The organism is Micromonospora sp. PRAS1, assembly GCF_059553435.1.
This window is the reverse complement of the sequence record NZ_JCANNB010000002.1, coordinates 230,687-327,242: the sequence shown is the minus strand read 5'-3', so window position 1 is coordinate 327,242 and position 96,556 is coordinate 230,687. Positions and strand designations below refer to the sequence as shown.

Here is a 96,556-nt window from a genome sequence, read left to right as displayed (position 1 = left end):
CGCCCGCCACCCCCGCCCGCCACTCCCGCCCCCCGCTCCCCGCTCCCCGCTCCCCGCTCCCCGCTCCCCGCCCCCCGCGATCTTGCACTTTTGGTCGCCGTACTTCGGGCATAAACCGCGTAAGGGCGACCGAAACTGCAAGATCGCGCGGCGCGGCGCGGCGTGGCGGTGCGGTGCGGCGTGGCGGTGCGGCGGCGTGGCGGTGCGGTGCGGTGTGCGCAACTTCGGCGGAACTGCTGGGTCCCGCGCCCCGGAGGCAGCAACATCGCCGAAGTTGCGCTCCGATTCGGCGGTGCGGGCCGGAAATCGTGGGCGTCGGCGCGTCGTTAGGATGGATGCGCGACGGACGAGTCGACCGGGCGGTCGCGTCGGCGGGCCGCAGGCCCGTCGCCGAGGAACGTCCGGACTCCATAGGGCAGGGTGGTTGCTAACGGCAACCCGGGGCGACCCGCGGGACAGTGCCACAGAAAACAGACCGCCGCCCCCAAACTGGGACGGTAAGGGTGAAACGGTGGGGTAAGAGCCCACCAGCACCCCGGGTGACCGGGGTGGCTCGGTAAACCCCACCCGGAGCAAGGCCAAGTAGGGCCGTCATCGCAAGCTGACGACCCGCGCAGACGCTTGAGGGCGGCCCGCCCGATGTCTGCGGGTAGGCCGCAGGAGCCTGTCGGCAACGGCAGGCCGAGATGGATGACCGCCGCCGGCGCAAAACCCTCACAGGTACGCGCCGAGCACAGAATCCGGCGTACAGGTCGACTCGTCCGTCACCTCCCAGCTCAGAGCCCCGATCAAGACTCTGAGCTGGTTCTAAGTTCGGGTGTCGACATGGTCAACATTGGCCGGCGTTCGACGGCACCCGGCGATGGCCCCAGACGGTCCAGAGACGGCCCAGGAACACCTGACTCGGCGATCAGTGGATCTACGTCTGTGGACGACGGTTGGTGGGCTCGGTGGCGGGTTGAGGTGCCGGCTTCCGTACCGCTCGCTGGCAAGCTGGCTATGCGAATCTGCCGGTGCCGCCCAACCGAATGTCCAGGTCTCGCAGGAGGGCGGCCGAGCCGTCTGCTGGTTCCGGTGTCCATGTAGGGAGTACTTTGCAGCTGGTTCGCGCAGCACGGATGGTTCCCCGTTTCGGAGCAAGGTGGAGAACCCTCTCAGGTCGTTGACCGGTGATGCCGAAGTTCCGTTGTGCCGCGAACATCCGTATTGGGCCGACATTCTGCCGCGAGCGAACCCGCTTGTCTTGTTGCGGGGCGCTGTAGAGGATCGGCGTATGGATCTCCATACTGCGGAACGGCAGCTCCAGGCCGCTCAGCGCGGCGGCGATGTTGAGTCCCTCGACGCGCTTCTGCACCCTCGGGTCGTGGGTGCTGGGCCGGATGGCACGATTTTTTCGAAGGAAGATGACCTGGAGAGCTACCGCTCGGGGGCCCTGCGAATCACTAACCTGGTGGAGGAGTCGCTCGACGTCCAGGAAGACGGTGAGACCGGGGTGACTCGCACGGTCGCTGCGGTGGATGCGGTTCAGGGCGGTGTCGTTATGTCCGCGCGGTTGCGCTACACCCGGCTGTGGGTGCGTGAGGACGGCAACTGGCGGGTGTTGGCCGCCACCGTCGTCCCGGTCTAGTGAGCGTTTCAACTGTCGTGGTTAGGTCGACTGCTGCAGCGGTCCAGCGGTACATCCTCGACCGGCTCCGGTCTGGGACGAGCCGGCTTCGGCATGGGTCGACCCGGACACCCGTGCGCCGCTGACTACCTGGTCGGAAGCTCTCGATGCGATCGGCGACGTCCTGGGCGCGGGACCTGTGCACGTCGTGCGCTTCGGCTCCCAGGTCGACGCTCGCGGCGTCATGCCCGGCACCGAGGACGCCGGGCGGACCATCCGCTACGTCACGAAGTACATCACCAAGCACACCGGAGACGTTCACAAGATCACCACCGACCGGCAACGGGCGCACCTCGATCGTCGCCCAAGCTACCGGCCTTGGGCGGTAAGGGCCTGCACCTCGTCCAGGTATGACAGGGCTGCTGGTTCCTTCGGGTAGCGCTCGCGTAGCAGCGTTGCCAGTTCCCGGGAGCACATCAGCAGCGAGGGCAGCGACTTGCGCTCACCGCGCAGTGCCCGCCGTCCATGGGCGACCGCAGCTTCGAGGTCACCCGATCGGGCCGCTACTACGCCGAGGGTGAGCTGTGCTTCGGCGATCCGCATGGGCTTGCGTTCGGTGCCGTCGGGATCGGTCGATGAGCGGATCACCTGTCCGGCGTACATGTCGGCGAGGCGATCTTCGCCCGCGAGCCGGTAGCAGTCCATAGCGTAGAAGTCGAACTTCGCCGGATCCACCACGAAGTGGTGGTCGGTGTTCTCCGGGTACGGCAAGGTTTCCAGAAGGGTTCGGCCCCGGTCCAGCGCCGTCTCCACCTGCCGCCGGTCACCGAGCCGGGCCCACGCTTTGGCCTTTTGACCGGCGAGCTGCACCGTCGCACTGCCGCCGCCCGCGATCGCCTCACCGGCCTCGGCCGCCGCGACGACGCCCAGGTAGTCGCCCTGAGTGAGTGCGTACCAGGCGCGTAACTCATAGGCCCAGCCTGCAATGGAGGCATTGCCCGCCTCCTCGCCAAGAGTCAACGCGGCCCTGCGGGTGCCCTCGGCGATGCGGCGCAGCCCCAGGTCGTACTCGACGCAGCCGACGAGCAGCGCGACCCAGCCCGCGAGGCTCAGCACCTCTCGATGTTGGGCGAGCGTGAGCCTGCGGTCCAACAAAGTGGTGATCCGACGCAGCCAGCCGCGGCCCTCGACGCGGAGCTGTTCAGAGGACATGTACGGGTACTCGCAGCAGAGGCGGTCGGCCGTGATGCGGAGTGCTTGCAGGGTGGCGTCGGAAACGTCGGAGCTTCTCAGCCGAACGAGGATCTCCACCGTCTCCATGCCCGTGGCGGCGATGACCTCGGCCTCGGCGTCACGCGGTGCCGGCGGAAAGAAGGCGGCGGTGACGGTGCCGAACGTCTTGGCGATCAGCGCCTTGTGGAAGCCGTCCGGCTCGGAACTGCCGGCCTCCCACCGCTTCCAGTTCCGCAGGAGTGTGCTGTCGGCAGGCAGCCGTTCGGCGGCGTGCGCCCGCATTGCCTGGACCGCCTTGCTCTGCGACCAGCCTCGTGCACTGCGCTCGGCCCGTAATCTCCGTACCCAGACGGGGAGATCGGGCTCGGTGGCGTCCTCAGCCATGCCATCAAGTATCGACCTGGGACTGGGGACATGGCGAGGGGACATCGGCCTGTCACCGGGGTGACATCTGGTGCTGGCAAGCGGATCGAGGGGACCGTTGCGGATGCCGGCCAGGCCGGCAGGCGCGCCGAGCCGTCCCGGAGGTACGCATGAGTCAACGTCACGCACCCCTGCGCCCGATCTGGATCTGCACCGGGTGCGCGCACCCGTGGCCCTGCGGGACGGCTCGGATGGAACTGATCGCCGACTATGCCGGTCAGCGGCGTCAACTCGCCGTGGATCTGGCTGACCTGCTCCGGGAGGCGACGGCCGACCTGACCCGGATCTGCCCGGAGCCGCCCGACCCGGTGGCGGCGTACGGCAGGTTTCTGGGGTGGCTGCGCCGCGTGCCGCGCGTCTAGCCAGGTCCCGGCGCCGCCTAGCAAGTCTGTGTGTCGCGTCCAGCCAGGCCGGGTGTCGCACGCGTAACCCGGGGTTCAGCGGCGTTGGGTAGCTTGGGCGGGTGACCGACGAGCAGACCAAGAGCAGCAAGCGTTCGTTCTGGCGGGAGCTGCCGATCCTGCTGGCCGTGGCCATCGTCATGACGATCCTGGTGCGGCAGTTCGTGGTGCAGAGCTTCTTCATCCCCTCAGGCTCGATGGAGCAGACCTTGCAGCTCGACGATCGGGTCATGGTCAACAAGTTCGTCTACGACTTCCGGGCACCCAAGCGGGGCGAAATCATCGTCTTCAAGAATCCCGAGAGTTGGCCGAGCCTGCCGGACGGAGACGACCTCATCAAGCGGGTGATCGGGGTGCCCGGCGACCGCGTGGTCTGCTGCGATCCGCAGGGTCGGATCGAGGTCAACGACCATCCACTGGACGAACCGTACGTGTATCCGGGCAACAAGATGGCTCCGGAAGACTTCGACATCACGGTCCCGCAGGGCCGGCTGTGGGTGATGGGCGACCACCGGGAGGCCTCCGGCGACTCGCTGGCCAACTACAACAGCCATGGCCAGGACATCGCGGCGGCCACGATCCCGCTGGACTCGGTGGTCGGACGGGCCTTCGTGCTGTTCTGGCCGGCCGGCAACGCTACCTGGCTGACCGTGCCCGATACCTTCGGCGAGGTCCCGTGACAGGCGAGGTGCCGTGACAGGCGAGGTGCCGTGACAGGCGAGGTGCCGTAACACCGGTGCTGGACCGGTGCCTTGGCTACTGCCGCCCGGCCGGACCGTCAGTGCTGGGTGAGGAGTTCGGCGAGGCGGTCCGCGACCGGTGGGGCGTACATGTGCAGCCGGGCCACGTTGATGGTGTCCTGGCCGACCACCGAGAGCAGGGCCTGCGGGCCTACCGCGTACACCGCGAAGTAGCCGCCCTGGTTGCGGACGGTGGACTGGCAGAACTCGCCCTGGCCGAGGCGGAGGCTGACCTGCCGGCCCAGGCCGAAGGTCGCCGCCGCCATCGCGGCCAGGTCGTCGGGGTCCAGCGTGTCCGGCACGTTGTGGGTGATCCGCAGGCCGTCCACGCCGCCGAGGACACTTCCCTGCACGCCGGGAATCTGGAGGCGCAGTTCAGCCAGCTCGGTGCCGATCGCCGCGTACGGCAACGACGGGTTGCCGGCCAACGATGGTGGGAGCCGGGGCGGCGGCGGTACGTCCGGTCGCTGCGCGGTACGGCGGGGCAGGTAGGTGTCTCGGTCGCTCACAGTTCCAGCTGCTCCTCGATGCTGCGCAGCTGGTGCCGGGCGAGCGCCAGGTTGGACCGGGTCTTGCTGAGCATCAGGTAGAGGAAGAGACCCTTGCCGTTGGAGCCGGTGAGCGGCCGGATGATGTGATACTGGCCGCCGAGGGTGATCAGCATGTCTTCGATCTGATCGTTCAGCTTGAGCATCTCGATGGTGCGCATCTTGGCGCGTACCACGTCGGTGTTGCCGGCCGCGGCGACGGTGAGGTCGATCTCCGGCGTACCGCCGGCCACGCCGAGCGTCATGCCGCTGGTGTAGTCGACGAGCGCGACGCCGATCGCGCCGTCGATCGTCATGGCGTCCTTGAGTGCGGAGTCGAGGTTGGCCACATTGCCTCCAGGGTCGGCTGACGTCTGCCCGCGCGGTACGGGGAGGGTAGCCCCGGTGCGGAAGTTCTGACGAGACTTGCACAGAGATCCTGCCATTTGCATCTTGCAAGGGCAGGAACAGGCGGGAAGGGGCTGAGCGGGCCACCCCGGTTGACCAGGGAGGCGATCGAGATCGCCGCAGCGGCGGATTTCTCGGTACCGATTGCTCCTGATATCGCTTCCGTCACCGGACGGGACCGGAGCGCGAGGGCACGGACCGACCCGACCGCCGGGCAGGACCGGGCTCGGCCCGAGCCGCACCGGGCAGGACCGGGCCCGGCCCGACCGCCGGGCAGGACCCGTCTCGGGCCCGAGCCGCACCGGGCAGGACCGGGCTCGGCCCGACCGTAGCGGGCACGGCATGTCGGGTCAGCGGCGCCGGCGGAGCCATAGCGTGGGCGGCGCAGGGATGGAGAGCGGATGCTGGAGCGCCTCAACCAGGCGATGGAACACCTCGAACGGCACCTCGACCGGCCGGTCGACGCCACCGAGCTGGCCCGGATCGCGGCCACTTCGGAGTATCACTTCCGGCGGTTGTTCGCCGCGCTGGCCGGCGTCCCCCTCTCCGAGTACGTGCGTCGCCGGCGGCTCACCGTCGCCGGAGCGGAGGTGCTCGCGGGGGAGCGGACGCTGCTCGACATCGCGGTCCGCTGGGGGTACGGCTCGGCCGAGGCGTTCGCCCGGGCGTTCAAGGCCGTACACGGCGTCGGCCCCGGCGAGGCCCGGCGCACGGGCGCCGCGTTGCGCGCCCAGCCCCGACTCTCCTTCAGACTCACCGTCGAGGGGAGCAGCAGCATGCGATACCGCATCGTACGCAGGGACGCGTTCCGGCTCGCCGGCCGCAAGGTCCGGGTGCCGCTGGTGCACGAGGGCCTGAACCCGGCCATCGTGGCCTTCGTGAAGAGCATCGAGCCGGCGACCCGGGAACGGATCGAGGCGCTTGCCGACCAGGAACCGGCGGGGGTCGTCAACGCCAGCGACGGCCTGGCCGGCGACCGGGCGGAGGGTGCCGAGCTGGACTACTGGTACGGCGCGGTGACCGGTGCCGAGGTGCCCGCGGACATGGACGTCCTGTCGGTGCCGGCGGGAATGTGGGCGGTTTTCGAGAGCTCCGGACCGTTCCCCGAGGCCGTGCAGAACCTCTGGCAGGACGTCTTCACCCAGTGGTTCCCGGCCAACCCGTACCGCTCCCGCCCCGGGCCGGAGATCTCCCGCACCCAGGTCTCCGCCGACGGCAGCCACGCCGACGCCGAACTCTGGATCCCGGTGGGACCCGCCCTCTGACCGGCGTCCGGCGCGGTGGCCGTCGGCGTCAAGCGCTGCGATCTTCCGAGTACGGCGCTGCGGCATCCCGCGTCTGGCGCGCCGGCACTTGTTGTCTGGCCGGCGGCACTTGCTGTCTGGCGCGCCGGCACTTGTTGTCTGGCGCGCCGGCAATCGTTGTCAGGCCGGCGAAGGGCTGGTGAGGTCGGCGAGGACCCGGCGCTGGAAGACGCGGGCCTGCGGGCCGGTCGGCGGGGTGCCGCCGGTGCGGGCCGCGATCGACCGCTCCACCAGATCGACGGTGGCGGCATCGACAAGCGGTCCGCCGTCGGCCAGCAGTCGCCGGCCGGCGGCCACCTTGGGCAGCCACACCCCATGGTGCAGGCGTACCCAGGAGCGGCAGGCGCCGAGCACGGCGTCCTCCGCGCCGGGCGCGGGTACGTCGCCGGGCGGAACCGGCCGGTCGAGCCACCAGCGCAGGGCGGTGACGATGAGCCGGCGCAGGTCGTCGAGGGCCAGCTCGGCGAAGACGTCAGCGGCGGGCGGACCCAGCAGGGCCTGCCCGCTCTGGTGCAGGATGCTGCGGTCCAGCGCGTACCAGAACAGGCCGTCGGCGGTTGGCCGCTCCGCCGGACCGTACGAGACCCGGAAGTCCATCTTCGCGCCGGTGTTCAGCTCGACCTCGAACCCCGGTTCCGGGGAGCCGGCGCTGGCCACCTCCCGCCGGTAGACGACCAGTTCCAGGCCGCGCGCCGGGCAGGGCAGCGCCTCGTGTCGCAGTCGCGCCACCAACTCCTGCGCGACCGCCCGATCCAGTACGTCCGCACAGACCAGCGCCACGTCCACGTCGCTGCGGCCGGGCTGGTACGCCGCCAGCCCCACCGAGCCGGCCGCGTACGCACCGCACAACTCCGTACCGAGCACGTCGCCAGCCACCGTTACCAGCTCGGCCAGGTACCGCCGCAGCGGCTCGACCATTTCCCGCACTCCCCGTTCGGCACCGCCCATCGCCCATCGCCCACCGGCACTCGCCCACCGGTCAGGTGTACGCCGGCCGGGAGCACACCGGTCAGGTGCCCAGCGGCCGGGGGCACACCGAGCGACCTTAGCGGCCACCGGGCGACCTTAGCGGCCACCGGGCGACCTTAGCGGCCACCGGGCGACCTTAGCGGTACCGGCCACCACCGCTTCGACAGCGGCCCTTCGGGTGACCGGAGGTCATCGACGGCGGGGATTTCGCCGTTTCGGCCCGCCGGCCGACCGGCACGTCTACTGTGGAAAAGCCTGGTGACTTGCGGTGTTCCGGTGGCGGGCGGTCGGTTGCCGGTGCACAGTGAATTCATGAGCGACAGCGGACGTGAACGCTACTACTGGTGTACGCGCCACCACCGGGTCGAGAGCGATGCCGATGTGTGCCCTGCCCGGCACGTTCTCGGACCGTACGACTCGATCTCCGACGCGGAGAACGCCCTGCAACAGGTGCGGGAGCGCAACGAAGCGTGGGAGGCCGAGGACGCCCGTTGGGCCGGGGAGGAGAAGTAGACGACGCGGGAGGCCTCTCGCGTCGAGAGCACCGCGTGCGCCGCGAGGGCGGTGACACGTCCCCAAGGAGGGAACCGAGATGGCCGAAGCACAACAGGCCACCCGCCCAGCCGCGAAGCGTACGCCCGCGAGAAAGACCGCCGCGACGGAGCGCAGTGCGGGCGTGACCCGTACTCCGTCCACTCGCCGGGCCACCGGCACCGCACCGGCGGCCCGGAGCACGCCCGGCGGCGCCGGTCGCGGCCCAGCCTCGAAGCGCACCGCCAGCACCGCACCCGGGAGGAAAGCCACCGCGAAGCAGACCCCCGCGAAGACCTCCACGCCCGCCAAGAAGACGACGGCGGCGAAGAAGACGACAGCGGCAGCGAAGAAGACGACGGCGGCAGCGGCAGCGAGGAAGACGACGGCGGCGAAGAAGACGACAGCGGCAGCGGCAGCGAGGAAGACGACGGCGACGGCGCCCGCGAGTAAGAAGGCGCCCGCGAGTAAGACGGCGGCGAAGAAGACCACGGCGGCGAAGAAGACCACGGCGGGAAAGAAGACCGCGGCAGCGAAGAGCGCACCCGCCAAGAAGACGGCGGCGCAGAAGGCCGCTGCGGGCAAGAAGGCGATGCCCGCGAAGAAGACGACGGCGGCGACGGCACCTGCCCGTACGACGGTCACGGCACGCAAGACCGCTCCCGCCAAGAAGGCCACGACGGCGAAGGCTGCCCCCACCAAGAAGGCTGGACCCGCGAAGAAGGCTGCCCCTACCAAGAAGGCCATGCCAGCGAAGGCTGGGCCCTCCCGGAAGGCCACGAGTGCGACGAAACAGACGTCCGCCCGGAAGACCACCGGAACGGCGCGCAAGAGCACGGTGGCGGCGCGCACGAGCACGGTGACGGCCCGGAAAACCACGGGGACGGCCCGGAGGGCCACCGCGACCAAGGCCCCCGCGAAGCGGGTCGCCGCCGCGAAGAAAGCGACCTCGACACGACCTGCCGCTGGCGCGCGGAAGACGGCCTCGACCCGGCCCGCAGCCGGCGCGCGGCCGGGGACGTCGGCGGCGACGCCGGCTCGCAAGGCCACGACCCGGGCGGGTACCACGGCGAAGCCACCGGCGGCCAAGAAGTCAGCGGCCAAGAAGACGGTGGCGGCGAAGAAGGCCCCCACCAGGGCGACGGCCCGAAAGAGCACCGCGACCGCCCGAAAGAGCGCGCCGGCCCGAAAGAGCGCGCCGGCCCGAAAGAGCGCGCCGGCCCGAAAGAGCGCGCCGGCCCGGAAGAGCGCGCCGGCCCGGAAGAGCGCGCCGGCCCGAAAGAGCGCGCCGGCCCGAAAGAGCGCGGCGGCGACAGCACCGGCGCGGAAGACGACCTCGGCGGCGAGCCGGACGTCAGCCCGCAGGACCACCGCGACCAAGGCTCCCGCGACCAAGGCCACCGCGACCAAGGCCACCGCGACCAAGGCCACCGCGAGGAAGGCCACCGCGAGGAAGGCCACCGCGAGGAAGGCCACCGCGACCAAGGCCACCGCGAGGAAGGCCACCGCGAAGAAGGCCACCGCGAGGAAGACTCCCGCGAAGAGGGCGCCGGCGTGAAGCCACCGGTGCGAAGACGCTGATCCGTCCCACGCCACCGAACCGGCAGCGGGGATTGTCACAGCGCCGGTCGCTGCTGCCCGGGGGAGAGATTTGCGAGGATGGCGTCCATGGCATACGACCCGAGCGACCTGCCCGACGTCTCCGGGCTCATCGTCGGCATCATCGGCGGCACCGGCGATCAGGGCCGGGGGCTCGCCTACCGGTTCGCCCGGGCCGGCCAGCAGGTGCTGATCGGTTCCCGTGCCGCCGACCGGGCCGCCGGGTCGGCCGAGGAGATCGCCGCGTTGCCGGGCGTGCCGGCCGGTGGCGTCAGCGGAGCGGACAACGACGAGGTGGCCCGGCGTAGCGACGTGGTGATCGTCGCGGTGCCCTGGGACGGGCACGCCGCCACCGTCAGCGCGCTCGCCGAGCCGCTCGCCGGGAAGATCGTCATCGACTGCGTGAACCCGCTCGGCTTCGACAAGCAGGGTCCGTACGCGCTGCCGGTGCCCGAGGGCAGTGCCGCCCAGCAGGCCGCCGCCCTGCTGCCCGACTCCCGCGTCTGCGCGGCGTTCAACCACGTCAGCGCGCCACTGCTGGCCGATCCGGAGATCGACCGGATCGATCTCGACGTGCTGATCTGCACCGAGGAGCGGGAACTGGCCGGCATCGTCGCCGCGCTCGCCGCCCGCATCCCCGGCATGCGGGGCATCTACGCCGGACGGCTGCGCAACGCCCACCAGATCGAGGCGTTCACCGCCAACCTGATCGCCATCAACCGTCGCTACAAGGCCCACGCCGGCATCCGCGTCACCGACGTCTGACCGCACTGGATCTGCGGTCCGCACCCGCCGTCCGGGGCCGCTGTTCTCGCGTCGTGGCAAGAACTTTGTCGTACGTGTGTTCTAGCTTGACCGTGTGTTGGAGGAGCTGGCGCGGGCCGAGGCAGCGACGCGATCGTGCGTCGACGCTGCCGCCTGGGCCATGCCGGAGGGGCAGCTCGTCGAGGCCCTCGACGCGGTGCACCGGCTGGAGCAGCGGCTCGCTGCGGTGAAGCTGGCTCTCGTGCGTGAGCTGGACGGCCGAGGGGTGCCGGCGGCCCAGGGTGCCTCGTCCACCGCAGTCTGGCTCCGCGACCGGCTGCGGCTCGGCGTGCCGGCCGCGCGACGGCTGGTCGACCTGGCGGCTGCGCTTGACGCCGGGCCCGACCAGGTCCGGCTCGCCCTCGGCGGCGGCCAACTCGACGAAGACCAGGCCAGGGTCATCGTCGACATCGCGGCGGGAGTGTCGCGGGAGGCGGGCGCCGAGGCGGCCGAGCGGGCCACCACGCTCCTGGTGGAGTGGGCCGGGCAGTTCGACCCGGTCGCGCTGCGCCGCCTCGGTGCGCGCATCCTCGACCACGTGGCCCCGGAGATCGCCGAGGCAACCGCCGCCAGAGCCCTGGAGGCCGAGGCCGCTCGCGCGGCACGGGAGCGGCACCTCAGCCTCTCCGAGCCGCGTGCCGGCCGGGCACGACTGGCCGGCAGCCTCGATGCCGAGACCGCCGCCCTGCTCCGGGCCGCCATCGAGCCGCTGACCGCGCCCAGCGGGCCGGACGACTCGCGTACGCCCGGGCAACGTCGCCACGACGCGCTCGGTGACCTCTGTCGACTTGCCCTGCGCACCGGTGAGCTGCCCGAGCACGGCGCCGACGCCGCCCAGGTCGTCGTCACCACCGCGTACGACCTGCTCGCCGGGCGGCTCGGGCCCGGCACCCTGGACAGCGGTCAGACCTTGACACCCGCGACGGTACGCCGGCTGGCCTGCGACGCGGCGGTGCTGCCGGCCGTGCTCGGCGGCGCGGGTCAGGTGCTCGACGTGGGCCGGCAGCGCCGGCTCTTCTCGGGGCCGCTGCGCCGGGCACTGGTCCTGCGCGACGGCGGCTGTGCGTTCCCCGGCTGCGACCGTCCGCCTCGCTGGTGTGAGGGTCACCATCTGCGGCACTGGTCCGACGGAGGTCCCACCAGTCTCGCCAACGCGGTACTGCTCTGCCGGCACCACCACCGCCAAGTGCATCACCACGGCTGGCGGGTCCAGCTCGCCGCCGACGGGCATCCCGAGTTCGTCCCGCCCGGTTGGCTCGATCCGGAGCGGCGTCCCCGCCGCAACCATCTTCGCCGCGGCCCGTCGCCGCACTCCCGTCGGCATGGAGCGGGCGCGCACCTCCTTCGGGAACCGAACGCACATTTCCTTCAGGTACCGAACGCACGCCAGGGGCCGAACGGATACCAGGGGCCGAACGCATACCAGGAACCGAACGGATACCAGGGGCCAAACGCATACCAGGAACCGAACGGATACCAGGGGCCAAACGCATACCAGGAACCGAACGGATACCAGGGGCCGAGCGTGCCGCAGTCCACTCAGGGACCGAGCGGGCGCCCTCGACGCACCGCCAGGACGGCTCACGCGCGACCACCGATGGTGGGCCGACAAGTCGCCCGCGCCCGCAGTGGAGTCCCCGTCGCCGACGGAAGGCCAGCGAACCGCCCTCGCCCGCCGTGAGAAAGAGCTGGTGGGACGCCGCGTGGCAGGCGGTGTGTCCGTCGAGGGTGTTGCCGGCCGTCGAGGGGCGGCAGCTCGTGTGATGCGGGTTGGCTGACGCCGGGCAGCAGTTCGCCGCCGGTCTGTTGATGCGGGTTGGCTGACGCCGGGCAGCAGTTCGCCGCCGGTCTGTGCAGGGTCCGATCACTCGCGGGTGGCTGCGGCGGACAGGTGGGACCCGTGGGCGGGGGAGCGGGGTTAGGCTCGGGGCATGCCGCCCAAGTTGACCGTCACGGCGATCACGGTCGATTGTCCGGACCCGACGGCGCTGGTTGAGTTCTACCGGCAGGCCACCGGGCTCGAAGTCGCGCCCAACTCCACCGACGACTTCGCCGGGCTCAGTGGACCGAACGGTCTCTACATCGGCTTCCAGCGCGTCGATGGTTACCAGCCGCCCAGCTGGCCCGACCAACGAAGCCCGCAGCAGCTGCACCTCGATTTCGCCGTCGACGATGTCGACGAGGCCGAGGCCATGGTGCTGGCCCTGGGCGCCACCAAGGCCGGCTTCCAGCCGGGCGGCGACCGCTGGCGGGTCTACCTCGACCCCGCCGGTCACCCGTTCTGCCTGGTCACCGGCTGACGCCTGGAAGCACACCCAGGAGAAGCGGGCCCGGGCGACGACCCAGCACCGGCCTGCGTCGGGTCGGACTGCGTCGGGTCGGACTGGGCTGGGCTCGGCTGGGCTGGGTCGGCTGGGCTCGGCTGGGTCGGCTGGGCTCGGCTGGGTCGGCTGGGCTCGGCTGGGTCGGCTGGGCTCGGCTGGGCTGGGCTCGGCTGGGCTCGGTTGGGCTCGGTTGGGCTCGGCTGGGTCGGTTGGGCTCGGCTGAGTCGGCTGGGGTGGGTCGGGTCGGCGGCGGTCCGTGACGTGACGTGACGTGACTTCACGTGACGTGCGTGGCGTGGCGTGGTGGCCCCGCCCGGGCGTGCCAGACCGCCGCCGACGCGGGCTCAGAAGGTGTGTTCGGCGGCGGGGAAGTTGCCGTCGCGGACCTCGTCGGCGAAGCGGCGGGTCGCCTCGCCCAGGGTGCCGGCCAGGTCGGCGTAGCGTTTCACGAAGCGTGGCGTCCTACCGGCGCGTAGCCCGGCCATGTCCTGCCAGACCAGCACCTGGGCGTCGGTTTCCGGGCCGGCGCCGATGCCCACCGTGGGGATCGCCAGCTCGGCCGTGATCCGCTTGGCAACCTCGCCGGGGACCATCTCCAGTACCACCGCGAACGCGCCCGCCTCGGCCACGGCCCGGGCGTCGGCGAGCACCTCCTCGGCGGTGTCGCCGCGGCCCTGCACCCGGTAGCCACCGAGCGTGTGCTCACTCTGCGGGGTGAACCCGATGTGGGCCATCACCGGGATGCCGGCGCCGACGATGGCGGCGATCTGGTCGGCGCAGCGCCGGCCGCCCTCCAGCTTCACCGCGTGGCAGCCGCCCTCCTTCATGAACCGGACGGCGGTGCGCAGCGCCTGCGGCGGCCCCTCCTCGTACGAGCCGAACGGCAGGTCGCCGACGACGAGCGTGTGCCGGGTGGCCCGGACCACCGCCCGGACCAGGGGCAGCAGCTCCTCGGCGGTCACCGGCAGGGTGGTCTCGTAGCCGAAGACGTTGTTCGCCGCCGAGTCGCCGACCAGCAGCACCGGGATGCCGGCGGCGTCGAAGATCGAGGCCGTGTACTGGTCGTACGAGGTGAGCATCGCCCACTTCTCGCCGCGCTCCTTGGCGGCGATCAGATCGCGGGTACGGACCCGTCGGGTGGCCGGGCCGCCGTAGAGGGCGGTCACCTCGGCCGGGGTGGATTCCACCATGACTGTCTCCTTCCTCGAGGCCGCGTACGCGGTCCCCGGGCTCCGCCGCGATCGTCCCACCGTGCGGGCGGGCGGCGGCAGGGCGGAGTGGAGGAATTCACTCCCCGGCGCTCAGCCGTCCTCCCGCCAGCGGTTGGTGATCGGCAGGCGCCGGTCCCGGCCGAATGCCTTCATGGAGATCTTCGTGCCGGGGGCGGACTGTCGGCGCTTGTACTCCGCGGTATCCACCATCCGCAGCACCTTGTCCACCACGGCCGGGTCGTGGCCGGAGGCCACCAGGCCGTCGCGGCCGAGGTCGCCGTCGACGTAGCCGATCAGGATCGGATCGAGTACGTCGTAGTCGGGCAGCGAGTCGCTGTCGAGCTGGCCGGGGCTCAGCTCGGCGCTGGGCGGCTTGCCGATCGAGTTCTCCGGGATCGGCTGGGTCGCGCCCGCCCGGGCCGCCTCGGCGTTGCGCCACTTGGCCAGCCGCCAGACAAGCGTCTTCCAGACGTCCTTGATCGGGTTGAAGCCACCGACCGAGTCGCCGTAGAGGGTGGAGTAGCCGACCGCCAGCTCGCTCTTGTTGCCGGTGGTGAGCACCAGCGGCCCCTCCTGGTTCGAAAGCGCCATCAGGATCACGCCGCGGACCCGGGCCTGGAGGTTCTCCACCGCCACCCCGGAGAGCGACATGTTCGCCAGGAAGGTGTCCACCATCGGCTGGATCGGCTCGACCCGGTAGTCCAGCCCGGTGCGCTTGGCCAGCTCGGCCGCGTCCTCGCGGCTGTGCTCGGAGGAGTGCTGACTGGGCATGGAGACCGCCACCACCCGGTCGGGGCCGAGCGCGTCCACCGCGATGGCCGCCACCACCGCCGAGTCGATGCCGCCGGAGAGTCCGAGCACCACCGACGGGAAGCGGTTCTTGTCGACGTAGTCGCGCAACCCGAGCACCAGCGCCTGCCACACCTCCGCCTCGTCGGCGACCGGCTCGATGATTCCGCCCACGGCCGCCGGGCCGGCCGGTGCCGGCGGGATGCTCTCGACCGTGCGGCGTACCACCCGCAGCCCGTCGGCGACCTCCGCGCCGTCCGCGACCGTCGCGCTGCCGCCGTCGCCCGCCGCCGGTAGCTCCACGTCGTGTACGAGCAGGTGCTCGACGAACTGTGGGGCCCGGGTCAGCAGGGTCCCGTCCGGGGCGACGATCATCGAGTCGCCCTCGAAGACCAACTCGTCCTGGCCGCCGATCATGTTGACGTACGCGATGGTGGCCCCGGCCTCGGCGGCCCGGCGACGGACCACCGGCAGCCGTACGTCGTCCTTGTTCAGCTCGTACGGCGAGCCGTTGATGTTGACCACCAGCCCGACCCCCGCCTGCCGCGCGGCGGCGAACGGACCGCCGGCCTGCCACAGGTCCTCGCAGATGGTCAGCGCCACGTCCACGCCGCCGAGGCGGACCACGGTGAGGTGCTCCCCGGGCACGAAGTAGCGGTCCTCGTCGAAGACGCCGTAGTTGGGCAGGTGGTGCTTGAAGTAGGTGGCCACGACCTCGCCCCGGTGCAGCAGCGCCGCCGCGTTGCGGGCCCCCCGACCGGGCTCGGCGTCCCCGCTGACCTGCGGCGGGCCGTCGGCGTCGAGATAGCCGACCACGACCGGCAGCTCGCCCAGCCCGTCCGCGGCGAGGTCGGCGGCGAGCCGGTCGAGCGCCGCCTTCGAGGCGGCGACGAAGGAGCGCCGGAAGACCAGGTCCTCCACCGGGTAGCCGGTCAGCACCATCTCCGGGAAGAGCACCAGCTGGGCACCGGCGTCGGCGGCCCGGCGGGTCCAGGCCCGGACGAGGCCGGCGTTGCCGGTGAGATCACCGACGGCGGGGTTGACCTGGCACAGAGCAAGACGCAGGGTGGGCATGCCCTCATCTTGCCCCAGCGGGATGAGGACGACACGTGGGCGCGGGCACACCTCGCCGCGGGTCCGCCGGTCGGGACTGCACGGGGCGCGATGCCGGCGATTCGCGTAACGTCTGCGTAATCGGGCCGGTGAAGACTGGTCGGTCAGGTCGGGCAAAGCCCGGTCGAAGGCGGACATTGAGTCGCGGAAGGTTGGGACAGTGGACCGTCAGCAGGAGTTCGTCCTCCGTACGCTGGAAGAGCGGGACATCCGCTTCGTCCGGCTCTGGTTCACCGACGTGCTCGGCACGCTCAAGAGCGTGTCCGTCGCCCCCGCTGAGCTGGAGTCCGCCTTCGACGAGGGCATCGGGTTCGACGGCTCGGCGATCGAGGGCTTCGCCCGGGTCTTCGAGTCGGACATGGTGGCCATGCCCGACCCGACCACCTTCCAGGTTTTCCCGTTCGAGGGTGGGGTGAGCGGCGAGAGCGCCCGGATGTTCTGCGACATCCTGCTCCCCGACGGCAGCCCGGCCTGGGCCGACCCGCGGCACGTGCTGCGCCGGGCGTTGTCCCGGGCGGCCGAGAAGGGCTTCACCTTCTACACCCACCCGGAGATCGAGTTCTTCCTGCTGGAGAACGGGCCGGCGGACGGCAGCGTGCCCGTGCCGGTGGACACCGGCGGCTACTTCGAGCACACCACCCACGCGGTGGCGCGGGACTTCCGCCGCCAGGCGGTGCTCGCGCTGGAGCGGATCGGCATCTCGGTCGAGTACAGCCACCACGAGGTCGCCCCCGGCCAGCAGGAGATCGACCTGCGCTACGCGGATGCGCTGACCACCGCCGACAACATCATGACGTTCCGGCACGTGGTCAAGGAGGTGGCGCTCTCCACCGGGGTGCAGGCCACCTTCATGCCGAAGCCCTTCACCGACCAGCCGGGCAGCGGGATGCACACCCACCTGTCGCTCTTCGAGGGGGAGCGCAACGCGTTCCACGACCCGAGCGACCCGATGAAGCTCTCGAAGGTGGCCCGGGCCTTCATCGCCGGCCTGCTGACCCACGCCCGGGAGTACACCGCGGTCACCAACCAGTGGGTCAACTCATACAAGCGGCTCTTCCCGCAGGCGCTGCCGGACCGGGTCACCGAGAGCCCGGCGTACGTCTGCTGGGGGCATCTGAACCGTTCCGCGCTGGTCCGCGTCCCGGCGTACGGCAAGCCGAACTCGGCCCGGGTGGAGATCCGCTCGCCCGACTCGGCCGCCAACCCGTACCTCGCCTTCGCGGTGCTGCTCGGTGCCGGGATGAAGGGCATCGAGGAGGGCTACGAGCTGCCGCCGGGCGCCGAGGACGACGTCTGGTCGCTGACCAGCGCCGAGCGGCGGGCGATGGGGTACGAGCCGCTGCCGGAGAACCTCGCCGAGGCGATCGACGTGATGGCCGACTCGGAGCTGGTCGCCGAGGTGCTCGGCGAGCACGTCTTCGACTTCGTTCTGCGCAACAAGCGCTCCGAGTGGGAGCAGTACCGCCGCGAGGTGACCCCGTACGAGCGGCAGCGTTACCTGTCGCTCTAGCCCGCGTCGCGCGGTAGCCCGGGGACAGCCGCGCCGGTCGATCCGGCGTTGCGCCTTCCCGCTATCGTCTCGATCACCGTGCCGGCGTCCGCCGGCACGCAGAAGGTCGGCGACGGTCGGGGAGGCAGTCGGTGCTGGAGGATCTGCTCAGCGGGGCCTGGCAGAGCGTGGTGTTCGGAATCGTCGGGGTCGGCCTGATGGCCGCCGGTTTCGTGCTGGTCGACCTGCTCACGCCCGGCAAGCTGCGGGACCTGATCTGGGTACGCCGCAACGCCAACGCGGGTCTGCTGCTCGCCGCCAACCAGCTCGGCGTCGCCGGGATCGTCTTCACCGCGATCCTGACCAGCTACCACGACTTCGCCAAGGGGCTGGCCTCGACGGTGCTCTTCGGGCTGATCGGCCTGGGCATCATGGCGCTTGCCTTTTTCGTGCTGGACCTGCTCACCCCGGGCAAGCTCGGCGAGGTCGTCTGCTCCGACGAGCCACACCCGGTGGCCCGGGTCAGCGCCGCCAGCCACTTCGGCGCGGCGCTGATCGTCTGCGCCTGCATCGCCTGAACTGATCCGCCTTTCCGCGACCCCGGCCGGCTTCGTGCCCGGCCGGGGTCGTCGGCGTGACCACCTCAACCGGCGTGACCACCAACCGACGTAGATCACCAACCGAGGTGGCCAACGACCGACGTAGATCACCAACATCAGCTGTCGCTGCAAATCTTGCAGTCCCTTTCAGGGGTCTGATCGGCGGAAATTCCCTAAAGCTGGAGCGCGCCCCTGGTGTGGAGGGATACATGCTGGTAACTTTCCTGCAACCTTTGCTGCAAGGGCTTGCAACACCTTTCGCATTGTTGCGCCGGGCCGAAGCCCGGCGCGGGGTGTCAGGAGAGCCATGGAACATCGTTCGTCGACCCGTGCGGGGCGAATCGGCCGAGGGTGGAGGCGATGGGCCGTGGCCGGCTCCGCCGCCGTCCTCGTCGCCAGCCTGCTGCCGGTGGCCGCGGCATCGGCCGCCAACACCGTCACCGTCTACTACCAGCCACCGGCCGCCTGGGGCACGTCGGTGAACATCCACTACGGCATCGACGGATCCGGTTGGACCCCGGTGCCGGGCGTGGCCATGGACGCCGCCTGCCCCGGCTGGCGTCTCAAGACCATCGACCTGGCTACCGCCAACGGCCTACAGGTGGTCTTCACCAACGGCGCGGGGGTCTGGGACAACAACAACGGTGCGAACTACCGGCTGGGCACCGGACCGGTGCGCGTGGCCGCGGGTCGGGTCTCCGCCGGCAACCCGTGCGCCGGAACCGACCCTTCGCCGACGCCGACGCCGACGCCCACCGGCACGCCTGCCCCCGGCGCCAGCGCCGAGGTCTACTACCGGCTCACCACCCGCAACTGGACCGCTGCGAACATCCACTACCGGCCCACGGGCGGCACCTGGACGGCGGTGCCCGGCACGGCCATGGAGGTGGCCTGCGCGGGGTGGGCACGCAAGGTGGTCGACCTGGGCACGGCCAGCGGCCTCACCGCCGCGTTCAACAACGGCGCCGGGCAGTGGGACAACAACAACGGTGCGGACTACACCATCGGCACCGGCCGCAGCACCGTCTCCGGCGGCGTGGTCACCCCGGCCGCGGCAGACCCGTGCGGGGCTCCACCTCCACCGGACACCAGCGCACCGTCGGTGCCGGCCGGGCTCAGGGCCACGGTGGACGGGGTCCGGGTCACCGTCGACTGGACGGCGTCGACCGATGACCGGGCGGTGACCGGGTACGAGGTCATCCGCACCGGCGGCGACTCGGGGACGGTGCGCACGACCACCACGGGCACCCGGCACGTGGCAGCCGGCCTGCTGCCACGTACCGCGTACCGCTGGACGGTGCGGGCGCGCGACGAGGCAGGCAACTGGTCGGCGGCGAGCGACCCGGTCAGCGCGACCACCGGCGACGCGCCGCCCGCGCCGGCCGGCGGCGCACCGCTCGGCGGTGACCCCCGCGAGGACACCATCTACTTCGTGATGACCGCCCGGTTCGCCGATGGCGACCCGAGCAACAACCGGGGCGGCAGCCAACACGTCCGCTCCGGCAACGCCGCCAACGACGACCCGATGTTCCGGGGAGACTTCCAGGGACTCGTCGACAAGCTCGACTACATCAAGGCGCTCGGCTTCTCCGCCATCTGGATCACCCCGGTGGTGTTGAACCGCTCCGACTACGACTTCCACGGCTACCACGGCTGGGACTTCTACCGGGTAGACCCGCGCCTGGAGAGCCCCGGCGCGAGCTACCAGGATCTGATCAACGCCGCACACGGCAAGGGCATCAAGATTTTCCAGGACGTGGTCTACAACCACAGCTCACGGTGGGGGGCGAAGGGCCTCTTCACCCCTACCGTGTACGGCGTACGGGACGAGCAGTGGAAGTGGTACTACGACCAGCCGCAGGCCGGGCGGGAGTACGACCCGATGGTCGAACACGACGGCGCCGACCCGACGCTTACCGCGGCCCAGAACGCCCTCGCCAAGGGGAGGCCGTACAACGGCGACCTCTGGTCGTCGCAGGCTTCGACAGGTAACCGGTGCCTGCGCTGGGGCACCCCGAACGGCGCCTACAGCCGGGAGGGCTACACCATCTACCACTGTCAGTGGCCCGTTCCGACCAGCGGTCTGTTCCCGGCCGACCTCTACCACCAGTGCTGGATCGGCAACTGGGAGGGCGAGGACTCCCGCAGTTGCTGGCTGCACGAGGACCTGGCCGACTTCAACACCGAGAACGCGCAGGTGCAGCAGTACCTGATCGACGTCTACAACAAGTACATCGACATGGGCGTGGACGGCTTCCGGATCGACACCGCCGTGCACATTCCCAGGGTCACCTGGAACCGTCGTTTCCTGCCGGCGATCCAGCAGCACGCGGTGGCCCGGCACGGCGAGAAGGGCAAGGACTTCTACGTCTTCGGTGAGGTGGCCGCGTTCGTCAACGACAAGTGGAACCGTGGCTCGGTCAACCACTCCGCGCAGTTCTTCACCTGGAAGGAACGCCGGGAGTACAGCCCGGACGACGTCCGCGCCGCGATCGAGCAGTACGACTACGAGCAACTGCTCGGCACCGGCAACCAGCCGACAAGCGACAACGCATTCCTGCGCGGCAACGACTACCACACTCCCGACCATTCGCGTTTCTCCGGCATGAACGTCATCGACATGCGGATGCACATGAACTTCAGCGACGCGAACAACGCCTTCGGCAACGGGCGGGACTCCGATGACAGCTACAACGACGCGACCTACAACGTCGTCTACGTCGACAGTCACGACTACGGGCCGAACAAGTCCTCCGTGCGCTACACCGGCGGCACCGACGCGTGGGCGGAGAACATGAGCCTGATGTGGACGTTCCGGGGCATCCCGACGCTCTACTACGGCTCTGAGATCGAGTTCCAGAAGGGCGCGCCGATCGACTGCGGTCCCAGCTGCCCGCTGGCCACCACCGGCCGGGCCTACTACGGCGGTCACCTGGCCGGCAGCGTCACCGCCGCCGACTTCGGCGTGGTCGCAAGCGCCACCGGCGCCGTCGCCCAGACCCTGGACAAGCCGCTGGTCAAGCACGTGCAGCGGCTCAACCAGATTCGCCGGGCCATTCCCGCGCTACAGAAGGGGCAGTACTCGACCGAGGGGATCAGCGGCAACCAGATGGCGTACAAGCGCCGGTTCACCGGGGGTGGGGTGGACAGCTTCGCGCTGGTCACCGTCTCCGGCAGCGCCACGTTCACCGGCGTACCCAACGGCACCTACACCGACGCGGTGACCGGGGACGTCAAGGTCGTCACGAACGGCACGCTTACCGCGGCGGTAAGCGGAAAGGAGAACCTGCGGGTGTACGTGCTCAGCCTGCCCGGCAACCCGGCCCCCGGAAAGATCGGTGAGACCGGCCCGTACCTGAGGTGATCCGGGTGGGCGGTGCGGGGTGAAACCCGGCGGGGGCGGCATCCGGTGATGGGATGCCGCCCCCGCCCTTACCAGGGTCACTTGCCGGCGGAGTCGTCCTTGCCGGCGGAGTCGTCCTTGTCGCCGTGCGTGCCGGGGCCACCGAAGACACCGGCCTCGACGGCCGCCGTGATCGCGTCGGCCTGCTCCTGGGTGAGCTTGCCCTCCTCGACCGCCTTGGCGAGCCGCTCGGCCAGCGCCTCCGTGCGGTCCTCGGGGGAACCCTGCGGCCCCCGGTGGCCGCCACGCTCGCGGTCGCCACCACGCTCGCGGTCGCCACCACGCTCGCGGTCGCCGGCCTTACCGTCCGGACCGCCCTGCGACTTGTGCTCCTCGCGGAGCTTCTCCAGCGCCTCGGTCACCTGCTCGGCGGGCACACCCAGCTCCTCGGCGAGCGCCTCGGCGAACGCCTGGCGGTGCTCCCCGCGCTCCGGCCGCTGGCCGTCCTTGCGCTGGTCCTCGGCGCTGGCGCTGGCGCTCGGCGTGGCCTTGTCGTCGGCGAGGGCCACGGTGGGAGCGGCGATCCCCACGGCGAGCACACCGGCGGCGGCCAGTCCGCCCAGCAGGTGCTTCTTCGAGATCGTGCGGGACATCGATCCTCCAACTCGTCGGTGATTGCTTTTCGTCACCGACAGTGACCGCATTGACTGAGGGGCACCCGTGCCGATGCTGTCAGCGAGCTGACAAATTTCAGCGATAAATCGGACAAATCTTCAATTCCGGCGCACCCGGGTGGTCCGGCGACGGGCTGCCAAGGTGACGGGCTGCCAGGGTGGCGGGCTGCCAGGGTGGTGGCCTGTCGGGCGACTGGGCTGGCCGGGGTGGTCGGGTCAGCGGACGGCGGCGGTGACGGTAAGTGTGCCGGCGTCGGCGTCGAGGGTGGCCCGGGTGCCGACCGGGACGCTGAGCTGGCCGGGCCCGTGGCCGATCGGCAGGCCACCCAGCACCGGCACGCCCAGGTCGCCGAGCCGTTCGGTGAGCACGTCGGCGACGCTCACCTGCCAGCCGTCCGCACAGTCGCTGAACTGGCCCACCGCCACCCCGGCCAGCCCGTCCAGCACACCGGCGCGACGCAGCTGGGTCAGCATCCGGTCGACCTTGTACGGCGGCTCCTGCACGTCCTCCAGCAGCAGCACCGCCCCGGTCAGGTCCGGCATGTCCGGGGTGCCGAGCGAGGCCACCACCAGGCAGAGGTTGCCGCCCAGCAACCGGCCGTCGGCGCGCCCCGGCACGCGTACGCCGAAGGTCTCCTCGGTCGGCACGGCGCATACGGTGACCGGCTCGGTGGTGGTCAGCGCCGCGTGCAGCGACTCCGCCGAGGCCAGCGGGGTCCGCTCGTCCCGCCAGGCCGCGCCGGGCCCGTGCACCCCGGCCAGCCGGGCCCCGCGCCAGAGCGCCAACTGGAGCGCGGTGATGTCGGAGAAGCCGGCCACCACCTTCGGGTCGCGGCGGACCGCGGCCATGTCGATGGCGTCCACCACCCGCTGCGCGCCGTAACCGCCGCGGGTGCAGATCACCCCGCGGATCTCGGGATCGGCGAAGGCGGTGTTCAGGTCGGCGGCCCGCAGCGCGTCGGTACCGGCCAGGTAGCCGTGCCGGGCGTACACGTTCGGCGCGAGCACCGGCCGCAGCCCCCAACCGGTGAGCAGTTCGACGCCCCGGGCCACCCGTTCCGGACGGGTCGGTCCCGAGGGCGAGACCAGCATCACCGGGTCGCCCGGACGCAGCGCCGGCGGGCGTACCACGTGGTCGGCAGCGGTGTGGTCGGGCACAGCGGAAGAGCCTAGTCCCGCGGACTGCCCCGGTCGGCGGGACCCGATAGCCTCGACGGCGTGGCAACCGCGTTGGTGATCGAGAACGACCCGACCGACGATGTGCGGCGGCTGGGCGAGTGGCTGACCGAGGCCGGCCTCGACCTGTCGGTGACCCGCCCGTACGCGGGCGACGAAGTTCCCCCCGACCTGGCCGGACACGCCGCGCTTGTGGTGCTCGGCGGCGACCAGCAGGCGTACCCGCGAAGCGACGGATCGCCCGGGGCGCCGTGGCTCCCGGCGGTGGAGGGGCTGTTGCGCAAGGCGGTCCGGCACCGGACGCCGACGTTGGGCGTCTGCCTCGGCGCGCAGCTGCTCGCCACCGCGCACGCCGGCACGGTCGAGCGCAGCCCCTCCGGGCCCGAGGTCGGTCCGGCCGTGGTGGGCCGGCGCGACGCCGCCGAGACGGATCTGCTCTTCCGGTATGTGCCGCTGATCCCGGACGTGCTCCAGTGGCACGCCGACGAGATCACCGAACTGCCCGTCGGCGCCACCCTGCTGGCCGCCTCCACCCGCTACCCGAACCAGGCGTTCCGGCTCGGTGACCGCGCCTGGGGTCTCCAGTTCCACATCGAGTGCGACACCGCGATGATCACCGAGTGGGCCAACGACTCGGCGCTCCTGGCCGAGCTGGGTTACGACCCGCAGCTGGTGATCGCCGCCTGCGACGCGGTGCTCGTCGACATCGAGGAGGTTTGGCAGCCCTTCGCCGCGCGGTTCGCCGCGCTGGCCCTCGGCGAGTTGGACGACAGCGGACCGCGCCGCAGCCTGCCGCTGCTCGGGCACTGATGGGGCGGCCGACCAGCGCCACGGGCCGGCTCGCCCGCTACGGCTTCGGCAGCGCCGACGACGACGGCGGCGCCCGCGCCGCCGACCTGCTCGGCCCGAACGGGCTCGGCCTGTGGCGGCCGGAGCCGCAGGAACCCACCGACGAACAGGCCCAGGAGTTGCTCACCGCGCTGTCCCGGGCCGCCGACCCGGATCTGGCGCTGCGCCAGTTGCACCGGCTGGTCGAGGCCGAGCAGCGCGCCGAGGCCGGCCCGAACGGCACGGTGGCCGACCCTGCCGCCGGCATCGGCGCCAGCTCCACGCTGCTCGCCGCCCTGGCCGACGATCCGGGGCTGCGCCGCCGGCTGATCGCCGTGCTGGGCGCCTCCTCCGCGCTGGGGGACCACCTGGTCGCCAACCCCGACCAGTGGCCGGTGCTGCGCACCGAGCCGGACGGGCTGGCGCCGACCGCCGACGGGCGGCTCGACGGGGAGTGGCTGCCGGCGGCACCACCCCAGGGCGCTCCGGCGCCGGGTGCCGCTGCCGCCACGCCGGGTCGTGCCGGTGCCGCCGCGCGGGGCCGCGCCGGTGTAGGCAACCCGATCGCGGCGCTGCGGCGCGCGTACCGGCTGGCGCTGCTGCGCATCGCGGCGGCCGACCTGACCGGCGGACGCGGCCTGGAACAGACCATGGCCGCCCTCTCCACGCTTGCCGACGCCACCCTCTCGGCCGCGTACGCGATCGCGGTGGACGAGTTGCCCGAGGGCACCCGGCAGCCTCGGCTGGCGGTGGTGGCGATGGGCAAGTGCGGCGGTGGGGAACTGAACTACGTCTCCGACGTCGACGTGATCTTCGTGGCCGCCGAGGACGACGACCTGGCCACCGCCACCACCGTGGCCACCCGGCTGATCCACATCTGCGGCCTGGTGGCCTGGCCGGTCGACGCCGCGCTGCGCCCCGAGGGCAACCGGGGGCCGCTGGTGCGTACCCTCGCCAGCCACCTGGCCTACTACCGACGGTGGGCGCGTACCTGGGAGTTCCAGGCCCTGCTCAAGGCCCGCCCGGCCGCCGGTGACCTGGCGCTGGGCCGGGAGTGGATCGACGCCCTGGCCCCGCTGCTCTGGCAGGCGGCCGAACGACCGGAGGCGGTCGAGGACGTCCGCGCGATGCGCCGGAAGATCATCGACAACATCCCGCCGAAGGAGCTGGAACGCGAGATCAAACGCGGCCCGGGCGGGCTGCGGGACATCGAGTTCGCGGTGCAGCTGCTCCAGTTGGTGCACGGGCGCGGCGACGAGTCGCTGCGCGCCCCCGGCACCATCCCGGCGTTGCGGGCGCTGGTCACCGGCGGCTACGTCGGCCGGGCCGACGGGGAGGCGCTGCTGCGCGGCTACCGCTTCCTGCGCGGCGTCGAGCACCGCCTGCAACTACAGGGCCTGCGGCGGACCCACACCGTGCCGACCGAGCCGGGGGCGCTGCGCTGGCTCGCCACCGCGCTCGGCTACACCGCCACGCCCGGCCGCAGCGCGGTGGAGGAGTTCCGCGCCGAGTGGGTCACCCACGCCACCGAGGTACGCCGGCTGCACGCCAAACTGCTCTACCGGCCGCTGCTGGAGTCGGTGGCCCGGGTACCGGCCGACGGGCTGCGGCTGACCCCGCAGGCGGCCCGCAACCGGCTGGAGATCCTCGGCTTCGCCGACCCGGCCGGGGCGCTGCGTCACCTCCAGGCCCTCACCGGCGGGGTGAGCCGCACCGCCGCCATCCAACGCACCCTGCTGCCGGTGCTGCTCAGCGAGTTCGCCGACGCCCCCGAACCGGATCGCGGCCTGCTCAACTACCGGCAGGTCTCCGACTCGCTCGGCAGCACCCCCTGGTATTTGCGGCTGCTGCGCGACTCCGGGCCGGTGGCCCGGCGGCTGGCCCGGGTGCTCTCCTCCTCCCGGTACGTCGCCGACCTGCTGGCCCGCGAGCCGGAGGCGCTGCGCCTGCTGGCCGAGGAGAGCGAACTGCGGCCCCGGCCCCGCGAGGTGCTCTACGACGGCTTCGCCGCCGCCGCGGCCCGGCACGCCGGTGACCCGGTCGAGGCCATCCGGGCGGTACGCGCGCTGCGCCGGCGGGAACTGCTCCGCCTCGCCTGCGCCGACGTGCTCAGCCGCGCCGGGTCGCTCGCACCGTCGCGTCCCGACGGTGACCGGTCGACGCCCGGCCTGGCCGACATCACGGCGGTCGGCTCCGCGCTCTCCGCCGTCACCGACGCCACCCTCGCCGCCGCGCTGCGCACCGCCCGGACCGCCCAGCCGACCCTGCCGGAACTGAAGTTCGCGGTGATCGGGATGGGCCGGCTCGGCGGCTACGAGTCGAACTACCTCTCCGACGCCGACGTGCTCTTCGTCTACGAGCCGCCGGAGGGCGTCACCGAGAGCGCGGCCAGCGCCGCCGCCCAGGCAATCGCCGAGGAACTGCGTCGGCTGCTCGGCATGCCCGCGCCCGATCCGGCGCTCGGCGTCGACGCCGACCTGCGTCCGGAGGGCCGGCAGGGGCCACTGGTCCGCAGCCTCGCCGCCTACCAGCAGTACTACGCCCGCTGGTCCCGGGTGTGGGAGGCGCAGGCGCTGCTGCGGGCCCGGTGCGTGGCCGGCGACACCGACCTGGGCACCCGGTTCGAGCAACTGGTCGATCCGGTCCGCTACCCGGCCGACGGGCTGACCCGGGAGCAGATCATCGAGATCCGCCGGATCAAGGCGCGGGTGGAGACCGAACGGCTGCCCCGGGGCGCCGACCCGGCCACCCACACCAAGCTGGGTCGGGGCGGCCTGGCCGACGTCGAGTGGGCGGTGCAGCTGCTCCAGTTGCGGCACGCCGGTGCGTACCCGCAGCTGCGCGGTACGCGTACCCTCGACGCGCTGCACGCCGCCCGGGACGCCGGCCTGGTGGACCCGGTGGACGCCGAGGCGATGGTGGCCGGCTGGACCCTCGCCGCGCAGGTCCGCAACGCGCTGATGCTGGTCCGGGGCCGGGCCGGCGACCAACTGCCCCGGCACGGCGTGGAGTTGGCCGGCGTGGTCCGGTTGCTCGGTGCGGACGACCCGGGCGAGTTCCTCGACGAGTACCTGCGTACCGGCCGCCGCTCCCGCGCCGCCACCGAGCGCGTGCTGGAGATGTGATTCAGCTGCCGAGGGTGTACGTCCCGGCCTGGGGGACCGTCACCGTCGTCCAGTCCCCGTCGGCGGAGACCGTCGCGCCACCGGAGGCGGTCAGCCAGCGGCTGTATCGGATGCGGACCGGCACCGGGCCGGGGTGGGCGGCGCGGAAGGTGATCGAGGCGCCATCGGCGTCGAGCAGTTCGCCGGGCGGCCCGACCAGTGGTGTCGGGTCGGTCACCGCGTACAGCCGCCACCGCCGCTCCGACCAGACCTCGGTCAGGTACGGCAGGCCCGCCACGACCAGTTCGGCCTCGGCCCGACCGACCCAGGAGAGCGGCGCGTCGGGCACCGCGACGTACTGCACCGCGTTCTCGTCCAGCCAGGCCCGGTAGCTGTCCGGGTCCAGCGGCACACCGGTGCCGGCGGCACCCGGCACGGTGGTGAAGAAGAGCGGGTTGCGGTCGATGTCGGCCTGCCGCAGCCAGCCCCGGGCCAGCGGCAGGTCGCCGAGCCGGGCCGCCTCCCAGTAGTTCCGGGTCGGCGGCACCTCCAGCCGGCCGGTGAGCCCCCGCCGGTCCAACTCGGCGCGCAACGGCGCGAAGTAGCCGGGATCGCTTGTCGGGTCGCCGATGCTGCGCAGGTCGGCGGGGACCACCGGCGGTTGCCACCAGCAGACTGCCACCAGCAGCGCGGCCAGCGCCACCGCCGCCACCGGGCGTCGCGCCCGCCACCGCGCCGCCGGTCCGGACCGCCCAGCCGACTGGGTGGGCCGACCGGTCGGCCAGGCGGGCAGGCGGGCGGCGGCGGCCAGGACCGGCAGCGCGAACATGGTCGCCAGCCGGGTGGCGTTCAGACCGACCGGAGTGTGCACCAGCGCCGCCGCGACCACTCCGCCCGCCGCCAGCAGCGCGCCCAGCCGTACCGGGCGATAGCCGACCAGCACGGCGACGAGCAGCGCGGTCACCGTGGCCCGGACCGTGTCGGTGCGGCTGATGTTCATCCAGCCACCGTCGCCGAACAGCAGCGCCGTCACGCCCAGCGGCAGCGCGGCGGCGACCGCGACGGCCAGCCCGTCGGCGTAGCGGCGGGAGAGCAGCAGCGCCACCCCGGCCAACCCGACGAAGAGGCCGGCCACCGGACTGGTCGCCGAGGCCAGCAGCGCGCCGGCCGCAGCCAGCGCCAGCCGCAGCCAGCCGCCTGCCAGCCAGCCGCCGGGAGGTGAGTCGGCCGGTCGGGAGCCGGGGAGAGGTGAGTCGGCCGGTCGGGAGCCGGCCGGGGACCAGGTGAGGGCGAGCAGGGCGGCGAGGCCGAAGGCTACCCCGAGGCCGTACGTCACCCGACCGGAGACCAGGTTGCCGGCGATGGTGACCACCCCTACCAGGCTGCCGAGCAGCGGCCGGGGCACCCCGGTACGCACCAGCAGCGCCGCGAACGCGGTCGCCGCCCCGATCAGGGCCAGCGCACCGGTGAGGCGTACCCCGAGCAGGGCCATCAGCGGCTGGGCGAGCAGGCTGTAGCCGAACTGCTGGACCCCGGCGTACCAGCGCAGGTCGACCGGGGACGGGCCGTGCGCGGCGAAGAAATCGGCCCGCGCGACCTGCGCGGCCAGGTCCGAACCCATCGCCGGCAGGATGAGGTACGCCACACCCAACGCCCCGGCGGACGCGGCGGCCAGCGCCACCACCCGACTGCCCCGCATGCCCACCTCCGTACCGCGATCACGGTACTGGCAGCATGTCCGGCGTGCCCCATCACCTCGTGCGCTGGATCGGACTTGCCGGCTCGACCATGCTCGCCGTGGCGGCGTTCCTCGGTGGCGCCCTGCCCGACGGAGACCTGCGACCCACCCCGCTGAAGATCTGGCAGGGCCCAAACGGTCCGCTGATCATCGGGTTGTGGCTGGTCGGCACGGTCGCCATGGCGGTCGCCTGGTGGGTGCTGCGGGACCGGGTGCCGTCGGCGCGGTGGGCCCTGGTCACCGCCGGGCTGTGGATGCTGCCGTTCCTGGTCACACCGCCGCTGGGTAGCCGCGACGCGTACGCGTACGCCTGCCAGGGGGCGAGCTACGCCAACGGCATCAGCCCGTACGAGTACGGCGTCTCCACCCTGCCCTGCCCGTGGCTGGACACCATGTCGTACATCTGGCGGGACACCCCGGCCCCGTACGGACCGCTCTTCGTGGTGCTCTCGGGTGCGGTGGTCGCGGCGACCGGGTCGCTGCTCGGCAGCATCGCGCTGTTCCGGGTGCTCGCGGTGGCCGGCGTGGCGCTGACCGCGGCCTGCCTGCCGGTGCTGGCCCGCCGCTGTGGTGTACCGGTCGAGCGGGCGCTCTGGCTCGCACTGGCCAGCCCGCTGGTGGGGGTGCACCTGATCTCCGGGGTGCACAACGACGCGTTGATGGTCGGGCTGCTGGTGGCCGGACTGGCCATCGTGGTCAGCCGGCCGGGCCGCACCTGGCCGCTGCTGGCCGGCGGGATGGTGCTCGGCCTGGCCGCCGGGATCAAGGTGACCGCGCTGGTGGTGGTGCCGTTCGCGGCGCTCGCCGCGATCGCCGACGGGTTCTCGCTGCGCGGGCTGCTGCGCGACGGTACGCCGGTGGTCGGCGGGGCGGTCGGGACGGTGTTCGGGGTGACCCTCGCCGCCGGGCTGGACCTGGGCTGGATCACCGGGCTCTCGCACGGCAACGAGGTGATCGCCTGGACCTCGCCGCCGACCGCGATCGGGCAGACCATCGGTTACCTGGCGCTGCCGTTCGGCCTGCACGTCGACGCGCTGCCGGTGACCCGGGGCATCGCCGTGGTGGTGCTGGCGGTGCTGCTGGTGTGGCTCTGGTTCCGGGCCCGATACCGCGAACCGCTCTGGCACGCCGCGCTGGCGTTGACCGCGACGGTGGCGCTGGCCCCGCTGTTCCACCCCTGGTACTGGTTCTGGCCGTTGGCGTTGCTCGCGGCCACCGCCCACCGCACCTGGTGGTTCAGCGCGGTGACGGTGTACTCCTCGTTCCACGTGCTGGCCGACGGCACCGGGCTGCCCCGGTACACCAAGACGGTCGGTGCGCCGCTGATGACGCTGTTCGTGATCGTGGTGGCCGTCCGCTTGGTACGGTCGGCTCGGGCGGCCCGCCAACCGGTCCCCGCCGACTGAGGGCCCGCCCGGTTCCCGCCGGCTAGAGGCGGTTCGCGCGGGCCTGCGCCGTCGATCGGGCCGGGTCGCGGATGAGTTCAGCCGGCTGCTGCCGACTGAGGAGAGGTACGGCGGTGACCGACCCCGGCATCTCCCGATCCGCCCCGGCCGTCGCCACCGACTCGGCTACCGGCCGCGACGCCCGGCCGCCCACCGGACGAGACCGGAACGTCCGCTGGATCGGGTTGGCCGGGGCGGTGTCGCTCGCGGTCGCCGGGTATCTCGGCGGCGCACTGCCCGACGCCATCACCACGCGAAACTCCGGAAACGCTCCGCTGGCCGTGGCGCTGTGGCTGCTCGGCACCACCGCCATGGTCGGCGCCTGGTGGGCGCTGCGCGGCGGTGCCCCGTCGACCCGGTGGGCGTACGTAACCGCCGGGCTGTGGGCGTTGCCGCTACTGGTCACCGCCCCGCTCGGCAGCCGCGACGTCTACTCGTACGCCTGCCAGGGCTGGGTGTACGCCGACGGCGGTGACCCGTACGTCACCGGGGTGGGCGCGGCCGGCTGCCCCTGGCTGGACGCGGTGGCGCCGGTCTGGCGGGACACCCCGGCCCCGTACGGTCCCTTCTTCGTGCTGCTTGCCGCGCTGGCCGTGCTGCTCGGTGGTGGCCTGATCGGCACGGTGCTGTTGTTGCGGCTGCTCGCGGTGGCCGGGCTGCTGGCGGCGGCGGCCTGCCTGCCGGGCCTGGCCCGGGCGGTGGGCGTGCCGCCCCGGCGGGCGGTCTGGCTGCTGCTGGCCTGCCCACTGGTCGGCGTGCACCTGGTGGCCGGCGCGCACAACGACGCGGTGATGCTCGGCCTGCTCCTGCCCGCCCTGCTGCTGGTGACCCGCCGCCCGGCCCGGCCGGCGCCGCCGTCAACACCGTCGGGACCGTCGGCGTCGCTGTCAAGACCGTCGGAGTCGCTGTCGGGACCGTCGGCGTCGCTGTCGGGACGGTCGGCGCCGCTGTCAAGACCGTCGGCGTCGCTGTCGGCACCGTCGGAGTCGCTGTCGGGAACGCTGCCGGGCTGGATGGAGGCGCTGCGGGGTCTGGGTTGGCTGCTGCTCGCCGGGGTGCTGCTCGGGCTTGCGGTGTCGGTGAAGGTCACTGCCGTGGTGGTGGTGCCGTTCGCGGCACTGGCCGCCGTGCGGGGCCGACCCCGCGTGGCGACGTTGCTGCGCGATGGCGGGCCGCTGCTCGTCGGGGTGCTCGGCGGGCTGGTGGCCCCCTCGCTGCTCGCTGGTCTCGGGCCTGGTGGTTGGCTCGCTGGGCTGGGCCGCAGCGGCGACACCGTGCAGTGGACCTCGCCGTCGACCGCCGTCGGCATGGTCGTCGACTACGCCGGGGACCTGTTCGGCCGCCACCTCGACGCGGTGCCGGTCACCCGCGCCGCCGGCCTGCTCCTGCTCGCCGCGTTCCTGCTCGCACTCTGGCACCACACCTGGTCCACCGCCCGCCGCACCAGTTCGTCGATCATGAAGTTATTGCCACGGAAAGCGCTTACCGAGGGCAATAACTTCATGATCAACGCGGCGGGGGTGGGGTTGGCGGCGACCGTGGTGCTCTCGCCGGTTTTTCATCCGTGGTACGCGACCTGGCCGCTGGCGGTGCTCGCGGTGGCGGCCACCCGGACCACCTGGTTCGTGCTCCCCGCTGCGGTGGTGTCCTTCCTCGCCCTGCCGGACGGCACCAACGTGGCCCGACTGGTGAAGGCACCCGGTGCGGTGGCGATGACCGTGCTGGTGCTGGCTGCCGCGATCTGGGCACTGGGTCGCTCATCCCGCCTGCGCCGCTGACCCGCCTGCGCCGCTGACCCGCCTGCGTCGCTGACCCGCCTGCGTCGCTGATGAGGAACTGCGATCGCTGACGGTGTGGCGACTTCTGCCTCGGCGTGTCGAGTCGCTGCACCGTCAGCGATCCGGGTGATCCTCAGCGACGCGCGCCGCAGGTGGGGCAGGGTTCGGCGGGTGGGGTGCCGAGGCGGCGGCGCAGGGCGACGGCGGCCGGCAGCAGGGTCGGCCCGATCAGGGCGACGGCGAGCGCGGCGGCGACCAGGGTGGGGTAGCTGGGGCGCGGTGCAGCGCTGGCGAGGCCGTCCGCCGCACCGGCCAGGATGTGCACGTTGAGCAGCCCGACCGGGGTGAGCAGGGCCAGCACGGCCCAGCCGCCGCGTGCATCGCGGCGCATGCCCAGCCCGATCGCGAGCAGCAGGGTGACGCCCAGCAGCACCGTGCCGACCGCAGGCAGGAACTCTTCACTGCCGCCGCGGTACGCACCCCAGTAGGAACCGAAGCCCATCACGTAGGAGAAGCCGCCGCCGACGACCGCCGCCGCAACCGGCAGGGCCCGGGCCGGCGGCGGCAGGTGGTCGCCGACCGCGAGCGCCAGCACGCCGAGCGCGACCTGCGGCACCAGCACCAGCAGCGGCGGCCGGGGCGCGCCGGCGACCGCGCTGATCACCGGCAGCAGCGCGGTCGCCAGCAACGCCAGGGCGATCGCCGCTCGGGTGGGGCGGCCCGGTGCGACGGCCGCGACCAGCACGGCGAGCAGCCAGCCGCACCACGCGACGATCCCGACCGAGACGAACGGGCCGAACACCGGCACCTCCGCCTCGGCCGGCGGCAGGCGTTGCTCGGCGAGCAGCCAGAAGCCGGTGAGGAAGGCGGCGGTGGTCAGCGCGAGCAGCCCGGCGAGGCGTACCCCGGGGATCAGGTCGATGGCGCCGGCGGCCCGCAGTCGCTGACGGAGGCCGCCGCGCCCGAGGTCCGCGACGTCCGCGAGGGAGGGCCAGCGTCGCCCCGGGCCGGCCAGGTCGAGGTACGTCCCGACGATCTCGTCGCCGCGGTCGTGGCGGTAGTCCGCCGGGTACGCCCACAGCAGGCGCCGGTAGCGGCGCTCCAGCGCGGTCATGCCAGCCCTCCGGCGGTACGCGGGGTCAACGGCTGGGTTGCCCGGCGGGCGCGCAGCCGAGCGCTGGCCGCTTCGACGTTGTGGCTGAGCCGCTCGGTCTCGGCGGCCAGGGTGGCGTCCCCGGCGGGGGAGAGGCGGTAGTAGCGGCGCAGCCGGCCGTCGACGGTCTCCTCGCGGTCGAGTTCGACCAGGCCGGCGTCGGTGAGCCGGTCCAGCGCACCGTAGAGGGTGCCGGGGCGCAGCGAGAGCCGCCCGGCGGAAAGGGTGTCGACCTCGCCGATGATCGCGTAGCCGTGCATCGGCTCGCGGGCCAGCGCGGTGAGGATGAGGAATGTGGGTTCGCGCAACGGTGTGTCCACGCGGCTCAATATATCGGACGCGAAGGTATTCGGTTGCCCCTCGGCGACCGAATGCGATGCGTCAGACCGGAATGTGGTCGGCGATAACCTGGGCCCAGCGCCGGTAGCCGGCCGCCGAAAGGTGGAACCGGTCCGTGGCGAAGAAGTGCTGCGGCGGGATTTCGGTCATCGTGACCCAGGTGGTGCCCGGGCGCGTCCGGCAGATGTCGCGCGAGACCTCGTCGAGTGCCTCGGCACGCGCGGTCAGCACCCGGCCAAGGGCCGGGGGGATCGATGGGAACAGCGCGAACGGCGGAATGCCGGCCACGATCACGTGTCCGGAACGCTCGATGAGATCGTCGACGATGGCCGCCAGGTCAGCGGCCCAGTCGTCGGGGTGCCGGCCGCCCATCACGTCGTTGCCGCCAGCCAGGAGCACAGCCGCATCGAGCTTCTCGCCGATCCGGGGCAGGAGCCGATAGCGAATCCGGCGCGCGGTGGCGCCGAACTGGCCGACCACCTGCCACTGCACAGGCCGCTGCGTCCGCAAAGTCAGCTCACTGGCGAGCCATCCGGTGAAACTCTCGTCATGGTTGTCGACCCCACACCCGGCCGCCGTGGAGTCGCCGAGGACGGCGACGCGCAGGGGCTGGCGTGCCATGGATGTGCCGAACGTGCCGGTGGTCGGCCCGGCCGCCGGCGGGGCCATCTTGATGGTGGCCTTGAGCCACAAGCCCTGCATCGTGGCGATCGGCCGATCCAATGCCTTCATCATCGGCTCGACACCCCGCTGTGGGCCTTGCCCGCCGCGATCCGGGACGCCGCGATTCGGGACGCCGCGATTCGGGACGCCGCGATCCGGGACGCCGCTTTGCGCAGAACGCCGGGCACGAGCCGACGATGCAGGGCCGACAGCGGAGGCCAGACCAGGTGTGCCAGCCAGCGGTCGTAGCGTAGGAATGTTCCCAGAGCCACGCTGTCGCCGCTTGCTTGGACGACCAGGTTGGCGGCCAGGAACCAAGAGTCAGCCTCGAGTCGGATCCAATCGTCTCCCTGCTCGCCGATCTGCCAGCCGGCTACGGTGTCCGCTGACGCGGTCCGGCTGAGCCGCAGGCCCATCAGGCCTCGCCACAGAAACAGCTCGATGGCGTCGGGCGTGTCACCGAACATCACCCGGGCCCACCGTTCGACAGTCGCGGCGGCGGCGTCGGTCGGTAGCGCGAAGTGGTCGGCGTAGTCGATCCGAGACAGCGAGGTGAGGGTACGCACCGACGCGGGCAGGCGTTCGGCTCCGACGGTGCTGACGGCGGCTCCTACGGTCATGGGGACAGCTCCATTCGTAATATACGGTGCCGTATATAGCTACTGTAGCGGGTGTATACGGTGGTGTACACAACAGGACGAGGTGAGACTCAGTGGCTGTCACCCGCACGCCCCGCGACAGGTGGATCGAGGAGGGTCTGCTGGTCTTGGCCGAGGGCGGCCCGGACGCCGTCCGGGTCGAGGTGCTCGCGAAGCGGATCGGCGTCACCAAGGGCGGTTTCTACGGCTTCTTTGACGACCGTGATGCGCTGCTGCGCGCGATGCTCGACGTGTGGGAGCGTGAGAGCATCGACGAGGTGATCGCGCGCGTCCAGCGTGAGGGTGGCGACCCGCGCGGCCAGATCCAGCGGGCCGGCCTGCTCACGTTCTCGAGTAGCCGGTTGCTGCCGATCGACCTCGCGATCCGCGCCTGGGCGCGGCGCGATGAGGTGGTCGCCGAGCGGCTGCGCGCGGTGGACAACCGGCGGATGGCGCTGCTGCGCCAGATGATCGGCGCCTTCTATTCGGACCCGGAGGAGATCGAGGCCCGCGCCCTGCTCGCCTTCTGCATGGCGATTGGCGTGCATTTCCTGGCCGCCGATCACGAGCAGCGCACGCGGAGTGAGGTTGCGCAGCGTGCGGTCGACCTGTTGTTCGATCGCGCGCCCCGATCCGCGGCGGCCGAAACGGCGGCACGCAAGCCCTGACGGCGCGCTCGGGTCAACACGAAACGGCGGTCATGCCCGGCTGGAAGCCGGGCATGACCGCCGTTTCGTGAAGTTGTACCCAACCCGTACCCAGGATCAGTGGTGATCCTGTTGGTTCAGGTCGGCACCTTGATCGGTCTCAGCAGTCGAAGTACATGGCGAACTCGTGCGGGGTCGGGCGCAGCCGCACCGGGTCGACCTCGTTGGCCCGCTTCCAGTCCACCCAGGTGGAGATCAGGTCCGGGGTGAAGACGCCACCGTCGAGCAGGTAGTCGTGGTCGGCCTCCAGCGCGTTCAGCACCTCGGGCAGCGAGCCCGGCACCTGCTTGACGTCGCCCCACTCCTCCGGCGGGAGGTCGTAGAGGTCCTTGTCGATCGGAGCCGGCGGCTCGATCTTGCTCTTGATGCCGTCCAGGCCGGCCATCATCATCGCCGAGAAGGCGAGGTAGACGTTTGCCGACGGGTCCGGCACCCGGAACTCGACCCGCTTGGCCTTCGGGTTGCTGCCGGTGACCGGGATGCGGGTGCAGGCGGAGCGGTTGCGCTGCGAGTAGACCAGGTTGACCGGCGCCTCGAAGCCCGGCACCAGGCGACGGTACGAGTTGACCGTCGGGTTGGTGAAGGCGAGCAGCGACGGCGCGTGGTGCAGCAGGCCACCGATGTACCAGCGGGCGGTGTCCGACAGGCCGGCGTAGCCGGTCTCGTCGTAGAACAGCGGCTCGCCGCCCAGCCAGAGGCTCTGGTGGGTGTGCATGCCGGAGCCGTTGTCGCCGAAGAGCGGCTTCGGCATGAAGGTCGCGGTCTTGCCGTTGGCCCAGGCCTCGTTCTTCACGATGTACTTGAAGAGCTGGAGCTGGTCGGCGGCGTGCAGCAGGGTGGAGAACTTGTAGTTGATCTCCGCCTGGCCGGCGGTGCCGACCTCGTGGTGCGACCGCTCCACAGTGAAGCCGGTGTCGATCAGCCGGCGCACGATGCTGTCCCGCAGGTCGGCGTAGTGGTCGACCGGCGGCACCGGGAAGTAGCCGCCCTTGTACGCGGTCTTGTAGCCGCGGTTGCCGCCCTCTTCCTCGCGGCCGGTGTTCCAGGCGCCCTCGATCGAGTCGATGTAGTAGAACGACTGGTGCGCCGAGGTCTCGTGGCGGATCGAGTCGAAGATGTAGAACTCCGCCTCGGCGCCGAAGTACGCGGTGTCGGCGATGCCGCTGGCCGCGAGGTACGCCTCGGCCTTCTTCGCCACGTTACGCGGGTCGCGGCTGTACGCCTCGCGGGTGAACGGGTCGTGGATGAAAAAGTTCAGCGCGAGGGTCTTCTGCGCGCGGAACGGGTCGATGAAGGCGGTCGCGACGTCCGGGAGCAGGAGCATGTCCGACTCGTGGATCGCCTGGAAGCCCCGGATCGACGACCCGTCGAAGGCGAGACCGTTTGTGAAGAAGTCATCGTCGACGGACTCCACCGGCAGGTTGAAGTGCTGCATGACGCCGGGCAGGTCACAGAAACGTACGTCGACGAACTTCACGTCCTCATTCTTGAGGTAACGCAGGAGTTCCTCGGGATTGGCGAACACTCGTCCTCCTGGCACGTCCACGGGGTAGCTAGGCTCCTGGCGACGCTATGACCGTGCGGTTGCCCGGCCATGTCTCCAGTGTTTCTGCCGTGTTACGTCCCTCGCGCTGTGTCACTCCCGCTGGCCAACCGGGCCCTGGCGGGCCGAGGGACGAGCCGACCCGGCCAGTGTAATGACACTTGGCGCCATTGGTCCCTTTCGGCACCGCGCGGCGGCCTGGCTAGGCTTGTCCGCTGTGACCAGCCAGCCGCACCGCCCGACGCCCCCTGCCGCGGACCCTGACCTCATCCCGGCCGACCTGGGCCGGCGATTCGGGGCGCTGGTCATCGACTGGGTGCTCTGCCTGCTCGCGGCGGGCCTGTTCGCCAGCCCGACCCGGGACGCCTGGGCGCCGGTGGTCGTGCTGATCGTGGAGTACGCCATCTTCCTCGGCCTGTTCGCGCAGACCCCCGGCATGTATCTGACCCGGATCCGCTGCGTCGACTGGACCGACGGCGGCCGGATCGGGGTGCTCCGGGGCCTGCTGCGCGGCGTACTCCTGGCGCTCGTCGTGCCCGCCCTGCTGATGGACCAGCACCGTCGTGGCCTGCACGACCGGCTCGCCGGCTCGATCGTCACGCCGGCCACCCGCTGACCCGTCTTCCCGCAGGAGTGGGTCAGCGGCCGCGCATCTGGCGGAAGGCGCCCCGCGGCGGGCGCAGGTTCTTCGGGACGGCGCCCTTGGGCATCTGCGGGCGGGCCGTCAGCGCCTTGAGCCGCTTGTCGAGGGCGTTGACGTCCTTGCCGCTGAGGTTGCGCGGCAGCCGCATCAGCGTCATCCGCAGCTTGCGGATCGGCAGCTCGTCCTCCTCCTGACCGATCACGTAGTCGTAGAGCGGGGCGTTGCCGATCACCTTGGCCAGCCGGCGCTTCTCCTGGCCGAGCAGACCACGGATCCGCTGCGGATTCCCCTCCGCCAGCAGGATCACGCCCGGACGGCCGATGACCAGATGCACCATGTCCATCTGAGTGGTCGAGCTGACCGCGGGCCGGACCCGCCAGTCGCCGCGCATGCTCTCGATGATCTGCGCGGCGGCACCCGGCTGGCCCTCGGCGGCGTTCATCATCGCCCGGTTGGACCGGAGGTTGAGCACGATAAGCAGGCAGAGCAGGGCGAACAGGATGCCCAGCGGCAACCACAGCCAGCCCCAGCGCAGCACCGCGACCACGGTCAGCGCGAGCGGGATCAGCACCGCGCCGGTGGCCAGTGGCGCGAACCACTTGTCCTGGCGGGCGGTGAACCGGAAGACCAATCCGATCTGCTTCAGCCGCTGACCGAACGACACCTTCTCCTGGGGCTTTGCCATGGCATCGAGTCTAGTGGTCGAGCTCCGCACAGTTGATCCGCGCCCGGTGCCCGGCCCGACTGAGTACCTTACGTCCCCGGCCGCGCGACCACCGTCCGAAAGTAAGGAGGCCGGCGGGCACAGATCAGGCGGCGCACCAATGCTCCGGTGCCACCTTCCCGAGGATCGTCAGAGTCGGGCAGTTGACCACTACCGAAGGAGCCCGACATGTTCACCACCGACTCGGAGTTCTTCCTCGCCGTCCACCGTACGCACGCCGCCGACCTGCGCGCCGAGGCGGCCCGGGAGCGGCTGGCCCGCACCCTGCCGAGGCGCTCGGCGCGCGGCTGGCTGACCCGCCGTCGATGAGCCGCGGCAACGTCGAAGGTGGCCGTGCCGCCGGCTCACCCGCCGCCGACGAGCAGGGCGGCAATCCGGGGCGGGCGGTGCGAAAGGGGGGCGTGGCATGCTCGGTGCCGTGACCACCCGTACCACCAGCACCGTCCTTGTCGGCCGCCAGCGCGAGATGGCGCAGTTGAGCGAGGCGCTCGAGCGTGCCCGCGCTGGCGAGCCGGCCACCCTTCTGGTCGGCGGGGAGGCCGGGGTGGGTAAGACCCGGCTGCTGGAGGAGTTCGGCCGGTCGGTCGGCGACCAGGCCCGCCTGCTGGTCGGTCAGTGCCTCGAACTCGGCGAGGCCGGCCTGCCCTTCGCCCCGTTCGCCGCCGCGCTGCGCACGGTGCTGCGCACCGACGGCGCCGCCGTCTTCGCCGGGTACGAGGCCGAGTTCGCCCGCCTGCTGCCGGAGCTGGCCCGGATCCCGAGCGGCGCCCCCGTGCCGGCGGCCGTACCGCCCACGGACGCCCCCCGTGGCTACCTCTTCGACCTGGTCGCCGAGCTGTTCGACCGGCTCGCCGCCGAGCAGCCGCTGGTGCTGGTGGTCGAGGACCTGCACTGGGCCGACCGGTCGACCCGCGACCTGATCGGTTTCCTGGTGCGGGCCGCCCGCACCGGACGGCTCCTGCTGGTCTGCACCTACCGCACCGACGAGCTGCACCGGGGCCACCCGCTCCGCCCGTTCCTGGCCGAGCTGGACCGGGACCGGGACGTCGACCGGATCGAGCTGGGTCGGCTGGACCGGGACGGCACCGGGGGAGTGCTCGCCGGGCTGCTGGGTGCCGAACCGACCGCCCGCGCCGTCGACGACATCCACGACCGTACCCAGGGCAATCCGCTCTTCATCGAGGAACTCGCCGCCGCCGGCGGTCCGATCGGCTGTGCCGTGCTCCCGGACACCCTGCGCGACCTGCTGTTGGCCCGGGTCGACCGGCTGCCCGAGTCGGCCCAGCGGGTGCTGCGGATCGCCGCGGCCGGCGGTATCCGCCTGGCCCACCAGCTGCTCGCCGAGGTGGCCGGACTGCCCGAGCCGGAACTCGACGACGCGCTGCGGGCCGCCGTCGCCGCCCAGCTGCTTGTGGTCGCCCCGGACGGCGACTACGAGTTCCGGCACGCGCTGGTCCGCGAGGCGGTGCACGACGAACTGCTGCCCGGCGAGCATGCCCGGCTGCACGCCCGGTTCGCCGCCGCCATCGAGGCCCAGCCGCACCTCGTCGCCGCCGGCCGCGCCCCGGCCGAGATCGCCCATCACTGGTACGCCGCGCACGACCATCCGCGCGCCCTGGTGGCGGCCCGCGCGGCCGCCTGCGCCACGGCCGACCGTTACGCGTACGCCGAGCAGAGCCGGCTGCTGGAACGGGTGCTGGAGCTGTGGGAGCTGGTCCCCGACGCGGCCGACCGGCTCGGCATGGACCACCTGGCGCTGCTGGAGAAGACGCTCGCCGCGGCCACCACCGCCGGTGACTACCACCGGGCGCTGACCCTGACCCGGGCCGCCCTGGCCGAAGTGGACACCGAGACGCAGCCGCTGCGCGCGGCGCGGCTGCTGGACCGGCTCGGCCGGATGCTGGCGATGCTCGGCAAGAGCGACGGCGCCACCGAACTGCGCGAGGCGTACCGGCTGGTGTCCGGGGTGCCGGACGGCCCGGAGCGGCTGCGCCTGCTCGCCGAGATCGCCGATCACCTGGCCCGGATCGACCACGCCGACGGGGCCCGGATCGCGGCCGAGGTGGTGGCGGCGGCCCAGGCCGCCGGGGTCGACGGCGCGCTGGTGCCGGTACGGCTGGCGGTGCTGCGTCGACGCGAGGGCGCCCCCGATCTCGGGCTGGCCGAGTTGCGCCGGTGCGAGGCGTTGGCCCGTGCCGCCGGTGAGGTGCCGGCGCTGGTCAGCGCGCTTGTGCACATCTCCGACATGCTCTTCGAGCTGGGCCGGTACGAGGAGTCGGCGCGGGCCGCCGCCGACGGGATGACTGAGGCGCGACGGGTCGGGATCAGCCGCTCCACCGGCGCGTACCTGCTCTCCAACCGGGCCGAGGCGTTGCTGGCGCTGGGCCGCTGGACGGAGGCCGACCAGGTGTGCGCCGAGGCGGCCCGGCTCGACCCACCCGGCGTCAGCGGGCTGCACTGGCTGCTCCTGCGGGCCGGGCTGCGGCTGGCCCAGGGCCACCCCGGCGCCGACGAGACGGTGGGCCGGGCGCTCGCCTTCCTCAACAAGCCGTACCTGCACCCGCACAACCGGCTGCCGCTTGTGGAACTGCGGCTCACGGCGGCGCTCGCCGCCGACGACCGGGACGAGGCGCGGCGCGCCGTGACGGCGAGCCTGACCGATCCGGCGATCACCACCTACCCCCGCTACGGTTGGCCGGTCCTCGCCGCCCAGGCCCAGGTCGCCCGGCACCTCGCCGACGACCAGCTCGCCGCAGCGCTGGCCGAGCTGGCCGGCACCGTACCGGTCCGGTTCCCCGCCGAACGGGCGTACGCCGCCGAGGTGGCCGCCACGGTGGCGGCCGGCGACGATCCGCTCGCCGCCTGGCGGGGCGCGGTCGCGGCGTGGCGTACCGCCGGCCAGCCTGCGGCGCTCGCCCGGACGCTGCTGGTCCTCGCCGAGGTGGCGGCCGGTGCCGGAGAGCGCGACGACGTGGCGGCGGCGGTACGCGAGGCGGCCGCGCTCGCCGACGGGCTCGGTGCGACGCTGCTCGCGGAGCGGGCCGCCACGCTGGCCCGGCGGATCGGTCTGCGCGGCGCGGGCCGGGCCGGATCGGGTACCGACCTGCTGACCGAGCGCGAGCGGGAGGTGCTGCGGCTGGTCGCCGAGGGGCACAGCAACAGTCGGATCGCCGAGCAGCTCTTCATCTCACCGAAGACGGCAAGCGTGCACGTCTCCCGGATCATCGCCAAGCTCGACGTGACCAACCGGGTCGAGGCGGCCGCCGTGGCCCACCGCCTCAACCTGCTGACCGATCCCTCCTGACCGGTCCTCTCCCGACGAAGGTCAGACGAAGGTCAGGAGAGGGCGGGCTCGCGGGCGGCCAGGGCCTGCTGGTAAAGGCGGCCGGCGCGGTAGGAGGAGCGCACCAGCGGGCCGCTCATCACCCCGGCGAAACCGATCTCCTCGGCCTCGGCGGTCAGCTCGACGAACTCCTCCGGCTTGACCCAGCGCTCGACCGGGTGGTGCCGGGGGGAAGGGCGCAGGTACTGCGTGATGGTGATCAGCTCGCAGCCGGCCGAGTGCAGGTCCCGAAGGGCCTGGGAGATCTCGGCACGCTCCTCGCCGAGGCCCAGGATCAGGTTGCTCTTGGTGACCAGGCCGGCGGCGCGGGCCTGCCGGATGACGTCCAGGGACCGCTCGTAGCGGAACGCCGGCCGGATCCGCTTGAAGATCCGCGGCACCGTCTCGACGTTGTGCGCCAGCACCTCGGGCCGGGCGCCGAACACCTCGGCCAGCTGCTCGGGAACGGCGTTGAAGTCGGGGATCAGCAGCTCGACGCCGCAACCGGGTTGCAGGGCGTGGATCTGCCGGACCGTTTCGGCGTACAGCCAGGCACCGCCGTCGGGCAGGTCGTCCCGGGCGACGCCGGTGATGGTGGCGTACCGCAGACCCATCGACACCACCGACTCGGCCACCCGACGTGGCTCGTCGGCGTCGAACTCGGCCGGCTTGCCGGTGTCGATCTGGCAGAAGTCGCAGCGTCGCGTGCACTGGTCGCCGCCGATGAGGAAGGTGGCCTCGCGGTCCTCCCAGCACTCGTAGATGTTCGGGCAGCCGGCCTCCTGGCACACGGTGTGCAACCCCTCGCGGGCGACCAGCCCGCGCAGTTGGGTGTACTCCGGGCCCATCTTGGCCTTGACCTTGATCCACGGCGGCTTGCGCTCGATCGGCGTCTCGGCGTTGCGCGCCTCGATCCGCAGCAGCCGCCGCCCCTCAGGGGCGGGCGTCGCGGTACGCGCGGCCGGGCCGGTCGTCGGCGCGGAGTGCTCGATCGTCACAAAAACGAGCCTACGCCGCACGGCACCGGTCGATGAACCGCGGGCGACCGCCGTCACCCCGAAAACCCTGTGACACCGGACACCGAGGAGCGAGAAAAAGAGGTAACACGCCGACCCGCCCGGATCCTCGACGCGGACTTCTTGATCAACAGGGCCGGAACGCGGCCGGGGATCAGGGGGTGAGCAGGAGGGTGGGGAGGTGGCGTTCGACGACGGGGAGTACGTCGGCGACGGTGATCGGGCGGCCCAGTTCGGCGGTGAGCGAGGTGACCCCGGCGTCCCGGATGCCGCAGGGCACGATCCGGTCGAAGTAGGTCAGGTCGCAGTCACAGTTGATGGAGAAGCCGTGCAGGGTGACGCCCCGGGCGACCCGGATGCCGATGGCGGCCACCTTGCGGGCCGGCCCCCGCTCGTCGGCCGGGACCCAGACGCCGCTGCGGCCCTCGATCCGGCCGGCGGCCAGGCCGAACTCGGTGCAGACGTCGATCAGCAGCTGCTCGACCCGGCGGACGTACGCGACCACGTCGACCGGGTCGGGCAGGCGCAGGATCGGGTACCCGACCAGTTGCCCCGGGCCGTGCCAGGTGATCTTGCCGCCGCGGTCGACGTCCACCACCGGCGTGCCATCCATCGGCCGGTCCCACGGCTCGGTGCGCTTGCCGGCGGTGTAGACGCTCGGATGCTCCAACAGCAGCACGGTGTCGCCCTGCTCGCCGGAGATCACCGCCTCGTGCCGGCGACGCTGCTCGTCCCAGGCGGCGGTGTAGTCGAGGACGCCGGCGTGCACGGCCGTCAGGCCGGAGGTCGTCGCGGTCACGCGTACCAGCCTAGACCCGTACCCGCCGGTCACCCTCGGTGAGCCGGCTCACGGCTGACGGACCCGCCAGAGCCAGACGTCCTCGACCCGCTCCGGTTCGCCGAGCAGCGTGGTAAGCGTCCGCCGGACGGCCTCCTCGTCGACCGGCCACTTGGCGCCGTGCACCTCGTCGGGGAGCACCACCGTCTCGATCCGCCAGTGCGCCAGGTCGGCCTGGACCTCCTCGCGGGTGCCCTCGGTGACGATCGGCGGCAGGCCGCTGCGGGCGGCCTGGTCCAGCAGCGCGCCGAACGGGCGCGGCACCGGCCCGATCCGGCCCCGGCCGTCGGGCCCGCCGGGGCCGAGGAAGAAGCCGGACGGGATGGCGAACTCGCCCTGCCGGTTCGCCAGCGCGTACGCCTGCCAGCGCTGGCCGTCCGGGTAGACGTCCAGGGCGAGCGGTGCCGGGGTAAGCACCCCGCCGGGGGAGACGTAGTCGCGCCAGGCGCCGGAGGTGATGAAGCGCGGGATCGGCTCGCGCTTGATGGTCAGCAGCGGCGTCGGGAAGAGCGGGACCAGTGCCACCGCGAAGCCGACCGTCCAGGCCACCGCCGCCGCGCGGCGCGGCGGGTGGCGACGGAGCTGGTCCACGGCGTACGCCAGCAGCAGGCCGATCACCGGCGTCACCACCAGCGCCAGCCGGGCGGGCAGCGCGGCGTTCACCACCGGCAGGTGCCCCAGCAGGTCGAACGGCATCGGCAGCTCGGTCCGGTGACCGTCGACCTTGGCCACCGGACCGAAGGAGAGCGTGCTGAAGACGACCGCGAGCACGCCCAGCGCCCAGAGGGTGGCCCGCCGCCTGGGATCGGCACCGCGCCACAGCAGCACGAAACAGCCGACGGCGAGCACCAGCAGGGGCAGCCCGAAGAAGGAGTTCTCCTCGGTGGGGTTCGGGGCCAGCGAGGTGCCGAAGCCCGCCTCGCCGGCCAGCGAGCGGCGCGGGTACGCGGCGTACGCCGCGATGTCCTCGGAGTGGATCACCGCGTCGAAGCCGGTGCCGTGGAAGCGCTGCGGCCCGGCGAAGTGCAGCCAGAGCGGGTACGCCAGGAGCACTCCGGCGACCAGCGCGGTCACCGCCAGCCCGCGCAGGAACGACGGCAGTACGGCCCGGGCCTCGGCGCGGTTGGCGGGGTGCAGCGCCCAGACCGCGACGAAGACGCCGAGCGCCAGCGCGGTGAAGAACAGTCCTTCGGCGGCGATCGAGAACGCGACCGCGACGAGCAGCCCGAGCAGCACGCCGTCACGTAGCCAGTGCCCGGGGCGGCGCAGCGCGAAGACCCGCCACACCAGCAGCGGCACCAGCCAGCCGGCGGTCCAGTTCAGGTGGGCGTTGGCGTGCGAGACCATGCCGGGGGAGAAGCCGATGAACAGCCCGCCCACGGCGGCGGCCAACCGGCTGCGGAGCAGGTGCCGGGAGAGCAGCCAGTACCAGGCGACCGCGGTGGCGGCCAGGTTCAGGGTGAGGATCACCAGGAAGGTGGCCGGCGGCCCGATCAGGTACGTCAGCGGGGCGAAGACCACCGCGTACACGGTGATCGAGGTGTTGACCGCAAGGTTGACCCCGTCCGGGACGTTGATCAGATGCGTGAAGAGCGGGTTCTGCCCGTGGCTCACCGTGTGCCCACCGAAGGCCAGCAGCCACTCGAACAGCGCCTGGTCGCTGGAGTTGACCGTGATCGCCCGGCCGTTCGGGTCCCGCCACAACCCGCTTGTCACCCAGACGGCAAGTGCCAGCGCGACAAGCGTCACGATCAGATCGGTACGGCGATCGCGGGCGACCCTCGGCGGCGATGCGGGCGCGGACGCCACGGACGGGGAGGTGGGCACCTAGCGGACGTTACCAACCGCACCGGGACAGCCCGGTCAGACCCGGTGTAAGGAAGGGCACCTTATTAACGCCTGGTGTAGGTAAAGGGTCCCTTCCTAACACGATGACCCCGGCGGTGGGACGGCGAGCAGGAGCCACACCTGCGCATCGACGAATGTGTGCACGGCCGCCATGTCACAGCTGTGACACATCGACGTAACGTCACGGCAATTATCGGTGACCCAGCTCACACCCACCGGAGGTCTCCGTGCGCCGCCGTCCCCGTACCCTGACCGGCCGCCTCGCCGGCATGCTGGCCGGCCTGGTCGTGGCCGCCGCCACCGTGCTGGTGGCGGTCGCCGCCCCCGCCCAGGCCGCGTCCCTGACCCAGGTGGCCAGCTTCGGCTCCAACCCCGGCAACCTCGGCATGTACGCCTACCGGCCGGACAACCTCCCGTCGGGTGCCCCCGCGGTCGTGCTGCTGCACGGCTGCGCCCAGAACGCGGCCGGCTACTTCGCCAACTCCGGCTGGCAGAAGTACGCCGACCAGTGGAAGTTCGCGCTGATCCTGCCCGAGCAGCGCGCCGCCAACAACTCCAGCTCCTGCTTCAACTGGTTCGAGACCGGCGACACCAGCCGGGGCCAGGGCGAGGCCCTCTCCATCAAGCAGATGGTCGACCACGCCAGGTCCAGCTACGGTACGGCCGCGAATCGGGTGTACGTCAGCGGACTGTCGGCCGGCGGGGCGATGAGCGCGACGATGCTCGCCACCTACCCGGACGTCTTCGCCGCCGGCTCGATCATCGCCGGCATCCCGCACCGGTGCGCGACCGGGATGGTGAACGCGTTCTCCTGCATGAGCCCGGGCGTGGACAAGACCCCGGCGCAATGGGGTGACCTGGTCCGCAGTGCCCACCCGGGCTACTCCGGAACGCGGCCGAAGGTGGCCATCTGGCACGGCACCGCCGACTACACGGTGGCCACGGCGAACGCCACCGAGTCCCGCGACCAGTGGACAAACGTGCTCGGCGTGGCGCAGACGCCGACCAGCACCAGCCAGCTGCCGGCGAACACCACCCTGGAGGTGTACGGCAGTGACGTGGTCCGGGTGTACCGGGTCTCCGGCATGGGCCACGGCACCCCGGTCGATCCGGGTTCCGGCGCCGACCAGTGCGGCACCGCGGCCGCGTACTTCCTGGACACCATCTGCTCGGCGTACCGGGACGCGCTCTTCTTCGGCCTGAACGGCGGCGGCGGTCCGACGCCGACCCCGACCGCCAGCCCGACCCCGACCGCCAGCCCGACCCCGACCGCGTCGCCGACCGGGGGGCCGACGCCGAGCCCCAGCTGCGTCACCGCAAGCAACTACGCGCACGTGGCCGCCGGCCGGGCCTACCACTCGGGCGGCTACGCCTACGCCAACGGCTCGAACCAGCGGATGGGCCTGTACAACACCTTCTACACCACGGCGCTGCGCCAGACCGGCCCCAACCACTGGGTCATCGGCTGCTGAGCCGGCCCGGCGGAGATCAGTCGTGCAGGGCGGCGTGCAGGGCGCTGGGAAGGTCGGGGTGACGGAAGGTGAAGGCAGCGCGGTTGAGCACCCCAGGCAGGACCCGCGTGCTGGTCAGGGCCTCCTGGGCGAAGCCACCCAGGGCCACCTTCAGGGCCAGCGCCGGGATCGGGATGACCGCCGGCCGGCGCAGCTGACGGGCCAGCTCCCGGGTGAACTCGGCGTTTGTGACCGGTGCCGGCCCCACCACGTTCACCGGCCCGGCGAGGTCGGCGCGGGCCAGCAGGAACGTGACGGCGTGCAGCCAGTCGGCCATCGAGATCCACGGGATCCACTGCCGCCCGCTGCCGAGCCGGCCGGCGATGCCCAGCTTGAACGGCAACAGCTGCGGCTTGAGCAACCCGCCGTCGCGGTGCAACGGCAGCCCGGTGCGCAGCCGGACCACCCGCACCCCGGCGTCCTCGGCCGGCCGGGTCGCCGCCTCCCAGACCCGGGCCACGTCGGCGAGGAAACCCTCACCGGCCGGCGCGTCCTCCTCCACCACCCGGTCGCCGGTGTTGCCGTACCAGCCGATCGCCGAGGCGTTCAGCAGCACCTCGGGCCGGTCGGCGGCCGGCAACCCGGCGATGGTGATGGCCAGGGTGCTCGTGGTGTCCACCCGGCTGGACCGGATCAGCTGCCGGTACTGGTCGTTCCAGCGCCGGTCGCCGACGCCGGCCCCGGCCAGGTTGACCACCGCGTCCGCCTCGGCGACAAGCGTCGGGTCGAGCTGCGCCGTCGAGGGCTGCCACTGCCGCTCGTCCGGGGTGCGCGGTGGTCGGCGTACCAGCCGGGTCACCTGGTGCCCGTCGGCGACGAGCTGGTCGACCAGTCGGGTGCCGAGGAAGCCGGACGCGCCGGCCATGAGGATCCGCATCCTCATATCTTCGGGTACGCGGGGCGGCCCGGACGCCTCGGCCCGGTTATGCCCGCACTCCGGCGGCGGGTTGGCGCAGCTCCGCCAGGAGGCGTTCCACCTCGGCGTACGCGTCGTCGGGCAGCGGGCCGAGGGCGAGGGTACGCAGGTTCTCCTCGACCTGGGCCACCGTGCGGAACCCGGGGATCGGCACCGTACGCGGGCTGCGCGCCAGCAGCCAGCCGAGCGCGCCCTGGGCGAGGGTACGGCCGTCGGCGGTGAGTGCCGCGCGGACCCGGGCGACCCGCTCGGCCCACTGCGGATCCGGCTGACCGTCGGTGAACCAGGGCAGCCACTCCGGTGCCCGGCCCCGCACGTCGTCGCCGCCGAGCGAGCGGGTCGCGGCGGTGAGCAGCCCCATCGCCAGCGGCCCCCGGTTGATGCTGGCCAGGTCGTGCGCCGCGCAGACCGCCAGCATCTGGGCGTTGTCCCGCAGCACGGACTGGTCGTGCTGGATCGTCGCGCAGTGCGGGGCGGCCGCCGCGAAGGCCGCCGCCGAGGCGGGATCGTCGGTGCTCCAGCCGTACGCCCGGATCGTGCCCTTGGTGACCTCGCCCTCAAGCGTGTCGACCAGGTCGAGCGCGGCGGTGGTCGGCAGGTCGTTGAGGTGCAGCTGGAACAGGTCCACGTGGTCGGTGCCGAGCCGGCGCAGCGACGCCTGGAGGCTGGCCACCGCGTAGCCCGGGCTGTGGTCGGTGCCGATGGCCCGGCGGGTCGCCTCGTCCGAGGTGTAGCCGAACTTGGTGGCGATCACCACCTGGTCACGGCGCCCCACCAGGGCCCGGCCGAGCACCCGCTCGCTGTGCCCGGCACCGTAGTTGCTTGCCGTGTCGAAGAAGCTCGCGCCGTGGTCGAGCGCGGCGTGAATGGCCCGCACCGACTCCTCGTCGTCGACCTCGCCCCAGCCGAGCGGCTGCCCGTCGTCGCCCCACAGCGGCCCACCGATCGCCCAGCACCCCAGGCCGATCGCGCTGACCTCGATTCCGCTGCGTCCCAGTACCCGTGTGATCGTCATGCCGACAAGCGTTCCGTTTAGAGGGCACTCGAAGTCAAGCCCGGAAGACGAGCCGATCAGCGGCCGGCTGCCCGCCACCGCTTGACCACGTCGTCCACATCCGAGACGAGCTGGCGCCACGAGTCGAGTTGGGCGACCGGTCCGGCCGGATCGAGGCGTTCCAGCAGTTGGCGACGGTGCTGGTTGAAGCGTTTGCTGGCTTCTGCCCGGCGACGACCGGTGACGTCAGCCGCGGTAAGCAGACAATCCTGAAGGATGCGCTTGGGGTCGGGCTTCGACTCCACCTCGTGTTGCTTCGGGAGACTCAGGCGCGCCCGGCCCCGAGGGTTGCCGGCGACCTGCCGGATTGCCATCTCGTCAAGTAACAGCCAGGCCTCGGTCATCCGTACCGGGATGATGGGTACCAGTTCGGTGTCGGCAGCGTGCACGCGCGTCGCCGTACTGATTTCGCGGAGTCGGCTCAACCGCCCGGCGTTGTCCGCATCCCTATGCACCACCACCAGATCGACCGGCCCGCCGGCGAGGCGCAGGGCGGCTCCGAGGCGAGATGCGACGTCCTTGTTGACCTTCGGTAGCCGAGCGAAGTCCGGCGACGAGAGGTTTACCGAGACACCGCGCGCGAGGAAGAGCCACTCGACATGTCTCGACAGCGGTTCGTCGGATGTGCCTTCGGCGATGAACACCCCGCTGAAAAAGTGCCCGCTCATGCGGTGAGGTCCGGTGGTAGACGGAGGCGTGCCTGTGACGGTTCGGCCAAGTAAGGCACGAGATCCGCGTGGGAGAATGTCGGAGATTCCGTTCGAGCTCGCCGGGAGTCGCGAAAGGGCAACAGCGCCAGGGTGCGTCCCATCCCGCCAGAGGGCACCGGGCGTAGCTTCGTGTCAGCCAGCAGCAGGTCCTCCGGGTCGCAGAGCTGCACCACCCCGGGGGAGTGCGTGTTGATGATCACCTGACGAAACGGGTTGTCGGCTTCGGGCGGATAGTTGGGATCGACGGCCAAGTCTCGGACGAGTTGCACCATCGCGGGAAGGTTTGCGGGGTGGATGCCGTTCTCCGGCTCCTCCATGCAGATCAGCCCGGTGGACTCGGTGTCTTCCAACAGGACACAGAGGGCAAGAAAGCGCAGGGTTCCCTCGGACAGTGCTCTGGCCGGCAGGCGCAGTTTTCCGCGTTCCTGGAGGAAGAGCGTGAACAACTCCCGTGCCTCGTCGTACTCGACCTCGAGGTCTTCCACGGCCACGCCAGACAGGTCGGCCAACCGGCCGGCTACCCTCGCGTAGACCCGCTCGGGCTCGGCGGACCAGTCCGGCGCGCGTGCGATCCGGTAGAGAGTGCTGGGAAGGTAACGGCCGTCCGGTGCCAGCGCCTCACGACTGACGTGACCGTCCGGCGCGCGCAGCGCCGAGGGTTCCAGGGCCAACCGGCGCCAACGGGTCATCTCGCTGCGCGCGGCCAGGGCGGTCGGGTTGTCAGCGAGTATGTGCACGCTCAACATCGTGCGTCCTGCCCGGTTGGCAGGCCGTGCCCTCCCGCCCTTGGCTACACGGTCCCGACGAAGGCTGGTCAGGTAGTTGCGGTCATAGGTGTCATCCGGCAAGAAAATTGCGTCCTGGGCAGGGTCGATCAGAACCGCGTCGAGAAACCTCTGGCTGGCGGGAAATGCGAGGCGCGATCGTGCCTTCGGTAAGGCCTGCAAACTCTCGCCGAGCAGGAGCAGTCGTCCGCCGCCATGCTCGCCGCGTGACGGGTCATATCCGAGGGCGACTTCGTACCGCAGGAATGTTGCATCGGGTCGTGCCCGATTTCCGAGTTCGTCCTCGACTTCGGTTGGCACGATCATTTCAGCGGCGATCTCGATCCGGTGCTCGTGCTGACCGTAACCGTCCCAGAACAGGTCGCGGGGATCCCCACCGACGGCTCCGGCCGTCGTACGTACGCGCTGCGCGGCCTGACTCAGGGAATCGGTTGCCAGGTACGAGAGGAACTCGATGGCGTCGAAGATGTTCGACTTGCCTGTCCCGTTTGCACCCGCGATGCACGTGAACGGGCCGAAGTCGATGGCCACGTCGAGCAGGTTCTTGAAACCCTGCACTTCGAGCCGAGTAAGCATGGCCAGAGCCTAGCCGGATTCGAGCGAACCGCTAGGCGACCTCCTGGCCGGCGTGGCGGTGGGGCGTACGGACTTGCGGGTCTCGGCGATCCGGTCCCCCGAACGAGAGGTCACCACCCAGCCGAGGAAGCGGTCGAAGAGCAGCTTCGGGTCCGGTTCGTCGTGCGGATTGAGGGTGTGTAGTTGGCCGGCTGCCTCGTACAGCAGGCCACCGAGGTAGATGAGCAGGGCGACGCGATCGTGTGCGTACTCCCGGAGCAGCGTGAGTCGGGCCGGGCCACAGGGCCAGGGCGCGGCGCAGGCCCGGCAGAGCCAGAGCGGGGGCAGCGGCGTGTGCGGAGTCATCACCATCGGCCGCCGTTGGCCGGCGACCTTCGGGCGGGGCTGAACCGGCCGAAGTCGGCGCGGATCGGCTGGTTGGGCCAACGGGAGTTGCGCGGTGGGTTCGGCACCGGGGCGTAGCGGTCCGGGCTGACCGCGAAATCCCGCTGCGGGGTCAGGGGCGACGTACGGTCCGAACGATCACTAGGTCGCCGAGGCAGCGGCGAGTGGTGCGGCCCGTCGCCAGGACGGCGCTGGTGAGCATGCCGAAAGCTCGTGCCGCCTCGGCGTGCTTTCGGCGGCCGCCGAACCAATGCTTACCGGCGGCGGATACGCCGCCGTCGTCCGGCGAGCACACCGAACCCGACAACGAGCACGGTGCCGAGCGCGAGTGCGGCCGGCAGCGACAGCGACGACGACCCGGCGGGCGCACCGGCCCCGCCGCCGGCGGCGAGCGCCAGCGGATTTTCCTTCTTCTCCTCGGGCGTCACCAGGTGACCGACGGACTTGTCCGTTGGAAGGCTGAATCCCCAGTTCAACAGCGCTGTCGCCTCACCGAGGCTGCCCAACGGCGCGGTCTCCGCGCCGAGCAGGGTCACCACGAGTTGACGGCCGTCGCGTTCGGCCACGCCGACGTACGTCTGCCGGGCCAGATCGGTGAAGCCGGTCTTGCCGCCGAGCATGCCGGGATAGCCGTCCATCATCGTGTTGTCGTTGGTGACCGCGAACGCCGAGCGTCCCGGCTGCGCCGGGATCTGCGCGACCCGGGTCGCCAGGTACCGGCGGAAGTCCTCGCGGGCGAAGGCGGCCCGGGTGATCAGCGCGAGGTCGTACGCGCTCGTGTACTGGTCGGGTCCGTCCAGCCCGGAGGGTGTCGCCGCGTGGGTCTGGTTGGCGCGCAACCGCCGTGCCTCGTCGTTCATCGCCTGCACGCCGCCCGCCCGCCCGGCCGCGCCGCCACCGAGGCGGGCCAGCACGTTGGCGGCGTCGTTGCCCGATTCGAGGAGCAGCCCGAACCACAGATCCTCGACCGTGTACCGGCCACCGGGGATCACCCCCATGAGCGAGCTTTCCGGATCGAGATCCCGGAGGTCCTCCCGCTTCACCTCGACGACCTGGTTCGGGTCGAGACGAGGCAGCAGGGCCGCGGCGAGCAGCAGCTTCTGCACACTGGCCGGGGTCCGGTGCTCGTGCGGTCCACAGCCGCCGAGCACCAGCCCACTGCCCAGGTCGGCCACGAGCCAGGAGGTGGCGGTGACAGCCGGCACCTGCGGCGCGCCGGCCGGCGCGACCAGGCCGGACGTGGCCAGCGCCGGGCCGCCGACGGACTGGTCGGCGGGGTCGACCGGTGGTGGTGACGGGGTGATGGCCGGCGGTGCCGACGCCTCCACAGTGGGACACGGCTGATGCTGCGTGCCTGCGGCCCGCGCGGGAGTCGCGACCGGCCCGGTGGAGAAGACGAGCACGACGCTCGCCGAAACGGCAAGTACCCGAGAAGAGGTCACGTCACGCACGGTAGTTGTCGTTTGGCGGGCGCGTGGCGGTTGGAGAAGGCGCGGCGTATCGACGCCGGCGAGCGGCGTGAGTGCCTTGACACCCGCCTGTTCGTCCCTGGTCACCCGCGTCGGCAACCGCCACCAATCCGACCATTGTCGCTGGCCGGTGGCTGTTGCGCCGGTTCGGACGGCAGATCGGGACGTGTCCCGGAAGGGCCGGGCTGGTTGCTTCCGAAGGGCTTTCAGGGTGCCGAATCGGGTGGGTTCTGACGCCAACGGGCGCGGTAGGCGGCCTCCTGGGCCTCGTGGGCGGTGCGTTCCTCGAAGACCGCGGCGCGCAGCGCGTGTCGGGCCTCGGACATCAGCACCACCTCGGCCACGGCCAGGCCGACGCAGATCGCGGTCAGCAGGCCGAGGGCGGCCAGCCCCGGCAGGTGCATGGCCGGCGGGATGGAGACCGCGAGCACGACCAGGGTGCCGAGCCGCAGCCAGGAGAGCGTGTGCAGGGTGCGTAGCTGGAAGAGCATGTTCCCGGCCAGGTAGCAGATCACCCCGCCGTACAGCAGCGGCACGTCCGGCCCGCGCGCCGGCATGCCGAGCGGTACGCCCGGCTCGGCGATGTCGTGCACGACGCCCTCGGCGCCGAGGGCGAACAGCATGATCCCGGCGATCATGGGTAGGTAGAGGTACGCGTACGCATCCCGGGCCATCCGCACCCGGGGCCGGCCCTGGCTGGCATGCAGGGCGATCCGGGCGGCCGGGCCGATCACGTCGTAGTGTGCCCACCAGAGTGCGGCGGTGAAGACGATGCCGAAGACCGCCGCGGTCATCCCCGGCCAGGTCGGCGACTGACCGATGAGGTTGCTGCCCAGGCCCACCGAGATCACCGATTCGCCCAGCGCGATGATCAGGATCAGGTCGTACCGTTCGGTCCAGTGCTCCGCCGAGGTCACCTCCCAGCCCCAGGTGTTGGCGAGCAGCCCGGTGCCGTACTGGAGGAGCACCACGGTCATCCAGAGCGCGTCCCGGATCAGGTCGTCCGTGCGGGAGCCGGGCAGGTAGGTGGGGAGCAGTGCGGCGGCCAGCAGCAGGACGGTGCTCAGCGTCAGCTCGGGTGCGTACCGGAGCAGTTGCCGGCGCTCCACCGGGTCGTCGCGGACCACGCGGAGGAACAGCGCCAGATGTACGGCGCGGATGATCACATAGCTGACCGCCACCACGACCGGCCCGGCGGTGCCGCCGCCAGCCGGACCGCCGAACGCGCGCGGCAGGGCGAGCGCGAAGCAGAAGAGCGCGGCCATCCCGACGACCATCAGTACCGGTACGTAGCCTTCGCCGATCCGGATCCGGGTGGCGACCACGGTATGCACCACCCAGCACCACCAGAGCACGGCGAGCACGAGCAGAGCGTGCAGCAGCCCCCGGCCGCTGAGGTCGGTCGCGGTGGACCGGGCGATGTTGAAGAACGAGAAGACGAAAACCAGGTCGAAGAAGATCTCGAACTTGTCGACCCGGGCACCCGGCGCCACCCCGACGGCCGGCCCCAGCCGCCCCCGCCACCCCCTGTCGCCCACCGCCTGAGTCTGGCAACCGTTCGCCGTCACCGGACCCGATTCCCCACCCCACCCCGCCCCCTGACCAGCAAAAACCCACCCCTCCCACCCCCAGCGCCCCCTCCCACCCCCAGCGCCCGCGATCTTGCACTTCCTGTCCCCGCATAAGCGGCAGAAAGGACAAACCGGCGACCGAAAGTGCAAGATCGCCGGGGCGGGGCGGGGCGGGGCGGGGCGGGGCGGGGTGGGGTGGGCGGGGGGATGGGTGGATGGGTGGGGGGATGGGGAAGGTCGCCTCGGGGACCGAGGCGCCCTTCGTGGTGCGTGGTGTGGGTGTTACAGGCCAAGCTCGGCTTCGAAGTTGCCGGCCTCCAGGCGCTCCTTGACCGTGGTCAGGAAGCGGGCCGCGTCGGCGCCGTCGATCAGCCGGTGGTCGTACGACATGGCCAGGTAGACCATCTGGCGTACGGCAATCACCTCGCCGAGTTCCGGGTCGTTGACCACGACCGGGCGCTTGACCACGGCACCCGTGCCGAGCATCGCCGACTGCGGCGACGGCACGATCGGGGTGTCGAAGAGGGCGCCCCGGCTGCCGGTGTTGGTAAGCGTGAAGGTCGCCCCGGCGATCTCGTCCGGGCTGATCTTGTTGGTCCGGGTCCGCTCCGCCAGGTCGGCGACCCGCTTGGCGATGCCGCCGAGGTTGAGGTCACCGGCGTTGTGGATGACCGGCACCAGCAGGCCACGCTCGGTGTCCACCGCGATGCCGAGGTTCTCGGCGTCCGGGTAGGTGATCGTGCCGGCCTCGAGGTCCATGCTGGCGTTGACGATCGGGTACGTCTGCAGCGCCTCGATGGCCGCGAGGGCGAAGAACGGCAGGAACGACAGCTTGACGCCGTGCCGCGCAAGGAACGACTCCTTGGCCTGCGTCCGCAGCTTGGCGACCTTTGTGACGTCCACCTCGACCACGGTGGTGAGCTGCGCCGTCTCCTGGAGCGACTGGTGCATCCGCTTGGCGATGGCGGCGCGGATGCGGGGCAGCTTCTCCGTGGTGCCGCGCTTGGCGCTCGGCTGCGGCTTGGCGGCCGGCTTCGCCGGTGCGGCCGGGGCCGGCTGGGCCGGTGCGGGGGCGGCCTTGGCGGCGCGCGCCTGCTCCGCCGCGTCAAGCACGTCCTGCTTGCGGATCCGGCCACCGACGCCGGTGCCGTTGACCGCGGCGAGGTCCACGCCGTGCTCGCTGGCGAGCTTGCGGACCAGCGGGGTCACGTACCCGGCGGCCTCGCCGTTGGCGCTCGGCGCGGCGGCCCGCTGCGGCGCCTGGGCCGGTGCCGGCGGCGTGGCGGCCTGCTCGGCCTTGGCCGGCTCCGGCGCGGTCTCGGCCTCCGCGGCCGGCTCGTTGTACGACGTGCCCGGCGTCGGCTCGGAGACCTGCGGCTTCGGCTCCGGCTCCGGCTTCGGCTCGGGCTTCGCCGCCGCCTGCGGCTCGGCCGCCGGCTTCGCCTCGGCCGGGGCGGCACCGGCGGTACCGATCACGGCTAGGGTGGCGCCGACGTCGGCGGTCTCGTCCTCGGCGACCTTGATCTCCAGGAGGGTGCCGGCGACCGGCGACGGGATCTCGGTGTCGACCTTGTCGGTGGAGACCTCCAGCAGCGGCTCGTCCACCTCGACGGTGTCACCGACCTGCTTGAGCCACCGGGTGACCGTACCCTCGGTGACGCTCTCGCCGAGGGCCGGAAGCTGCACCGGGGTGCCCTCGCCCGACGGTGCCGACGCGGCCTGGGCCGGCTCCTCGGCCGGCTCCTCGGCCGGCTCCTGGACTGCCGGCTGCTCCGCCTCGGCCTGCGGCTCGGCGGCTGCCTCGGCGGCCTGCTCGGCGGGGGCCTGCTGCTCGGCGGGGGCCTCCTGCTGCTGGCCGCCGGCCGACTCGCCCTCGCCGGAGATGACCGCCAGCTCGCTGCCGACCTCGGCCGTCTCGTCCTCGCCCACCACGATCCGGGTCAGCACGCCGGCCGCGGGGGACGGGATCTCGGTGTCGACCTTGTCCGTGGATACCTCGAGCAGCGGCTCGTCGACCTCGACGGTGTCGCCCTCCTGCTTGAGCCAGCGCGTGACGGTGCCCTCGGTGACGCTCTCGCCGAGCCGGGGCATGGTGACCGATACCGGCATGTTCTCCAGACTCCTTCGTTTCCCTGGTGGGGGGATCATCGCCCGTCGCCGGACGCCGCGGTTACGTCGTGGTCAGGCGTGCGCGTGCAGCGGCTTGCCGGCGAGGGCCAGGTGCGCCTCGCCCAGGGCTTCGTTCTGCGTCGGGTGGGCGTGCACGAGCTGCGCCACCTCGCCCGGGTACGCCTCCCAGTTGTAGATCAGCTGCGCCTCGCCGACCAGCTCGCCGACCCGGGCGCCGACCATGTGCACGCCGACCACCGGGCCGTCCTCTACCCGGACCAGCTTGACGAAGCCGGCCGTCTTGAGGATCTGGCTCTTGCCGTTGCCGCCGAGGTTGTAGTTGTAAGTCTTGATCTTGTCAGCACCGTACTGCTCCTTGGCCTTGGCCTCGGTGAGACCGACCGAGGCCAGCTCCGGCTCGGAGTAGGTGACCCGGGGGATGCCCGCCTCGTCGATCACCGCCGGGTTCTGGCCGGCGATCTCCTCGGCGACGAAGATGCCCTGCTGGAAGCCGCGGTGAGCGAGCTGGAGGCCGGGCACGATGTCACCGACCGCGTAGACGTTCGGCACGCTGGTGCGCAGCCGCTCGTCGGTCAGCACGTAGCCGCGGTCGGTCTTGACGCCCTGCTCCTCGTACCCGAGGTCGGCGGTGTTCGGACCCCGGCCGACCGCGACAAGCAGCAGCTCGGCCTCGACGGTGTCGCCGCCGGCGATGGTCACCTTGACGCCCGCGTCGGTCTTCTCGACCTTCTCGAACGGCTTGCCGACCTTGAAGTTGATCTTCCGCTTGCGGAAGGCCCGCTCCAGCGCCTTCGAGGACTCCTCGTCCTCGGCGGCGACCAGCCGGGGCAGCGCCTCGATGATGGTTACGTCCACCCCGAAGGACTTCCACACGCTGGCGAACTCGACGCCGATCACGCCGCCGCCGAGCACGATCGCCGAGGCCGGTACGCGGTCCAGGGTCAGCGCGTGGTCGCTCGTGATCACCCGCTCGCCGTCGATCTCCAGGCCGGGCAGGCTCTTGGCGTACGAGCCGGAGGCCAGCACGACGTTGCGACCGGTGTACCGCTTGCCGTCCACCTCGACCGCGTTCGGCGCGACCAGCTTGCCGGCGCCCGCCACGAAGGTGATGGCCTTGTTGCCGTTGACCAGACCCTGCAGGCCCTTGTAGAGCCGGGAGATCACACCGTCCTTGTACGAGTTGACCCCCGCCATGTCGATGCCGACCAGCTCGGCCTTGATGCCGAACTGCTCCGACTCGCGGGTCTGGTCGGCGATCTCGGCGGCGTGCAGCAGCGCCTTGGTGGGGATGCAGCCGTTGTGCAGGCAGGTGCCGCCGAGCTTCCCCTTCTCCACCAGCGCGACGGTCAGCCCCAGCTGGGCGGCGCGCAGCGCGGTCGCGTAGCCGCCGCTACCACCTCCGAGGATGACGATGTCGAAGGTTGCGTCGTTCGGCTCGCTCACGTCCAACTCCCAGGTCGCTTCGCTGCATCGGGGGTCACAGCGGGGTAACAGGGACACCCCACCTCGGCCATCTTGTCACCACCGCGCCGCAGCCGCGTACCGAGGTGCCCAACGACACGTTGCCGCCACGTACCCTTGGCACTGCCTTCGATGACGCGACAGGTGGGGGAGACAGCTCAGTGGGACTGTTCCGGCGACGCAAGCGGGCACGCTCGGCCGAACCTGACCGTACGGCCAATCGCGCCGATCTGGAGCACCTTGAGAACTTTGTCCGCACCCGCAAGGGCGTCGAGGCGTACATCGAGCCGCGTACCACGGTCACCGAGACCACGGTGATCCTGATCGCCGACGACGGCGAGTGGACCCGGCGCCGCATCGACGGGCCGGACGGCGCGCGGCGCTTCGCGTACCGGCTGAGCATCCCGGTCTACGACGTGGCGCTGATGGGCTATCCGCAGCGCATGCGGGACTACAACGAGCGCCGCAAGCGCCGCCCCGAGCTCTACTGAAGCGAAGTGTTAAAAGGGGCCCCCTGCTATACACCAGGCGTTAACAAGGGGCCCCTCCTTACACGTCAGCCGTTGGCGGCGATGTCGTCGATCAGGTGCAGCAGGGTGCGGACCGGTACGCCGGTGCCGCCCTTGGTCCAGTAGCCGGTCGCCTCGCCCGAGTGGTACGACGGGCCGGCGATGTCGATGTGCGCCCAGGCGACCTCGTCGGTGACGAACTCGCGCAGGAAGACCCCGCCCTGGAGCATGTGGCCGGCGCGGTCCATCCCGGCGTTGACCTGGGAGATGTCGGCGACTTCGGAGTCCATGCCCTTGCGCACGTCGTCCGGCAGCGGCATCGGCCAGGCCGGCTCGCCGACCGCGTCGCCGGCGGTGTGGACCCGCTCGCACAGCTCGGTGCTGCCCATCACGCCGGAGATCCGCTTGCCGAGGGCGACCACCTGACCGCCGGTGAGGGTGGAGGTCTCGAAGAGGTAGTCGCAGCCGTCCTCGCAGGCCCGGGCGATCGCGTCGGCGAGGATCATCCGGCCCTCGGCATCGGTGTTGAGCACCTCGACCTTCTTGCCGTTGTACATGGTGATCACGTCGCCCGGCCGGTACGCCGCCCCCGACGGCATGTTCTCCGCCATCGGCACGTACGCGGTCACCGCCACCGGCGGCTTCAGCTCGGCCACGGCCAGCATGGTGGCGGCCACCGCCGCCGCCCCGGCCATGTCGGACTTCATCTCCCACATGCCCTGCGCCGGCTTGATCGAGACGCCGCCGGTGTCGAAGGTGATGCCCTTGCCGACCAGCGCCACCCGCTTGCCGGTGCCGCCGCCGTCGGGCGTCCAGGTCAGCTTCACCAGGCGCGGCGGCGCCTCCGAGCCCTGCCCGACCGCGATGATCCCGCCGTAGCCGCCCTCGCGGAGCGCGACCTCGTCGAGCACCTCGACGCCGAGCCCGGCGGCCCGGGCCGCCTCGGCGACCGAGTCGGCGAAGGCCGGCGGGCGCAGGTCGTTGGGGGCGATGTTGACCCAGTCCCGGGTGCGCCGCACCGCAGCCGCCACCGTGCCCGCCCGGGAGACCTCGGCCTGCACCCCCGCGTCCGAGGCGTCCGGCACGGCCACCAGCACCTCGGCCACCGGCTCGCGCCGGCTCGGCTGCGGCCGGGTCTTGTACCCGGCGAAGCGGTAACCACCAAGCAACGCCCCCTCGGCGACCGCCCGCACGGCGGCGGTGACGTCCGCGTCGTCGGGCAGCGGCAGCGCGAGCGCCACCCGGGGCGCACCGGCCAGCGCCCGCACGGCGGCCCCCGCGGCCCGCCGTAGGGTCTCCGGCTCCGGTGCCGCGCCGCTGGGTTCCCCGCCCAGGCCGACTGCGGCGATGACCGGCGCGGTGACCGTGCCCAGGGTCGCCAACTTGATCACCTCGCCTGGTCCGCCGGTCGCGCCGAGCAGCGCCAGCGTCTCAGTCAACTTTCCGTCGAAGGCGGCGGCGATGCTCTCGGCGCCGGTGGCGAGCAGCAGGGTGCCGGCGAGGCCGCTGGTGGCGTCCTGCTCGCCGGTGGTGCTGTGCACGCCGATTACGATCGCGTCGACGGCGAGCTCGGCGGGGTCGGTGTCGACCAGGCTCAGGGTGGTGCTGGACGATGTCACGGAAGCTGCTCCCGGGCGGGCCGGGCCGGTCGCGATTGGCGTACCGGCGGTGGATTCTCCGGCGGGCCGTACCCGCCGGAGAGCATGGTCTCCCGCCGGCGGCGCCAGCGGGGTCCCGCCGATGCTAACCAGCCCTGCGGGTCCCGGTAAGTTGCCACCCATGACGGACGTGACCACCGACGCTGCCGCGACCCGGCTGCGCCGTTCTCCGCTGAGCGAGCGGCACACCGCGCTCGGCGCCAAACTCGCCCCGTTCGGCGGCTGGGAGATGCCGCTTGAGTACGCCGGCGGTGGGGTGCTGCGGGAACACACCGCGGTGCGCACCGACGTCGGCGTGTTCGACGTGTCGCACCTGGGCAAGGTGCGGGTGACCGGCCCGGGGGCGGTGCCGTTCGTAAACGCCTGCCTCAGCAACGACCTGGACCGGATCGGGCCGGGCCAGGCGCAGTACACCCTCTGCTGCGACGACGCCATCGGCGGGGTGGTGGACGACCTGATCGCCTACCGCTACGCCGACGACCACGTCTTCCTCATCCCGAACGCGGCGAACACCGCCGAGGTGGTGCGCCGGCTGCGCGCCGCCGCGCCGTCCGGGGTCACGGTCACCGACGAGCACGAGGCGTACGCCGTACTCGCGGTGCAGGGACCGCGCTCGGCGGAGCTGCTGGGCGCGCTGGGCCTGCCCACCGAACACGGCTACATGAGCTTCTCGCCGGCCCGCCTGGACGACGTCGAGCTGACCGTCTGCCGCACCGGCTACACCGGGGAACTCGGCTACGAACTTGTGGTTCCCACCGGCGACGCGGTCCGGGTCTGGGACGCGCTCTTCGCCGCCGAGCCGGCGCCCCGGGCCTGCGGGCTGGCCGCCCGGGACACGCTGCGCACCGAGATGGGCTATCCGCTGCACGGGCAGGACCTGTCGCTTGAGATCACCCCGGTGCAGGCCCGCGCGGGCTGGGCGGTGGGCTGGGACAAGCAGGCGTTCTGGGGCCGGGACGCGCTGCTCGCTGAGAAGGCCGCCGGTCCGGCGCGTACGCTGCGCGGCCTCGAGGTCGTAGACCGGGGCATCCCGCGCCCGGGCATGGCGGTGTACCACGGCGATACCCCGATCGGCCGGGTCACCAGCGGCACCTTCAGCCCGACGAGGAAGCAGGGCATCGCCCTCGCGTTGATCGACACCGCTGCGGCCCTGCCCGACGGCACCGAGCTGCACATCGACATCCGAGACCGTCGCACCCCGGCCCGGCTGACCCGGCCGCCCTTCGTCCACCCCTTCGTCAGGTAGCGCGGCTGGGCGTCAGGAGGCGGGCGGGTTGCCGGCGTCCAGGACGGCCTGGGTCCAGCCGCCCTCGGTGACGCCGGTGGCGTCGAGGACGGCCCAGTCGACCACGTCGCTGGCCTCCACCACGACGGGGGAGCCGATCCGCACGGTCGGGTCGGTGTTGGCGTCACTGGCGCTGACCGCGACGATCCGCTCCGGGGCGTCCCAGGAGGTCACCCCGGCCCAGACGTACTCGGGGCCGTCGTCGCCGGGCAACCCGTACTTGACCACCAGTTGGGTCTCCGGCGGCAGCTGGCCGGTGCGGAACCGGGCGCGGATGTCGCCGAGCCCGGCGCGGGCGGTGGCGATGGCCCGGCTCATCGCGTCACCGGGCCGGGCGTAGCGCACGTCGGGCTGGATTCCGGCGAAGAGGGTGGCGCAGGCGGCGGCGAAGTAGCGCCCGGCCGGGCCGGGATGCCCGGCCGGCGGGCGCAGGCTGAGGAACGAGTCCGCCTCCGGGTCGGTGGCCGGGTCCAGCTCCAGCCGCAGCAGCACCGGCGGGGTCGCGCCGTGCTGCTCCGGATTGCCGTACGCCACCGCGATGTCGTGCCCGGTCACCGTGGCCAGCACCGGCAACTGCACGAAGGCCGGTACCTCCTCGCCGGCCAGCCCGTCGGTCCAGTCCCGCAGCAGCCGCCGGGCCGCGCCGGTCATCACCGCGCCCCAGGCCCGGGTGAGATGGTCCGGCACGCCCTGGGTCTGCAACTCCAGCAGGCCGAAGCGGCGCAGTCCCTTCGTGGTGAACCAGAGGCCGTCGGCGTCCGAGGAGTACGGCACCAGGATCCAGTCGACGAGCCGGACCCGGCCCTGCTCGTCGGGGAGCGAGCGCAGCGCCGCGCCCGGGTCCAGGAACTGCAATCCGAAGACGTCGACCACGTCGCCGTGCACCGCCTCGGCGACCGCGGCGGCCACCGCCCGGGCCGCCCACTCGTGCGCCGGGGGCCAGCCCGGCCGGTACTCGGCCTGCACCACCACCAGGTGGCTGGCGGCGGCCAACCGGTCCAGCTGCGCCTCGCTGGCACCGAACGCGGTGAGCAGGTCGGGCGGCAGCTCGGGGAACTCGCCGATCGGGCGGACGTCGACGCTCATCAGCGGGCTGTCCAGCATCTGCCGGGCCAACCCGTGCACCGGCTCGGCGAGCCGGCCGGTCAGTCCGCGTACCGCCGTCCGGGCACTGACCGCCGGCAGTCCCGCCGTCGGCACCAGGTAGGTCGCGCTGAGCGACTCCGGGACCGGGACTGGCAGGAAGTCGTCGGTGATGAGCATGTCGTCCCCTGGGTGCCGCGGGCGGAGCTGTCGTGGGAGAACGCTACCCGCCACCCGCCGCCCCGCTCAGCCGGACAGCACCAGTCCCAGGTAGACGAGCGTGGTGACCACCTCGACGGTGGCGCCGAGCAGGTCACCGGTGATCCCGCCGAACCGGCGTACCGCATGGCGCAGCAGGCCGGCCGCGACGGCGAGCGCGATGAGCACGGCCAGCGGTCCCTGCCAGGGACGGTCCGGCACCGCCGCGACCGCCAGCAGCAGCACGGCGATCGTCCCGGCGGCCAGCGCGACCGGACCGACGGTGCCGGCGACCAGTGCGCCGAGCCCCTCCGGTCGGGCCGGCGGTACGCCCCGCCGGCAGGCCAGCGTGACGCCGAGCCGGCCGGCCGCGGTGGCGGCCATGACCGCGGCGAGCGCCGCCGGACCGGACCGGCCGGCCAGCTCGGCCAGCGCCGCGGCCTGCACCAGCAGGACGAGCACCAGCGCGACCACGCCGAACGCCCCGACGTCCGGCCGCTTCATGATCTCCAACGCGGCCGGACCCCGCCGGTACGAGCCGAGCGCGTCCACGGTGTCGGCCAGCCCGTCGAGGTGCAGCCCCCGGGTGAGCAGGGCGCCCAGCGCGACGGTCACCCCGGCGGCCACCAGCGGCGTGCCGAGCGTGTCGAAGAGCAGCAGCACACCGGCGAGCGGCAGCCCGAGCAGCGCGCCCACCAGCGGGGCGAGCGCCATCGCCGTACCGGCCGTGGCGCGGTCGACCCGACCGGCCCGTACCGGTGCCACCGTGAGGGTGGTCAGGGCGAGCCGCGCGCCGGCCAGGCGGGACTCAGCCGGCACGCGAGCCGGTCGGGTCCGCCGACCGGGTCGGTTGGGTGCTGGTCGGTCCCGGCCCCTCGGGCTCCGGCTCGCGGAAGTCCGGCTCGGTCTCCTCGCCGGACTCGTCCGGCCCGGCGGTGTCCTCGTCGGGGCTGACACCGTTCTCGTCCGGGCCGGTGGCCTCGGCGGTCTCGGTGGGCTTCGTGGCCTCGGTGGTGCGGTCCGGGCGGGCCGGCAGCGCGGCGGCCAACGCCAGCACCGACCGCAGCAGCGGCAACACGGTAAGCGCGTTCGCCCCCTCGCCGAGGTCGAGCCGCAGCTCGGTAAGCGGAGTCAGGCCGAGCACGTCGGCGGCCAACTGCACGGCGGGGTGACCACCGTGGTCGGCCAGCAGGCACCAGTGCCGGCTCTGACCGGCCAGATCCCGGCTGACCAGCCCGGCCGCCACGCCGACCGGCCCGTCCAGCAGGACCGGGGTCCGGCGTGCGGTCGCGCCGAGCAGGATGCCGGTGGCGACCGCGATGTCCCCGCCGCCGAGCTGGGCCAGCACCTCCTTGGCGTCGCGGGAGGAGCGGCGGGCGCGGTGCAGCGCGTCCCGGACCGCCGCGCAGCGGGCCATCCAGGCCACGTCGTCGATCTCGCCGTCCTCGGTGACCACCCGGGCGAGCACCGCGGGTGCCTCGGCCCCGGCGGTCGCCGCGAGCACGGCCGCCGCCGCAGCCTCGGTGCCGGCCCCGCACGCCGCCAGAACCAGCAGCTGTACGCCGGCGTCCGCGGCCTCCTCGGCCAGCCGCCAGCCGTAGCGCAGGGCCGAGTCGACCTGCTCGGCGGTGAGCGCGGGACCGTCCTCGATGGCAGCGGCGGTCGGTGCGTCGACCACCTGGAGGCTGGCGCCGCTCTCGGCGGCCAACCGGGCGAGCACGCCCTGTCCCGCCTCGGCCTGACGGGCCCGGCGGGCCGACTCGCCGGGCCGGCTGCCGGCGGCGACGCCACCGGCGTGGTCGCCGTGCAGCAGCAGTACGCGTACCGACCGCCAGGCGGCCGGGGTCGGGTTGCCCTGGGTGGCGGCGGCGAACGAGACCACCTGCTCCAGCACGCCGAGCCCGGTGCCCGGCACGTCCAGGGTGGCCAGCCGCTCCACGGCCTGCGGCCCGGCGTACTCGTCCGGCATGGGCAGCTCCATGCCGGGCTCGATGACCGGACCGGTGGCGGCCACCGGGCTGGTCGTGGCGGGTGCCGTCGAAGCGGTGGCCGCGCCGTCGGCGGCCGGCCCGGTCGCGGCGGGTAGCTCCGGCGTGGACACCGGTGGCGAGGCGGGCAGGAGGCCCGCGGAGTCGGTCGGGCCGGCCTGCCGGTCGGCGGGGCCGCCCTGGGCGGGCACCGTGGCGCCGGGCTGGCCGGCGGCGACCGGAACCGGCGGCGTGGCGGCGAGCGGGTTGCTCGGCAGCGGGTTGGCGGGCGCGGGCGGCTTCAGCCGGCACGGCTGGCCGGCCACCACCAGGATCACCGCGTCGCAGGCATCCGCCACGGCCCGGTTGACCGCGCCGAGCGCGTCGGTGAACGCCCGGCCCAGCGGCGTGGTCGGCACCAGGGAGAGCCCGACCTCGGGGCTGACCAGCACCAGCCGGGCCGCGCAGGCCCGGACGGCGGCGGCCAGCTCGTCGATCGTGGCGGTGTCGTCGGCCGGCTGGTGCGCCGGGTCGAGCAGCACGGTCACCCAGCCGCCGAGGTCGTCGACGAGCAGCGTCTCCTCCGGCCGGGCGGAGGCGATCACGTCGGCGAGCCGGCGCGGCTCGTCCGCGGTCTCCTCGGTACTCCAGGAGGCCGGCCGGCGGGCGCGGTGTGCGGCGATCCGGGCCAGCCATTCCGCGTCGTCGTCGCCCGCGCCAGCCGCAGTGGCCACGTACCGCACCGAGGCCGCGTCGGCGACCAGGGACTCAGCGAACTCCGACTTGCCGGAGCGGATGCCGCCCAGCACCAGGACCCGGTTCCACCCGTCAAGGGACATGCCCGTACCTTACGGCCAGCCGGCCGCCGGGGGCAGCGCAGGTACGCCGCAACGCCCCCGCCGTACCGGCACCGCTCAACGGTCGCCGGGGGGCTGGTAAAAGTATTCGTTGGGGTTGACGTCCGCAGGCTTCGGGTCCTCCTGCCAGAAGCCCTCGCCGGGGCGGGCCTGGAGCGCGTCGATAAGCGCCTCCCGGTCCATGTCCCGGGCACCCTCTATGCCTCCGCGTACCGCGATGTCGCGCAGCTCCGCCGTGTCCATCTTCGGGATCGGTGTCGTCATCCTCGCCTCCTGGGCCACATCGGGTTCCTACCGACACATACCCCGCCCCGCGACGGTCAGTCGCAGTGTTCGAAGGGACTGCTGAAGCTGGCCCCACCGGCGGAGCCGCCCCACTTCACGCAGGTCGCGGCGGCGCTGGCCCGGACCGGACCGGCGTAGTACTTGAAGGAACCGCTGTCGGTGGCGCGGGCCCGACCCTGCACCTCGAGGAAGGCGGTCACCGGCGTCGCCCGGCCGACGGCGGTCTCCTTGAGCGTCACCACGCAGTTCGACCCGCTTCCGCCGTGGTAGAGCAGGTACACCCGGCCCTGCCGGCGACCACCGGCGGTCAGCGTCGCCGTGTTGATCACTCGGTATCCGCTGCCGCACGCCTGCGCGGCCGTGTACGGGTTCGGCTGCTCGGCACCGCCGGTGGTCGGCGTGGCGCTCGGTTCCGGTGCGGCCGACGAGGGTGGGGGCGACGCCGGAGGGGCCGCCGCGGCGCTGCTGCGCCCCGACGACGGCGTGGCCGAGGTCGGCCGCGCCGAGCTGGAGGCGGGCGCCGGGCTCTCCTGGCGGCCGCCGTCGCCATCCGCGCCGGGGCTCCGCGAGGCGACGATCGCCGACGGGTCGCCGGCCAGCACCGGCGCGGTGGCCGGCGCCGTGGCGTCGTCGGGCGGCGGCGGCTGCGACATCACGGCCACCGCCACGCCCGCCGCGACGACCGTCACCACGCCCGCCGCGATCGTCACAATTGTCGAGCGCCGCAGCCGTCGGGACCGCTTCCGGCCGTCCGGGACGGTCGGCCCGTCGGAGGCCAGGGTCTCGGCGCCGGCCCGGACGCCCGGGGCACCGCCCGCTTCGAGCTGGCCGCCGGTCGCCGCTCCGGCGGTGAGTTCCGCTCCGGCTGCCGCTGCGCAGGTGCCGGCGGCCGCGGTGGCGGCCTCGGCCAGCTCCGCGGCGCTGCGCTGCCGGGCCCCCGGCTGCTTCGCCATGGCCCGGGAGACCACTGCGGCGACCGGTGCCGGTACGTCCGGCGGCAGCGGCGGCGGCTGGTCGTGCTGGTGTCGCAGCGCCACGTCGAACGGGTTGTCTCCGACGAACGGGGGACGCCCGGCGAGGCAGAGGTACGCCACGGCGCCGAGCGCGTAGATGTCGCTCGCCCCGGAGATCGGCTGGCCGGCGGCCTGCTCGGGGGACATGAACGAGGCGGTGCCGAGCACCGTGTGGGCGGCGGTGATCCCCGCCGTCGCGCCGGAGCGGGCGATGCCGAAGTCGACGAGCACCACCCGGCCGTCCGGCTTGACCAGCAGGTTGCCCGGCTTCACGTCCCGGTGCACGATGCCGGCGAGGTGGGCCGCGTGCAGGGCCTCGGCGGTCTGCGCCACCACGGACATGGTGGTGACCGGGTCGAGCCGGCCCACCCGGCGCAGCCGGGCGCTCAGCGGCTCGCCGGCCACGTACTCCATCACCAGGTAGTCGACCTGGCCACCGTCGGCGAGCGTGGCCCGGCCGACGTCGTGCACCGCGACCACCCCGGGATGCCGCACCGCCGCCAGCATCCGCGCCTCGGCCCCGAACCGCGCGGTGAACTCCGGGTCGGCGGTCAGCGCCGGCAACAGCACCTTGACCGCGACCTCCCGGCCCAGCAGGAGATCCGTACTCCGCCAGACCGCGCCCATCCCACCGGTCGCCACCCGTTCGCCCAGCCGGTACCGCTCGCTGAGCACGACCCCTTGAGTCAGCACCGGGTCACGGTACCGGCCGTCGGTCGGCGCCCGGCCGTCGACCGCGCGGCCGACTACGCTGGCGGGGTCGGTCCGATGGACAGCAACGGCGAGGGGAGACGCGCAGATGGCGTGGAGCTGGCGGTACGAGGGCGCGAACGGCGAGCCGGCCGAGGGGCCGACCGAGTCGTTCGGCAGCCAGGCGGACGCCGAGTCCTGGATCGGCCAGACCTGGCGGGAACTCGCGGCGTCCGGCGTCACCTCGGTAGCGCTCGTCGAGGACGACCGGGTGGAGTACCGGATGAGCCTGCTGCCCGCGGCGGAGTGATGACGCCCCGGGACGCCGAGCCGCTGGTGCTCGGGGTGCCCCGGGCGGCGTTCCGGCCCAGTCCGGTCTTTCTCGGCCTGGTCGCGTTGCTGGTCACCAGCGCCGTGCTGACCTGGCACGGGATCGGCAACGTCCGGCTCGCGGTCTTCGGGTTCGTGGTCTCCGGCTGGCTGGTCTCGCTCTGCCTGCACGAGTACGCCCACGCCGTGGTGGCGTACCGGGCCGGCGACCGGAGCGTGGCCCATCGCGGCTATCTGACGCTCAACCCGCTGAAGTACAGCCACCCGCTGCTCTCCATCGCGCTACCGGTGGCGGTGGTGCTGCTCGGCGGCATCGGCCTGCCCGGCGGGGCGGTCTGGGTGGACCGGCACGCGATTCCCGGGCGGCTGCGGCACACCCTGGTCAGCCTGGCCGGCCCGGCCACAAACGTGTTGTTCGCGCTGGTGCTGGTGGTGGTGCTGCGGATCGGTGCGCCGGGCGGCGGGCCGGTGGAGTTCTGGGCCGCCGTGGCTCTGCTCGCCTTCCTCCAGCTCACCGCCAGCGTGCTCAACCTGCTGCCGGTGCCGGGACTGGACGGCGGCAACATGATCCAGCCGTGGTTGAACCCGCAGTGGCGGCGGATGTACGACCTCTTCGCGCCGTACGGCTTCATCCTGCTCTTCGCGTTGCTGTGGAACCCACGGATCGGCGGCTGGTTCTTCGACGCGGTCTTCGCGGTCGGCGGCGCCCTCGGCCTGCCGCCGTGGCTCTACGCCACCGGCCTGGAGTTGATCCGGTTCTGGCAGGGCTGAGCCGGAGCCGGGCACCGGGTGGCCCGGCCGGCGTCCCGCTCGACGCCGGCCGGACCGGCCGGGTCAGGGCCGCTCGGCGGGCGACTCGGTACGCGCCGGGTTGCGCTCGGTCACCGGGTCGACGATCTCGTCGATCGCCTTGAGCAGACCGGCGTCGAGCTTGACCCCGGCCGCCTTGACGTTGTCCTGCACCTGCTCGGGGCGGGTCGCCCCGATGATGGCCGAGGAGACGTTCGGGTTCTGCAACACCCAGGCGATGGCGAGCTGCGCCATGCTCAGCCCGGCCTCGTCGGCGAGCGGCTTGAGCTGCTGGACCCGGGTCAGCACGTCGTCGGTCAGCCACTTGGCGATGAAACCCGCGCCGGACTTCTCGTCGGTGGCCCGGGAACCGGCCGGCGGCGGCTGGCCGGGAAGGTACTTGCCGGTGAGTACGCCCTGCGCCATCGGCGACCAGACGATCTGCCCGACGCCCAGCTCCTCGCTTGTGGGTACGACCTCGCTCTCGATGACCCGCCACAGCATCGAGTACTGCGGCTGGTTGGAGACCAGCGGGATGCGCAGCTCCCGGGCGAGGGCGTGGGCCTCGCGGATCTGCGACGCCTTCCACTCGGAGACGCCGATGTAGAGCGCCTTGCCGGAGCGTACGACGTCGGCGAACGCCTCAATCGTCTCTTCCAGCGGCGTGTGGTAGTCGTACCGGTGGGCCTGGTAGAGATCCACATAGTCGGTGCGGAGCCGGCGCAGCGAGCCGTCGATCGACTCCATGATGTGCTTGCGGGACAGACCCCGGTCGTTGCGTCCCGGTCCGGTGGGCCAGTACACCTTGGTGAAGATCTCCAGGCCCGCGCGCCGTTCCTGCTCCAGCGCCCGGCCGAGCACCTCCTCGGCCCGGGTACCGGCGTAGACGTCCGCGGTGTCGAAGGTGGTGATGCCGGCGTCCAGGGCGGCCCGGACGCAGCTGACCGCCGCCTCCTCCTCGACCTGTGAGCCGTGAGTGATCCAGTTGCCGTACGAGATCTCGCTGACCATCAGGCCGGAACGGCCAAGGTGTCGGAATTCCATCCCCCGACCCTAGTCCGCCTCCGGCGCGACCTGCCGATCGAGCCGTCCGCTGGGGCCGGCACCGGTGCGGTGCCCGCTCGGCTCAGAGCACCGGGCTGGCGTCGGTGAGCAGCGCCTCGATCTCCGCCACCACCGCATCCGGGCGATGGAACATCGGGTCGATAAGCGGCCGCCCGCGCCGGTCGAGCGCGCCCCAGCGACCGGCGCCGTTGGTGGCGAGGAAGGCCACCGGGTGGATGAGCAGGGCCGGATGTGCCGGTGCGACGATCACCTGACCGGTGCGGTCCAGCACGCCCTTACGGCCGGCCAGATCCACCACGGCCAGCCCTTCGTCGGTGAAGCCGTCGACGTACCGGCCGTCGGCGAGGGCGGTGTGGAAACCGTGGTACCGGGTGGGCACCACGAGCTGGCCGGTGCGGTCCACGGCACCCCAGCCCTCGCGTCGGACGACCGCCACGCCCCGACGGAACGGCCGTACGTCGGCGAAGCCGGGCGGCACGACCACCTCACCGGTGGTGTCCACGGCCAGCCAGCCGCTCTCGTCGCGTACCACCCAGGCCAGGCCGTCGGAGAATGGTCGGGCCGCGAGATAGGTCGGCTCGATCACCGTCTCACCGCTCAGACCGATCAACGACCACCGGTCCGTCTGCGGGCCGCGTACCCAGGCCAGGCCGTCGGCGAACGGCTGCGCCTCGGCGTACCGGGCCGGCACGACCATGTCGCCCTCGCTGTCCGCGTAGCCCCACAACCCCTGGCCGCCGTCGCGGGCCGGTACCGGGGCACGGTCCCGCTCCAACACCTCGTCCCAACTGCGCGGGTACGGCCCGAAGCCGCTCTCGGCGGCCCGGTCGGCGACCGCGTCCAGCCCGACCCGGACCCGGGCCAACAGTTCCGGGTCGCCCTCGCCCCGCAGGTCGAGAGCCCGCTCGAAGTGGTGGCACGCCTCGATCAACCGGCCCTGGTCGTAACAGCTGCGGGCGGCGTGCTCGTGCAGGGCGGCCCTCAGCCGATCGGGTAGCTCGGGCGAGTTGGCCTCCGCGAACAGCCGGTCGGCCTCGGCGAAATCCCCGCGCCAGCGCAGCACCTGCGCCAACCGTGCCTGGGCCAGGGCGGCCCGGCGCAGTTCACCGGTCGCCTCGGCGTAGGTCAACGCCATCCGGCCGTCGTCCAACGCGTCGTCGAGGTCACCGAGGATTCGCGAGACCACCGCCCGCAGGCTCAACAGCCGGGCGCGGGACCGGTTGTCGAGTGCCGAGGCGAGCTTCTCGGTCAGCCGTTCCCGGACCGTCCGCAGCTCTTCCGGGTCGTCCACGACCTCGCGCAGCGTCGTCGGGTCGAGCTGCCAGCGGTAGCCGGCCAACACCTGCTCCGGGTCCGGGGGCGGCTCGGGTGCCGGGGCCACCTCCTCCGCCACCTCGGCTGGCTCCTCCTCCGCGGTGGCTGGCGGCGCGGAGACGGGCGGCGCGGCGGCCGGTGGTGCCGATACCGGCGTCGTGGCGGCCGGCGGCCCGGAGACGGGCGCTCCGGAGAGGGGCGGCGCGGAGACGGGCGCTCCGGTGGCGGGCGGCGCGGAGACGGGCGCTGCTGCGGTGGCGGGCGGCGCAGAAATGGGCGGCGCGGTGACCGGAGGTGCGGAGACGGGTGCTGCCGAGACGGGTGGCGCGGATACGGGCGGTGCCGGAGTCGGTGAGGCGGATGGTGTGGCGGCCGGCGGTGTGGGGAGTGGTGGTGCAGAGACCTGCGGCGCGAGGTCGGTCGGCGGTGCCGACACGGGGGTGTCCGCGACCGGTGCCGGCGGTGCCGGGACCGACGCTGCCGAGGTCGGTGCAGCGTCGTCCGGAGGTACGGGCGGCGGTGCGGAGACCGGTGGCGCGGAGGTCGGCGCGGCGGAGGCGGCCGGTGCGGAGACCGGTGGCGCGGAGGTCGGCGCGGCGGACCGTGGCGACGACGGTGGTGCGGAGACCGGTGCCGCCGGTGGCGGCGGCTGGTCCGGCTCGGGAGCGGGCGACCCGAACCAGGCCTGTGGGCCTGCGGAGGGCGGCCGGACCGGTGCGGGCTCGACCGGCTCGGGCGGCGGCGGAACGTACCGGGTCGGCTTCCTCTCGATCGGAGCGGCCGGTGGGCTTGGTGCCGCCGGTGCAGGCGCCGCCGGGCGGGGCGTGGCCGGACCTTGGGACGGGGGCGCGGAGACCGGCGGTTGGCTCGGTGGCCCCGGTGGGCGTGCGGGCGGTGCGGATACCGGTGGGCGTGCCGGCGGTGCGGAGACGGGCGGTTGGCTGGGTGGCCCCGATACCGGTGGGCGTGCCGGCGGTGCGGATACCGGTGGGCGTGCCGGCGGTGCGGAGACGGGTGGGTGGCTGGGTGGCCCCGATACCGGTGGATGCGCGGGTGGCGCGGAGACGGGTGGGTAGCCGGGTGGCGCGGAGACGGGTCGTGTCGGGGTGGGCCCGGCGGCGGGTGGTGCGGCGGCGACCGAGGGTGCCGCTGGCGGCGGGGGGGCCACGACCGGTTGGTCGTGCAGGGGTGCGGGACGGACCTGGTGCTCGTGCAGCGGAGCCGGGCGTACCTCGTGCTGGTGCAGCGGTGCTGGCCGTACCGTGTCTCCGGCCGGTGCGGGCTGTCCGGCGGAGGCGGCCGGCCGGACCGGACTGACCGGGCCGACCGGACTGACCGGGCCGACCGGACTGACCGGGTCGCGCCGATCCTGGTCGCTCTGCGGAGCGGGGCGTTGGGCCCGGTCCGGTCCGGGACCGTGGATCCCGCTGCGTGCGGCGGGAGACTCGGGTCGATCCTGGCGGGGCACCTCCGGCCGGTCATGCTGCGGTGCCGGGGACACCGGCCGGCTCCGCCCGGCAGCGGGGGAGACGGGTCGGTCGTAGTTCGACGCGGGGGAAACTGGCCGGTCGTAGTTCGACGCGGGGGAAACTGGCCGGTCGTAGGCCGATGCGGGAGAAACGGGTCGGTCGTACTCGGGCGAGGCGGCGACCGGAAGGTCGGGCACCACCGAGAGGTGCGGTCGGCCGGGGCGGGGTGGCTCGCGGTCGGGCGCGGGGGAGACGGGGCGGTCCAGATCGGGCCGTTGCGCGGCGGGTTGATCGAGGTCGGGTCGCTGTGCCGCAGGCCGGTCGGGCGCGAACCGCGCCGGATCGGGCGTAGCGGGCCGGAGGTCGTCGCGTCGGGAGCGGTCGGGCGGAGGTCCGGCGGGCCGTTGGTATTCGCGGTGGTCCCGGCCGGTGCTCGGACGCAGCGGACCCGGCTCGGGCCAGGGCAGCCCGCCCGGCGACCCGGCGAACGCCTGTGGCTCCCGGGCCGCCGGCTCGGGGCCAGCACGCCCCGGCGACCAGTCGGGGCGACCCCACTCGTCGCGCGACCCGCCTACCGGATCCTCGTCGACGTAACCGTCCGGGTACGGCGCACTGTCCGGGTCCCCGACGCCGAACTCCTCCCGGTACCCGTCAACCCGGAGGCCGTCGTCGTACGCGGGCTCGCCGGGGTGGCTGCTCCACTGGTAGCGGGGACGCTGCTGCGTACCGTCGCTGGTGGACCGACGGTTCGTGGTCTCGGCCGGTCGTTGCGGCGTGGCGGGCCGACGCCGCTGCTCGTCCGGCTCGGGCATCCAGCCGGACTCCGGCCGTCCGGAGGGGACCGGGCCGCCACGGCGCCGGACCTGATCCCGGTCGGTCGGTTCGGCGCGGCGCGGCCACTGGTCGTAGCGGTCGGCCTCGCGTTGGTCCCGTCGGTCGGGGTCGTGTCGGTCGGGGTCGCGTCGTGGGTAAGCGTCGGACTCACGCTGGCCGCGCCGTGGCGGATAGCGGTCGTCGTCGCGCGGGTAGCGGTCGGAATCGCGTCGGTCCGGGTCGCGTCGGTCCGGGTCGCGTCGGTCCGGGTCGCGTCGGTCCGGGTCGCGTCGGTCCGGGTCGCGTCGGTCCGGTTCGCGCTGCGGGTAGCGCTCTGCCTGGCGCGGGTCGCGACGGGGCGGTGCGCCGGTCGCCGCAGCCGGTGAGCCCACGTCGGACCAGGTGACCCCGTCGCGGCCACGGGACGGGTCGGTCTGCGGAGAACGTCGGCCGTCGGTACGCTCCGGCCGCGCAGCGGGGTAGGACCGGTCGTGGGGGCGGTTACCGTTCGACCCCTCGTACCGCCGCGGCTCGGGTACCTCGTGCCGGCCCGGCCAGCCGTCCGGCTCGTCAGACCAGGATCGGCCCACGTACGTGCCGTCGGGTCTGGTCGGCGCGAGCGGGGGCACCTCGGCCCTTCCGACGGCGCTCGCCCGGCCCCGTGCCGGCGGCTGCTGATGGTGGTCGACGCCGATGTCGCCCGGGTAACGCTGGCCCGGGAACTGCGGCTGCCACTCGGTCGTCGGCTCGGCCATCCAGGACGGCTCGGCGGGATCATGCCACCGGTCGGCGTAGCCGCGACTCATCCGGCCGACCTGTCGTTCACGGCCGCGCCCCGGTGGTCGGCTCGCGTCCGCTCGCTCACGGCGATGTCACCTCGTCGGAAATGGTCGCGCTGGGCGCCCCGGGAACCGGTAAAGTCGCTCGTCCCGGCACCGAATGGCTGCGGAAGGAGGGTAGCGGCGCGGGCTCGGTCACCGCCACTGCGGCACGGGTGCCGCAGCCAAACGTTATCCTACTGATCCGGACATTTAGGTCCGTGATGGAATCGGACTTCCGACGATACTCCACCCATCGTCGGCCTCCGGTTGCCGGCTCTGCCTCGGCCCCTGACAATGCCGCAGCGCGTCGACAGCGCCGTCTCGGCGTGCCGCCAGGGCGGCGGTCACGGGTGCTCCATGACCAGTACGGCGAAGGTGCCTGGTTCGAGGGCCTGGTAACGATGCGGTGCGTCGCCGGGGAAGGTCGCGTAGTCGCCCGGGCCGAGTTCCACCTGCTCGTGATCTGGTCCGCACCGTAGTCGGCCCGAGCCCACCACGATGTGCTCGACGCTGCGCGGCGTGTGTGGTTCGGCGGTGCGGACTCCGTCCGGCTCCAGTTGGATCAGGTAGACGTCCCGGCGGGCGTGCGCGGTACCGGCGGTCAGGAGGGTGCCGCTGAAGTCCGCGTGCTCGGATCGGATCCGTGGCCCGTTGCCGGCCCGGATCACGCGCACGCTGGCTGTCGGCGGCTCGACCAGCCGGCTGAACGGTACGTCGAGTGCCACGCCCAGCGCCCACAGCGTCTCCACACTCGGGTTGCCGACGCCGGATTCGAGTTGGGACAGGGTCGACTTGGCGATCCCGGCGCGGCGGGCGAGTTCGGTAAGCGACAGGCCGACCCGTTGCCGCTCGTAGCGCAGGGCGGCGGCGATGGTGGCCAGGGGTGGAGAAGGCTCGGGAGGCATTGTTCGCTCCGTTGTTCTGTTTGTTCGATTTGACGAACGACCGGTGGCGTGTTCATTATGCTGAACCATGCGTACGCCAGAACGAACGTCGGGGGTGGGCGTGCTCCGCGACGTGGCCGCCATCGGTGCGGCGATCGTGGCGGTCGGTGCCTCCTTCGGCGCTCTGGCGGTCGCCGCCGGGTTGCCCGGCTGGGCGGCCGTCGCCATGTCCGTGCTGGTCTACGCCGGTGGCGCGCAGTTCATGGCGGTCGGGCTGGTGGCCGCCGGCAACCCGGTGGCCGCCGTACTCGCCGGACTGCTGATCAACGCCCGGCACCTGCCGTTCGGCCTGACCCTCGGCGACACGATCGGGCACCGGCTGCGCCACCGGTTGCTCAGCAGCCACCTGATGACCGACGAGACGACCGCCTTCACACTGGCCCGGCCGCCCGGTGCCGCCCGGCGGCGGGCCTTCTGGCTGGCCGGCACCCTGCTCTTCCTGGCCTGGCAAGCCGGCACCCTGCTCGGGGTGCTGGCCGGTGGGGCGGCCGGTGATCCGGCCGCCTTCGGGCTGGACGCGGCATTCCCGGCCGGGCTGCTCGCCCTGCTGCTGCCCTCGCTGCGGGACCGGGACACCCGACGGGCGGCGCTGGGCGGTGCGCTGCTGGCGGTGCTGACCACTCCGCTGCTGCCGGCCGGCCTGCCGGTGCTGCTGGCGCTGGCCGGTCCCGGACTGCTGGCCGTACGCCGGCTCAGCGCGCGCCCGACCGCGCCGTCCGGGACGGCGGCAATCGCCGAGCCGCCGGAGCGGAGCATGGCCGAGCCGCCGGAGCGGAGCGTGGCCGAGCCGCCGGAGCGGAGCGTGGCCGAGCCGCCGGAGCGGAGCGTGGCCGAGCCGCCGGAGCGGAGCGTGGCCGAGCCGGCCGAACCGGTGCCGGCTGGACAGCGACCGACGCCGGTGGGACGGGAATCCGGGCGGGACGGACGGGAGGAGGAACGATGCTGATCGCGGTGATCGTGGCGCTGGCCGTCGGGACGTACGCCTTCCGGATCGCCGGGGTGTTACTGCGGGACCGGCTCGACCTGCCGGACTGGGCCCGCCAGTTGCTGCCGGTCGGTGCGGCGGCCCTGCTGGCGGCGCTGGCCGCCACCGCGGCGCTTACCGAGGTCGGTCGGTTCGCCGGCTGGGCCCGGCCGGCCGGCGTCCTGGTCGGTGTGCTGCTGGCGTGGCGGCGGGTGCCGTTCGTGCTCGTGGTGGTCGCCGCCGCCGGCACCGCGGCGCTGCTGCGCCTGCTCGGGGTGCCCTGAGCCGGCCCGCCCAGCACGGCCGACGATGCCGGCCCGCCCAGCACGGCCGACGATGCCGGTCAGGCCTGGTCGCCGATGGCGCTGGTCAGACCTTGTCGCCGATGGCGCTGGTCAGACCTTGTCGCCGATGGCGCTGGTCAGACCTTGTCGCCGATGGCGACGCGGGGCTCGGGGGTGCGCAGCTTGCGGAAGGTGATCGCGCGCATGATCGCGTAGAGGTAGAGGGAGCCCATCCGCTGGGTGGAGTTCGGGAAGCGGCTCCGGACCAGCTTCTTGATCTTCCGCGAGATGAGCACCGAGTCGATCACCACACCGATGGCCAGCGCGCCCCAGAGCAGGTTGGAGGCGAGCCGGATCACCGGGGGCATCGCCTGGTTCGAGCCGATCAGCACGACCAGCGCGCCGCCGAAGAACCAGGTGCCGACCGTACGCCGGGAGTCGACCACGTTGCGGGCGAGCAGACGCTCCGGCCCCCGGTCACGCGGGCCACCCTCGCGCCGGAACTCCGCCGCCGCCTCGGCGCGGCGTTGCCGCCGCAGCGCCTTCGCCTCCTCCTTGCTCAGCGCCTTCGTCGCGCCGGCCGGCCGCCGGCCGGTGGCGGGACGCTTCGGCGTCTCCCGACCCTTGGCCGGGGTGTAGCCACGAGAACGGGCGACCTCATCCTCCGCCGCCGGGGTCTCCGGCTCGGTGGCAGGGTCGGCGAGGTCAGCGGACTTACGGCGAAACAGCGACGGCACGCGGCAAGGGTAGCCAACGCCGCGCGTCCGGTGCACATCGCGGGTGCACCCGGACGCGAACGGAGGCTCGGGCTACGGGCGCTCGACGTGCGCGCCGAGGTCGGCGAGCTTCGCCTCGAAGTCCTCGTAGCCCCGGTTGATCAGGTCGACGCCGTACACCCGGGAGGTGCCCTCGGCGGCCAGCGCGGCGATCAGGTGGCTGAAGCCGGCCCGCAGGTCGGGGATGACCAGGTCGGCGGCGTGCAGCTTGCTCGGCCCGGCGATCACCGCCGAGTGCTTGAAGTTGCGCCGGCCGAATCGGCACGGGGTGCCGCCCAGGCAGTCCCGGTAGACCTGGATGTTCGCGCCCATCGAGTTGAGCGCCTCGGTGTAGCCCAGCCGCTGCTCGTAGACGGTCTCGTGGACGATCGACAGGCCACGGGCCTGGGTCAGCGCGACGACAAGCGGCTGCTGCCAGTCGGTCATGAAGCCCGGGTGCACGTCGGTTTCCAGGGCGGTGGCCTGAAGCTCGCCGCCCGGGTGCCAGAACCGGATACCACCCTCCTGGCCCGGCTGTCCCGGCCGAGGGGGACGGGTGTCGGTCACCTCGTACTCGCCGCCGACCGAGCGGAAGACGTTGAGGAAGGTCATCATGTCGGCCTGCTCGGCACCGAGCACCTCGACGTGACCCCGGGTGGCCAGCGCCGCAGCCGCCCAGCTCGCCGCCTCGATCCGGTCCGGGACCGGCCGGTGCGTGTAGCCGTGCAGCCTCGGCACACCCTGGACCTCGATCACCCGGTCGGTGTGCACCTTGATGATCGCGCCCATCTTCTGCAGGACGCAGATCAGGTCGATGATCTCCGGCTCCACCGCGGCGTTGCGCAGCTCGGTGACGCCCTCGGCCATGACCGCGGTGAGCAGCACCTGCTCGGTCGCGCCGACGCTGGGGTAGGGCAGCGCAAACTTGGTGCCGTGCAGGCCGTTCGGCGCGGAGAGGTGCAGCCCCTCGGGGGTCTTGTCGACCGTGGCGCCGAACTCCCGCAGGGCCTGGAGGTGGAAGTCGATCGGTCGCGGACCGATGTGGCAGCCGCCGAGGTCGGGGATGAAGGCGTGGCCGAGGCGGTGCAGCAGCGGCCCGCAGAACAGGATCGGAATCCGGCTCGAACCCGCGTGCACGTTGATCTGGTCGGTGCTGGCGCTCTCCACGTTCGCCGGGTCGAAGACCAGCTCGCCGTCCTCGTCGCCGTCGGTGACCTTGACGCCGTGCAGCCCGAGCAGGCCCCGGACCACCTCCACATCCCGGATCTTCGGTACGTCGAACAGCCGGCTCGGACTGTCGCCGAGCAGCGCGGCGACCATCGCCTTGGAAACCAGGTTCTTCGCGCCGCGCACGCGGATCCGCCCTTGCAGCGGGGTGCCTCCGTGTACGACTAGGACGTCGTCGGTCAACGCAACCTCCAGCGCGTGCGTGCTGCCGTTTGGATGGTGGGACACCACGGGTCGCTACCCGCGAACCGGTCGTGGGCAAACTCCGGCCCCGTGTGTTGTCGCCCGGGCAGCATAGCCCTCCGTGATGAGAATGGATCCGGTCACACCGCTTCAGGGGGCATCAATCGGTGATCCGGCACTTTTTCGTACCTTCTGGATTACCCAGAGTGAGCGTCTGGCTGCTCAGGAACCGGGCAGCGCGAGCATCTGGTCCAGCGCGACCCGGGCGTGGTGCGCGGTGTCGGCGTCGACGGTGATCTGGTTGACCACCCGGCCGGCGACCAGCTCCTCCAGCGCCCACACCAGGTGCGGCAGGTCGATGCGGTTCATCGTCGAGCAGTAGCAGACCGCCCGGTCGAGGAACATGATCTGCTTGTCCGGGTGGGCCAGCGCGAGCCGGCGGACCAGGTTCAGCTCGGTGCCGACCGCCCACGCGGAGCCGGCCGGGGCCGCCTCGATGGTGCGGATGATGTACTCGGTCGAGCCCACCAGGTCGGCGGCCTTGACCACCTCGTGCCGGCACTCGGGGTGCACCAGCACGTTGACCCCCGGCACCCGCTCGCGGATGTCGTTCACGCTCTCCAGCGTGAACCGCCCGTGCACCGAGCAGTGCCCGCGCCAGAGGATCATGCGCGCGTCGCGCAGCTGCTCCGGGGTGAGCCCGCCGCCGGGCTTGTGCGGGTCGTAGAGCACGCAGTCGTCAAGCGAGAAGCCCATCTCCAACACCGCCGTGTTGCGGCCCAGGTGCTGGTCGGGCAGGAAGAGCACCTTCTCACCCTGCTGGTACGCCCACTCCAGGGCCCGCTTGGCGTTCGACGAGGTGCAGACCACGCCGCCGTTGCGACCGACAAAGCCCTTGATGTCCGCCGAGGAGTTCATGTAGGTGACCGGGACCGTCCGTTCGGCGACACCGAGGTCGGTGAGCACGTCCCAGGCGTTCTCCACCTGCGGCAGCGCGGCCATGTCCGCCATCGAGCAGCCGGCCGCCAGGTCGGGCAGGACGACCCGCTGCGCGTCCGAGGTGAGGATGTCCGCGCTCTCGGCCATGAAGTGCACGCCGCAGAAGACGATGTACTCCGCGTCCGGCCGGGCGGCTGCCTCGCGGGCCAGCTTGAACGAGTCGCCGGTCACGTCGGCGAACTGGATCACCTCGTCGCGCTGGTAGTGGTGGCCCAGCACGAAGACCTTGTCGCCGAGCGCGGCCTTGGCCGCCGTCGCCCGGGCCACCAGGTCGGGGTCGCTCGGCGCCGGCAGATCGCCGGGACACTCCACGCCACGCTCGGTGGCAGGATCGCTGCCCCGGCCGAGAAGCAGCAGCGCAGTGGCGGTGTTCGAGGGCTCAACCCAGGTCGACGTCACGCCCTCCATGGTCCCACAGGCCGACCGGCCTGCCGGCCCCGCCGGTGTGGGCTGCCACACTGCCAGGCATGCGCGTACTGCTCTGCCCGGACAAGTTCGCCGGCACGCTGCCGGCCCCCCAGGTCGCCGCAGCCGTGGCCGACGGCTGGCGGGAGATCGCCCCCGGCGATGACCTGCTGGTCAGGCCGCTGGCGGACGGCGGACCCGGTTTCCTCGACGTGCTCGCCGAGGCGCTGCCCGGTCGGCTGATGCCGGTGACCACCGTCGATCCGCTGGGCCGACCGGCGGCCGGTGAGATCCTGCTCACCGACGACGGCGCGACCGCCTGGCTGGAAAGCGCGCAGGCGTGCGGGTTGCACCTGCTCGACGCCGCCGAGCGGGACCCGAAGACCACCACCTCGTACGGGCTGGGGCTGCTGATCGCCGCGGCGGTCGAGGCCGGCGCTCGTACCGTGGTGGTCGGTTTGGGCGGTTCGGCGACCAACGACGGTGGCGCGGGGATGCTCACCGCGCTCGGCGCCGTGCCGTTGGACGACGCCGGCCAGGCCCTGCCGTACGGCGGCGCCGCGCTGGCCGCCGTGGCCGCGCTGGACGGCACGCCCCGGCTGCGCGAGGCCCGGTTGATCGCCGCCACCGACGTGGACAACCCGCTGCTCGGGCTGCACGGGGCGAGCAACGTCTTCGGACCGCAGAAGGGCGCCGACCGCGCCGACGTGCTGCTGCTCGACGCCGCGCTGGCCCGCTGGGCCGAGGTGCTGGAGCGGGACCTGCCAGGCTGCCCCAGCGGACTGGGTGCGCTGCCCGGTGGAGGTGCCGCCGGCGGCCTCGGCGCGGCGCTACTGGCCCTCGGTGGCCGCTGCGAGTCCGGGATCGGGCTGGTCAGCCGGGCCGTCGGGCTGGAGAGCGCGCTCGACGGCGTCGACCTGGTGATCACCGGGGAGGGCAAGTTCGACCACCAGTCGCTGCGCGGCAAGGTGGTCGCCGGGGTGGCCGGTGCCGCCCGGGACCGGGGCGTACCCTGCGTCGTGCTCGCCGGCCAGGTCAGCACGGGCCGGCGCGAGGCGGCGGCGGTCGGAGTCACCGACGCGTACAGCCTGGTGGAGCACTTCGGCGGCGAGGAACGCGGCGGGCTGGCCGCGGCCCTGGAACGCCCGGGGGAGGGGCTGCGGGAGCTCGGCGCCCGGCTGGCCCGGCAGTGGAGCCGCTGACGCTTTCTTGCCGCTGGTCACACCGCCCGGTGGGTGGGCCGTATGCGGCCTACAATCGAAAACTGGACCACTGTGGGAATCGCTGACCGGCGGCAGACGTTGGCCAGGGGAGACCACACCCGAACGCGCGCAGGGAGAATTCCACGTGACCACGCCAGCGCAGACCGAGTCGACCGAGGCCAAGGCCCCCACGTCCGTCGTCCTCACCGACGTCGCGGCGCAGAAGGTCAAGGCCCTGATCGAGCAGGAGGGCCGTGACGACCTGCGGCTCCGGGTCGCGGTGCAGCCGGGCGGCTGCTCCGGCCTGCGATACCAGCTCTTCTTCGACGAGCGTTCGCTCGACGGTGACGTCGTCACCGACTTCGACGGTGTCGAGGTCGTCGTCGACCGGATGAGCGCCCCGTACCTGGCCGGCGCCACCATCGACTTCGCCGACCGGATCGACGCCCAGGGCTTCACCATCGACAACCCCAACGCGGGCAACTCCTGCGCCTGCGGTGACTCCTTCAGCTGAGTCGCACACGCACCACGACGGCGGGGCGCCCCACGGGGCCGCCCCGCCGTCGCGCGTCCCCCACCCCCAGGTTACCCCCGAGTTGATCATGAAGTTGTTGTCCCGACACGCCGGGTGTGGGTGGTAACAACTTCATGATCGACAGGGTGGGATCTGTGGGCGGGGCGGTCGCTCGGAGGGCGCTGGGCCGGTAGGCTGATCGGGCTCTGCTTCCGACCCCGAGGGTTGCCATGAAGATCGCCGTGACCGGCTCGATCGCCACCGACCACTTGATGAGCTTCCCGGGTCGCTTCGCCGACCAGCTCATCGCCGACCAGCTGCACAAGGTGTCGCTCTCCTTCCTGGTGGACGACCTGGTGCTGCGCCGGGGCGGGGTGGCCGCGAACATCGCGTTCGGCATGGGGCAGCTCGGACTGCGGCCGGTGCTGCTCGGTGCCGTCGGCGCCGACTTCGCCGACTACCGCTCCTGGCTCGAACGGCACGGAGTGGACTGCGACTCGGTGCACGTCAGCGAGGTCGCGCACACCGCGCGCTTCGTCTGCACCACCGACACCGAGATGTGCCAGATCGCCTCCTTCTACGCGGGGGCGATGAGCGAGGCCCGCAACATCGAGCTTCAGCCGGTCGCCCAGCGGCTCGGCGGGCTGGACCTGGTACTGGTCGGCGCCAACGACCCGGAGGCGATGCTGCGGCACTCCGCCGAGTGCCGCGAGCGTGGCTACGCCTTCGCCGCCGACCCGTCCCAGCAGCTCGCCCGGATGCCGGGCGAGGAGGTGGTGGCGCTGATCGAGGGCGCGGACTACCTGATGACCAACGACTACGAGAAGTCGTTGCTCCAGCAGAAGGCCGGGCTCAGCGACGACCAGCTGCTGGAGATGGTCCGGATCCGGGTCACCACGCTTGGCAAGCACGGCGTGGAGATCGCCGGCCGGGAGATCGACCGGATTCACGTACCGATCGCCCGCCAGACCCAGGCGGTCGACCCGACCGGCGTCGGCGACGGCTTCCGCGCCGGCTTCTTCACCGCGCTCTCCTGGGGCGTCGGGTTGGAGCGTGCCGCCCAGGTCGGCTCCCTGCTCGCCACGCTGGTGCTGGAGACCGTCGGCACCCAGGAGTACGAGGTCCGCCGCGACCTCTTCGTCAAGCGCCTCGCCGAGTCGTACGGCGACGAGGCCGCCGACGAGATCCGCCCCCACCTCCTCCCCTAACGAACCCCCCTCTCGCCGTTCCTCTCGCCGATCTTGCACTTTTGGTCGCGTTTATGCGGTAAATGTCGCGTTTGGAGCGACGGAAAGTGCAAGATCGCGGGGGAGTTTTGTGGGGTGGGTCAGCGGGGGGTTGGGGTGAACGTGGCGATGAAGGTCGACCACTGGGGACGCGAGAAGGTGAGGACGGGGCCGGTACGGTCCTTGCTGTCGCGTACCGCCACCAGGTCGGGCAGGATCGCGCACTCCACGCAGTCGCCGTTGTTGGTGCTGCGGCTGCTGGTGAACCAGTGGGCGGCGGAGAGGTCGGGGGTGGACACGCTGGCCTCCGGGGCTAGGCCGCGCCGGCCAGCTCCCTGATCAACGCGCGCGACTTGGTGGGCGAGAGGGCGACCTGGCGCAGGTTGTCGGCGACCATTCTATAGGTCCGCACGCCGTCCGGATCCTGCACGTACATCGCCCCGTCGAGGACCTCGGTGTAGGCGATCGGCCGAACGTGGGCGAAGTCCAGCAGGACGAACTTGCCGATCGCGCCGGCCGCGTGCGGGCCGTCCTCGGGGCGGAGCACCTGCACGGTCACGTTCGGCAGCTCCGACATCGCCGCCAGGTGGGCGAGCTGGGCACGTCGGGTCTCGTCGCCGTTGACCCGTAGCCGCAGGGCCGCCTCGCCGATGACCGCGTCTTCGCCTGGGGGCTGGCCTTCACCGACGGCGCTCTGGTCTGCGCCGACGGCCATGCCTTCAGCGGACGCTTCCCGACTCCGGACAGCGCCGTACGCCTCTTCGTCCGCTCCGGTCGTCGGCTGCGACTGCTCTGGGTGGATGCGGAGTCGCGTTGCTGAGGCGTCGCGTGGTTAATAGGGGGCCCCGCCTATACACGAGGCGTTAATAGGGGGCCCTTCCTTTCACTTCGTGCGGAGGACGTCGTAGCCGGGGCCGGGCGCGCTGCCCAGGAACTTCTGCTGGCGCATCCGGCACCAGGCGGGGATGTCGACGGCGGCGGCCGGGTCGTCGGCGAGTACCCGCAGCACCGTGCCGACCGGCAGTTCGGGCAGCCGGCGGGCCAGTGCGATCACCGGGAGCGGGCAGCGTTGGCCGAGGCAGTCGAGGACCTCGTCAGGCTCGGGGCGGTCCGGGGCGGTCACAGGCCCACCACCCCGGCCTGGGCGCGCAGGTCGGCGACGATGCCGGGTAGCTCGGCGAGGAAGCGGTCCACGTCGGCGTCGGTGGTGTTGCGGTGCAGCGAGACGCGTACGTTGCCGTGCGAGAGCACCCCCATCGCCTCCAGCACGTGCGACGGGCGCAGCGTGGACGAGGTGCAGGAGGAGCCGGACGAGACGGCGAAGCCGCGCCGGTCCAGCGCGTGCAGCAGCGCCTCGCCGTCGACGTAGAGGCAGGAGAAGGTGACCACGTGCGGCAGCCGCCGCTCGGGATCGCCGACCACCTCCACGTCCGGCACCTCGGCCGCCACCCGGGTCCGGATCCGGTCCACCAGCGGCGCGAGCCGGGCGGCCTCCGCCACCGCGGCGGCCGCCACCGCCCGCAGGCTGGCCGCCGCCGCCACCACGGCCGGCAGGTTCACCGTTCCCGGGACCCGCCCCGACTCGTGCTCGTCGGCCGGCCAGGGCGACTCCCACCGGGTGCCCTTGCGGACGGCAAGCAGGCCGACGCCGGGCGGGCCGCCCCATTTGCGGGCGCTCGCGGTCAGCACCGACCAGCCCGCCGGCACCGGCGTACGCCCCACCACCTGGGCGGCGTCGACGTAGAGCGGCACCCCGGCGGAAGCGCAGGCCGCCGCCGCGGACTCGACCGGCTGGACGGTACCCACCTCGTGGCTGGCCGCGATCAACGCGGCCAGCGCCACCCCGGGCCGGGCCACCGCCGTCGACCAGGCGTCGAGATCCAACCGGCCGAGCCGGTCGACCGGCACCGGTACGGCCGCGCCGCCGCGCGCCACGTGCTGCTCGGCGGCGTGCAGCACGGCGGAGTGCTCGATCGCCGAGTGCACCAGCACCGACCCGACCCGCCGCCGGCCGGCCAGGCCGCCGAGGACGGCGGTGTGCGCCGCCGTGGTGCCGCTTGCGGTGAAGGAGAGCTCGTCGGGGCGTACGCCGAGGGTCTCCGCCGTGGCCTCGCGGGCCGCGTCGAGCAACTGGCGGGCGCGCCGGGCCTGGGCGTAGAGCCGGTCGGGGTCGGCCCAGCCGTCGTCGAGCGCGGCCTGCATCGCCTGTCGGGCGACCGGGTGCAGCGGCGCGGCGGTGGCGGCGTCCAGGTAGACGGGGGAAGGGATCACGTCTTCCCACGCTATCGTCTCGGCGGATGCCGGATCCCCCGTCGGGTGCGGACAACGACCCCAACCGGGTCGAGCCCGTCATGGTCGAGTAATCTGCGACCGTCGGTGACGCCTTTGCCGCTGGTGCGGCGGCTCCGCTCGGCGGAGCCGGCCAGAACGAGGAAGACACCGCGGCGCGCTAGGGAGGCAGGACCAGGTGGTCGCAAGGAGTTCGGAGGTACGGCCGACGGCCGTACGGCGTAGCGCATCCCCAGGAGCCGGTGGGCGGGGGCGTCGCGCCGGTCGTCTCGCCGGGCTCGGATTCGGTGGAGCGTCGTTGCTGGTCCTGCTCACGGGCTGTGACGTCCACTCGGCGTTCGGCTTCGGCTGGCCGCAGGGCATCACCCCGGAGGCCCGGCGGATGTACGACCTGTGGATCGCCTCGTGCATCGCGGCGCTCGCGGTCGGCGCCTTCGTCTGGGGCCTGATCTTCTGGTGCGTCGTGCGTTACCGCAAGCGCGGCAACGAGCTGCCGGTGCAGACCCGCTACAACCTCCCGATGGAGTTCCTCTACACCATCGCGCCGGTGTTGATCGTCTCCGTGCTCTTCTACTACACCGCGGTCGTGCAGACCGACGTGGTGAAGACCACCAACAACCCCGACGTGACCGTCGAGGTGGTCGCGTTCAAGTGGAACTGGCAGTTCAACTACCGCGACGGCGAGGGCGTCGACGCCAACACCACCGCTTCGGTGCTGGGCACCAGCGAGGTCATTCCGATCCTGGTGCTGCCGACCAACCGGTCCATCCGGTTCGAGGAGACCAGCAAGGACGTCATCCACTCGTTCTGGGTGCCGGAGATGCTGTTCAAGCGGGACGTCTTCCCGGGCAACATCCGCAACGTATTCGAGGTCTCCTCGCTGGAGTCCGAGGGCGCGTACGTGGGCCGCTGCGCCGAGCTGTGCGGCAGCTACCACGCCTTCATGAACTTCGAGCTGCGGGTGGTCTCGCCGGAGAACTTCGACCGCTTCCTCGCGGCCAAGCAGGGCGGGGCCTCGACCCAGGACGCCTTGACCTCCATCGGTGAGGAGCCGTACGCGGTGACCACGAGGCCGTTCGAGACGCGGCGTACCGAGCACAACTTCAACCAGGGCAGCGCTGCCGGCGCGGGAAGCTGAGGCGACGGGCATGAAGACCGAGTGGCGCATCTTCTTGATCATTGCCGCGTTCCTGCTCTTCGCGACCGTCCTCTACGGCGGCTGGACCTGGGCCGACTCGGGTGGTCGCGTGGAGTGGATCGGCACGGTGGCTCTGCTGCTGTCGTTCCTGCTCTGCTCGATGTGCGGGGGCTTCTTCTGGTTCGTCTCCCGCCGGATCGACCTGCGGCCCGAGGACCGGCCGGACGCCGAGATCGCCGACGGCGCCGGTGAGATCGGTTTCTTCAGCCCGGGCAGCTACTGGCCGTTCGGCCTGGCGCTGGCCGCCGCCACCGCCGGTCTGGGCCTGGTGTTCTGGCAGTTCTGGCTGCTCGGCGTCGGCGCGGTGGCGGTGATCTTCGCCGCCTGCGGGCTGCTCTTCGAGTACTACTCCGGCACCCGCCGCACCGCCGAACACTGACCACAAAAACGCTGGAAGCCCGCCTCCACGGAGGCGGGCTTCCAGCGTTTCGGGTTGCGCCCGGGAGGTCCGCGTCAGAGGGCGCGGGCGGTGTCCAGCCAGCGGGTGAGGGTCTGTGCGGCGGCCCCGGAGTCGATGGACTCGGCGGCGCGGTCCAGGTTGGCGCGCAGGGCGGCGGTGAGGTCACCGTCCAGCGGGCCCTGGGTGGCCAGCGCGGCGGCGGCGTTGACCAGGACGGCGTCCCGGACCGGGCCACGCTCGCCGGCGAGCAGCCGCCGGGCCACCTCGGCGTTGCGCGCGGCGTCGCCGCCGCGCAGGTCGCCGAGGGTGGCTCGGGGTATTCCGAGGTCGGTCGCGTCCACCACGGTCTCTCGGACGGTGCCGTTCGCGGCGATCCAGAACCGGGTCGGCGCGGCGGTGGTGAACTCGTCCAGCCCGTCCTCGCCCCGCATCACCAGCACCGAGTCGCCCCGCTCGGCGAAGACGGCCGCCATCACCGGCGCCATCCTGGGGTCGAAGCAGCCGACCGCGCCGGCCCGGGGACGGGCCGGGTTGGTGAGCGGGCCGAGGAAGTTGAATACCGTGGGCACACCCAGTTCCCGGCGGACCGGGCCGGTGTGCCGCATGCCGGGGTGGAACCGGGCGGCGAAGCAGAAGCCGATGCCGGCCTCGGTGACACACCGGGCCACCTGGTCGGGGTCCAGGTCCAGCGGTACGCCGAGGAACTCCAGCAGGTCGGCGGTGCCGCAGGAGGAGGAGGCCGCGCGGTTGCCGTGCTTGACCACGCGTACCCCGGCACCGGCGACGACCAGGGCGGTCATCGTGGAGATGTTCACCGTGTGGGCGAGGTCTCCGCCGGTGCCGACCACGTCCAGGGCGGTGGCGCGTACCTCCTCGGGCAGCTCGACCGGGACGGCCCGGCCGAGCATCGCCTCGACCAGCCCGCTCAACTCGGCAGGTGTCTCGCCCTTGGCGCGCAGCGTCATGGCGAAGCCGGCGATGTGGGCCGGGGTCGCCGCGCCGGCCATGATCTCGCCCATCGCCCAGGCGGTGTCGGCGGTGGAGAGTTCCTCCCCGCGCAGCAGCGCGGTGAGCAGGTGCGGCCAGGTCCGTTCGCCCATGGCGGGCCTCCCGAGCAGACGAGTGCGGGTGGTACGGGACCGGCGCCGGCTCGCCCGGCGCCGTGGCGGTGCCGGAGTGGGACGTCAGGCGGGTGCGTGCGCCCGCAGCAGCTCGGTAACGGTGGCGGCGGCGGTCACCGGGTCGAGCGGGTAGACCAGGGTGGCGTCGACCTCGGCGTAGGCGGCGAGCCAGCGGTCGGCGGCGCGGGCGATCACCACACAGGTCGGGGGAGCCTCGTCGAAGTCGTCCTTGATCTGCCGGGCGATGCCGATCCCGCCGCCGGGGGAGGCCTCACCGTCGAGCAGCAGCAGGTCGATCTCGTAGTCGTCGACCAGCCGGATGCACTCGGCGTAGCTGGCCGCCTCGACGAACTCCACCCGCAGGTCGGTCGCGGGCCGGGTGCCGACGGCGAGTCGCATCCGGTCCCGCACCTTGGCGTCGTCGCTGTAGAGCAGGACGGTGCACAGACGATCGCTCATGCCGACAACTCCGCTTCGCTTCCCTGCCGTCGGGCCGGCCGGCGCGGCGGGTGATCCGCCGTGGCCGGCTCCGAGACGGCTATCACCTCGTAGCTGCGTCGCCGATCGTACCGGTCGGTGTGGTCCGGGTGACACGCCGCCCCACGCCCGTTCACGCCCGGCGTCGGCGCGGCTCAGGCAGCGGACTCCGCGGCCCGCTGGCGGGCCTCCTGGCGGTCCAGCTCGCGGTCCACCCGGCGGGCCTCCCGTTCGGCGTGGCGCATCCACTGCACCACAAGCACGGCGAGCATCGTCACACTGACGAACTCGCCGCCGGCCCAGAGGATGCCGCCGGCGAGCACCTGGTCCTCCCAGGGGTCGGCCCAGCTCAGCCCGAGCGACGGGTACCAGTCGCCGCCGAAGAGGGTGGTGCTCTGCATGATGGTGAGCCCGAGCACGGTGTGGAACGGCACCGAGAGCAGCATCAGCAGGGCCCGGCCGGGATAGGGCCAGCGGCCCGGCAGCGGGTCCAGGCCCAGCAGCGGCCAGAAGAACACGCAGCCGGTGAGGATGAAGTGGGCGTGCACCACCTCGTGCGCCCAGGCGTGCTCCAGCGTGTAGCGGTACAGGTCGGTGAAGTAGAGCGCGAACGGGTTCACCACGAAGATGGTGAACGCCACGAGCGGGAAGGTGTAGATCCGCGCGATCCGGCTGTGCACCACCGCGAGCAGTCGCTTGCGCGGGCCGGTCGGGAGCGTACGCAGGGCCAGCGTCACCGGCGCGCCAAGCGCCAGGAAGATCGGCGACACCATGGAGAGCACCATGTGCTGCACCATGTGCACCGAGAGCAGCGCGGTGTCGTACGCGTGCAGCCCGCTGACCGTGACCGAGGCGATGCCGCCCAGGCCGGGGCCGAGGAAGAAGACCGTCCGGGCCACCGGCCAGCGGTCGCCGCGTACCCGCAGCCGGTGCACTCCGTAGAGGTAGAGGGCGGCGGCGAGCACCAGGCCGACGGCGAGCCAGCTGTCCAACCGGGCCTCGGTGACCACGGCGGTGACCGAGAACGGCGGCGGGGTGGCCTCGGCCGCGAGCGGTGTCCCGCCGGCCGGTGCCTCGGCGCTGGTCAGGCCCGCCATGAGCTGCGATGTGGCCGGGCCGGCCAGGAAGATCGGATCGACGTGCAGCACGCCAATCAGCCTAGGTCAGGCGAACCGGACGGTACCGATCGGGCCATCCGTACCCCCGGTTTGGCCCCCCGCTGATCGCCGGCCGTGGTCAAGGGCAATAATGACCGCGTGACTGCGGCCCCAGCCATTGACAAGAGCCGGATCCACTCACTGACGCGGCCGAACATGGTCAGCGTCGGGACGATCGTCTGGCTCTCCAGCGAGCTCATGTTCTTCGCGGCGCTGTTCGCGATGTACTTCTCCATCCGCGCGGCGGCACCCGAGCAGTGGGCGGAGCACACCGAGGTCCTCAACATCCCGTACGCGACCACGTTCACGACGATCCTGGTGCTGTCCTCGGTGACCTGCCAGATCGGCGTGTTCGCCGCGGAGCGGGGTGACGTGCACGCGCTGCGGCGCTGGTTCACGATCACCTTCGTGATGGGCCTGATCTTCGTGCTCGGCCAGGCCAACGAGTACCGCGAGTTGGTGCACCACGGCATCAAGATCAACGCGGACGGCTACGGCTCGATGTTCTACCTGACCACCGGCTTCCACGGCCTGCACGTGATCGGTGGTCTGATCGCCTTCGTGATCTTCATGATCCGTACCACCATGGGTCGGTTCACTCCGGCGCAGGCGACGGCGGCGATCGTCGTGTCGTACTACTGGCACTTCGTGGACGTCGTGTGGATCGCGCTCTACGCCATGATCTACTGGCTTCAGTGATCTTGGCGCGTCTCGTGCCGCTCCGCCGCACCACCCCCTGAGACAAGGTCCAACCGGTTAAGGACACAGGTCATGACTTCTGACAACGACCGCCGACGCGGTCTGCTCGCGCGGCTGCGCGGGCGGCCCGTGGCGCGCAGCAGGGGCCGCCGCCGGCTGGGTGCCGCGGTCCGGCTGGTCGCCGCGCTGATGCTGGCCGGCGGTGCCTACACCGTCCTCGCCCCCGGCGCGTCGGCGCAGGAAAACCCGCCGCTGTCCAGTGCCGCCGCCGACGGCAAGGCGCTGTTCGACGTGAGCTGTGTGACCTGTCACGGTCGCAATGCGCAGGGGGTCGAGGGGCGCGGGCCGAGCCTCATCGGCGTCGGCGCCGCCTCGGTCGAGTTCCAGGTCAGCACGGGCCGGATGCCGATGGCCCGGCAGGAGGCCCAGGCGCAGCGCAAGCCCGAGGTGTTCAGCCCGGACGAGATCGACCAGTTGGCCGCGTACGTCCAGGAGCTGGGCGGCGGTCCGGTCGTGCCGGCGGGCGACAACCTGCACGCCGACGGCAACGTCGCGCTCGGCGGCGAGCTGTACCGGATCAACTGCGCGCAGTGCCACGCGTTCAGCGGCGGCGGTGGGGCCCTCTCCTCCGGCAAGTACGCGCCGAGCCTGCGGCCGGCCACCGACCGGCAGATCTACGCGGCGATGCTGAGCGGTCCGCAGAACATGCCGGTGTTCGGGGACAACCAGATCACGCCGGAGCAGAAGGCGGACATCATCGCCTACATCCAGACGCTGAACACCGACGGCGACCCGGGCGGGTTCAACCTGGGCCGGTACGGGCCCTCCACCGAGGGTGTGGCGATCTTCCTGGTCGGCATCGTCGCCCTCGTCTTCGCCAGCCTGTGGATTGCGGGCAAGTCGTGACCGGGGGGAGCATGAGCACGCAGACCGGGCAGGCAAGCCGCCCGGACCAGGCACCGATCGACGTGAACGACCCGGCGGTGAGCCGGTTCGACATCGTCCGGGAGGGTGCCCGCCGGGACGACATCGAGATCGTCCACTACGAGGAGCAGGTCGCCCCGGGCAGCAAGGCCGAGCGCCGGCTGGTCCGTACGGTGGCCGGGTTCTTCCTGATCACCGGCCTGGCGGCGACCGCCTTCCTGGCGATCTACATCTGGTGGCCGTGGGAGTACCAGCCGGGCCGTGGCGGCGACAAGCTGTTCACCCCGCTGCTCGGCCTGACCCTCGGCATCGCGCTGCTGGGCATCGGCTTCGGCATCCTGACCTGGGGCAAGAAGCTGCTGCCCAAGGAGGTGTCGATCCAGGACCGGCACGAGGGCGCGGTGGCCACCGAGGACCGGACCATCACCGGCCAGACCATGCTCTACATGGCTGACGAGCTGGGTGTGAAGCGCCGGCCGCTGCTCGGCATGTCGTTGCTCGCCGGCCTGGTGCCGGTCGGTGCGGTCGCCGCGGCACCGCTGGTGGGCGGGCTCATCTCGGACCCGCACAAGAACAACCAGATGATGACCACCGGCTTCTCTCCGCAGGACGGGCGGAAGATCCGACTGGTCCGCGAGGACGGCCGCCCGGTCCGCCCGGAGGACATCAGCGCCGGTGGCCAGATCACCGTCTTCCCCGGCATCGAGCACGGCGTGAGCAACCAGCACGCCGACTCGGTGACCCTGCTGATCCACCTGCGGGACGCCGACGCCGAGGAATCGCGCCGCAACAACGAGCGCGCGGGGCACGGCGGCTACATGTGGGGCAACTACGCCGCCTACTCGAAGATCTGCACGCACGCCGGCTGCCCGGCGAGCCTGTACGAGCAGCAGACCAACCGGCTGCTCTGCCCGTGCCACCAGTCGCAGTTCCTGATCACCGACAACGCCAAGCCCGTCTTCGGCCCCGCCAGCCGCCGGCTACCGCAGTTGCCGATCGAGGTGGATGCCGAGGGCTACTTCGTGGCGAAGTCCGACTACACCGAAACCGTCGGGCCCGACTTCTGGGAGCGGCCGTGAAGCGGCGCAAGTTTGACATGGCAGCGGCGCCGGGCAACACCGCCCGGGCGGTCGACGACCGTTTCCAGGTGGCCACCCCGCTGCGCCGACTGCTGAACAAGGTCTTCCCCGACCACTGGTCGTTCCTGCTCGGCGAGATCGCGCTCTTCTCGTTCATCGTCCTGCTGCTGACCGGTGTCTTCCTCACCTTCTTCTTCGAGCCGACGATGACCGAGGTCATCTACAACGGCAGCTACGCCCCGCTGCGGGGCACGCCGATGTCGGCCGCGTACGCCTCGACGCTGGACATCTCGTTCGACGTCCGGGGCGGCCTGATCATGCGGCAGATGCACCACTGGTCGGCGCTGCTGTTCATGGCCGCGATCGTGGTGCACATGCTGCGGATCTTCTTCACCGGCGCGTTCCGCAAGCCGCGGGAGACCAACTGGATCATCGGCTCGCTGCTCTTCTGGGTCGGCTTCCTGGCCGGCTTCACCGGCTACTCGCTGCCGGACGACGGCCTCTCCGGCACCGGTCTGCGGATCGCCTCGGCGATCATGCTCTCCATCCCGGTGATCGGTTCCTGGGTGACCGCTGCGGTCTTCAACGGCGAGTTCCCCGGCACGATCATCATCAGCCGGTTCTTCATCGCCCACGTGCTGCTCATCCCGGCCCTGCTGGTCGCGCTGATCAGCGTCCACCTGGGGCTTGTGTTCAAGCAGAAGCACACGCAGTGGCCGGGTCCGGGCCGGACCAACGGCAACGTGGTCGGCGAGCGGATGTTCCCGCGCTACGCGATCAAGCAGGGCGGCTTCTTCATGGTCGTCTTCGGCGTGATCGCACTGTTGGGCGGTCTGTTCCAGATCAACCCGGTCTGGTTGTTCGGCCCGTACGAGGCGTGGGTGGTCTCGGCCGCCAGCCAGCCGGACTGGTACGTCATGTTCCTGGACGGTTCGACCCGACTGATGCCGGACTGGGAGATCGTCATACCCATCGGCGACGGGTATGTGATTCCGCCGCTGTTCTGGCCGACCGTGGTGCTACCCGGCATCCTGGTCATGCTCTCCCTGTTCTATCCGTTCATGGAGGCGCGCTACCTCAAGGACTACCGGAGCCACAACCTGCTCCAGCGTCCCCGTGACGTGCCGTTCCGCACCGGTCTGGGCGCCATGGCCATCACGTTCTACGTGATCCTGACCCTCTCCGGCGCGAACGACGTAATCGCCGACAAGTTCCACATCAGCCTGAACGCGATGACCTGGGCGGGTCGGATCGGTCTGCTGCTCGGGCCGCCGTTGGCGTACTACATCACCTACCGGCTCTGCCTGGGTCTCCAGCAGCACGACCGGGAGGTGCTGGCCCACGGCGTGGAGACCGGCATCATCCGGCGCCTGCCGGACGGCCGCTTCGTCGAGGTGCACCAGCCGCTCACCGCGCCCGACGAGCACGGGCACACCGAGCTGCCGTACGCCGGCTGGGTGGTGCCGAAGAAGATGAACCGGCTCGGCGCCCTCGGCCCGGCCATCCGGGGCTTCTTCTACCCGATCGAGAAGCCGGCCGAGGCGCCGGTCTCGCCGGGGCACCCGCCGGTCGAGCCGCGACCGGAGCGGGAGGAGATCGGCAGCGGGGAGACCCGCCGCTGAGTCGGCGCACCGCGTGACGTGGCGCCCGCCGGAGTCCTCCGGCGGGCGCCACGCCCTTTTTCGCCCTCCGGCGCCGCGCCGGAGCTTCCCGCCCCCTCTCGCGGATCGCAGGAATAACCCCGGCCAGCCGGGTATCCGTGCGGTCCAACGTCTCAACGGGGAGGAAGCATGTTGGGTATCAAACGGCTCGGCCTGCTGGCCGCGCTGGTGCTGGTGGGCGTCGCACCCGCCGCGGCGGCCCAGGCGGCGGCACAGCCGTCGGAGCAGGACACCCAGTACCTGCAGGCGATCCACCAGGTCAACCTGTACGAGGTCCAGGCCGGCGAACTGGCCCAGAAGAAGGCGCAGAACCAGCAGGTCAAGGACCTGGCGCAGATGATCGTCACCGACCATCAGGAGCTGGACAAGTCGGTGAAGGACCTGGCCGGTCAGCTCAACGTCCAGCTGCCGAACGAGCCGACCCCGGATCAGCGGACGGCTCTCGACCAGTTGAAGAACGCCAACGGTGAGGAGTTCGACCGGCTCTGGGTGACCCAGGGTCTGGCCGGCCACCTCCAGGCCATCCAGGCCACCCAGACGGAGATCTCGCAGGGCACCGAAACCCAGGTGGTCCAGCTGGCGCAGACCGCGCTGCCGGTCCTCCAGGCGCACTACGACGCCCTGGTGCAGCTGGCCGAGCAGCTCGGCATCCCGGTCCCGGAGGCCAGCGCGAGCGGCACGCCGAGCCCCGGTGGCACCGCCCCGGGCACCGAGCAGCCGACTCCGGGTGGCACCAGCACCGAGCAGGCCCCGGCTCCGGGCGGCACGGTGAGCGAAAGCCCGGCGCCGCAGCAGAGCTGACCCGCCGGTACGTACGAGTAGAGCCGGTCCGTCCCATCCCGGGGCGGACCGGCTCTACGCCGGTGGGGTCCTCGCCGAGTGCCGCTGGCGACGGCGCGTCCACCTCGGGCGCTCAGTCGGTGTTGCCCAGGCCGATGGCGAAGGCCTCTTCGAGGTCGTGACGGGAGTAGGCGCGGAAGGCGATGTGCGACTCGGTGTTGAGCACACCTGGCACCTTCGAGATGCTGCCCGCGATGATCTGGGCGATCTCGTCGAACTCGCGGACCCGGACCATGGCGATCAGGTCCACGTGCCCGGCCACCGAGTAGACCTCGCTCACGCCGGGCAACTCGGCCAGGGCGGTGGCCACCTCCGGGATCGAGTCGGTGGCGCAGTCGATCAGCACGATCGCGGTGATCACGGGAAGGCACTCCGTTCGTCGGCGTCGCCGCCCATGCTAATGCTTGGGCACCTGCTCAGCAGGCTGGGACGGTCAGTCCCTCGGCCGTGCGGACGACGTCGAGCAGGCGCTCGTCGACGCCGACCGTGGCGCCGGGCCAGAGCACGGTGCGGGTGACCGCGCCGCGCACGACCGCGCCCGCGCCGACCACCGACTCGCGGCAGCTACCGGTCACCGTGGCGGTGGGGTCCACCAGGTTGCCGCCGCCGGCCGCGTGCAGGTTGGCCGCCAGGTAGTCCGCCGGGGTGCCGGTGTCGTAGAAGGTGCCCCGGTAGCGGACCACGCTCAGCGCGCCGGCCGCCTCGGCCGGGCGCCACACCGCGCGGACCAGGTCGCCGAAGGTCGCCGGCAGGTCCCGGACCAACCGCCAGGGCAGCAGCGAGAAGCCGGTGAAGAGGTGCCCGTCGAAGGTGCCGGGTGCCCGCGGGTCGGGCGCGGGCTGGCCGAGCAGGCGTACGCTCTCGCCGTCCCAGCCGGCCAGCAGCGCGGCGATGTCGGGCCCGGGCGGTGCCGTCGGATCGGCGAGGTACGCGTCGGCGTTGCCGACCAGCACCCCCCGGCCGGCGATCCAGTCCCGCAGCCGCCCCACGCCACCGGCGGTGCCGAGCGGACCGTCCGGCTCCACCGAGAGGTGGGCCCGGGTGCCGACCCGCTCGACGACCTGATCGCCGAGGTAGCTGGCGTTGACGGCGACCGCCGCCGGACCGCTCAGCCCCAGCCCGGCGAGCCGGGTCAGCGCCCGGTCCAGCAGCGGCACGTTGCCCACCGGGCAGAGCGCCTTGGGTAGCCGCTCGGTCAACGGGCGCAGCCGGGTGCCCTCCCCGGCGGCGAGCACCACCGCGCAGATCCCGCCAGCCGGGGCGGGCGGTTGGTCCGCCGGCCCGCCGCCCGATCCGGTCCCGGCCGGCGCGCCGCCGGATCCGGTCCCGGCCGGCGGCCCGCCGGCTGGTCCGGTCACGGCAGGGTGTCCGGCAGCGGGGGCGGGAACTGCCCGGCCAGCGGACCGATGTCGTAGTAGGCGAGCAGCCGCGCGGTGGGCCAGGTCAGCTTCGGCAGGTCGTCCAGGGGGTGCCAGGCCGCCTCGAAGACCTCCGCCCCGTCCACCTTGAGTTCGGTGCTCGACGCCGGCACCTCGGCGGTGAATACCACGTCCACCCAGCCCTTGGCGTGCACGACCGCGTTCGGCGCGGCCGGGTTCAGTTGGGTGGGGGAGAGCCGTACGCCGGTCTCCTCGTGCAGTTCCCGGGCCGCGCCCACGGCCGGGTTCTCGCCGCGACGCAGCAGCCCGGCGGGAAGCGTCCAGCC

General features: G+C 72.3%; 86 protein-coding genes and 1 other RNA gene (1 of these 87 only partly in view). 37 read left to right on the top strand and 50 right to left on the bottom strand.

Annotated elements, in window-relative coordinates:
* Positions 1 to 347 precede the first annotated feature (347 nt).
* The 3 genes from rnpB to AC507J_RS03765 all read left to right on the top strand — a co-directional run bounded on the left by rnpB (position 348) and on the right by AC507J_RS03765 (position 2,045).
* Positions 348 to 764, top strand: an RNA gene (gene rnpB, locus AC507J_RS03775) — RNase P RNA component class A.
* A 509-nt stretch (positions 765 to 1,273) separates the two neighbouring features.
* On the top strand, positions 1,274 to 1,627 hold the full coding sequence (locus AC507J_RS03770) for a nuclear transport factor 2 family protein (protein ID WP_496287630.1): 354 nt from the start codon (positions 1,274 to 1,276) through the stop codon (positions 1,625 to 1,627).
* 121 nt (positions 1,628 to 1,748) lie between these two features.
* Positions 1,749 to 2,045, top strand: a complete 297-nt coding sequence (locus AC507J_RS03765; RefSeq protein WP_496287647.1) for a replication initiator — start codon at positions 1,749 to 1,751, stop codon at positions 2,043 to 2,045.
* Here the strand turns inward: AC507J_RS03765 and AC507J_RS03760 are convergent.
* Complete coding sequence (locus AC507J_RS03760; RefSeq protein ID WP_496287629.1) at positions 1,976 to 3,223, bottom strand: NsdA family TPR-like regulatory protein; 1,248 nt, start codon at positions 3,221 to 3,223, stop codon at positions 1,976 to 1,978. The genes AC507J_RS03765 and AC507J_RS03760 overlap by 70 nt on opposite strands.
* A gap of 230 nt (positions 3,224 to 3,453) precedes the next feature.
* On the opposite strand from AC507J_RS03760, the gene AC507J_RS03755 reads away from it, so the two are divergent.
* Together AC507J_RS03755 and lepB are read left to right on the top strand one after the other, a co-directional pair.
* Positions 3,454 to 3,624: a hypothetical protein gene (locus AC507J_RS03755; protein WP_496287628.1), complete on the top strand. Its 171-nt coding sequence runs from the start codon at positions 3,454 to 3,456 to the stop codon at positions 3,622 to 3,624.
* A 101-nt stretch (positions 3,625 to 3,725) separates the two neighbouring features.
* Positions 3,726 to 4,343, top strand: a complete 618-nt coding sequence (gene lepB, locus AC507J_RS03750; RefSeq protein ID WP_496287627.1) for a signal peptidase I — start codon at positions 3,726 to 3,728, stop codon at positions 4,341 to 4,343.
* Positions 4,344 to 4,441: 98 nt separating this feature from the next.
* On the opposite strand, the gene AC507J_RS03745 is transcribed toward lepB, so the two are convergent.
* Together AC507J_RS03745 and AC507J_RS03740 are read right to left on the bottom strand one after the other, a co-directional pair.
* Entirely contained in the window at positions 4,442 to 4,912 is a 471-nt protein-coding gene (locus tag AC507J_RS03745) for a roadblock/LC7 domain-containing protein (RefSeq protein WP_496287626.1), read from the bottom strand.
* Complete coding sequence (locus AC507J_RS03740; RefSeq protein ID WP_496287625.1) at positions 4,909 to 5,280, bottom strand: hypothetical protein; 372 nt, start codon at positions 5,278 to 5,280, stop codon at positions 4,909 to 4,911. The genes AC507J_RS03745 and AC507J_RS03740 overlap by 4 nt, the downstream gene beginning before the upstream one ends.
* Positions 5,281 to 5,739: 459 nt before the next feature.
* On the opposite strand from AC507J_RS03740, the gene AC507J_RS03735 reads away from it, so the two are divergent.
* Complete coding sequence (locus tag AC507J_RS03735) at positions 5,740 to 6,603, top strand: AraC family transcriptional regulator (protein ID WP_496287624.1); 864 nt, start codon at positions 5,740 to 5,742, stop codon at positions 6,601 to 6,603.
* Between the two features lie 159 nt (positions 6,604 to 6,762).
* Here the strand turns inward: AC507J_RS03735 and AC507J_RS03730 are convergent, their stop codons facing one another.
* Both AC507J_RS03730 and AC507J_RS03725 read right to left on the bottom strand, forming a co-directional pair.
* Positions 6,763 to 7,560: a nucleotidyltransferase domain-containing protein gene (locus AC507J_RS03730; RefSeq protein ID WP_496287623.1), complete on the bottom strand. Its 798-nt coding sequence runs from the start codon at positions 7,558 to 7,560 to the stop codon at positions 6,763 to 6,765.
* A gap of 291 nt (positions 7,561 to 7,851) precedes the next feature.
* Positions 7,852 to 9,762 (bottom strand): hypothetical protein, encoded by a 1,911-nt coding sequence (locus tag AC507J_RS03725; protein WP_496287622.1) that lies wholly within the window; start codon positions 9,760 to 9,762, stop codon positions 7,852 to 7,854.
* A 48-nt stretch (positions 9,763 to 9,810) separates the two neighbouring features.
* Between AC507J_RS03725 and npdG the strand changes: the two genes are divergently transcribed.
* From npdG to AC507J_RS03710, 3 genes are all read left to right on the top strand, one after another.
* A complete protein-coding gene (npdG, locus tag AC507J_RS03720) occupies positions 9,811 to 10,506 on the top strand; it encodes an NADPH-dependent F420 reductase (protein ID WP_496287621.1) in 696 nt (231 codons plus the stop codon).
* A 94-nt stretch (positions 10,507 to 10,600) separates the two neighbouring features.
* Positions 10,601 to 12,226, top strand: coding sequence for an HNH endonuclease signature motif containing protein (locus AC507J_RS03715; RefSeq protein WP_496287620.1), 1,626 nt, complete (start codon positions 10,601 to 10,603; stop codon positions 12,224 to 12,226).
* Between the two features lie 250 nt (positions 12,227 to 12,476).
* The gene (locus tag AC507J_RS03710; RefSeq protein WP_496287619.1) at positions 12,477 to 12,845 is read left to right on the top strand and encodes a VOC family protein; all 369 of its coding nucleotides are present in this window, start codon (positions 12,477 to 12,479) and stop codon (positions 12,843 to 12,845) included.
* 368 nt (positions 12,846 to 13,213) lie between these two features.
* Here AC507J_RS03710 and panB read toward each other — a convergent pair whose 3' ends face one another.
* A complete protein-coding gene (gene panB, locus AC507J_RS03705; protein WP_496287618.1) occupies positions 13,214 to 14,059 on the bottom strand; it encodes a 3-methyl-2-oxobutanoate hydroxymethyltransferase in 846 nt (281 codons plus the stop codon).
* Between the two features lie 111 nt (positions 14,060 to 14,170).
* Entirely contained in the window at positions 14,171 to 15,943 is a 1,773-nt protein-coding gene (locus AC507J_RS03700) for an NAD+ synthase (protein ID WP_496287617.1), read from the bottom strand.
* Between the two features lie 199 nt (positions 15,944 to 16,142).
* Between AC507J_RS03700 and AC507J_RS03695 the strand changes: the two genes are divergently transcribed.
* From AC507J_RS03695 to AC507J_RS03685, 3 genes are all read left to right on the top strand, one after another.
* Complete coding sequence (locus tag AC507J_RS03695) at positions 16,143 to 17,492, top strand: glutamine synthetase family protein (RefSeq protein ID WP_341717031.1); 1,350 nt, start codon at positions 16,143 to 16,145, stop codon at positions 17,490 to 17,492.
* A 131-nt stretch (positions 17,493 to 17,623) separates the two neighbouring features.
* A complete protein-coding gene (locus AC507J_RS03690; protein ID WP_496287616.1) occupies positions 17,624 to 18,049 on the top strand; it encodes a DUF350 domain-containing protein in 426 nt (141 codons plus the stop codon).
* Positions 18,050 to 18,437: 388 nt separating this feature from the next.
* Positions 18,438 to 21,434, top strand: coding sequence for a carbohydrate binding domain-containing protein (locus AC507J_RS03685; RefSeq protein ID WP_496287615.1), 2,997 nt, complete (start codon positions 18,438 to 18,440; stop codon positions 21,432 to 21,434).
* 77 nt (positions 21,435 to 21,511) lie between these two features.
* Here AC507J_RS03685 and AC507J_RS03680 read toward each other — a convergent pair whose 3' ends face one another.
* Positions 21,512 to 22,066, bottom strand: a complete 555-nt coding sequence (locus AC507J_RS03680) for a hypothetical protein (protein WP_496287614.1) — start codon at positions 22,064 to 22,066, stop codon at positions 21,512 to 21,514.
* 237 nt (positions 22,067 to 22,303) lie between these two features.
* On the bottom strand, positions 22,304 to 23,179 hold the full coding sequence (locus AC507J_RS03675) for a S66 peptidase family protein (RefSeq protein ID WP_496287646.1): 876 nt from the start codon (positions 23,177 to 23,179) through the stop codon (positions 22,304 to 22,306).
* A 126-nt stretch (positions 23,180 to 23,305) separates the two neighbouring features.
* Between AC507J_RS03675 and AC507J_RS03670 the strand changes: the two genes are divergently transcribed.
* A complete protein-coding gene (locus AC507J_RS03670; RefSeq protein WP_496287613.1) occupies positions 23,306 to 24,073 on the top strand; it encodes a type 1 glutamine amidotransferase in 768 nt (255 codons plus the stop codon).
* Positions 24,073 to 27,216, top strand: a complete 3,144-nt coding sequence (locus tag AC507J_RS03665; protein ID WP_496287612.1) for a bifunctional [glutamine synthetase] adenylyltransferase/[glutamine synthetase]-adenylyl-L-tyrosine phosphorylase — start codon at positions 24,073 to 24,075, stop codon at positions 27,214 to 27,216. Before AC507J_RS03670 ends, AC507J_RS03665 begins: the two co-directional genes overlap by 1 nt.
* Before the next feature lies 1 nt (position 27,217).
* Here the strand turns inward: AC507J_RS03665 and AC507J_RS03660 are convergent, their stop codons facing one another.
* Positions 27,218 to 28,894, bottom strand: coding sequence for a hypothetical protein (locus AC507J_RS03660; protein ID WP_496287611.1), 1,677 nt, complete (start codon positions 28,892 to 28,894; stop codon positions 27,218 to 27,220).
* Between the two features lie 44 nt (positions 28,895 to 28,938).
* Here AC507J_RS03660 and mptB (AC507J_RS03655) point away from each other — a divergent pair, with 44 nt between their 5' ends.
* Entirely contained in the window at positions 28,939 to 30,339 is a 1,401-nt protein-coding gene (mptB, locus tag AC507J_RS03655; protein ID WP_496287610.1) for a polyprenol phosphomannose-dependent alpha 1,6 mannosyltransferase MptB, read from the top strand.
* Positions 30,340 to 30,467: 128 nt separating this feature from the next.
* The gene (gene mptB, locus AC507J_RS03650) at positions 30,468 to 32,156 is read left to right on the top strand and encodes a polyprenol phosphomannose-dependent alpha 1,6 mannosyltransferase MptB (protein WP_496287645.1); all 1,689 of its coding nucleotides are present in this window, start codon (positions 30,468 to 30,470) and stop codon (positions 32,154 to 32,156) included.
* A 133-nt stretch (positions 32,157 to 32,289) separates the two neighbouring features.
* Here the strand turns inward: mptB (AC507J_RS03650) and AC507J_RS03645 are convergent, their stop codons facing one another.
* The 4 genes from AC507J_RS03645 to AC507J_RS03630 all read right to left on the bottom strand — a co-directional run bounded on the left by AC507J_RS03645 (position 32,290) and on the right by AC507J_RS03630 (position 34,931).
* Entirely contained in the window at positions 32,290 to 33,270 is a 981-nt protein-coding gene (locus AC507J_RS03645; protein ID WP_496287609.1) for a hypothetical protein, read from the bottom strand.
* Positions 33,267 to 33,629, bottom strand: coding sequence for a PadR family transcriptional regulator (locus AC507J_RS03640; RefSeq protein WP_496287608.1), 363 nt, complete (start codon positions 33,627 to 33,629; stop codon positions 33,267 to 33,269). The genes AC507J_RS03645 and AC507J_RS03640 overlap by 4 nt, the downstream gene beginning before the upstream one ends.
* Before the next feature lie 61 nt (positions 33,630 to 33,690).
* Positions 33,691 to 34,383 (bottom strand): SGNH/GDSL hydrolase family protein, encoded by a 693-nt coding sequence (locus AC507J_RS03635; protein WP_496287607.1) that lies wholly within the window; start codon positions 34,381 to 34,383, stop codon positions 33,691 to 33,693.
* Positions 34,380 to 34,931, bottom strand: a complete 552-nt coding sequence (locus AC507J_RS03630) for a hypothetical protein (RefSeq protein WP_496287606.1) — start codon at positions 34,929 to 34,931, stop codon at positions 34,380 to 34,382. The genes AC507J_RS03635 and AC507J_RS03630 overlap by 4 nt, the downstream gene beginning before the upstream one ends.
* A 92-nt stretch (positions 34,932 to 35,023) precedes the next feature.
* Here AC507J_RS03630 and AC507J_RS03625 point away from each other — a divergent pair, with 92 nt between their 5' ends.
* Positions 35,024 to 35,617 (top strand): TetR/AcrR family transcriptional regulator, encoded by a 594-nt coding sequence (locus AC507J_RS03625; protein ID WP_496287605.1) that lies wholly within the window; start codon positions 35,024 to 35,026, stop codon positions 35,615 to 35,617.
* Positions 35,618 to 35,756: 139 nt separating this feature from the next.
* Here the strand turns inward: AC507J_RS03625 and glnA are convergent, their stop codons facing one another.
* Positions 35,757 to 37,181: a type I glutamate--ammonia ligase gene (gene glnA / locus AC507J_RS03620; RefSeq protein WP_496287604.1), complete on the bottom strand. Its 1,425-nt coding sequence runs from the start codon at positions 37,179 to 37,181 to the stop codon at positions 35,757 to 35,759.
* Positions 37,182 to 37,416: 235 nt separating this feature from the next.
* Here glnA and AC507J_RS03615 point away from each other — a divergent pair, with 235 nt between their 5' ends.
* A complete protein-coding gene (locus AC507J_RS03615) occupies positions 37,417 to 37,815 on the top strand; it encodes an RDD family protein (RefSeq protein ID WP_496287603.1) in 399 nt (132 codons plus the stop codon).
* 22 nt (positions 37,816 to 37,837) lie between these two features.
* Here AC507J_RS03615 and AC507J_RS03610 read toward each other — a convergent pair whose 3' ends face one another.
* Positions 37,838 to 38,527, bottom strand: a complete 690-nt coding sequence (locus AC507J_RS03610) for a DUF4191 domain-containing protein (protein WP_496287602.1) — start codon at positions 38,525 to 38,527, stop codon at positions 37,838 to 37,840.
* Between the two features lie 207 nt (positions 38,528 to 38,734).
* On the opposite strand from AC507J_RS03610, the gene AC507J_RS03605 reads away from it, so the two are divergent.
* Entirely contained in the window at positions 38,735 to 38,875 is a 141-nt protein-coding gene (locus AC507J_RS03605) for a hypothetical protein (protein WP_496287601.1), read from the top strand.
* A 109-nt stretch (positions 38,876 to 38,984) separates the two neighbouring features.
* The gene (locus AC507J_RS03600) at positions 38,985 to 41,870 is read left to right on the top strand and encodes a helix-turn-helix transcriptional regulator (RefSeq protein ID WP_496287600.1); all 2,886 of its coding nucleotides are present in this window, start codon (positions 38,985 to 38,987) and stop codon (positions 41,868 to 41,870) included.
* Positions 41,871 to 41,902: 32 nt separating this feature from the next.
* Here AC507J_RS03600 and lipA read toward each other — a convergent pair whose 3' ends face one another.
* The 3 genes from lipA to AC507J_RS03585 form a co-directional block, all read right to left on the bottom strand.
* Positions 41,903 to 42,943: a lipoyl synthase gene (gene lipA, locus AC507J_RS03595; RefSeq protein ID WP_496287599.1), complete on the bottom strand. Its 1,041-nt coding sequence runs from the start codon at positions 42,941 to 42,943 to the stop codon at positions 41,903 to 41,905.
* Positions 42,944 to 43,058: 115 nt separating this feature from the next.
* Positions 43,059 to 43,703, bottom strand: coding sequence for a lipoyl(octanoyl) transferase LipB (lipB, locus tag AC507J_RS03590; RefSeq protein ID WP_496287598.1), 645 nt, complete (start codon positions 43,701 to 43,703; stop codon positions 43,059 to 43,061).
* A gap of 48 nt (positions 43,704 to 43,751) precedes the next feature.
* On the bottom strand, positions 43,752 to 45,569 hold the full coding sequence (locus AC507J_RS03585) for a DUF6311 domain-containing protein (protein WP_496287597.1): 1,818 nt from the start codon (positions 45,567 to 45,569) through the stop codon (positions 43,752 to 43,754).
* A gap of 290 nt (positions 45,570 to 45,859) precedes the next feature.
* On the opposite strand from AC507J_RS03585, the gene AC507J_RS03580 reads away from it, so the two are divergent.
* Entirely contained in the window at positions 45,860 to 47,062 is a 1,203-nt protein-coding gene (locus AC507J_RS03580) for an extracellular catalytic domain type 1 short-chain-length polyhydroxyalkanoate depolymerase (RefSeq protein WP_496287644.1), read from the top strand.
* A gap of 16 nt (positions 47,063 to 47,078) precedes the next feature.
* On the opposite strand, the gene AC507J_RS03575 is transcribed toward AC507J_RS03580, so the two are convergent.
* From AC507J_RS03575 to lpdA, 9 genes are all read right to left on the bottom strand, one after another.
* The gene (locus AC507J_RS03575; protein ID WP_496287596.1) at positions 47,079 to 47,978 is read right to left on the bottom strand and encodes a TIGR01777 family oxidoreductase; all 900 of its coding nucleotides are present in this window, start codon (positions 47,976 to 47,978) and stop codon (positions 47,079 to 47,081) included.
* A 46-nt stretch (positions 47,979 to 48,024) separates the two neighbouring features.
* Positions 48,025 to 49,032 (bottom strand): aldo/keto reductase, encoded by a 1,008-nt coding sequence (locus AC507J_RS03570; protein WP_496287595.1) that lies wholly within the window; start codon positions 49,030 to 49,032, stop codon positions 48,025 to 48,027.
* Positions 49,033 to 49,088: 56 nt separating this feature from the next.
* Complete coding sequence (locus AC507J_RS03565) at positions 49,089 to 49,739, bottom strand: hypothetical protein (RefSeq protein WP_496287594.1); 651 nt, start codon at positions 49,737 to 49,739, stop codon at positions 49,089 to 49,091.
* Positions 49,736 to 51,142, bottom strand: a complete 1,407-nt coding sequence (locus tag AC507J_RS03560) for an AAA family ATPase (protein WP_496287593.1) — start codon at positions 51,140 to 51,142, stop codon at positions 49,736 to 49,738. The genes AC507J_RS03565 and AC507J_RS03560 overlap by 4 nt, the downstream gene beginning before the upstream one ends.
* Positions 51,143 to 51,151: 9 nt before the next feature.
* Entirely contained in the window at positions 51,152 to 51,487 is a 336-nt protein-coding gene (locus AC507J_RS03555; RefSeq protein ID WP_496287592.1) for a hypothetical protein, read from the bottom strand.
* A 293-nt stretch (positions 51,488 to 51,780) separates the two neighbouring features.
* The gene (locus AC507J_RS03550; protein ID WP_496287591.1) at positions 51,781 to 52,968 is read right to left on the bottom strand and encodes a D-alanyl-D-alanine carboxypeptidase family protein; all 1,188 of its coding nucleotides are present in this window, start codon (positions 52,966 to 52,968) and stop codon (positions 51,781 to 51,783) included.
* Between the two features lie 233 nt (positions 52,969 to 53,201).
* Positions 53,202 to 54,533 (bottom strand): low temperature requirement protein A, encoded by a 1,332-nt coding sequence (locus AC507J_RS03545; protein WP_496287590.1) that lies wholly within the window; start codon positions 54,531 to 54,533, stop codon positions 53,202 to 53,204.
* A 315-nt stretch (positions 54,534 to 54,848) separates the two neighbouring features.
* Positions 54,849 to 56,675 carry a 2-oxoglutarate dehydrogenase, E2 component, dihydrolipoamide succinyltransferase gene (gene sucB / locus AC507J_RS03540; protein WP_496287589.1) on the bottom strand — a complete coding sequence of 609 codons (1,827 nt, stop codon included), beginning with the start codon at positions 56,673 to 56,675 and terminating at the stop codon, positions 54,849 to 54,851.
* 72 nt (positions 56,676 to 56,747) lie between these two features.
* Positions 56,748 to 58,139, bottom strand: a complete 1,392-nt coding sequence (gene lpdA, locus AC507J_RS03535) for a dihydrolipoyl dehydrogenase (RefSeq protein WP_496287588.1) — start codon at positions 58,137 to 58,139, stop codon at positions 56,748 to 56,750.
* A gap of 179 nt (positions 58,140 to 58,318) precedes the next feature.
* Here lpdA and AC507J_RS03530 point away from each other — a divergent pair, with 179 nt between their 5' ends.
* Positions 58,319 to 58,648 (top strand): hypothetical protein, encoded by a 330-nt coding sequence (locus tag AC507J_RS03530; protein ID WP_496287587.1) that lies wholly within the window; start codon positions 58,319 to 58,321, stop codon positions 58,646 to 58,648.
* 65 nt (positions 58,649 to 58,713) lie between these two features.
* On the opposite strand, the gene AC507J_RS03525 is transcribed toward AC507J_RS03530, so the two are convergent.
* Entirely contained in the window at positions 58,714 to 60,285 is a 1,572-nt protein-coding gene (locus AC507J_RS03525; protein ID WP_496287586.1) for a leucyl aminopeptidase, read from the bottom strand.
* Positions 60,286 to 60,445: 160 nt separating this feature from the next.
* Between AC507J_RS03525 and gcvT the strand changes: the two genes are divergently transcribed.
* A complete protein-coding gene (gcvT, locus tag AC507J_RS03520) occupies positions 60,446 to 61,570 on the top strand; it encodes a glycine cleavage system aminomethyltransferase GcvT (protein WP_496287585.1) in 1,125 nt (374 codons plus the stop codon).
* A 12-nt stretch (positions 61,571 to 61,582) separates the two neighbouring features.
* Here the strand turns inward: gcvT and AC507J_RS03515 are convergent, their stop codons facing one another.
* From AC507J_RS03515 to AC507J_RS03495, 5 genes are all read right to left on the bottom strand, one after another.
* Entirely contained in the window at positions 61,583 to 62,872 is a 1,290-nt protein-coding gene (locus tag AC507J_RS03515; RefSeq protein WP_496287584.1) for a DUF2314 domain-containing protein, read from the bottom strand.
* Positions 62,873 to 62,938: 66 nt separating this feature from the next.
* On the bottom strand, positions 62,939 to 63,709 hold the full coding sequence (locus AC507J_RS03510) for an adenosylcobinamide-GDP ribazoletransferase (RefSeq protein ID WP_496287583.1): 771 nt from the start codon (positions 63,707 to 63,709) through the stop codon (positions 62,939 to 62,941).
* Positions 63,699 to 65,696, bottom strand: a complete 1,998-nt coding sequence (gene cobU, locus AC507J_RS03505; RefSeq protein ID WP_496287582.1) for a bifunctional adenosylcobinamide kinase/adenosylcobinamide-phosphate guanylyltransferase — start codon at positions 65,694 to 65,696, stop codon at positions 63,699 to 63,701. Before cobU ends, AC507J_RS03510 begins: the two co-directional genes overlap by 11 nt.
* Positions 65,697 to 65,771: 75 nt before the next feature.
* Positions 65,772 to 65,978, bottom strand: a complete 207-nt coding sequence (locus AC507J_RS03500) for a hypothetical protein (protein WP_496287581.1) — start codon at positions 65,976 to 65,978, stop codon at positions 65,772 to 65,774.
* 56 nt (positions 65,979 to 66,034) lie between these two features.
* Entirely contained in the window at positions 66,035 to 67,705 is a 1,671-nt protein-coding gene (locus AC507J_RS03495; protein WP_496287580.1) for a serine/threonine-protein kinase, read from the bottom strand.
* A gap of 106 nt (positions 67,706 to 67,811) precedes the next feature.
* On the opposite strand from AC507J_RS03495, the gene AC507J_RS03490 reads away from it, so the two are divergent.
* Positions 67,812 to 68,012 carry a hypothetical protein gene (locus AC507J_RS03490; RefSeq protein WP_496287579.1) on the top strand — a complete coding sequence of 67 codons (201 nt, stop codon included), beginning with the start codon at positions 67,812 to 67,814 and terminating at the stop codon, positions 68,010 to 68,012.
* Positions 68,012 to 68,803, top strand: coding sequence for a site-2 protease family protein (locus AC507J_RS03485; protein ID WP_496287578.1), 792 nt, complete (start codon positions 68,012 to 68,014; stop codon positions 68,801 to 68,803). Before AC507J_RS03490 ends, AC507J_RS03485 begins: the two co-directional genes overlap by 1 nt.
* Before the next feature lie 63 nt (positions 68,804 to 68,866).
* Here the strand turns inward: AC507J_RS03485 and AC507J_RS03480 are convergent, their stop codons facing one another.
* The 3 genes from AC507J_RS03480 to AC507J_RS03470 form a co-directional block, all read right to left on the bottom strand.
* On the bottom strand, positions 68,867 to 69,865 hold the full coding sequence (locus AC507J_RS03480) for an aldo/keto reductase family protein (protein WP_496287577.1): 999 nt from the start codon (positions 69,863 to 69,865) through the stop codon (positions 68,867 to 68,869).
* An 82-nt stretch (positions 69,866 to 69,947) separates the two neighbouring features.
* The gene (locus AC507J_RS03475) at positions 69,948 to 74,288 is read right to left on the bottom strand and encodes a WG repeat-containing protein (protein WP_496287576.1); all 4,341 of its coding nucleotides are present in this window, start codon (positions 74,286 to 74,288) and stop codon (positions 69,948 to 69,950) included.
* 359 nt (positions 74,289 to 74,647) lie between these two features.
* Entirely contained in the window at positions 74,648 to 75,208 is a 561-nt protein-coding gene (locus tag AC507J_RS03470; RefSeq protein WP_496287575.1) for a helix-turn-helix domain-containing protein, read from the bottom strand.
* A 67-nt stretch (positions 75,209 to 75,275) separates the two neighbouring features.
* On the opposite strand from AC507J_RS03470, the gene AC507J_RS03465 reads away from it, so the two are divergent.
* A complete protein-coding gene (locus AC507J_RS03465) occupies positions 75,276 to 76,193 on the top strand; it encodes an AzlC family ABC transporter permease (RefSeq protein ID WP_496287574.1) in 918 nt (305 codons plus the stop codon).
* A complete protein-coding gene (locus AC507J_RS03460) occupies positions 76,187 to 76,495 on the top strand; it encodes an AzlD domain-containing protein (protein WP_496287573.1) in 309 nt (102 codons plus the stop codon). Before AC507J_RS03465 ends, AC507J_RS03460 begins: the two co-directional genes overlap by 7 nt.
* Before the next feature lie 137 nt (positions 76,496 to 76,632).
* Here AC507J_RS03460 and AC507J_RS03455 read toward each other — a convergent pair whose 3' ends face one another.
* From AC507J_RS03455 to nadA, 3 genes are all read right to left on the bottom strand, one after another.
* The gene (locus AC507J_RS03455; RefSeq protein WP_496287572.1) at positions 76,633 to 77,232 is read right to left on the bottom strand and encodes a DUF3043 domain-containing protein; all 600 of its coding nucleotides are present in this window, start codon (positions 77,230 to 77,232) and stop codon (positions 76,633 to 76,635) included.
* A gap of 72 nt (positions 77,233 to 77,304) precedes the next feature.
* On the bottom strand, positions 77,305 to 78,705 hold the full coding sequence (gene murA / locus AC507J_RS03450; protein ID WP_496287571.1) for a UDP-N-acetylglucosamine 1-carboxyvinyltransferase: 1,401 nt from the start codon (positions 78,703 to 78,705) through the stop codon (positions 77,305 to 77,307).
* 177 nt (positions 78,706 to 78,882) lie between these two features.
* The gene (nadA, locus tag AC507J_RS03445; protein ID WP_496287570.1) at positions 78,883 to 80,058 is read right to left on the bottom strand and encodes a quinolinate synthase NadA; all 1,176 of its coding nucleotides are present in this window, start codon (positions 80,056 to 80,058) and stop codon (positions 78,883 to 78,885) included.
* A 68-nt stretch (positions 80,059 to 80,126) separates the two neighbouring features.
* Between nadA and AC507J_RS03440 the strand changes: the two genes are divergently transcribed.
* From AC507J_RS03440 to AC507J_RS03430, 3 genes are all read left to right on the top strand, one after another.
* On the top strand, positions 80,127 to 81,266 hold the full coding sequence (locus tag AC507J_RS03440; protein WP_496287569.1) for a glycerate kinase family protein: 1,140 nt from the start codon (positions 80,127 to 80,129) through the stop codon (positions 81,264 to 81,266).
* A 145-nt stretch (positions 81,267 to 81,411) separates the two neighbouring features.
* Positions 81,412 to 81,780: an iron-sulfur cluster insertion protein ErpA gene (gene erpA / locus AC507J_RS03435; protein WP_091104634.1), complete on the top strand. Its 369-nt coding sequence runs from the start codon at positions 81,412 to 81,414 to the stop codon at positions 81,778 to 81,780.
* A 230-nt stretch (positions 81,781 to 82,010) separates the two neighbouring features.
* Positions 82,011 to 82,988 carry a carbohydrate kinase family protein gene (locus tag AC507J_RS03430; RefSeq protein ID WP_496287568.1) on the top strand — a complete coding sequence of 326 codons (978 nt, stop codon included), beginning with the start codon at positions 82,011 to 82,013 and terminating at the stop codon, positions 82,986 to 82,988.
* 119 nt (positions 82,989 to 83,107) lie between these two features.
* On the opposite strand, the gene AC507J_RS03425 is transcribed toward AC507J_RS03430, so the two are convergent.
* The 4 genes from AC507J_RS03425 to AC507J_RS03410 form a co-directional block, all read right to left on the bottom strand.
* Positions 83,108 to 83,305: a DUF397 domain-containing protein gene (locus tag AC507J_RS03425; protein ID WP_496287567.1), complete on the bottom strand. Its 198-nt coding sequence runs from the start codon at positions 83,303 to 83,305 to the stop codon at positions 83,108 to 83,110.
* A 14-nt stretch (positions 83,306 to 83,319) separates the two neighbouring features.
* A complete protein-coding gene (locus AC507J_RS03420; protein ID WP_496287566.1) occupies positions 83,320 to 83,721 on the bottom strand; it encodes a DUF5753 domain-containing protein in 402 nt (133 codons plus the stop codon).
* Positions 83,722 to 83,889: 168 nt separating this feature from the next.
* Positions 83,890 to 84,129: a sulfurtransferase TusA family protein gene (locus tag AC507J_RS03415; protein ID WP_496287565.1), complete on the bottom strand. Its 240-nt coding sequence runs from the start codon at positions 84,127 to 84,129 to the stop codon at positions 83,890 to 83,892.
* On the bottom strand, positions 84,126 to 85,277 hold the full coding sequence (locus AC507J_RS03410; protein WP_496287564.1) for a cysteine desulfurase family protein: 1,152 nt from the start codon (positions 85,275 to 85,277) through the stop codon (positions 84,126 to 84,128). Before AC507J_RS03410 ends, AC507J_RS03415 begins: the two co-directional genes overlap by 4 nt.
* A 196-nt stretch (positions 85,278 to 85,473) precedes the next feature.
* Between AC507J_RS03410 and ctaC the strand changes: the two genes are divergently transcribed.
* Both ctaC and AC507J_RS03400 read left to right on the top strand, forming a co-directional pair.
* Positions 85,474 to 86,433 (top strand): aa3-type cytochrome oxidase subunit II, encoded by a 960-nt coding sequence (gene ctaC / locus AC507J_RS03405; RefSeq protein WP_496287563.1) that lies wholly within the window; start codon positions 85,474 to 85,476, stop codon positions 86,431 to 86,433.
* Between the two features lie 10 nt (positions 86,434 to 86,443).
* Positions 86,444 to 86,872 carry a cytochrome c oxidase subunit 4 gene (locus tag AC507J_RS03400; protein WP_496287562.1) on the top strand — a complete coding sequence of 143 codons (429 nt, stop codon included), beginning with the start codon at positions 86,444 to 86,446 and terminating at the stop codon, positions 86,870 to 86,872.
* Between the two features lie 74 nt (positions 86,873 to 86,946).
* Here the strand turns inward: AC507J_RS03400 and trpD are convergent, their stop codons facing one another.
* From trpD to AC507J_RS03385, 3 genes are all read right to left on the bottom strand, one after another.
* Entirely contained in the window at positions 86,947 to 87,993 is a 1,047-nt protein-coding gene (trpD, locus tag AC507J_RS03395) for an anthranilate phosphoribosyltransferase (protein ID WP_496287561.1), read from the bottom strand.
* Positions 87,994 to 88,077: 84 nt separating this feature from the next.
* Complete coding sequence (locus AC507J_RS03390) at positions 88,078 to 88,473, bottom strand: response regulator (protein ID WP_496287560.1); 396 nt, start codon at positions 88,471 to 88,473, stop codon at positions 88,078 to 88,080.
* Positions 88,474 to 88,646: 173 nt separating this feature from the next.
* Positions 88,647 to 89,639 (bottom strand): cytochrome c oxidase assembly protein, encoded by a 993-nt coding sequence (locus AC507J_RS03385; RefSeq protein WP_496287559.1) that lies wholly within the window; start codon positions 89,637 to 89,639, stop codon positions 88,647 to 88,649.
* A gap of 108 nt (positions 89,640 to 89,747) precedes the next feature.
* Between AC507J_RS03385 and ctaE the strand changes: the two genes are divergently transcribed.
* From ctaE to AC507J_RS03360, 5 genes are all read left to right on the top strand, one after another.
* Positions 89,748 to 90,347 carry an aa3-type cytochrome oxidase subunit III gene (gene ctaE, locus AC507J_RS03380; protein WP_496287558.1) on the top strand — a complete coding sequence of 200 codons (600 nt, stop codon included), beginning with the start codon at positions 89,748 to 89,750 and terminating at the stop codon, positions 90,345 to 90,347.
* 72 nt (positions 90,348 to 90,419) lie between these two features.
* Positions 90,420 to 91,253, top strand: a complete 834-nt coding sequence (gene qcrC / locus AC507J_RS03375) for a cytochrome bc1 complex diheme cytochrome c subunit (RefSeq protein WP_496287557.1) — start codon at positions 90,420 to 90,422, stop codon at positions 91,251 to 91,253.
* Between the two features lie 11 nt (positions 91,254 to 91,264).
* A complete protein-coding gene (gene qcrA, locus AC507J_RS03370; RefSeq protein WP_496287556.1) occupies positions 91,265 to 92,350 on the top strand; it encodes a cytochrome bc1 complex Rieske iron-sulfur subunit in 1,086 nt (361 codons plus the stop codon).
* Positions 92,347 to 93,972: a cytochrome bc1 complex cytochrome b subunit gene (gene qcrB, locus AC507J_RS03365; protein ID WP_496287555.1), complete on the top strand. Its 1,626-nt coding sequence runs from the start codon at positions 92,347 to 92,349 to the stop codon at positions 93,970 to 93,972. The genes qcrA and qcrB overlap by 4 nt, the downstream gene beginning before the upstream one ends.
* A gap of 168 nt (positions 93,973 to 94,140) precedes the next feature.
* Positions 94,141 to 94,812 (top strand): DUF4142 domain-containing protein, encoded by a 672-nt coding sequence (locus AC507J_RS03360; protein ID WP_496287554.1) that lies wholly within the window; start codon positions 94,141 to 94,143, stop codon positions 94,810 to 94,812.
* Between the two features lie 112 nt (positions 94,813 to 94,924).
* Here the strand turns inward: AC507J_RS03360 and AC507J_RS03355 are convergent, their stop codons facing one another.
* From AC507J_RS03355 to AC507J_RS03345, 3 genes are all read right to left on the bottom strand, one after another.
* Entirely contained in the window at positions 94,925 to 95,212 is a 288-nt protein-coding gene (locus AC507J_RS03355; protein WP_496287553.1) for an Lrp/AsnC family transcriptional regulator, read from the bottom strand.
* A 55-nt stretch (positions 95,213 to 95,267) separates the two neighbouring features.
* Positions 95,268 to 96,089 (bottom strand): sugar phosphate nucleotidyltransferase, encoded by an 822-nt coding sequence (locus AC507J_RS03350; protein ID WP_496287643.1) that lies wholly within the window; start codon positions 96,087 to 96,089, stop codon positions 95,268 to 95,270.
* A gap of 116 nt (positions 96,090 to 96,205) precedes the next feature.
* Positions 96,206 to 96,556: the 3' portion of an NUDIX hydrolase gene (locus tag AC507J_RS03345; RefSeq protein ID WP_496287552.1), read on the bottom strand. The gene runs 192 nt beyond the window's last position; 351 of the gene's 543 nt are visible here — the last part of the coding sequence; its start codon lies off the right edge, out of view — the gene reads right to left on this strand; its stop codon occupies positions 96,206 to 96,208.

Coding starts and splice junctions, on each gene's coding strand:
- AC507J_RS03770 (WP_496287630.1), top strand. CDS start 1,274: ATGGATCTCCATACTGCGGAACGGCAGCTCCAGGCCGCTCAGCGCGGC.
- AC507J_RS03760 (WP_496287629.1), bottom strand. CDS start 3,223: ATGGCTGAGGACGCCACCGAGCCCGATCTCCCCGTCTGGGTACGGAGA.
- AC507J_RS03755 (WP_496287628.1), top strand. CDS start 3,454: ATGGAACTGATCGCCGACTATGCCGGTCAGCGGCGTCAACTCGCCGTG.
- AC507J_RS03735 (WP_496287624.1), top strand. CDS start 5,740: ATGCTGGAGCGCCTCAACCAGGCGATGGAACACCTCGAACGGCACCTC.
- AC507J_RS03730 (WP_496287623.1), bottom strand. CDS start 7,560: ATGGTCGAGCCGCTGCGGCGGTACCTGGCCGAGCTGGTAACGGTGGCT.
- npdG (WP_496287621.1), top strand. CDS start 9,811: ATGGCATACGACCCGAGCGACCTGCCCGACGTCTCCGGGCTCATCGTC.
- AC507J_RS03710 (WP_496287619.1), top strand. CDS start 12,477: ATGCCGCCCAAGTTGACCGTCACGGCGATCACGGTCGATTGTCCGGAC.
- panB (WP_496287618.1), bottom strand. CDS start 14,059: ATGGTGGAATCCACCCCGGCCGAGGTGACCGCCCTCTACGGCGGCCCG.
- AC507J_RS03700 (WP_496287617.1), bottom strand. CDS start 15,943: ATGCCCACCCTGCGTCTTGCTCTGTGCCAGGTCAACCCCGCCGTCGGT.
- AC507J_RS03680 (WP_496287614.1), bottom strand. CDS start 22,066: ATGTCCCGCACGATCTCGAAGAAGCACCTGCTGGGCGGACTGGCCGCC.
- AC507J_RS03675 (WP_496287646.1), bottom strand. CDS start 23,179: ATGCTGGTCTCGCCCTCGGGACCGACCCGTCCGGAACGGGTGGCCCGG.
- AC507J_RS03665 (WP_496287612.1), top strand. CDS start 24,073: ATGGGGCGGCCGACCAGCGCCACGGGCCGGCTCGCCCGCTACGGCTTC.
- AC507J_RS03660 (WP_496287611.1), bottom strand. CDS start 28,894: ATGCGGGGCAGTCGGGTGGTGGCGCTGGCCGCCGCGTCCGCCGGGGCG.
- AC507J_RS03645 (WP_496287609.1), bottom strand. CDS start 33,270: ATGACCGCGCTGGAGCGCCGCTACCGGCGCCTGCTGTGGGCGTACCCG.
- AC507J_RS03635 (WP_496287607.1), bottom strand. CDS start 34,383: ATGATGAAGGCATTGGATCGGCCGATCGCCACGATGCAGGGCTTGTGG.
- AC507J_RS03630 (WP_496287606.1), bottom strand. CDS start 34,931: ATGACCGTAGGAGCCGCCGTCAGCACCGTCGGAGCCGAACGCCTGCCC.
- AC507J_RS03610 (WP_496287602.1), bottom strand. CDS start 38,527: ATGGCAAAGCCCCAGGAGAAGGTGTCGTTCGGTCAGCGGCTGAAGCAG.
- AC507J_RS03605 (WP_496287601.1), top strand. CDS start 38,735: ATGTTCACCACCGACTCGGAGTTCTTCCTCGCCGTCCACCGTACGCAC.
- AC507J_RS03580 (WP_496287644.1), top strand. CDS start 45,860: ATGCTGGCCGGCCTGGTCGTGGCCGCCGCCACCGTGCTGGTGGCGGTC.
- AC507J_RS03575 (WP_496287596.1), bottom strand. CDS start 47,978: ATGCGGATCCTCATGGCCGGCGCGTCCGGCTTCCTCGGCACCCGACTG.
- AC507J_RS03570 (WP_496287595.1), bottom strand. CDS start 49,032: ATGACGATCACACGGGTACTGGGACGCAGCGGAATCGAGGTCAGCGCG.
- AC507J_RS03565 (WP_496287594.1), bottom strand. CDS start 49,739: ATGAGCGGGCACTTTTTCAGCGGGGTGTTCATCGCCGAAGGCACATCC.
- AC507J_RS03560 (WP_496287593.1), bottom strand. CDS start 51,142: ATGCTTACTCGGCTCGAAGTGCAGGGTTTCAAGAACCTGCTCGACGTG.
- AC507J_RS03555 (WP_496287592.1), bottom strand. CDS start 51,487: ATGACTCCGCACACGCCGCTGCCCCCGCTCTGGCTCTGCCGGGCCTGC.
- sucB (WP_496287589.1), bottom strand. CDS start 56,675: ATGCCGGTATCGGTCACCATGCCCCGGCTCGGCGAGAGCGTCACCGAG.
- gcvT (WP_496287585.1), top strand. CDS start 60,446: ATGACGGACGTGACCACCGACGCTGCCGCGACCCGGCTGCGCCGTTCT.
- AC507J_RS03515 (WP_496287584.1), bottom strand. CDS start 62,872: ATGCTCATCACCGACGACTTCCTGCCAGTCCCGGTCCCGGAGTCGCTC.
- cobU (WP_496287582.1), bottom strand. CDS start 65,696: ATGTCCCTTGACGGGTGGAACCGGGTCCTGGTGCTGGGCGGCATCCGC.
- AC507J_RS03500 (WP_496287581.1), bottom strand. CDS start 65,978: ATGACGACACCGATCCCGAAGATGGACACGGCGGAGCTGCGCGACATC.
- AC507J_RS03490 (WP_496287579.1), top strand. CDS start 67,812: ATGGCGTGGAGCTGGCGGTACGAGGGCGCGAACGGCGAGCCGGCCGAG.
- AC507J_RS03485 (WP_496287578.1), top strand. CDS start 68,012: ATGACGCCCCGGGACGCCGAGCCGCTGGTGCTCGGGGTGCCCCGGGCG.
- AC507J_RS03480 (WP_496287577.1), bottom strand. CDS start 69,865: ATGGAATTCCGACACCTTGGCCGTTCCGGCCTGATGGTCAGCGAGATC.
- AC507J_RS03475 (WP_496287576.1), bottom strand. CDS start 74,288: ATGAGTCGCGGCTACGCCGACCGGTGGCATGATCCCGCCGAGCCGTCC.
- AC507J_RS03470 (WP_496287575.1), bottom strand. CDS start 75,208: ATGCCTCCCGAGCCTTCTCCACCCCTGGCCACCATCGCCGCCGCCCTG.
- AC507J_RS03465 (WP_496287574.1), top strand. CDS start 75,276: ATGCGTACGCCAGAACGAACGTCGGGGGTGGGCGTGCTCCGCGACGTG.
- AC507J_RS03460 (WP_496287573.1), top strand. CDS start 76,187: ATGCTGATCGCGGTGATCGTGGCGCTGGCCGTCGGGACGTACGCCTTC.
- AC507J_RS03440 (WP_496287569.1), top strand. CDS start 80,127: ATGCGCGTACTGCTCTGCCCGGACAAGTTCGCCGGCACGCTGCCGGCC.
- AC507J_RS03430 (WP_496287568.1), top strand. CDS start 82,011: ATGAAGATCGCCGTGACCGGCTCGATCGCCACCGACCACTTGATGAGC.
- AC507J_RS03420 (WP_496287566.1), bottom strand. CDS start 83,721: ATGGCCGTCGGCGCAGACCAGAGCGCCGTCGGTGAAGGCCAGCCCCCA.
- AC507J_RS03400 (WP_496287562.1), top strand. CDS start 86,444: ATGAAGACCGAGTGGCGCATCTTCTTGATCATTGCCGCGTTCCTGCTC.
- trpD (WP_496287561.1), bottom strand. CDS start 87,993: ATGGGCGAACGGACCTGGCCGCACCTGCTCACCGCGCTGCTGCGCGGG.
- AC507J_RS03390 (WP_496287560.1), bottom strand. CDS start 88,473: ATGAGCGATCGTCTGTGCACCGTCCTGCTCTACAGCGACGACGCCAAG.
- qcrC (WP_496287557.1), top strand. CDS start 90,420: ATGACTTCTGACAACGACCGCCGACGCGGTCTGCTCGCGCGGCTGCGC.
- qcrA (WP_496287556.1), top strand. CDS start 91,265: ATGAGCACGCAGACCGGGCAGGCAAGCCGCCCGGACCAGGCACCGATC.
- AC507J_RS03360 (WP_496287554.1), top strand. CDS start 94,141: ATGTTGGGTATCAAACGGCTCGGCCTGCTGGCCGCGCTGGTGCTGGTG.